This is a genomic window from Streptomyces sp. NBC_00080 (assembly GCF_045041255.1).
GTDB classification, from domain to species: domain Bacteria; phylum Actinomycetota; class Actinomycetes; order Streptomycetales; family Streptomycetaceae; genus Streptomyces; species Streptomyces coriariae.
In genome coordinates this window covers 4855468-4968738 of sequence record NZ_CP108235.1, presented here as the reverse complement: position 1 = coordinate 4968738, position 113271 = coordinate 4855468, and the positions used below count along the sequence as shown (strand labels likewise).

The window sequence follows — 113271 nt, the reverse complement described above, 5'->3', positions numbered from 1 at the left end:
AAGTGCCCGGTGGAACCGCCCGCCAGCAGGATCACCGCGGCGGCCGCGGGCAGCAGCGCGACAGCGAGCGCCCGGCTGCGGATGCGTAGCACCGCCAGTGCCCGGGCCCGCGCGGCCTGCGCGCCCATCTCCACTCCCATACCGGTCACGACCGGACCTCACCCCCTCCCTACGGTCCTGTTTCCCCCGGCTGTCTTCGCAGTGGTCACTCCCCCACTGTGGCACCGACCACCGACATCGCAATGCCGGTGGGCCAAGTGCCGGAACGAGTACCGGAACGCTTGCGCCGCACCCTAGTTGGCGCTCCGGCCCACGTCAGCCGGATAGCTCAGCGCTCACACGATGGAATGGCTTTGGGGAAAGGTGGATGACGGTGGGCAACGATCAGGCCCCGGGTTCCATGGGTCCTCCGTGCGGAGTTCCATGGTGGCCCGGGGCCTGAGAGATCCCTGCTGATGCCTGCCGCGGCGAGTGCCTACGCGCCGGCCGCCGCCTTCGCGGCGATGTCCGTACGGTGCTGCGAACCGTCGAGCCCGATGCGGCCGACCGCCTGGTACGCGCGCTCGCGGGCCTCGGTGAGGTCCGTGCCGGTCGCGGTGACGGACAGTACGCGCCCGCCGGCGCTGACGACCGTGTCGCGGTCGTCACCGTCGTACTTCGTCCCGGCGTGCAGGACGTACGCGTGCGGGGCGTCCTCGGCGGCCACCTCGGCGAGGCCGGAGATCGGGTCGCCGGTGCGCGGGGTGCCGGGGTAGTTGTGCGAGGCGATGACGACCGTGACGGCCGCGTCCTCGCTCCAGCGCAGGGCCGGCAGGTCGGCGAGGTCACCGGTGGCGGCCGCCTTGAGGACACCGGCCAGCGGGGTCTTCAGCCGGGCCAGGACGACCTGGGTCTCGGGGTCACCGAAACGGGCGTTGAACTCGATGACCCGGACACCGCGACTGGTGATCGCGAGGCCCGCGTAGAGCAGTCCGGAGAAGGGGGTGCCGCGGTGGCGCATCTCGTCGACGGTCGGCTGGAGAACCGTCTCCAGGACCTCGTCCACCAGCTTCGGGTCGGCCCAGGGCAGCGGCGAGTAGGCACCCATGCCGCCCGTGTTGGGGCCCTCGTCGCCGTCGAGCGCGCGCTTGAAGTCCTGGGCGGGCTGGAGCGGGACGACGCTCACGCCGTCGGTGATCGCGAAGAGGGAGACCTCCGGGCCGTCGAGGAACTCCTCGATGACCACGCGCTCACAGCCGGCCGCGTGCGCCGCGGCGGCCTCCAGGTCGTCGGTGACGACGACGCCCTTGCCGGCGGCCAGACCGTCGTCCTTGACGACGTACGGCGCACCGAAGGCGTCGAGGGCCTCGGCGACCTCCTCGGGGGTGGTGCAGACATAGGAGCGGGAGGTCGGCACGCCGGCCGCGGCCATCACGTCCTTGGCGAACGCCTTGGAGCCCTCGAGCTGCGCGGCCTCCTTGGAGGGGCCGAACACCGGGATGCCCGCGTCGCGCACGGCGTCGGCGACCCCGGCGACCAGCGGCGCCTCCGGGCCGACGATGACCAGCTCGGCGCCCAGCTCGACGGCCAGCGCGGACACGGCCTCGCCGTCCAGGGCGTCGACCCGGCGCAGCTCGGCGACCTCGGCGATGCCGGCGTTGCCGGGAGCGCAGTACAGCGCGGTGACGGCGGGGTCGAGGGACAGTGAGCGGCACAGGGCGTGTTCGCGGGCGCCGCTGCCGATGACGAGGACGTTCACGGGGGTCAGCCTAACGGGCGGGGGCGGGGGTGTTTTGTGCGGGCTTCCGAAAGCCGGGAGGCGGGGATGTCGTGCGTTCCTCCAAGCGGCAGGCGCGGAGGAGGGGCGCCACCGGGGGACGTCCGTGTCACCCCCTACTCGTTGGTGAACTCCTCGACCACCGTCGCTCCGAGTTCGCGCACGATCAGTTCGTAGCCGGAGAGGGCCGACTCGTTGAGGTCGGGGTCGTCGTCCTCGGGGGTGTCGTCCTCCGGAGCCACCGGTTCCGGGGCGGGCGGACGGGACGGCGCCGGGGCGGACGCCGCGTGGGCGTGCGCCGACGCCGATGTCGGCGACGACGCGTGCTGGGCCGGGGCTGCGGGAGCCGCCGGCGCCTGGGTCGGGGCCGCGCCCGACGGGGCCGTCGAACCGCCGCCACCGCCGTAGCCACCGGGGCTGCTGTGACCCCCGGGGCTGCCGTAGCCGCCGGGCGCACCGCCTCCGCCGCCACCGAGGCCGCCGGCCGGCGGGGGGCCCGAGCCGCCGGACGGGTCGATGACCGCGTCGATCTTCCACTGGACGCTGAACTGCTCGGCCAGCGCCTGCCGCAGCACGTCCTCGCTGCCGCTGCTCGTGAAGTTGTCGCGGGCGCCGGCGTTGACGAAGCCGAGCTGGAGGGTCGTGCCGTCGAAGCCCGCCACATGGGCGTTCTGGCTGAGCAGGATCCAGGTGAAGCGACGGCGGTTCTTGACCGCCTCCAGGATGTTCGGCCAGAGCATGCGGGGGTCGAGGCCGCCGGAGGGGGGCGCGTACCCGCCGGGAGCGGGCGCCGCCGGGGTGGCTGCCGGGGCCGGTGCCGGGGGGCCGGCCGAGGCGGCGGGGGCGGAAGCGGGGGCCGGCGCCGCCGGGGGTCGGCCGCCGCCGCCCGCGGGCGCGGCGGTGGGCCAGCCGCCGGGGCGGCGCCCGCTGCCCGCCGCGGTGGCGGTGGGCCAGGCACCGGGGGCGGGCTGGGCAGGAGCCTGGGGGCTCGCGGCCGGCACCTCCTCCACCGGCGGGGCGGACGCCGCGACGGGGGCGGGAGCGGGGGCGGGAGCGGAGGTGTGCGCCGGGGCGGGCGGGACGGCCGGAGGCTGGACGGGCGCGGGCGGCACGGTAGGCGCGGCCGACCGGTCCGGTGCCTGACCCGGTACGGGGCCCTGCCCCGGGCCCGGACCGCGTACCGCGGCGCGGGCGGCGGCCGCCCCGGCACCGGGCGGGATCGGCGCGCCCCCGGGCAGGGGGGCACCGGCGTGCGCCTCGGGGCCGGGCACGTAACCCATCGCCGGCATCGCGGGCGCACCGTGCACCGCCCCCTGCGCACCGCCGCCCGGCGAGAAGTTCACGCCACGCTCGATGCGATCGAGCCTGGCCATGACGGAGCGTTCGTCGCCGTAGGCGGCGGGCAGCATCACGCGCGCGCAGATCAGCTCGAGCTGGAGACGGGGTGAGGTGGCGCCCCGCATCTCCGTCAGCCCCTCGTTGACGAGGTCGGCGGCGCGGCTCAGCTCCGCGGCGCCGAAGACGCCGGCCTGGGCCTGCATGCGCTCGATCACGTCGGCGGGGGCGTCGATGAGCCCCTTGTCGGCCGCGTCCGGCACGGCGGCGAGGATGACGAGGTCCCGGAGCCGCTCCAGCAGGTCGGCGACGAAGCGGCGGGGGTCGTTGCCCCCCTCGATGATCCGGTCGACCACCTCGAAGGCGGCGGCGCCGTCACCGGTGGCGAAGGCCTCGACGACGGAGTCGAGCAGCGAGCTGTCCGTGTAACCGAGCAGGGAGGTGGCCATGGCGTACGTCACACCCGCGTCGCTCGCGCCGGCGAGCAGCTGGTCCATGACGGACATGGAGTCCCGCACGGAACCCGCGCCGGAGCGCACGACGAGCGGCAGCACGCCCTCCTCGACGGGGATGGCCTCCTGCCCGCAGACCTCGCCCAGGTAGTCCCGCAGCGTCCCCGGCGGCACGAGCCGGAACGGGTAGTGGTGGGTCCGCGACCGGATGGTCCCGATGACCTTCTCCGGCTCGGTGGTCGCGAAGATGAACTTCAGATGCTCCGGCGGCTCCTCGACGACCTTGAGGAGCGCGTTGAAACCGGCCGGCGTGACCATGTGGGCCTCGTCGATGATGTAGATCTTGTACCGGCTGCGGGCGGGCCCGAAGAACGCCTTCTCCCGCAGGTCACGGGCGTCGTCCACACCACCGTGCGAAGCCGCGTCGATCTCGATGACGTCGATGGAACCCGGGCCGTTCCTGGCGAGGTCCTTGCACGACTCGCACTCCCCGCAAGGGGTCGGGGTGGGACCCTGCTCGCAGTTCAGGCACCGGGCCAGGATCCGCGCGCTGGTGGTCTTCCCGCACCCACGCGGCCCGCTGAACAGGTACGCGTGATTGACCCGGTTGTTCCGCAGCGCCTGCTGCAACGGGCCGGTGACATGCTCCTGCCCGATGACCTCGGCGAACGACTCCGGGCGATAGCGGCGGTACAGCGCGAGAGACGACACGCTTACGAGGTTATAGGCGACCGCTGACATCGGGTCCCACGCGCGGACCCGGCACCCGGCCCCCACCGCACACGCAAGCGCCCCCCACGCACCCGCCAGAGCCGACCTACCCTTGCTGCCTTCCGGCCCTGGGGGAGTTCAGTCAGATAGCGCCGCGTGAGGGGCTGCGCACAGGCTACAGGATCCGAGCGGGGGGAACGAGTTCGCGAGCACTCCTCAACGTCTTGTATTGTTTGCCGCGGAGGATTCGCCTAGTGGCCTAGGGCGCACGCTTGGAAAGCGTGTTGGGGGCAACCCCTCACGAGTTCGAATCTCGTATCCTCCGCCAGTGCCTCACCGGGCACGAAGTCGAAGGGCCCCACCGTTCGCGGTGGGGCCCTTCGACTTTGCCCGTCCCGACCGTCCGTCCCGACCGTCCGTCTCGGATGCCGTCCTCGCACGGCATCCGCGTACGGCATCCGCGCATGGCGTCCACGGATGCCGTCCGGTTCGACGGTCCGGAACATCCGGCGGGCCGGCTGCGGTGCTGTGCGTCATGCTCATGATCCCGAGCCCGATTCGCGCGACCAGCTGAGGCGGAGCGGGTTTCCGAAGGTAACGGTCTGTGGTGGGGTCCCGGGGGCGCTTCGGCGGGCTCATCGACGAAGCACCAGGTCAGAGGCGCGTGGCTGCCCGTGTTCCGGCCGAGGTGATGATCGCTGTCCGGGTCTGTGACGAACAGCGGGGAAAGACGGCCGCTACGAGTGGCCCATGCAGGCCCATACTGGAGGCAATGACAAAGCCATCGGCACCGAAGCGCTACTTGCCCACCAGTCCCTTCAAGGCCCCGGCCGCGCCGTCTCCGAAGCACTTCGAGGTGGGCGACCAGGTCACGCACGACATGTACGGCCTCGGCCGCGTGATCGGCATCGAGGACGGAATCGCGGCCCTCGTGGATTTCGGTTCGGCGCAAATGCGGATCTTGAGCCCGTACACCAAGATGAGCAAGCTGTAGGACCGCTGTGCCCGGTCACGGCACGCCAGGTCCGTTCACGGCCCTGTAACGAATGGGAGACCTCTCATCGACCCGACCTCGCTGTTCTCCGCTCCGGAAGGGGCGACTCGCTATGCCACCGCGGCATCGCCGCCTCCGACGACCAACCCCTTCCAGGCCCCGGACTTCGGGGAGGACGAGATCTTCCTGATCGAGGATGCGCAGGCACCCCTCTCCGGCATGGGTGCGGCTCGACGCCAGGCGAGCTAGCTCCGGCCGGTGACCGTGGCCTCGCAGTCCGCGGTCACACGCCGTCCCGGTTCCGCGCATGCCGAAGGGCCCCACCGTTCGCTGTGGGGCCCTTCGACATGTGCGGAACCGGCGGGTCAGCGAGCCCCTTCGGCGAGCAGCGTCAGCTCGTCGAGGAACGCCTCCGCCAGCAGGCCGGCGTCCTCGCTGCCCGAGTTGGTGGCGACGCTCAGCGTGTGGCCCTTGGTGCAGCCGCCCAGCGCGAAGGTGGCCGTGTCGGCCGGGGGCACCATGGGGACGATCGTGAGGTGGCGCAGCGGTCGTCCGGCCAGGGTCTGGCCCCGCTCGCGCAGGTGGACGTAGGAGCAGGCCGCCGGCGCGTACGCGGGCGCGAAGATCTTTCCGCCGGCCAGCGCCAGGGTCGCCCCGGGAACCGCCGCGAGCGTGCCCTCGACCAGCTTCTCCGCGGTGCGCCGGGGGCGGGTCACGGTGGTCAGCAGGCCGGTGCACGCGGTCAGGCGGGCCGCCGGGTCGGCGAGGGTCACCGGGGCGGGGACCCGGACGTTGGCGAACGCGTTGCCGAGGAACTCACCGCAGTCGTCGGGCCGTTCGTCGACCGGGACCGACAGCCACACCTGCCTCGCATCCGGATCCCGGTCACCGCCGCCGGAAACGGAGGCGCGACCGGAGTCGGCATCGGCGGCGGAACCGGTCTCCGAGGCCGCGAGGCAGGCGCGCAGGACTCCGGAGACCGTCGCCAGGAACACCTCGTTGGTGGTCGCCGGGCGGGAGGCGCCCGCCGCTCCCACGGAGACGGCCGCGCGCGCGGCCCGCAGGACGTCGGCGCGCAGCCGTACGACGGTGTACGCGGGCTCCCGCGGGCCCCGGTGCGGCAGCGGCACCGCGCGGCCCGTGGTCAGCAGCCCCGGCGGGCCGCCCCCCGTCGGGCCGGGGCCGACCGTCCGTCGCCGCGGACCGGGCACCGCCAGGGACGCGGCCCCGTCCAGCGGCCCGCCGTCGTCGAAGAGGGCGCGCAGCAGGGTCGTCAGGGAACGGCCGTCGAGCAGGCTGTGGTGCATCCGGAACAGCAGGGAGAACTCCCCCTCCGTCGCCCCGCGCAGCAGGTGCAGGCTCCATGGCGGCCGGTCGGCCGGGAACGGGGTGTGGAACCACTGCCGGACCGCGTCCCGGAGGGTGAGGTCCGCGCTGTCGACCTGCTGGGCCAGGTCGTGGCCGTCCCGCCGCGCCCAGCGGTGCCGGCCCGTCCACCAGGCCAGGCCCGTCCGGGCGCCGCCGGGAGCGACCAGGGTCTGGGTGAGCCTGGGCAGCGCCTTCCAGCGTTCCTCCACCAACGCCCGCAGTTCGTCCGACGACGGTGGAGCGCCCGCGAGGTCCAGGGCGATCCCGGCGTTGGGCGGGCCGAACGGCCAGCGGGCCATCCCCTCTTCCATCAAGGGCAGATGCGATCCGGGCATGAGACTGCTCCTGTCGTGGGCCGTCCGTGCCGTGGGCCGGCCCTGTCGTGGGCCGGCTGCTGACGGACGACGTCCTGTACCCCCAACGGCCGATCGGACCGGCGGTCACGTCCGCCGCGTCACCGACAGCATCCGCAGGTACCCCTCAGGTGTTCCGCAGGTGTCAACGCGCGGCCGTGGAGGCTCCCTGATGGGGTGACACTGCCGCAGGTTTGCGGTCACGAACGGTGTCCGTGCGCCTTTAATCGGGACTCCGCGTCCGCCGTTCGGGCGCCCCGTTCCCGAATCCCCGCCCCGGCTCCGTGCCGGACAGGAGTTGTGTGTCGTGCCTGGTACTCATCCGAATCCCGCACACATTCCCGCGCACATCGCCGTGTTCAACGTTCCGATGCACGGGCATGTGAATCCGACCCTGGGGGTCGTCGAGGAGCTCGTCCGGCGGGGGCACCGGGTCAGCTACGCCGTCACCGAGGACTTCGTGCACCAGGTGAAGGCGGCCGGTGCCGAGCCCGTGCTCCACCCGGACTCGGGGGACGGCTCGGACGCGCCGGAGGACATGGGCGAGGGGTTCGCGCGGGTCGTCGAGGTGGCGCTCGCGGCCCTGCCCGCGCTGACCCGGGCGTTCGGCAGGGACCGTCCGGACCTGGTGCTGTGCGACATCTACGCCTTCGCGGGCCTGCTGCTGGGGGCACGGTGGCAGGTGCCGACCGTAGTGGCGTCGCCCACCCACCTCGCCTACGACGGCATCGTCCCGGAGTTCTTCGGCGTGCCCGGCCTCCCGCAACTGCCGGGCTTCGCGAGGCTGGCGGCCGCCTTCGCCGACCACGGGATCGAGGCGGCGCGGATCCAGGACCTCGTACGGCCCGAACACGCCGTCGCGTTCTTCCCCCGGACCTTCCAGCGCAGGGCGGACACCGTCGAGGCGCAGCGCGTCGCCTACGTCGGGCCGGCGCTCGGGGACCGCTCCTATCAGGGCTCCTGGCAGCCGCCACGGCCCGGCGTGCCCGTCCTGCTGGTCTCGTTGGGCTCCCAGTTCACGCGGCGGCCGGAGTTCTACCGGTCCTGCGTCCAGGCCTTCGCCGAGTTGCCCTGGCATGTGGTCATGTCCGTCGGCGCCGTCCCGCCGGACGGGCTGGGGCCGCTGCCCGCCAACGTCGAGGTCCATCCCCATGTGCCCCAACTCGCCGTGCTCGCACACGCGGACGCCTTCGTCACCCACGCCGGAATGGGCGGCACGATGGAGGCCCTGCACTACGGCGTGCCGCTGGTGGCGGTCCCGCAGATGGCCGAGCAGCGGGTCAACGCCGCCCGGATCGAGCACCTGCGGCTGGGCGTCCACCTGCCGCGCGAGAGCGTCACCCCCGAGGCGCTGCGCGAGGCCGTCCTGCGGGTCTCGTCCGACCGGGACATCCGCGCGGGCGTGTCCGCCATGCGCCGGGAGATCGCGGCGGCCGGCGGAGCGGCGGCCGCGGCCGACCTGATCGAGGGGGCCCTGTAGACCCGCAGTCCCTGTAGCCCCGGCACCGGTACCGCGTACCGGCCAGGAGGCCGGGACCCCTGTTCCGATGTTCCGAGGAGTGACACCTTGACCCTGACCCACGCCCTGGCGTCCGACATCCGCCTCACCGGCACCGGGCGCACGCCCCCCGAGGCGGCGGACTGCCGGCCGCACCTCTATCTCCGCCAGGTACGCATGAGCGATCTGGACTCCATGAACCATGTGAACAACGTCCGGCTGCTGGAGATGATCCAGGACGCTCACATCGACATGTTCTATCTGCGCCCCGGACTGCCCGGGCAGGAGATCCGCCCGAGGTTCGTCTACGCCCGCCACGAGCTCGACTACACGGAGCCCCTCGTCCTCCAGCCGGAGCCGGTCACCATCACCACGACCATCGGAGACCTGCGCCGCTCGACCTTCCGCGTGACCAGCCGCGTCACCCGCGACGCCCGGGTGTTCTGCACCTGTGTGAGCACGGCCGTCGCCTACGACCCGGACGCCCGCTGCTCCCGCCGGCTCGAGGAGGAGGAACGTGCCCTCGCGGCCCGGCACGCCACTCCCGACCCGGCGCGCTGACCGGCCGCCCCGCCGGGGGCAGCCGCCGTCTCAGCGCACGATCTCCACCGGCTTCGACTCGCTCACCTGGTCGGTCTCCGACACCCGTACCGTCACCTTCATCTCCCAGGTGCCGGGCAGCGGCAGATTGACCGTGTCCGCGCCCCAGTAGCCGCCGCGGTCGGTGACCTTGGCGTCGAGAGGGCCGATGTCCTGGCCGGGCAGGCTGAAGGAGACACGCAGCTCGGGGATGCTGACGAAGCCGCCGTCGGGGCCGTAGACCACGGCCTGGAGGCCGTTGTCGCCGACCCGGCCCGGGTCGAGGGTGACCTGCACCTTGCCGCTGATGCCGCGGACGCCGGAGCCGAGGGAGAAGGGGATGGTGGTCACGGAGGCCACGGGCAGCCCGGCGGACTGTTCCGCCGTCGCCGCCTCGGCCGCCGCCCGGCCCGGCAGAGTGCCCGTCAGGACGGTCGTGAAGACGAGGACCACGACGGAGACGACGACCTCGGCCAGCACGGAGCGGCGCAGCGCCCGGCGTTGGGCGTCCTCGGCCGGGGTGAGGGCCGCACCGGCCGGTGGCCGGGGCTTCCCGGGCAGCGGCGGGTCGCCCGCCGGGGCGGCGACCGTACCGGCCACCCGTCCTTCCACCCTGCCGTCCGCCAGGCCGTCCGCCGCGCCTTCGGCCCGGCCGCCTACCCGCTCCGGTACCCGCGCCTCCCGCGCCTCGGCAGCCTCCACCGTCACGTTCCTCGCCGTCCTTTCCCTTGTCACCGTCCGCCGCGACCGGGCCCCCACCAGCAGCAGGAGCGTCACCGCGACCAGCTTGGCCAGCAGGACCCGCCCGTACGTCGTGTCCGTCAGCACGGCCACGGAGCCGAGGCCGCGCCAGGACTGGTAGACGCCCGTCACCACCAGGACGGTCACCGAGAGGCCCGCCAGCTGCGAGAAGCGGCCGACCACGCGCGACGGGACGGACGCGCGGTAGAACAGGGTGAGCAGGGACGCCAGGCCGCCCAGCCATACCGCCATCGCCAGCAGGTGCAGCACGGTGGACGTCATCGCCACCGGGACCTGGATACCGGCCGACGCGTGTTCGGCGCCGGCCCAGGTCAGGGCCAGGCCCGTGGCCAGCGTGGCGCCGGTCAGCAGCGCCGCGCGCGACGGCCGCTTCCCCTCCCCGAGAGCCTTGCGCTGCCACAGCAGCAGGGCCGCGGCCGCCGCGAGCAGCGCGAGGCGCGCCACCAGGGCCAGGCCCGGCCGGGTGCCCAGCGTGCGGGTCAGGCCCGACGGGTCCAGGGCCTGCGCGGGACCGGTGCCGGTCTCGTAGGGGCCGCGGAGCAGCAGCAGGAACACCGTCGAACCGGCGAGCGCCCACCAGCCGGCCAGCAGCAGCCTGCGCAGCGGCCGGACGTCCGGCGGGCGGCAGACGGCGATGAAGGCGGCCGTACCGACGAGGAGCGCCGCGGCCAGGTACGCGAGGTAGCGGCCGATGTTGAAGAGGCCTCCGGTGGCCGGGTTCTCCACGGAGGTGCCGGGCAGGGCCGGCGGGGTCGCGGACGGTGTGCCCACCGAGAAGGTGAAGGCGCCGGCGATCGGGTGGCTGTCCGCCGACACCACGCGCCAGGCCACCGTGAACGTGCCGGTGCCGAGCTTCGCGGGGAGCTTGATGCGCGCGGTGTCGGCGCGGCCGTCCGCGTGGCCCGCCCGGCCCGTGTCGACCCGTCGGTTGTCGGGGTCGAAGACACGGAAGGAGTCGTCGAGCAGGCCTACGGACTCGGTGAAGGTGAGGGTGATGGCGTCGGGGGCCGTCTTGACGACGCTTCCGTCGGCGGGATCGGCGCCGCGGAGGGCCGCGTGCGCCGAGACCGGGCCGCCGCCGAGGAGGAGCAGGACCAGCACGGTGCCCAGCAGCACCAGCCCTTGAAGTCCCCTTCGGCCGCCGCCGAGTCCCCCGCTGCCGTACCGCCCACCACCGTGTCGTCCGCCATCTGGCCCTTCGCTCACGTCACCGCTCCGCCTTGCCTGGGACTCGAGACTCGTGTGCTCGCAGATACGTACGCATGCACGGGACATCCGGTTCACCACGTCGGCCGTGCCGACACCCCGCCGTCCACCACCAGGTCGTGTCCGGTGATCCAGGACGCGAGCGGCGAGGCCAGGAAGACACAGGCGTCGCCGACGTCCTCGGGGCGGCCCAGCCGGCCGACCGCGACCGCCTCCCGCCACCGCCGCACGCCCTCGGGCCACGCCTCGGCCAGCCCCTCCCGGTCGATCAGTCCGGGCGAGACCGTGTTCACGCGGATGCCGTACGCCCCGTACTCCTGTGCCGCCGCTCGCGCGTGCATCACGACGGCTGCCTTGGAGGCGGCGTAGTGGGCGTGCCCGGGAGCCGGCCTCGCCGCTTCCACGGAGGCGATGTGCGTGATGCTGCCCCCGCGCTCCCGCATCACCTCCGCCGCCGCCTGGGTGCAGGCGAACACGCTGGTCAGGTTGGTGTCGACGACCGCGCGCCAGTCGGCCGCCGGCATCCCGGGCAGGTCCCGCACCGGCTGTACGCCCGCGTTGTTCACCAACGCGTCGAGCCGCCCGCCGCCCCACTCGGCGGCCTGGGCCACCAGCCTTCGGCACTCTTCCTCGCCGGTCAGATCGGCGCCGGCCAGGACGACGGCCCGCGCGCCGGTCTCCTCGGCGATCCGCTCGGCGAGCGCGTGGGCCGCCTCGGTCCCCGTGCGGCAGTGCAGCGCCACCGCCGCGCCCTCCTGGGCGAACCGCAGCGCGATGCCGCGCCCGATACCGCCGCCCGCACCCGTGATCAGGGCCACCCGGCCCGCCAGCAACGTCATGGGCGGCACAGTTCCGCGATGAGGGCGGCCCGGTCCGGGTGCCGCGCCGTGAGCTCGGCCGCGTCGCCGTGTTCGTAGTCCCCGTAGGTGAAGCCGGGGGCCATCGTGCAGCCGAAGAAGGTCCAGGCGCCCCCGGTGGCCACCCGCGCGCCCATCCAGGTGCGCGCGGGCACGGTGAGCTGCGGTTGCTGCCCACCGAGAAGGTCCGGGCCGAGCACCGCCGTACGGGAGGTGCCGTCGGGGGCGAGGAGCAGCAGCGTGAGCGGGTCGCCGAGGTAGAAGTGCCAGACCTCGTCGGTGGGCAGGCGGTGCAGGGCCGAGAAGTCGTCGGCGGTGAGCAGCGCGACGATCGCGGAGCCGGCGGGGCGGCCGTCCGGCCCTTCCGGACCCGCCCAGGTGCGGCGGAACAGGCCTCCCTCGCGGGGGATCGGCTCCAGTCCGTAGTGCGCGACGAGGTCTTCGGGGGTGAGCGGTGAGGTCACCCGGGGAACGCTACCTCCCGGCGCAGAAACGCCAGCTGCGCCTTCTTCTGCGGCAGATACACGTCCGGCAGGTCGATCTCCGGCAGCGTGACGACCGGCCCCTCCTCGAAGCCCTGCCGCAGGAAGCGGGCGACCGCCTTCTCGTTGCGCACATCGGGGTCCACCACGACGCGCGGCCGGTCCAGGCCGACCAGCGCGTACGAGGCGAACGCGCCCATCAGCGCCGCCGACCAGCCCGGCCGCGCCCCGCGCCCGCCGGCCGGTGCGATGAGCACATGGACGCCGATGTCCCCGGGCTCGACCGGGTAGCACTCGCCGACCCGGTCCTCGGTCGGCTCGTAGGTCTGGAGGAGGGCGACCGGTTCGCCGTCCAGCTCGGTCAGGAAGGCGTGATGGGTGTCGAGGCCGGCCATGTGGGCGTAGATCTCGGCGACCTGGTCCCGCGTCAGACCGTTCATGCCCCAGAACGCGGCCCGCTCCTCGCTCACCCAGCCGTGGACGACGTCCGCGTCGCCCTCGGCGTCGAGCGGACGGATGCCGACGGTCCCGAATCCGTCGACCACCTGCTCGTGCACGTAGACGTCCGGGGCGTTGCGGCCGTCCTGGCGGTCACTCATCGTCGCTCTCCTTCTTCAGCTGTGCCCAGTCGGTGACGACCGGGGCCAGTTCGCCCTTGAGCCACAGGGGGAGCTGGTCGTGGTGGTGGGGGTGGCCGGGGAGGCCGGACGCGCCGTACGGGACGACCCACAGGCTGTCCTCGCGGCGGGCCAGGTCCCACACGTACCGGGCGGCCGGGCCCCGCGCGGCGAGGTCGGTCCAGCCGGGCACGGCCGAGGTGCACAGCACGCAGTCGTGGTCGCCGGCGAGGGCCGGGGCCTGCCGCCCGGGGTCGGGCAGCGCCTGCCAGGGGGCCAGACGGTGGGTGTCGCCCCAGCGGGCGGCGGGCCGGCCGGCGATCTCCTCGACGGCCTCCCGTACGAGCGCCGCCCGGTCGATGCCGTACAGCTCCTCGGCGCGCAGCAGGTGTTCGAGGGCGAAGCCGATGCGCGGGACGAGGGCCAGCCAGGGGAGGAAGACCTCCGGGTAGGCGGGCGGCGTCGTGAGGGCCGCGAAGGCCGGGTGGGCGGCGAGACGGCGGACCAGGGCGCTGCGCAGGGCCGCGAACCGTGCCGCGTCCTGGCTGTCGGCGTCCATCCGGCGGTCCCAGCGCAGCAGGCTGTCGCGGAGCTCGGCGGCCGGGCCGCTCAGGTCGTCGAGGGCGGTCAGCCGGTCCAGCAGGGGCGCCGCGGAGGCCAGCTGGGTGTCCGTGTGGATGGCCGGCATGTCGGCCGCGGACCACTGCCGACGCTCCGCCAGCAGCGCCCGGATGCGGTCGGCGCGGTGCGGCGGGGCGAACTCGACGCCCAGCTCCGCGGCGGGTCCCCGCTGGTTGGCCATCACCGCGACGCCGTCGGCCAGTCCCGCGCGGGGCATCTCGTGCCAGCCGGTCCACTCGTGACCGGGTTCCCAGGCGGGCACCAGCCGGGTGCCGTTCGCCTCGGCGCGCAGCGGCACCCGGCCCGCGACCCGGTGCAGCAGGCCGCCCTCGGTGTCGGCGGCCTGGACGACGTTGACGGGCTCGACCCAGCGGTCGAAGGCACGGTCCACGTCGGCGACCCGGCGGGCCCGGAGCAGCGGGAGGAGTGCCCGGAAGCCCAGGTCGGCGGTGACGCGGGGCGGGTGGCGCAGGGCCAGCGCGAGCGGGGTGCCGTCGTCTAGGCCTTCCGGGCCGCCGGCGATCACCGGGCCCCGTTCGGTCTCCAGCACCTCCACCTCGACGGTCTCCTCGCCCGCCACGCGTACGAGTTCGGTGTGCCGGGCGACTCGCCGCCAGGTGCCGTCCGGGCCGAGCGCCTCGACGCCCGCGCCGGTGCGGCGCAGCCGTTCGCGGTAGAGGTCCTGGTAGTCGGCCATGGCGTTGGTGATGGCCCAGGCGACCGTGCCGGTGTGGCCGAAGTGGGCGATGCCGGGGACACCGGGGACGGCGAGCCCGACGACGTCGAACTCGTCGCAGGCCAGGCGGATCTGCTGGTAGACGCCGGGGTCCTCGATGAAGCGGTGCGGGTCGCCGGCGATGACCGCCTGCCCGGTGGTCGTCCGCGCCCCCTCCACCAGCCAGCCGTTGCTGCCGGAGGTGCCGGGCCCGTCGGTGGCGAACAGGCCGACGGCCTCGGGGCCGAGATGCCGGGCGGCCTCCTCGCGCCACAGCTTGGCGGGGAACCCGGCGAACAGGATGTGTGTGGCCAGCCAGACGCCGAGCGGGGTCCAGGGTTCCCAGCGGCCGGGCGCGAGGCCGACCCGGGTGAACTCGGGGGCCTCGCAGGCGGCCAGTCCCGCATTGACTCCGTCGACGTACGCCCGGACCCAGTCGGCCGTCTCCGGGTCCTCTCTCTCCAGTTCGTCGAAGCAGCGTCTCGCCGTGTCGTCGAGGCGGGCACGGCGCACGAACCGGTCCCAGGGGAGGGCCTCGGAGCCGAGGAAGGACGCCGAGGTACCGCGCGCCCTGTGCCGTTCGACCTCCAGTTGCCAGGCGCGGTCGCGGGCGGTGACCGACCCCTGGAGGCGGGCGAGGGCGTGCGCGCTGTCGGCACGCAGATGCGGGACGCCCCAGGCGTCACGGTAGATCTCGGTGGTCACCCTCTGGCCCTTCTTTGCTTTAGGTTAGGCTTGCCTAAGTAGGTTGTGCCGAAATCGTACGCGAGGGGCGGAGAAGCCATGGCGCAGGGGCGGGGCTGGGAGGGCACGGTCCTCAGACTGATGCGGGCGAAGGACTTCACGCTCACGGTCACGGGCGTGCAGGAGGTCACCGGCGAGTACCGCAGGCTGCGCCTCTCGGACGGCGGGCTGCTCGCCGCCACCGGCGTCCACCCGACGATCTGGATCCGGCTCTGGTTCGAGAACGCGGGCCGGCCGCACCAGCGGGCCTACACACTGGTCGACCCCGACCCGTCGGCCGGCACCTTCGCCCTGGAGTTCGCGCTGCACGAGGGCGCGGCCAGCGACTGGGCGCGGGCGGCGAAGCCCGGCGACACCATCGAGGCGACCGTCCAGGGCACCGGCTTCGAAACGCCCGCCCCGGCCCCCTCGCACGTCCTCGTGATCGGCGACCCGGCCTCCCTGCCCGCCATCAACTCCCTGCTCGGCGAGGGCGAGGGGGCGCTCGGCGCCGCCCCGGCGACCGTCTGGTTCGAGGGCTCGCCCGACGGTACGGACGGCCTTCCCTTCCGGACCGACCCCGCACGCCACGACATACGGCACGTGCCCAGGGTGGACTCGGGCGCCCACCTCGTCGAGCGGGTGAAGGCCGAGCTGCCCGCCCTGCTGACGGCCACCCCCGACCCTTACGTCTGGATCGCCTGCGACACTCGCACCACCAGGACACTGTCGGCCTACCTGCGCAAGGAACTGGGCCTCCCCAAGGAGCGGCTGCACGCGCTGGGGTACTGGCGCGCGAGCTGACGAGCCAGGCGGGATCATCGACGCATGGACGTCACCCTTCACCTCTCCCAGGACCCCGAGGCCGACGAGCTCCTCGGGCGGTCCCCGCTCGCCGCGCTGGTCGGGATGCTGCTGGACCAGCAGGTTCCGATGGAGTGGGCGTTCAAGGGACCCCGCACGATCGCCGATCGGCTCGGCGCCGACGACCTGGACGCGCACGACATCGCCGCCCAGGACCCGGAGGCCTTCGCCGCGCTGCTCTCCGAGAAGCCGGCCGTGCACCGCTACCCGGGGTCCATGGCCAAGCGCGTCCAGCAGCTCTGCCAGTACCTCGTCGAGCACTACGACGGGGACGCCGGCGCCGTCTGGAAGGACGTGAGCAGCGGCAAGGAGCTGCTCGGGCGGCTCCAGGAACTGCCCGGCTTCGGCAGCCAGAAGGCGCAGATCTTCCTCGCCCTGCTGGGCAAGCAACTCGGCGTCCGCCCCGCGGGCTGGCGCGAGGCGGCCGGCGCCTACGGCGAACCGAAGTCCTTCCGCTCCGTCGCCGACATCACCGGCCCGGAGTCGCTGACGAAGGTACGGGCCCACAAGCAGGAGATGAAGGCGGCGGCCAAGGCGGCCAAGTCCGCACAGAAGTAGCGGGGCCGGCCGGGTGGGCCACCCGGGACGGCGAGGAGTCCGGGTCGGCGAGGCAGGCCGGGTTGCCCGCCCGGCGCGGCGGAACAAGCCGGGATCACCCGCCCAGGGCGGCGGAACAGGCCGGGGGCCCGGACGGGTGGTCCGCCGGGTGCCGCGCCGTGTGAGGCGGTTGTCCGCCGAACGGGCGGATCCGACCCCCGGCATGCTGAACCCAGGGCGTGTCGCGGGGAGATGACCTCTCATGAGCCCCGCAGCACGCCTCCCCCGCAGCCGCACCTGGCTGCGGACGCTCGTGCTGCTGCTCGCCCTGCTGGTGCCGGGCGCGGCCGCCGAGGTCTCGGCGACACCCGTCGCCGCCGCCGAGCTCGCCGAGTACGACGTCCTCGACACGGCGCTGCGACCGGCCCCCTGCGCGCACCGCCCCGCCGCCCCGCTGCGCCCCGCGGCCCTCCCGGCCCCGGCGCCCGGTGTCCCCGCGGGCCCGCCGCGCCCCGCGCCGCACCGGCCGTCGTACGCCCTGCACGCCCTGCGCACCGTGGTCCTGCGCTGCTGACGGACGCCGTTCCCAGGCCCGTCGGCGATCACGCTCACGCAAGGAACATGCGAGGGAAAAAGTCATGCCCACAGACCCGTACGCGATCCTGCGCGCCCTGCTGCGCGCGGAGGCCGCGCGCAGCACACAGAAGCCGCAGGTGAAGGAAGCGAAACCGCAGCAGTCCCCGGAGCACCGGGTCCGCTGACCGGTCGGCGGAGGCGGAAACCACCGCCTCCGCCGGGCCGCCGTGCCGAAGAGCGAGCGGGTGATCTCGTGGCCGATCTGCGTGCCGACGGATCGATCCTCCTCGGGCTCCCGGGAGAGTCCTCGCTGAACGAGCGGTATACACAGGCTGTGGACAGAGAATCCGCGTTCGATAAGCCGGCGGCCCGGCCCGCCGGGCAACCGGAGTCACCGCCCGGGAGCCTTGAGGGGCTGCCGGTCGTCCGGCGTGACGGCCCGCAGGGCGTGCTGGACCCGGTTGCCGAGCTGGGCGAGGACGTCACCGGGCACGTCCTTCGGGGTCTGCGTGACGAAGAACACGCCAGACCCCTTTCGAGCGAATCAGCCGGACGGTCTGCGTGATGGCGTCGAGGAACGCCTTCGGGGCGTCACTGAAGAGCGGGTGCGCCTCGTCGAAGAAGAAGACGAGCCTCGGCCTGTCGGCGTCACCGATCTCGGGCAGATCGTGGAAGAGATCGGCCGGCAGCCACATCAGGAACGTCGAGAAGAGCTGCGGCTTCTCCTGGACGGCGGGCAGCTCCAGGACCTTCTGGTCGGCGTAGTGGAAGATCAGGCCGAGGGACTGCTCCTGGGTGTGGTTGAGCTGGAGCACCTCGGCCGGCAGCAGCGGGCCGAAGCCGGTGATCGTGGCCCGCAGCGGGATGCCGTGGCCGAGGCCGCCGAGCGTGCGTAGAACTCGGCCGGAAAGCCGGTCGCCGTCCATTTCTGGCCGACTTCCGCCGCCCGCCCCCGCACCCGGTCGTTCGCCGCCCCCAACGCCGACACCCCGGACAGATCGCCCTTGACGTCGGCGAGGAAGACCGGCACGCCCTGCGCCGAGAGCTGTTCGGCGATCAACTGCAGCGTCTTGGTCTTACCGGTGCCGGTGGCACCCGCGGCCAGTCCGTGCCTGTTCAGCACGGGAAGGGGGATCCGGACGGAGGCCTCGGGCAGACACTCCCCGTCCCACAACAGCGCGCCCAGGCCGAGGGCGGGCCCGGCGAAGGCGTACCCGGCGGCGATGTCAGTGGCGCTCGCCGGCTCACTCATCGGCGGACCATCGTTCCGTTTTACCCCCGTTCATCACGTCTTTTCCAGCGTCGCACTCCGTCTCCATGGCTGCGCCCGGAACGTCTGGACCGGTAGGCTTTCCGTGTGATCTTCAAGCGCATCGGAAACGGCCGGCCGTACCCCGACCACGGCCGGGAAAGCACCCGGCAGTGGGCGGACGTCGCGCCGCGCCCGGTCCGCCTCGATCAGCTGGTGACCACCAAGCAGCAGCTCGACCTGGAAACCCTGCTCGCGGAGGACTCCACGTTCTACGGCGACCTCTTCGCGCACGTCGTGAAGTGGCAGGGCGACCTGTACCTGGAGGACGGGCTGCACCGCGCGGTGCGGGCGGCACTCCAGCAGCGACAGGTACTGCACGCGCGCGTGCTCGAGCTGGACTGACCCCAGCCAGGAGCCCCGCCAGGAGCCCTGTCAGAACCCCACCCCGGCCCCGGCCGGCCCTTCGGGTTGACCCTTTCGGGTGCTTTCCCGCGCCTCGAGCGGTGTCGGATGATCGTTTATTCGTCACGGCCGCCCGGGCGCACTACGCTGCGCCCATGAGCATGCTGACTCCCCCCGGCATGGGCGGCAAGTACCGGATCACGGGGGACAAATACCCCCGCATGCGCCCCCACCGACGACGCGGCAGGCTGGTCGTGGTGGTCGTCGCCTGCGGCGCCGTGCTCGGCGTGGCCGGCTGGGGCACCCTCCAGCTCATCGACGTCTTCACGGGTGGTGGAGGTACGGCCACGGCTGCCGGAGTCGGCTGCTCGACGAAGGCGACCAAGGCGAGCCCCGCGGCCTCCGCGTCCGCCGCCGCCGCGGTAGCCGGCGCGGCGCCCAAGCCCGCGCAGATCACCGTGAACGTCTTCAACGCCACCACCCGCAGCGGCCTCGCCAAGACCACCGCGGACGAGCTGAAGAAACGCGGCTTCAAGATCGGCGAGGTGGGCAACGCCACCAAGCAGTACGACAAGAAGGTCACCGGCACCGGGATACTGCTCGGCCCCGCCACGTCGCTGAACACCTCGCTGCCGGTGCTCGCCACCCAGCTCACCACCGCCGAGCGCCGCACCGACGCGGCCCGTGCGGGCACGACGCTCGACCTGATCATCGGCAACCAGTTCAAGGCGCTGACCAGCCCGACGGCCTCGGTCAAGGCGCTGTCGGCCCTGGCCGCGCCGCAGCCCACGGCGTCCACGAAAAAGGGCTGCTAGCAGCAGCCCTTCCCGCCCCGCCACCCGCCTGTCCGAGCGAGCATGCCGAACGTCTCGGCTGCTCGGGCGGTCAGGCAGTCGGGTGTCGGCTATTCGGCCGCGCCGTAGAGCCGGTCGCCCGCGTCGCCCAGGCCCGGGACGATGTAACCGTGCTCGTTGAGGTGGTCGTCGATCGCCGCCGTGACGACGGTGACCGGGGTGCCCGCGAGCTCACGCTCCATGAGCTCCACACCCTCCGGGGCCGCGAGCAGCACCACGGCCGTCACGTCGTCGGCGCCGCGCCGGATCAGCTCGCGGATCGCGGCGACCAGCGTGCCGCCGGTGGCCAGCATCGGGTCCAGGACGTACACCTGGCGGCCGAGGAGGTTCTCCGGCATACGCGTGGCGTACGTGGACGCCTCGAGCGTCTCCTCGTTGCGGATCATGCCCATGAAGCCGACCTCGGCGGTCGGCAGCAGCCGCATCATGCCGTCCAGCATGCCGAGACCCGCGCGCAGGATCGGCACGACCAGCGGCCGCGGGTGGGAGAGCTTCACGCCGGTGGTCGGGGAGACCGGCGTCTTGATGTCGACCTGCTCGGTGCGCACATCACGCGTGGCCTCGTAGGCGAGCAGGGTGACCAGTTCGTCGGCCAGCCGGCGGAAGGTCGCGGAGTCCGTGCGCTGGTCGCGCAGCGTGGTGAGCTTGTGGGCGACCAGAGGGTGGTCGACGACGTGGAGACGCATGTCCACAACAGTAACCGGGCCGAACCCGCCCGGCGTCCCCACTCACAGTGAACCTCTCCCCCTCGACTTGACCTCGGGTTGGGCCGTTGACCGGCATCAAACCGCCCGTCGGAGGGAAAGTGGGAGAAAGGTAAGGAGACGGAGCGGGGTACCCGGAGTGGTGTGCTGATGCCTGAGCTGCCCAACCTGCCCGACAACGACTCGCCGCGGAAGGCGCGGACGGACGAGACCGACGCCGAGCGACGACGGCGCCGCGCCCGGTTCCTGCGCGAGTTGGCCGAGGCCCGCGAACTGCGCGACCGGGTCCAGCCGCGCCGCGCCAAGACCGCCCGGCTGCGCCACGCGATGCGCATGCGCACCTTCCGCTGGTAGCCGCGGCAGTACGGGACTTGGGGCATACGGGGAAGATCGCCACCGTCACGGGTGTCGCGTGGGGCGGGCGTGCGTGGACGCATGGCAAAGCCGCGTACGATCCGCTGGTGGCGGCAACGAGAGCACCGGTGAGTCGCTCGACGGACGTCTCGTGTACGTGCACATGGACGTATACATGGGCGTGCGATCAAAACCACCGGACACAGGGAGCCGAAGACGTCCCCTGGACGCTCTGTTTCTGCCACGATTCCGAGTGGGTGGGGCTCGGAGCCTGAGCTCTCTCCGCCCGCAACCTCCGCCGGGGGGACCCCCAACCGGCACGCCTAAGACCAGTGGGAGAGTCACGGTGTACTTCGCCGCACTGCTCGCGCGCACCGAAGACGGGTGGGAAGCGAGCGACACAGAGCTCGACGATGTGGAGACCCTGTCGGATCTGGCCGACCTGGCCCGGGAGGCCTCTCCCGACGACGACACGGTGCTCGTGCTGATCGAGCAGGAGGACTCCTGGTTCGGGGTCGTCCGTATCGACGGCGAGGAAGACCCTCGCATCTTCGTCTCCGACGCCGCCGCCGCCGCCCGCAGCTCGTACGGCGAGATCCTGCTCACCGACGAACTGCTCGGAAGGGACCCGGGTGACGACGACCTGGACGCCCTCGACCTCGACGGCACCGAGGACGGTGAGAACGAGGACGAGGACGACGACACCGAGGACGAGGGTGTCGTCGGCGTCGTGAACGGCAGCCCGGCCGAGGCCGTACCGCACGGCCCGGTCGGCGACGCCGGCATCCTCGACGACCTCGGCGTCGGCGAGAAGGAGCTGAGGTCGCTGTCCTCGGACGCGGTCACCGAGATCGCCGACGCCCTGGGCGCCTCGGAGGTCCTGGAGACCGTCCGCTGACCGCACCGCGAACGGCGCCGGATCCCGTACGCGACCGCTGGCGGGCCGCGATGCGGCTCGCCCTGGACGAGGCACGGCTGGCCGCCCGGGACGGAGACGTCCCGGTCGGCGCCGTCGTGCTGGCTCCGGACGGTACGACGGTCCTCGCCAGGGGCCACAACGAACGGGAGGCCGGCGGCGATCCGACGGCCCACGCGGAGGTGCTCGCCGTACGGCGGGCGGCCGCCGCGCTGGGCGAGTGGCGGCTGTCCGGCTGCACGCTCGTCGTGACCCTCGAACCGTGCACGATGTGCGCGGGCGCGCTCGTGCAGTCCCGGGTGGACCGGGTCGTCTACGGCGCCCGCGACGACAAGGCGGGCGCGGCCGGCTCCCTCTGGGACGTCGTCCGCGACCGACGGCTCAACCACCGCCCCGAGGTCGTCGAGGGAGTCCTCGCCGAGGAGTGCGCGGGGCTCCTCACGGAGTTCTTCCGCGACCGCTGACCGCCCCTGAATACCGATTTCAAACCAGGGCCCGCCTTGCTGTAGGGTCTCCCTCGGTAGCGTGTCCGAGCGGCCGAAGGAGCTCGCCTCGAAAGCGAGTGTGGCGCAAGTCACCGAGGGTTCAAATCCCTCCGCTACCGCTTCTGGACGAAGGGTCCGGCTCCATGAGTCGGGCCCTTCGTCGCGTCTCCGGGCATTCGCGCGGCTCGGGGTGCTTGCCCAGGTACACCCAGGCGAGGCCGCCGACGACCGGGGCGCTGAGCAGGAAGAGCAGCCAGAGCGGCTTCGGCACGTACCGGACGCGCTCCCCGGGGGTACGGGCGCAGTCGAGCAACGCCCACAGGCACAGCACCGCAACGAGGACCATCGGGGCGACGGTCAGCGGTTCCAGCAGTCCCAGCATTTTCCTCCCCTTCCCTTCTTCCACTCCGCCCGGCACGCACCGGCGTTCACCCCCTCATCGGACGAGGACCCGCGATCGGTTCACGAACGCGCCGTGGACACTCAAAAGCGGTGTGAAAATCGCACTTACGGTTACACTCGCCGCCGTCAACAAGGCCCGGGTGGGCTCATACAGGGGAGGCCAGGTGGCGGTGAACGCCAAGAAGATCGCCGTCTACGTACTCGTGGTCTTCGTGCTCTACGTGATCATCACGGACCCGGCGAAGGCGGCCGACTACGTCCAGATAGGCTTCCAGGGCATATCGGACGCCGCCAAGGCCGTCGGCGACTTCTTCACCTGGCTGGCCGACGGGGCCGAGTAGCTCGCACTGGGAGTGCCCATGATCCGCCACCTGGTCCTTTTCAAGCTCGACGAGGGCGTCGAGCGCGACGACCCTCGGGTCGTGCGGGGTGAAGCGGCCTTCCGGGCGCTCGGCGGCCGGATCGAGGAGCTGCGCTTCTGGGAGCTGGGCTGGAACATCAGCGACCGGCCCGTCGCCTACGACTTCGCGATCAACTCGGCGGTCGAGGACGCGGACGCGCTGAAGCGGTACATCGAGCACCCGGCCCACCAGGAGGGCGTCGCCCTGTGGCGCGAGTTCGCCACCTGGGTGGTCGCCGACTACGAGTTCTGAGCCGCCCTTTTCGGCTTCCGGTCGCCGTTCCCGGCGTCCGAGCCACCCTTCTCGGCGTTCTTCAAGCAGTCCTTTCGTCGGTTCGGAGCCCTCCGCGGGAACAGCGGGGGGCTTTCGCACGTCGGGAATCAGGGCGCTCGGCTCAACTTCTCCCTCAACACGGCGTTATGGGGTGCTTGCACACAGTGCACATGTCTTGTGATGCTATGACCGCTTTTGACGGATGAGTTGACCGATGTTGACCTGACGAAGAGGTGGCGTTGACCGTGTCGGCCAGTACTGCGCCGCCTCAGGAAGAGGCACCCCCGGCACCCGCCCCCGCGCCTGCCCTGGAAGCCGTCCCGCAGGCCCCTGCGGCAGCCGTCACGGAAGCCCTCGCGGAAGTCCTCACGGAACCCGTCCAACCGCCCGAGCGGCGCCGGGGCGCCGACACCCGGGCACTGACCCAGCTCCTCTTCGGTGAGCTCAAGGAGCTCCAGCCGGGCACGCCGGAGCACAACCGGGTGCGCGGGGCGCTCATCGAGGCCAACCTCCCGCTCGTGCGCTACGCGGCCGCCCGCTTCCGCTCCCGCAACGAACCGATGGAGGACGTCGTCCAGGTCGGCACCATCGGCCTGATCAACGCCATCGACCGCTTCGACCCGGAGCGGGGCGTGCAGTTCCCGACGTTCGCCATGCCGACGGTGATCGGCGAGATCAAGCGGTACTTCCGCGACAACGTCCGCACGGTCCACGTACCGCGCCGGCTGCACGAGTTGTGGGTGCAGGTCAACAGCGCGACCGAGGACCTGACGACCGCCTTCGGCCGCACTCCGACGACGGCCGAGATCGCCGAGCGGCTGCGCATCGGCGAGGACGAGGTGCTCTCCTGCATCGAGGCGGGCCGCTCGTACCACGCCACCTCGCTGGAGGCGGCCCAGGAGGGCGACGGCCTGCCGGGCCTGCTGGACCGCCTCGGCTACGAGGATCCGGCGCTGGACGGCGTCGAGCACCGCGACCTCGTGCGCCACCTCCTGGTCCAACTCCCCGAGCGCGAGCAGCGCATCCTGCTCCTGCGCTACTACAGCAACCTCACGCAGTCCCAGATCAGTGCGGAACTCGGCGTCTCCCAGATGCACGTGTCCCGGCTACTCGCGCGTAGCTTCCAGCGGCTCCGCTCGGCGAACCGCATCGAGGCGTGACGCGGGGCCCGAAGGACACGTCACTCGATCAGGGATCGGAAGCCTGAGCGAGTCGTCACCGCTGAGAGCGAATCGCTCGCCCGGCCCCTTCCCGGCAGATCTGCGCTGAAATGCCGTCAGACCCCCTCTTTCCAGGGCTGATTCGTCACTCACATGTCGACATGTCACTACAGCGTGTTGCCGACATGTGACATTCTGCCGGAAGCGCGTTTGCCGGGGCTTCGGCTCCGGTATTCAGGTGAAGGCTGACGTTCCTCAAGCGGGAATGTTCGCCGCGACCGTCCCGCGACCCAAAGGGGGTGGCATGTCCGCAGATCAGGGCAGCTCCGAGGTGCTCACGCTCACAAAGAGCGAGTCCGCGCCAAGCGCGCCCGTCGAGCCCGCCGTGCTCGACGTGCTCGACGACGTCACGGCCCCCGAGGCCGCTCCGGCCCCGGTACTCACGACAGGGGCCATCGACACCCGCACCCTGTCCCGCTCCCTGTTCCTGCGACTGGCCACCCTCGCCGAGGACAGCCCCGAGCGCATGTACGTCCGGGACACCCTCATCGAGCTCAACCTCCCCCTCGTGCGTTACGCGGCGGCCCGCTTCCGCTCGCGCAACGAACCGATGGAGGACATCGTCCAGGTCGGCACCATCGGCCTGATCAAGGCGATCGACCGCTTCGACTGCGAACGGGGCGTGGAGTTCCCGACGTTCGCCATGCCGACGGTCGTGGGCGAGATCAAGCGCTTCTTCCGCGACACCTCGTGGTCGGTGCGCGTCCCGCGCCGCCTCCAGGAACTGCGCCTGGCCCTCACCAAGGCCAGCGACGAGCTCTCCCAGAAGCTGGACCGCTCGCCGACGGTCGCCGAACTCGCCGCGGTGCTGGGCGTGTCCGAGGAGGACGTCGTCGACGGCCTCGCAGTCGGCAACGCCTACACGGCCTCCTCGCTGGACTCCCCGGCACCGGAGGACGACGGCGGCGAGGGCTCCCTGGCCGACCGCCTCGGCTACGAGGACACGGCCCTGGAGGGCGTGGAGTACCGCGAGTCGCTGAAGCCGCTGCTGGCCAAGCTCCCGCCCCGCGAGCGCCGCATCATCATGCTGCGCTTCTTCGCCAACATGACCCAGTCCCAGATCGGCGAGGAGGTCGGCATCTCCCAGATGCACGTCTCCCGTCTGCTGACCCGGACCCTGGCGCAGCTGCGCGAGGGCCTGATCTCCGACTAGCCGGACTCGGCCCGAGGACTTCCCTCCTGACGGAGTGTCAGCGACACTGACGCGATGCGAAGTCCGCCACGGGATCCGACACGGGCACGTGGCCGCCGGGGCGCCGTATGGGGCGCGTCGGCGGCCGCCGTCGTGATGGCGGCCGGTCTGTTGGCCGCCTGCGGGGGAGACGGGCACAGCGGCGGCTACGTCGCCATCGGCGGAGCGGGCGACACCGCGCTGCCGGACACGCGGACCGGCGACTCGGCGGATCCGACGGGCGGAGTACGACTCGTCCCGCTGGACGACGAGAGCGGCTCCCCCGCGGGGCCGGCCGGTCCGGGGGCCCCGGCGCCGGAAACGGCCGGACACGGGGCGGAGGGCACCACGGGAGGCGACGCCGGGACCGGCGCCCCACGGACCACCACTCCTGACGTCCCGGGCGCCTCAGGCACCCCGGGCGGCTCTCCTGGCGCCGAGGGCGGCTCCGCGGGCGGTACGCCACCGGACGCGTCCTCACCGGCGCCCACGGCCCCACCGAGCACCGCGCCCCCGGGACCGGCCTCGCTGGCCGTGAGCGATCCCGTCCGCGCGGGGACGGATCAACGGTGGTGCGAGGACGTGACCCTCACCTTCCGCAACTCCGGTGGCACCGCGGTGCGTTCCGGCACGGTCACCTTCGGGACCCACGTCATCGACGCGATCGGCATCGACTGGGCGACACGCGAGTCGGCGGCCACGCTCCCGACGCCGATCGCCGCGGGGGCGCGCGAGGAGAAGACCTGGACGGTCTGCGTCGACGCGTGGCGTGTACCGCTGGGCATGCACATCGAGACGCGGGACGTGTCGGTCCGGTGGGAGTGAACGGCCGGCGCAGGACATGCAAGGAGACGGGGGCGTGCGCGCCGACCCCGCTGTGACGCACGGCGGTCGACGCGCTCGGTCACCCCGTCACCCTGTCCGGTGCGGGCCGGCGGTTACTTCAGTGCCAGCCAGGCGACCGCGGCGACGATCACGACCGCGGCGACGATTCCGACGATCAGGCCGATACGGGGCCCGGACTGGGTGGGGGCCGGCTGGGCGGCCCGGGGGGCGCCGTCGTCGACGAACGCGCGGAACATCTGGGTGCTGCCGGCGGGGTCGTGGTTGCCCTGGGGGCCCTGCGTGTTAGCCATGGGCCGAGACACTAGCGAAAATGCGCGGGGCGCCCCAAGTGGGGGTGGGAAGTCCGGCCGACCGGAACCCCCCGGACCCGCCCGCCCACTTGGGCACCCGGAACGCGTCCGCCGCTCTCGCCGACCACCTTGCCCGGCACCCGACCCCGCCGTCTCCGGATGCCGACCGCCTTGCCCGGCACCCGGAGACAGCCCGGATCGGGGCACCCACAGCGCCCCCACCTGCACATTTACCGTCGCAATACTTGCCTTTGCCAACTTTTTGCGGGCCTCGGGGCCGCTTTATTTGCCTGTAGCAACCAACCGCTCCTATGGTTGCCCTAAGCAACAAACTGGGAGGTGTGATGGCAGGGCAGGCGCAGTACGAGGAGCTGGCGCGTCAGCTCAGTGCCGTCGGGGCGGTCAAGCGGGACCTCGGGCGGATCCTGCCGCCCGACTGCTCCGCGGGCTCGGCCGGCGTACTGGCGCTCCTCGGCCGCCACGGCGACATGCGCATGAGCGCTCTCTCCGAGCTGCTCGCCGTCGACATGTCCGTGACCAGCCGACACGCCGCGCACCTCGCCGACCGGGGCTGGATCGAACGCTCCCCCGACCCGGCGGACAAGCGCTCCCGCATCCTGCACCTCACGCCCGAGGGCCACGCGATGCTCGTCGAGCTGTCACGCCGGAGCACCGAACTGCTGGCGGAACGGCTCGACGACTGGACCGACGCCGAGGTCGGCCGGCTGATCGCCCTGCTGACCCGGCTGCGCGCCAGCTTCGGCGACTGCCGAACGGTCACGCACCGGCCGACGGCCCCGCCCGTGCCGCCGCCTCCCGTTCCCGTAAGCGAACAGACACCGACCACCCGTACACCCGCACAAGCAACATAGGAAAAGGAAGCCCATGGCAACGACCACACCAGCCGGTGTGCGGGCTCACGCGAAGCACGGCGGAGGGTCCCACGGCTCCGCCGAGGCCACTCCGATGACCCACCGGCAGATCATGGAGGCCCTCTCCGGGCTGCTGCTCGGGATGTTCGTGGCGATCCTCTCGTCCACGATCGTCTCGAACGCCCTGCCGGAGATCATCGGCGACCTCGGCGGCGGCCAGTCCGCCTACACCTGGGTCGTGACCGCCACCCTGCTGTCGATGACGGCGACCACCCCGCTCTGGGGCAAGCTCGCCGACCTGTACCCCAAGAAGGCGCTCGTCCAGATAGCGCTGGTCATCTATGTGCTCGGGTCCGCGGCCGCCGGTCTGTCGCAGAACCCCGGCATGCTGATCGCCTGCCGTGTCGTGCAGGGCGTCGGCGTCGGCGGTCTGTCCGCCCTCGCGCAGATCGTCATGGCGGCGATGATCTCCCCGCGTGAGCGCGGCCGTTACTCCGGCTACCTCGGCGCGACCTTCGCCGTCGCCACCGTCGGCGGTCCGCTGCTCGGCGGTGTCATCACCGACACCAGCTGGCTCGGCTGGCGCTGGTGCTTCTACGTCGGCGTCCCCTTCGCCGTCATCGCGCTGATCGTGCTCCAGAAGACCCTGCACCTGCCCACCGTGAAGCGGGACGTGAAGGTCGACTGGGCCGGCGCGTTCTTCATCTCCGCCGCGGTGTCGCTGCTGCTGGTCTGGGTCACCTTCGCCGGTGACAAGTACGACTGGCTGTCGTGGCAGACGTACGCGATGGTCGCGGGCTCGATCGCACTCGGGCTGATCTTCGTGCTCGTCGAGTCGAAGGCCACCGAGCCGATCATCCCGCTGCGCCTCTTCCGCAACCGCACCATCACCCTGTCCTCCATCGCCTCGATGTTCGTCGGCGTCGCGATGTTCTCCGGCACGGTCTTCTTCGCCCAGTACTTCCAGCTGGCCCGGGACAAGTCCCCGACCATGTCGGGCGTCATGACGATCCCGATGATCGGCGGCCTGTTCGTCTCGTCCACCGTCTCCGGGCAGTTCATCACCAAGACCGGCAAGTGGAAGGCCTGGCTGGTCAGCGGTGGCGTGCTCATCACGGCCGGCCTCGGTCTGCTGGGCACCATCCGCTACGACACGGAGTACTGGAAGACCGCGGTCTTCATGGCCCTGCTGGGCCTCGGTGTCGGCATGATGATGCAGAACCTGGTGCTCTCGACGCAGAACCAGGTCGAGCCGAAGGACCTCGGCTCCGCCAGCTCCACGGTCACCTTCTTCCGGTCCCTGGGCGGTGCGATGGGCGTCTCGGCGCTGGGCGCCGTCATGGCCAACCGGATCACCGACTACGCCAAGGACGGCATCACCGACCTCGGCCCCAAGTACGCCTCCCTCGCCTCCGGTTCGAGCTCGTCCAGCTCGATCCCGGACATGGACAAGCTGCCCGCGCCGCTGCGCACGGTCATGGAGAGCGCGTACGGCCACGGCATCGCGGACGTCTTCCTGATCGCGTCCGTCCTGGCGCTGCTCGCCCTTCTGATCACCCTGTTCATCAAGGAGGTCCCGCTGCGGACCAAGGGCGCGCTGGCGCAGGCCGCCACGGCGGAGACGGAGACCCCGGCCACGGCCACCGCGACCACCGCGGCCGCTGCGGCTCCGGCCACGGTCACTGCTCCCGCCGAGGAGCACGTCCCCAGCTGGGCGGTCGCCGAGACGGCTGCCGAGCCGGGTCGGGAGGCCGGTCCGCAGGGCACGCAGCGACTCGCCGCCGTCGCCACCGCCGAACCCCTCCAGGCGCCCTCGGGCGGCATCCCGATGCACGGCTTCGTGCGCGGCGCGGAGAGCGCGCCCGTCCCGCAGGCCGCCGTCACCCTGATCTCGCTCGCCGGACGCCAGCTCGGCCGGTCGGTCGCGCAGGCCGACGGTTCCTACGGACTGGACGCGCCGGGCACGGGTTCGTACGTGCTGATCGCCTCCGCCGACGGCTTCCAGCCGCAGGCCTCCACCATCGTCGTGAACGGGGAGCCCGTCGCGTACGACATCCTGCTCAGCGGGACCAGCGGCCTCAGCGGTGTCGTGCGCGCCGCCGGGTCGGGTGAGCCGGTCAAGGACGCCATGGTGATCGTCACCGATGTGCGCGGCGATCTGCTGGCCACCGCGGCCACCGGCGAGCAGGGCGAGTTCTCCTTCGCCGAGCTGGTGCCGGGCGCCGTGACCGTCGCGGTGAACGCCGTCGGGTTCCGGCCGCGCGCCCTGCCCGTCGAGGTCGGCGCGACGGGCGTGACCCGTGCGGAGGTCGTCCTCGAAGCGGGTGCCCAGCTCCAGGGCGTCGTCCGGGCGCCGTACGGTCCGCTGGCCGACGCGCGCGTGACGCTCGTCGACGCGGCGGGCAACGTGGTCGGCACCGCCACCACCGGCGCGGACGGGGCGTACGCCTTCGCCGACCTCGACGGTGGCGAGTACACGGTCATCGCGACCGGCTACCCGCCGGTGGCCACCGCGCTGACCGTGGCGGGCGCCGGCATCGACGGCCACGACATCGAACTCGCCCACCCCGGCGAGTAGTTCCGACAGATATCGGCTCCGGCCCGGTGCGGGGGTTTCTGCCCCGCACCGGGCCGGTTCCAGTTCGAGGAGTACATGAGATGGGACTGACCGCGAAGATCCGTACGCGGGACGGGTGGGCCGTGTCGCACGCGGTCGTCACGGTGACCGACATGGCGGGCGGCCAGGTGCTGCGCGCCGAGGCCGACGGGGAAGGAGCCGTCCGGGACGCGACCGCGCTGGTCCCGGGGGCGTACACCGTCATCGTCACGGCCGTCGGGTACGCGCCCGCGGCTGCCAGCGCGATCGTGACGGCAAGCGGCCGCGCGGAGGTGGGGACCGTGACCCTGGCCCGGCGGGGCGGCACGGAACTGCCCCCGCCCGGACCCTGGACCGTCGACCCGGCGCACTCCGCCGTCGGCGCGGTCGCCCAGCACCTGGGCATCTCCAGCGTGCGCGGGCGGTTCACGCGGTTCTCGGCGGCGATCGAGGTGGCCCCGGACGACATCGCCAAGTCCCGCGTGGACGCGGTGATCCGTGCGGCCTCCATCGACACCGGCAACGCCATGCGCGACACCCACCTGCGCTCTGCGGACTTCCTGGACGTCGAGACGTACCCGGAGATCACCTACCGCTCCGCCGGAATGACCCCGGCGGGCCCGGACCGCTGGACCGTCCACGGCGAGCTGTCCCTGCACGGGGTCGCCCGTCCCGTCGACCTGGACCTCGCCTATCTGGGCACCGGCTCCGACCCCTGGGGTGGCACCCGGGCCGCCTTCCGGGCCACGACGGAGCTGCACCGAGAGGACTTCGCGATGAACTACAACCAGGTCGTCCAGGCGGGCATCGCGGCCATCGGCACGACCCTGAAGGTGGAGCTGGACGTCCAGGCGGTGCAGGGCGACACACTGCCCCAGGCGTAGGCACGGCAGGGTCAGCCGGAACGGGCACCGCTGCGCCTAGGCTGACGCCATGGCACCGAACATCGCGACGAACACCAAGGTCTCCCTGGACGAGTTGCTCGACTTCGTACGGCCCCGGCACCGCGCGATCCTGCTGACCCGGCGCGCCGACGGCAGCTCCCAGGCCTCGCCGCTGACCTGCGGGGTCGACGACTCGGGGCGGATCGTCGTCTCCACCTACCCCGAGCGGGCCAAGACGCGCAACGCCAAGCGGGACGAGCGGGTCGCCGTGCTCGTGCTCAGCGACGACTGGAACGGGCCGTGGGTCCAGGTCGACGGCAATGCCGAGGTGATCGACACGCCCGACTCCGTCGAGCCGCTCGTGGAGTACTACCGCAACATCGCCGGCGAGCACCCTGACTGGGACGAGTACCGCCGGGCCATGCTGAAGCAGGGCAAGTCGATCATCCGGATCACCCCGGAACGTTGGGGCCCGATCGCGACCGGCGGCTTCCCGGCCCGACTGGTCACCGACCAGTAGGCGGGGGCCGCCTGCCCCGACCGGCAGGTGGGGGCAGGCGAGCCAGGAGCTCCGAAGCCGCCGGGCCAGGAGCCGGGAGCCCGTCGGGCCACGGAGCCCGGGGTCAGCCGCGTTTCACCATGGCCTCGATGCCTGCGATCAGCAGGTCCAGGGCGAAGGTGAAGTCGCGGCTCATCATTTCCTCGACCGTGTCGCCGCCGCGGGCCGCCATGAGGGCTTTCGACTCCTCGATGATCTCGGCGGTCTGCGGGGCGCCGGCCGTCGCGGTCATGGCCTGGTGGAAGTACTCGTCCGGGGTCAGACCGGTGTCCGCGACCCGCGCGAAGAAGTGGCCCTCGATCGTGCCGTAGCCGTACACGAACTGGAAGACGGCCGAGATCGCGCCGGTGATCCCGTACGCGGGCAGGCCGGTGCGGCGTACGACCTGCTGGACGGTGCGGGAGAAGACGAGCGAGTTCGGGCCGATGTTGAGGTAGTGGCCGGCCAGCGGGGACAGCCACGGATGGCGGACCAGCAGCCCGCGGTACTCCGTGGCCAGCGCGCGCAGCTGCTCACGCCAGTCCGCGTCCTCGTCCGCCGGGTCGGGCAGCGCCGTCAGCTCGCCGAAGGCGCTGTCCAGGGCGAGTTCGAGCAGGTCGTCCTTGGTGTCGACGTACCAGTACACGGACATCGCCGTCACGTTCAGCTCGGCCGCGAGCCGCCGCATGGAGAACTTGGCGAGCCCCTCCGCGTCCAGGAGCCGCACGGTGGCCTCGGTGATCCGGTCCCGGTCCAGTCCGGAGGGCTGTCCCCCGCCACGGCCACGCCGACGTGCCCTGCCCTCCAGCCACACACTGCGATGCGCGGCGCCCTTGGCGGTCTCGGCCATGGCAAGGCACCTTCCTTCCGGTAACTGGGGAAGATGCTAGGCCGAGGGCTGCCGTCGTGGCGCGGGGGACCGCCCTGACATGCGGTTCCGTCGCGCCGGGGAGCCGACCGGGCTCGGCATGCCGAAGCCCACCGCCGAAGCCACCGTCCGCACGCGGGGATCGACATGCCGGAGCTCCCGCCCTCACGCGACGACCCGCACCGACGGCTCCTCCCTGCGCTCCGCCCGGGTCAGCAGGGCCGCGGCGACCACCCCGCCCAGCAGCACGGCGGCCGCTCCGATCAGGAGGCTGACCTCCAACCCGGAGGAGAACGAGTCGATCACCCGCGCCTTCTCCGCCACCGAGTTCGCCGCCGCCAACGCCACCGGCAGGGACACGGCCGCGAACCGCGCGTTCAGCACGGCGCCGAGCACGGCGACCCCCAACCCGGTGCCGAACTCCGCCAGCGTCCCGTTGACGCCCGCGCCCACCCCCGCCTTCGCCGGCGGGATCGAGCTCATGATCGCGTACGCCATCGCCGGGCTGGCGACCGACGTCCCGGCACCGATGAGCAGCAGCCCGATCAGCATCCCGGAGTAGCCGCCCGAGGCGAGCGTGGCGACGGCCGTCAGGCCCCCCGCCACCAGCGCCATCCCCACCAGCACCGACACCGGCCCACCGAGCCTGGCCATCACCTTCGCCGACAGTCCGGTGAAGTTGAGGGCCACCACGGTCAGCGCCAGCGGCGCGGTGCGCAAACCCGCCTCCAACGGGCCGTAGCCGAGGACGAACTGCAGCTGCTGGGTGAGCAGGAACAGCGCGCCACCCATCCCGAAGGTGACCAGGACCGCGCCGGCGACCGCGCCCGTGAACCGTCGGTCACGGAAGAACGCCAGGTCGAGCATGGGGTACGGGATTCTCGTCTCCCAGTAGGCGAACAGGGCGAGGGCGACGACCGCCAGCCCCGCGCTCACCAGGACCCGCGACGACGCCCAGCCGTGCGAGGGACCGGAGATGATCGAGAAGACCAGCGAGGTCATACCGACGGTCGACAGGAACGCGCCGAGCAGATCGGGACGGTCGCCCTGCGGGTTCTTCGTCTCGGGGACCAGGGCGACGACGGCCACCAGGCCCAGCGCCGCCACCGGCAGGTTGATCAGGAAGATCGCGCCCCACCAGAAGTGGTTGAGCACGAAGCCGCCGATGAGCGGGCCGGTCGCGAAGCCCAGCGAGTTCACCGCGGCCCAGATGCCGATCGCCTTCGGCTGTTCCTCGGACACGAAGACCTGCATCACGACGGCCAGGGTGGTGGTCAACAGCAGCGCCCCGCCCACACCCATCCCGGCCCGCGCCGCGATCAGCTGGGCGGTGGTCTGCGAGAGACCGGCCGCCAGCGAACCGATGCCGAACAGCGCCAGGCCCGCGACCAGCATCCTCTTACGGCCGTAGCGGTCGGCGGCGCTACCGGCGGTGAGCAGCAGACCGGACTGCACCAGCGAGTACGCGTTGATCATCCACTGGATGTCGGCGGTGGCCGCGTCCAGCTCCCGGGTGAGCGAGGGGATGGCGACGTTCAGGACGGTGTTGTCGAGCAGCACGGTGAGCTGCGCGAGGCAGATGACACCGAGGATCAGCCAGCGCCGGGGATGTCCGGGGGAGCTTCCCAGGAGGGTCGGGGAGGGGGACGTAGTCATGTTCTACACCGTAGAACTGTTCTCATACGCCGTACAACAAAATTGTTCGGGACATGCCTCGGGACATGCGGCGGGCGCGTGAGGCGGGACACGAGGAGCGGGCACGAGGAAGGGCGGCGACCGTGGTCACCGCCCCACCTCACCCGCGAAACCCGCGAAGCGTCAGCTGCTCGCCTTCTGCGTCAGGTCGTAGAAGGTGGCCGAACCGACCGTCACCTTCTTGAAGTTGGCCTCGACCCAGGAGGTGATCTGCGAGGACGTACCGTCGCTGCTGCCGCTCATGCCGCCGCCGGAGCCACTGCTGATGAAGTAGTGGATCTTCCCGTCGGTCACGTACTGCTTGAACTGCGCCAGCGTCGGGGACGGGTCGGTGCCGTTGAAGCCGCCGATCGCCATCACCGCGTCACCCGTGGCGAGCTGGTAGCTCGCGGCGTTCTGGGCGCCGATCGCGGCCGCCGCCCAGGTGTACTTGCCGGAGTCGGCCTCCAGCAGCTTCTTGGCCTCGTCGGTGACCGAGGCGCCGTTGAGCAGACCGCCGACACCGCCACCGCCGCCCATGCCGCCCCCGTCACCGGTCTGGCCGCCGGGACCGCCCTGCTGGTTCTGGCCCTGGCCCTGCGTACCGCCGTTGCCGTTCTGCTGGTTCTGGCCCGGCATGCCCCCGCCGGGGAAGCCGCCGGTGCCGCCACCCTGCTGGTTCTGGCCCTGACCCTGGTTCTGCGTGTTGCCGTTGCCGTTCTGGTTCTGGCCACCGCCGAAGCCGCCTCGGCCACCGCCACCGCCGCCCGGGCCGCCGCCGCCCATCATGCTCGCGCCGGACGGGCCGGCGGTCACGATGGAGCCGGTGTGGCCCTCCTGGAGCGTGCTGACGGTGTACGCCGTCGGTCCGGCCAGCGCGGCCACCAGGCCCACGGAGGCCGCCGCGAGCGCGAGCTGACGATTGATCCGGCCCGCGAAGGTCAGGCCGAGCGCGGCGGCCAGGCCGCCGATCAGCACCAGCCACTTCAGCCAGGGCAGGTAGTCGGAGGTGCGGTTGAGCAGGACGTACGACCAGGAAGCCGCCGCGACGACCGAGGCCGCGAGGGTGATCGAGGCCCACAGCTCGGACCGCTTCTCCCACAGCAGACCCGCGCCCATGCCGATCACGGCCGCCATGTAGGGAGCGAGGGCCACCGTGTAGTACTGGTGGAAGATGCCCGCCATGTAGCTGAAGACGATCGTGGTGATCAGCAGCGAGCCGCCCCACACCAGGAACAGACCGCGGGTCGTCGACGTCCGCTTCAGCTTCCGCGTGGCCACCAGACCGCCGGCCAGCAGGATCAGCGCGGCCGGCAGCAGCCAGGAGATCTGGCCGCCGATCTCGGAGTTGAACATCCGGTCCCAGCCGGTCTCACCCCACTGGCCGGTGCCTCCGCCGCCACCGCCGCCGCCGACGCTGCCGGTCTCCTCGCCGTTCAGGCGGCCGAGACCGTTGTAGCCGAAGGTCAGCTCCAGGAAGGAGTTGTTCTGCGACCCGCCGATGTACGGGCGGGAGGAGGCCGGCCACAGTTCGACGATCGCCACCCACCAGCCGCCGGACACGATCAGCGCGCCGGTGGCGACGGCCAGCTGGCCGAACCGCTTCTTCACGCTCACCGGGGCGCACACCGCGTACACGATCGCCAGCGGCGGCAGGATCAGGAAGGCCTGGAGGGTCTTGGCGAGGAACGCGAAGCCGATCGCGACCCCGGCCCACACCAGCCACTTCGTCCGGCCGTCCTCCAGCGCGCGGGCCACCATGTAGCAGGCCACGGCCATCAGCAGGGCCAGCATCGCGTCCGGGTTGTTGAACCGGAACATCAGCGCGGCGACCGGCGTCAGCGCCAGCACGGCGCCCGCGATCAGACCGGCCGCGGCACTGAACCGGCGGCGCACCGAGGCGTACACGACGGCGACCGAGCCGACGCCCATCAGCACCTCGGGGACGAGGATCGCCCACGAGTTCAGACCGAAGAGCCTGACCGACAGCGCCATCGGCCACAGCGAGGCCGGGGGCTTGTCGACGGTGATGGCGTTGCCCGCGTCCAGCGAGCCGAAGAACAGGGCCCTCCAGCTCTGGCTGCCGGCCTGGACGGCCGCGGAGTAGAAGGAGTTGGCGTAGCCGGAGGCGCTCAGGTTGTACAGGTAGAGCAGGAGGGTGGCGGCCAGCAGGCCGAGGAAGGCCGGGCGGGCCCAGCGGGGGTCCTCGGGACGGCCGCGCCACAGTCTGCGGTGCCAGGGCTGCTTCGGCTCACCCGACTCGGGGGCCGGGACGGCCGTCTCCCGGGCGTCGGGGTCCGTGCCGACCGGCGCCGCGGTCGGCGGCGGATCCCAGGTCGTCGTCCGGTCGATGTCGGTGCTCATCGGGCGTCCCCCGGGTCGGTGTCATGGGGGCGGCGTACCGGCAGCATCTGCATGGTCGCGTCCCTCCAGGTGCCGTCCGCGGCTTCGCCGGCGCGGAACTGAGTGGTCGTGTTGTGGTCGTGCGGGTGCACGACGTGCCGCTGCGGCAGCGGCACGGAGGCGCCGCCGGCCTGCTGGGCGCCGGTCTGCGGCACGCCGGTCTGCTGGGCGCCTGCCTGCGGAGCGCCGGTCGGGTACGTCGGTGCGGAGGCGTGCGGGAAGGAGGCGCCGGGGGCGGAGGCGCGGGGGGCCGGGGCGGAGGCGCCCGGGGCGGCCGTCACACCGTTCGCCGGCTCGTCGCCCTCGCGCCGGTCGGAGAACACCCAGACGCGGAAGAGCAGGAAGCGCAGCACGGTCGCCGCGAGGTTGGCGGCGATCAGCACCGCCAGTTCGGTGGAGTGCGCGGGACTCGACGTCGCCGTGTTCAGGGCGAAGAGCGAGCCGCTGGTCAGCGCGAGGCCGATGCCGAAGACGACCAGGCCCTGGGCCTGGTGCTTGACGGCCCCGCCGGGGCCGCGCACCCCGAAGGTGAGCCGGCGGTTGGCGGCGGTGTTGGCGACGGCCGACACCAGCAGCGCCAGCGCGTTGGCGACCTGGGATCCGCCGAACTGGCGGAACACGGTGTAGAGCAGGAGGTAGAAGAGGGTGGAGAGGCCACCCACGACACAGAAGCCGACAAGCTGGCGGGCCAGGCCCTTGGGTACGTCCATGATGTCGCGGTCGCGGGGGTCGTCGCCGAACGGCCTGGTCAGCCGGTCCAGGGAAAGCGAACCGGTGGCCAGCGCCCGGCCCACGCGCCATACCCCCTTCAGGTCGTCCGTCGCCGTCTTCACGATGTGCACCGTGGAGTTCGGGTCGTCGACCCAGTCGACCGGCACCTCGTGGATACGAAGGCCGGCACGTTCGGCGAGTACCAGCATCTCAGTGTCGAAGAACCAGCCGGTGTCTTCCACCAGGGGGAGCAGAATCTGTGCGACATCACGCCGGATCGCCTTGAACCCGCACTGCGCGTCCGAGAAGCGGGCCTGGAGCGAGCCGCGCAGGATGAGGTTGTAGGCGCGGCTGATGAACTCCCGCTTCGGCCCGCGCACCACGCGGGAGCTACGGGCCAGCCGGGAGCCGATCGCCAGGTCCGAGTGGCCGGAGATCAGCGGTGCCACCAGCGGCAGCAGCGCGTTGAGGTCGGTGGACAGGTCCACGTCCATGTACGCGAGGATCGGGGCGTCCGAGGCCGACCAGACGGTCCGCAGCGCACGGCCGCGGCCCTTCTGCTCGAGCCGGAAGTTCCTGACCTCCGGGATGCGCGCTTCCAGCCGCTGCGCCACCAGAGGGGTGGTGTCCGTCGACGCGTTGTCCGCGATCGTGATCCGGAAGGAGTACGGGAACGTTCGCGTCAGGTGGTCGTGCAGTCTCCGGACGCACGGCTGGAGGTCCTTCTCCTCGTTGTAGACGGGGATCACTACGTCCAGGACAGGCGTACCGGCGGTGTCGGCCGGGAGGTGCTCCCGCGCCGGCAGGGTGCCGGGAGAAGAGTCGGTTCGCATGACATCGACTTTCGTCAGGCGCCCTGTTGCACCCATGTGGTGGCACTGTGCTCGACCTGTGAGTCGAGTTGCCAGTTCGTTTCGGGGGAGGGCTGGGGAACGGCGGGGGCAAGGGCCGGCAAATGCACGGTAAAGACGGTCTGTCCGGGCACGCTGTCCACCGTCACCGCGCCGCCGTGCGCGGTCGCCACGGCCTGCACGATGGCGAGGCCGAGGCCGGTCGAACCGGTGGTACGGGAGCGCGCCGAGTCGCCTCGGGCGAATCGTTCGAACACATGCGGGAGCAGATCGGCCGGGATGCCCTGACCGTTGTCCTGGACGTCCACGCACAGCCACGGCCCGCGGCGCTGCACGCGTGCGGTGACGGTCGTACCGGGCGCCGTGTGCGTCCGGGCGTTGGCGAGGAGGTTGACGAGGACCTGTTGCAGGCGGGCCGCGTCGGCGGAGACGAGCGCGGGCTCGTCGGGAAGTTCGAGGCGCCAGACGTGGTCGCGTCCGGCGGCCCGGGCGTCGCTGATGGTGTCGATGACCAGCGGAACCAGGTCGGTCTGCTCGAACTGCAAGGGGCGCCCCGCGTCGAGCCGGGCGAGCAGGAGCAGGTCCTCGACCAGGAAGGTCATCCGGCCGGCCTCGGACTCGATACGCCCGAGGGCGTGCCGGGTGTCGGGCCCGACCTCTTCCCGGCCGCGCCGGGTCAGCTCGGCGTATCCCCTGATGGAGGCGAGCGGCGTACGGAGCTCGTGACTGGCGTCCGCGACGAACTGGCGGACCCGCATCTCGCTCTCCTGGCGGGCGTGCAGGGCGCCGTGGACATGGTTCAGCATCCGGTTGAGCGCGGCCCCGACCTGCCCGACCTCGGTGTGCGGATCGGTCTCGGCCTCGGGCACCCGCTCGCTGAGGTTGACCTCGCCGGTGTGCAGGGGGAGTTCGGAGACCCGGGTGGCGGTCGCGGCGACCTTGCGCAGGGGGCGGGTGGCGACGCTGACCATGACGGTGCCCGCGAGGGTGGCGGCGATGAGGCCGGCGACAGTGAGGCTGATCTCGACGAGGATCAGGGTGTTGATGGTGTTGTCGACGTCGGAGGTCGGGATGCCTACGTAGTAGTCACCGTTGTTGCCGTTGATGTACTGGACCCGGTAGGTGCCGAGACCGGGGATCTCGACGGTGTGCCGCTTCCCGTCCTGCGCGACCGATCCGAGCACCTTGATCTGGGTCTCGGTGAGGTCCTGGGGGTCCATCCGCGGGATGTTGTTGTCGTCGTTCTTCTTCTCGCCGACCTGGCCGCTGGTGATCGAGCCGTTCTCGACCGCGGCCGCAAGGGCCCTCTGCGGCCCCGGCCCCTGACTGACGAACTCGTCGAGGGTCATCTGCTTCTGGGGCGCGTTGGCGTTGCTGCCGGCGGCGCCGTTGTCGTTCTTGGCTGCGTCCTTGCCACCGGGTCCTCCGGCGGGGCCGCCGGAGAGGCGCATGGTGGCCTCCTTCAGGGACCCGTCCAACTGCCCGTACAGGTGGTCCCGCAGCACCAGTGTGGTCACGGTGCCGATCACCGCGCAGATCACGGCGATCAGGGTCACGGACACGACGACGAGCCGCGTCCGCAGGGTGCGCGGCTTCCCCGCTCGTCGCTTCTGCGGACTCGGCCGTCGTCGCCCGCTCATGACACGGCGGGCTTGATCAGGTACCCGGCGCCGCGCCGGGTGTGGATCATCGGTTCGCGTCCCGCGTCGATCTTCCGCCGCAGGTAGGAGATGTACAGCTCGACGACGTTGGCCTGACCGCCGAAGTCGTACGACCAGACACGGTCGAGTATCTGGGCCTTGCTGAGCACGCGCCGCGGGTTGCGCATCAAAAAGCGCAGCAGCTCGAACTCGGTGGCGGTCAGGTGGATGTTGTCCCCGGCCCGCGACACCTCGTGACTGTCCTCGTCGAGGGTGAGGTCCCCGACGACGAGCACCGAGTCGGAGCGCCGGTCGGCGGCACCGGAGCGCCGGATGAGCCCACGCAGCCGCGCCACGACCTCTTCGAGGCTGAACGGCTTGGTGACGTAGTCGTCACCGCCCGCGGTGAGACCGGCGATCCGGTCCTCGACCGCGTCCTTGGCCGTCAGGAACAGCACCGGGACCTCGGGCAGCTCACGACGCAGCCGTCCCAGGACGGTCAGCCCGTCCATGTCAGGCAGCATCATGTCCAGGACGACGGCGTCGGGGCGGAACTCCCGCGCGGTCTGGATGGCACCCGTGCCGTCTCCCGCACTCCGGATCTGCCATCCCTCATAGCGCAGGGCCATGGACAGCAGTTCGGTGATCGACAGCTCGTCGTCCACCACAAGCACTCGGACGGGGCTCCCGTCCGGCCTCAGCAGTTCGGTGCGCCCCTGGGGCGAGGTCGTGGTCATGGTGAACACCTTGGCCGGGCCCCCTGAGAGCACTCTTTCACTAATCTGTGATTTCCCTGAGAAACGCACAGGCGCCTCTCAGGCAACACCTGGGAACCCCTCTGCTCCGCATCGGCCGCGGAGGACGGTATGCCCGGTTGGGCATGCTGTGCCGCCCTCAGGACGCGCGTTCCGTGAGAATCGCCTGGGGGGTCCGCTCGAACCCGTGGCTGTGTTCCACCTTGGCGATGTGCAGGCAGTACCGCTCGTACCAGTGCGCCCGTCCGTACTCCTTGGCCGCCCGGTGCTCGGCGTGCGCCCGCCACTGCTCGATCCCGTCGAGATCGCGGAAGTACGCGACGGTGATGGCGAGTCCGCCCGGGGTGCGGGCCGAATCCTCCCCCAGGAACCCCGGGACGTCCTTGACCAGCTCGCCCAGCCGCTCGGCGGTCTCTCCGTAGCCGGCGTCCTCCTCGGTGCGCAGGGAGGTGAAGACCGCGGCGTAGTAAGGGGGTTGAAGTCCCGAAACAGGTGTCACGCGCTGTTCGCTCATGTCACCCACGATCAGCCGGACGCCCCACTGCGGTCCACCCTTCTTACCGAAAGGGATCCGAGCGGGATCCAACTCTTTACCCAGGCCGACTCCTCACCCGAGCCGACTCGCTGCCGAGCCGACTCCCTGCCCGGCTCGTCGCAGGCCCGCACGGCTCCTCAGAACAGTCCGTCCTGACGATGGTCCGCCCCGACCTCGAAGTGCCGTACGGGGAAGGCGGGTTCACCGCCCGCCACCGGCACGAGCTGCCACCCCCGCATCAACCGCGTGTCGAGCACGACCACCCCGGCCGGGGTCGCGAGGTGCAGATCGGGGCCGGCGGCCGCCACGAGCTCCCCGGCCACCGCTCCGCCGGGGACGAGCTCGCCCACCTCCCCGAACGCGGCCGACGCTCCGAACAGCCCGAACGCCCGCACGTGATCGACCGGCCGGAAGGGTGTGCGCTCCAACGACTCGGGCCAGCCGCCCAGTTGCACGGCTCGCGCGTACACCTCGCGTATCTCTTCGGCCCGTTCCGCCTCCGTTTCCGGCAGCGCGGCCCGCACCGCACGCTTCACGGCGTACGGAATCCGGTCCGGCACCCGCAGAGCGGCCCGCAGCAGCTCCTCGGTGCGCCGCGCGGCCATCAGCGGCCCGCCGCCGAGCCAGCTGAAGCAGACGGCGCCCTGCTCCAGCAACCGCACCGAGCCCCGCTCGACCGCCGTGATCCCGACCTTGACCAGACCGGGCCCGAACCACGCGAGGTACACGCGGTACGGCCGCGGGTCGTCGGCGACGCGGTCCGCGGCGACCGAGTGCGCCCGGTCCAGCCGCGCACACTCCTCGCACCGTCCGCCCGCGCTCCTCCCCGACACGACCACCCGCCGGGGACACGCATGTCCCCGAGCCCCCGCACACTCCCGCACGCCCCCGTCCACCACCGCGAAGGAGACCCGCTTCCCCCAGGACAAGGGGCTACGACGCCCCCCGTCCCACGTCAGCTCCGGCCCCTCCGCCGACCACCGCAGCCCCGCGCACTTCCATGCCTGTGCCATCACCCACCACGGTAGGCCCAGGCACTGACACCACGGGCAGGGCCTGGGACGCGCGCCCCGCGAGCCGGCATCCCACGCACTCCGGATGCCCGTCCCGGGCCCACGGATCCCGGACCCGCATCCCCCACTCCGCCCGCGGCCGCACCCCCGGCGGCTTGCCCCACCCGGCGAGGTGCAGCCCCCAGGTGACCAGCGCGCCCAGCCCCACGACCACGAGTCCGCCGACCAGGAGAACCCCGGACACGGCACACACGCCCACCCCCGCCACGGCGGTCCCGACGGTCACGATGCCGACGCCGGTCCAGCCGGCGACCGTATGCCCCTCGTCGTACAGATGCCCTGCCACACTTACCTCACCTTCTAAGAAGTTGCGGTGCTGAACCTCTTAGAGGGTAAGAGAAACCGAAAGCAGATAACAAGGACCCAGCAGAAACCAACGCCCGCAGACCGCAGACCCTCAGCCCCGCAGATCCGCAGCCCCGCGCGGACTCCTCAGCCAGGAACAGGAACAAGAGAGCCCCGAGATGCCAGCCGAGCCGACACCGCCGCACCACGGCCGCCCCGCCGCCACCCCCGCGCAAGCGCTCGCGGCGATGGACGACCTCATCGCGGCCAGCATGGTCGGCCAGCAGGAGATGGCCCAGCGCCTGGGCCTGAACGTCACCGACCTGACCTGCTTCGCCTACGTCGTCCAGGCCGGCGAGGACCTGCTCACCGCCGGCGACCTCGCGACCCGCGTCCACGTCACGACAGGCGCCGTGACCGGCATCCTCAATCGTCTGGAACGCGCTGGCTACGTCACCCGCCGCCCCGACCCGGCGGACCGTCGCCGGGTCCGCGTCGCCGCGATCCCCTCCGCCGTCGCTCGCGTCCACGCCCTCTACGCGCCGTACTACGCCCGCCTCGACGCACTCTTCGCGGACTACTCCCCCGAGGAGACCGCCGTCCTGACGGACTGGTTCACCCGCGCCACCACCCTGGCCAACACCTACCGAGAGGAACTCCGCCTCCACGACGGCTGATCGAGGTTGCCGTCCTGCGCCGCTCCGCAGCAGGATCGAACGATGTCCCGATCAGCAGGCGCACACACGGCCGACCCCTGCCCTCGATGCCTCGTCGAGGCGGTCCGCCCCGGCAGCCCGACGACCGCCGCGGGACGCGATGTGGTCCGCTACGGCTGCGGGCACTGCGCACACACGTGGGCCCGCCCGGTCGAGGACGACCTGGAGGTCCACGACATCGTCAGGGTGGACCTCCCCGACGCCACGCTCTACGGCACCGCCTGGCAGGTGGAACCCGACCGCGTCCAGGTACGCGGCACGGGCGGCGCGTGGCTGCTGTGGGTCGAGCGCTGGAGAGTGATCGTCTACTGAACGAGGTTCTTCTCGGGACGGACCACGCAGAACTCGTTGGCTACTGGCGGTGGCGGCGCGTGCCCTGTCTCGGTGGCAGGGTCAACGTGATTTGCCGGACGAGTTGCTGGAAGCATGCGAGAGACGCGAGAGCCGGCAGGGAAGCCCCCGCGATACCGGTGAAGGTCCTGTCCGCCTGCGCAACGCACAGCATTATCGCAACGGAGGAGAAGAGCAGAACGATGAACCATGAGTGCACGGCTCGGCGCTGATGCAGAGCAGTCCGGAGGATGGAGAGAGAGGCCACCGTCCAGGGGCCGTACACGAGAAGAGGCCACGAGGGGACCATTCCACCTCCCGTCCCGGAGGTGATTTTCTGCAGAGGTGTGTAGGCCACCACGCCGCCGAAAACGCTGACCATCGCCACCATGACGGCGACGAGTGCGACGATGACGAAGCTGCCGGTCTGCAACCACTTGCGTCGGAGTTTTCGCCCTCGCATCTTCCGATGTCCGGCGGAAGGGCCTCGGGTGGGGGGCAGTTGAGCGGTGATCTGCGCCAGGCCCTCCATCGGGTCGGTGAAGTCGACGCCGGACGAGGGCTCGCTGCGCGGCGGTGGCACCCTGGGTGTCTGCTCCGCCGGAACAGCCTCCTGCATGAGGTAGGCGAGCTCCTCGACCGGGTCCCAGCCCGCGTCGGGCGGGGTCAGGGAAACCCCCGCGTGCACGCCGTCGACAGGTCCACCGTTCCAGCCGGCACCCGACCCGTAGGAGTATGCCTCGGAATACCATTCACGACGCGCAAAGGAAGGATCTACATAGTCATGATTCACAGGAATGCGCCCGTCGGGCATGGTCCACGTGACGGCCGAAGTTTCCCTGGCCGTTCCATCGTGAATTGAGTTCCTCCTGGATCGCCTCCAGCAGCGCGAGGAACTCGCGAAGCAGTGGCTCGGTGATCTGACATTCGGCCAACACGCCACCCCCGATCACGGTGCCCTGCACCGCAAACTCCGAACTTGCCGCACCGGACGGGAGAGTATATTTCCGCGCTGTCAGATCGCGGACCGCAGGCATATTATCCGCCCTCGCGTGGCGTTGAGGCAGGCCCTGGGACCTAGCTTTCGTCATATCCCTCCAACGCCGCTACCCCTTCTCCAGATGCGCAGCAAATGAGTGACCCTGACGTCGGGAAATACAAGGAGAGCGTTTCTTCATTTATTTCCCACGAATCTCATTCCGCACTTCATGTGTCGAGCGAGTTTTCTTCCAGAGTCCTCTTGGGTAATAAATAGGATTCGCCACGTCGTCAGCGTGTCGAGCGCGAGGCGCTCGGCCTCCCCGACATTCCCCGCTGACCGGTGGATGGAGCTCCCGTGGCCGTGGCAGGGTCACTCAGCCGTTGCCGAGGGGGCCGTCGGCTCGGTGGCAGGGATCGTGTCTTTCCGCCCTGTCGGGAGCACGAGTCGATGCGGCGGGCCGGGCGCACGACCCGGCCCGCCTTGCGCGGGTACGGCTCCGGGGCGTGCCGCTGGTCCGGGCACCGGGCGACTGCTGCCCGTCCGCCGCAGCGCGCGTCGGCAGAGGTGAAGCAGGGAGGCGTAGAAGCGGTCGGGAAGGAACACGGCGTCCGCGACGATCATCGCGCCGGAGAAGAGAGGCAGCCCCATGAGCACGGCGATGCCGATGTGCATGCCCAGCAGCATCGCCAGGACGGGGTACTTGAGCCTGCCGAAGAGCACGAACGGGAAGGCCACCTGCAAAAGCACGGTCAGGTAGCCGGCGACGGCGACCACGAGCGTGTGCTCGTCGACGAAGTGCGAGACGGCGGGCCAAGGCTGGAACAGTTCGAGGTTCAGGACGTAGTGGAGCGCTGTGCCGCCGCCCCAGAAGGCTCCCTGGACCTTGTACAGGCCGGCTGATCCGTAGAGGAAGCAGACCTGCGCCGCGATGACGAACATGCCGCAGTTGTGCACCGCCGTGATCAAAGTGGCCCTGGCATCGCGGAGTTGCCGGGCGAGGGCACTCCCGACCGGTTCCGGGGCGCTGCCCGCACGGGCCGCCTTCAGCCCGTTTCTGCGTGCGTCCAGGGACCAGCGGCGGCCGCATGCGGTGAGGACGAGGTAGAGGGACATCAGCAGGACCAGGTTGTCGCCCCCGTCCGTCATGAAGATCGCCCGGCCGTGGAACGAGGTCACCACGACGGCGAAGAGGACCGACAGGACACGGGTTCGCCAGCCCAGCATGAACAGTGCGGCCGTGACCAGCGCCAGCACGTAGCAGAGCTCGAAATAGGCACGGCTGTCGGACAGGACCAGAACGCTGAACCAGCCCGTCTGCTCGAAGAGCTGGTGTGCCAGGGCGGGCGTCCACGCGGAACCCGGACCCCAGATCTCGTCACGGTGCGGGAACTCACGCAGCAGAAAGATCAGGTAGAGCAGTCCGTAGCCGATGCGCAGCACCGACGCCGCGTACAGGGACACCGGACGGCCGGTCAGCAGGTCCCACACGACGGTGATCCGGTCGGCGAGCCATCGGTCGAGGCCGGCGAACACGGACCTCTGCGCCTCATTTTCCATGGCGGGTCACCTTCCACCAGGGCAGGAGCCGGTTCTCGGCCGGCGTCGGCGGGCGATTGCCGGCGGCGGGGCCGGCCACGGGGATGGGCAGTGTGACGACGCGGAGCTGGATGAAGTCGAAGGGGCCGTTCCTGCGGGCGGCGGCGCGGTCCGCGGCGATGTTGCCGAGGTACTTCTGCATCATCAGGGCGCGTTCGGTGCGCGCCTTGTCGTCGCCGCCGTGCGAGTCGACGTAGCCGGCCCAGGCACGGCGCAACATGTTCTGTGCCGTGTGGCTCGGGAACGGATCATGCACGACCGCGGAACGGTCCACGGCGGTCAGGTCGAACCAAGGACTCACCTGAACCGATCCGTCGGAGCCGGTGCGCGCGGTTCTCGCCAGAATCTGCCGGTTGACGGCTTCGGGGTCCGGAGCGAAAAGCCGCCAATTCTGTTCGAAGAAGGGATACACCCATGAATTGATCAGCGGACTGTATCGCTTGGAGACGGTGTTGGCCGGTGCCACGTGGAGAAACACCAGGAGCACGTGGACGAAACTCGCCACCAGGCACAGGACCACGGTGGCGCACAGTCCGAATTTCAGCGCACGGGCACCTCTCGGCATCTTGGGCGGCGCAGCCGTCGCGTCCGCACATTCCTGCACGACCGGACCTGATTCGGAGTGCAGGACTTCCTTCACATCCGCTGAGTCAATTCCGCTCGACACCGCGTACCCTGTCTTTCTCGTTTCAGCTGCTCGCACCTGCTTTCCGCGTCGGCTGCCCCCGACGGCGCGCGGCGGACTCGATGAGAATCCCGCCGCGCGCCGTCACCCGGTGACCGGACCGACCGCAGTGCGCTGCCTAGCCCTCGTGACCCTGGGAGTGGTCGTCGCCCTCGTGGCTCTTGGGCACGTCGTCGTAGCCGAAGTTCTCGTCCGACTGCTTGCCGTGGTCGTCCTGACCGTGGTCGTACTTACCGTGATCGGGCTTGCCGTGGTCGTCCTGGCCGTGGTCGTACTTGCCGTGGTCGTCCTGACCGTGGTCGTACTTGCCGTGGTCGGGCTTACCGGGGTGGATGTACTGCCCGAGGTCGAGCTTGCCGCCGTGGTCATGCTTTCCGTGGCCGCCGTTGCCGCCGTTGCCACCGTGGCCCGGTCCGCCCGGTCCGCCCGGCGCGTGGCCGTTCCCGCCGGGGCCGTTCCCGCCGGTGGTGTTTCCGGCGCTGTTGCCTGCGGTGTTCCCGCCCGTGGTGTTCCCGGCGGTGTTGCCCGCGTTGTTCCCGGCGGTGTTGCCCGCGGTGTTTCCGGACGAGTTACCTGCGGTGTTGCCCGAGGTGCCGCCGGTCCCGACGATGGGCCCGCCCAGGACGCCACCGGTGACGAGGCCACCGCTGACGAGGCCGCCGCCGAGGAGCCCCCCGCTGGTGGTGCCGGTGGTCGTGCCGGTGGTGGTGCCGGTGGTGGTGCCGGTGGTGGTGCCGGTGGTCGTTCCCGTCGTCGTTCCACCAGTGGTGGAGGCCGCGCACCCGCCGAGGAAGATCCTGTTGTTGTTGAGGGTCACAGAACCCACCTCGGCCAGCAACCGGCCCTCGACGTTCGTTCCCTGGTTCACGGTGATCGAGTTCTCGGCCATGAGGGTGCCGACGAAGCTGGTCGTGACGCCGAGCGACGCATCCTCGCCGATCTGCCAGAACACGTTGCACGCCGAAGCGCCGTTGGTGAGGAGAATCCGGCTGGAGGTCGCCGTCGTCAGGGACTCAGGAATCTGGAACACCCAGACCGCGTCGGAGCTGCCCTGACCGTCCAGGACCAGGTCGCCGGTGATGCCGACACCGGCTGTGGCGTGGTAAACGCCGGGAAGCAGCGCCGGACCGCCGCCGATTCCCGCCGGAAGCGCGAAGTCCACGGCCTGGCCGGCGGCGTTGTTGTACGCCACGAGCAGGTCGGCCTTGGCCTGGAGGGCCGCGGCGTCCGCAGGATGGATGGCGCCTCCCACCTGGCCGGGTGGGAATCCGGTGATGGCCGGATTCGGGTGCGTCCCGAGGTCGTGGGCGAGCACCGAGTTGCCGGTGTTGGTGACTCCCTGACCCGCCAGAACGGAGTAAGTGGCGGTGGTGCCCAGAGGTACGGGCAATGCGATCGCCGACGCGGCCGTCGGCGTCAGGAAGACCATCGCAGCGGACACCGTCGCCGCGAGGGCGGAGGCCAGCAAGCCGGACAGAGTGCGGCGGTCAGCTGCTTGAGGGATCTTCAGCTTCATCAAAGCCATTTTCTGTGGGGGCCGTGGCGTACCGGGCCCTACCGATCACCCGGAAGCCTTTTCACTGCTGCCGCATATTACGCAGAAATATCCTTGCCCCAGCTGCAACGAAACAGGGGTATTTCTCCCTCAGGCAAACAGCGGACAGTGGTCCGTAAATAATCTGATTCGCATTTCCGACTATGCGTCATGTCCTCGAATACGCGGATCCGTCGGCAACGCGATGACCCCCGCCGGGCGCCGCACTGAACGGCGTTCGTCAGCCGGGCCGCTGGGTGCGGTTGTCGTGGGTGAGCCCGTCCGGGTGGGCGGTCGCACTCGGCCCGATTCCGAGTGGAAGGACCATGGCTCGTAGCACCTCGGGGTCCGACGGCCGGAGAGCCTGCTGGTCCGACGGCCGACGAACCAGTCCGATGTCCTGCCAGCCCCACGACAGGAAGGCGTTGCAGACCGCCGAGTCGCCTTGTTCCACCAACGTCGCCCCGAGCGAGGCGTGATGCTCGGCGAGCAGACGGTACTGAAGGCGGCGGGCCAGGCGCTGGTCGTCCGTGTGGGGGTGGATCACTGTCTCGGTGATCGCGAAGACGTGCCCGGATGCCGTGAGCTGTTCGACGCTCCGCGGGAGGGGCCCGTCGAACCCCCGCCACCACGTACCGTCGCGCCGTACCGGGAATCCGTAGACACACCCGGCGAAAGCGGTGCTCTCCGCGATCAGCAGGGCGAAGCCTGGCCGCCGGACGGCGCCGGTCAGCCGCCGCAGAAACGCCTCCCGGCTCCGGTACCCCTCGCCGGGCTGCGCCCGGAAGGACTCCACGTACAGATCGGCCAGATCCTCCTTGAGGGTCTCGGCCTGCCAGCGGTTCAGCCGGCGCAGGCGTAACGCGTCCATGGCGGACGGTGTGCTGCCGTCACCGAGCGGCGGCTGCTGCCGGCCGAGCGGGGGCGTCACCGCGCACCGACCGTGGCAACGGGAATCCGACCCGATCGCGCCCCGGCGACCGGGAACGAGGCGACAGGGAGCGAAGGGAGTCTGCTGCGGATGTCATCGCTCAGGCACTCGGCAGGCGCTTCGCGCGCCGGCGGTGCCGTGGCCAGGTCGATCTCTCCCGCGAGGGTGATCAGAGCGCGGGTGCCGCGTTCGTACCGGCGGACGTTCAGTTGTGGAAGGGCCATGGCTCCTCTGTCCGGACGCGTGCGGGTGTCGGGTGTGCGTGCGCGGTGACGGACGGGCTGAACTCCCGGCCCGGGCGAACCGAGTTCATGCCCTCGGTTCCTGAACTCGGTTCCTGAACGCGGCCTCCGGCACCGGAGCCCGCGATGTGCGATCCGCCGGGCTACCAGCCGGGAGCGCCGGGCAGTACGGGCGTCCGGTCGGCGGGGGTGACGCCGGTGGCGGCGAGAATCCGTTCGGCCGAGGCGTCGTTGTCGTCCCGTACGGCCATGGCCATCGCGGCGCGAGCGAGCGAAGGAGTCGTCTGCGGAGGGATCACCAGGAACATGAAGTGGTCCTGGTCGCCCCGAGTGACGATCATGGTGTCGTCGCCGACGGCCGACCAGTCGATGCGGACGGTACGACCGTCGACGACCAGATGGCCCGGCCTCTCGTCCCAGGCGCCCGCGTCGAGTCCGACACGGGCGAGTGGACCCAGCCGGGCGGTCAACACGGCGAGCAGCCCGGACAGTTGACTCTGGAAGTCGCGTGACCGCGGCCACCACGCACCGTCGAACGTCCCCGTGCGCCGGGGCGTCATCTCCATCCGCAGGACCGCGGTGCCGGGGAGTATCGGTTCCCTGCCGGTGTCCGCCAGGAGCCTGACGGGGAGCAGGGGGATCGTGGGGATCATGGGGACTCACCTCACTCCCTTCCGGGGGCGGCGTCTCCGCCAGGCCGCCCAGGGGCGGCCTTGATGGAAGGCGGCGGTGCGATCGCGTGTTGCCGGTTGGCCAGGTGGACGAGGAGCACACCCAGAGCGATCATCGCCATGACGACGACCAGGGTCGCGAAGGTCTCCATGGTCCTCACATCCCCATCGGCAGAGGACCGGGCCGCGACAAATGCAACGGCTCGACTCCGCCTTCGGCCATGACTCCCGGGATCCGTGCACGCGCAGCCGGAACGCGGGCCCCGTGCCCTCCCTCGGAGTCCCAGACCGCTTCCACGGCCCGGTCGGTCTCGGACGCCGTTCGCAGGCGCGCCGCCTCCTCCATCAACCCGCTCGCGGTCGACGTGCCCCGTGGGTCGCTCGCGGCGGCCATCAGCCAGGCGGCCGAGACGGGATCCGTCCGCGGCGGGATCACCAGCAGGTTCCAGCGGCCCGAGCGGTAGGAGAGCAGCAGCAGTTCGTGCGGGTCCTGCTCGGCCAGGAACCAGCCCACCTTCACCACGTGCCCGCCGACGGGCACCTTGCGCGGGACGACCGGCCAGTGGGTGGGATTCACCGTGACCCGGGTGATCCGCCCCCACACCGGCTCCAATACCGCTGTCAGAGAGGGGAGTTCCGCCGCCAGATCGCGGGAGCGGGGCCACCAGGCGCCGTCCAGCAGCGCCGGGGCGGAGCCGACGGGAGCCAGCGACAGGCGGAGGGAGGTAGAAGCGGCGGAGGAAGACGAGAGCCGGTCTTCGAGTGTCGGCGAGAGGGAAATGGTCGCAGTCATGACGCGAACCCTGCCCCGGGCCGACCGCAGTCGGCCCGGCCTATGCGATCGCCGAAAACGACACGAGCATGGAAGCCGGTGCGCGAAATATCCTCGGTACTTCGAGCGTACTCCCCGGCCGAGCCGAACGGACCGTGCCGTCGGCGGTGTCCGGAACGGACGAGTGATCACCGAGCCGGAGGCACGGCACACGGTGCATCGCGGGGGCCTTGGGGCGGAGTAGGGTCGGAATACCGGGAGCACTTCGCACACCAGATCAGAGCTGGTGCCGTTCTCGGCCAGCGACAGGACCGGAGCGTCCAGGACGAGCCCGGGGACAGGTTCGCGCCATGACCGCGACCAGCAGGGGTACAGCCCTCACCGAACGGGACCGCCCCGGTGCGCTCCGCCCGAGGGAGGTGAGGACGTGGAGACGGTCGTCACCGCAGTATTGATCATCGCCGTGATCGCCATGGGAATCGTCCTGATCCATCAGCTCAACGCGCAGCACGACGCAAGGATCGCGGCCTACCGCTACGGCGATGCGCTGCCGGGCATCGGCCGCCTGCGGGCGAAGAACCGACGAGCGGCAAAGCCTTCCGCGTCGCCCGCGGTCGACGACGCCGAGCCGGGCGGTGCCACGGATGACGCGGCCCGCGCCCCGGTGGAGGCAAGGGGCAGGCCGGAACGGCCGCACCCCGTGGAGTCACCGGAACCGCCCCGCGCCGGGAACGTCGACGTGCGTCTCGTCGCCTCGTCCCCCGAGGCCGCCCGCCAGGTCGCGGAGGTTCTCCGTCGCTGCTTCGCCTCGTCCGAGCAGCGCAGCTATCCCGTCGGAACGGTGGCCGGCGGAACCCGCCTCCACCTCACGGTGGACACCGCGCGTGCAGCAGAGCCCGCGCGCTCCTGGCTGGTCACCAGTCGGTCCTCCGGAAACGGCCGTACGCAGACTGACGAAACCTGACCCGCGAGAACCACGAGACGCCATATGTCCGACATGCGCACCGGGGCTACCATGAAAGCGGGTCGGCACACTCTCACGTGCGACCGGCCCGGAAGGGCGACCCCGGTGTGTATACGCCGGGGTCGTTGAAACACGAGGGACACGGCCGCCGGGAGCAGGGCGTGACCCGTTCCGCCGGCTTCCGGAGTGGCTCGCCCCCGCCGCCCGTGGCTCTTGTGGTGACCGATGTCAGGGGCGACATGCCGCCCATGGCGTAATCGTCTCGTCGGGCCGGTCGGCGATGCGAGCCTGAGCCGGTCGACTGCGTCGTGCCACGCCGCTCGCCGTTGTCGGGGTGCTGGAAGCGCCGGCGCCGTCCGGTCGGCACCGCCCGCACCGGCTGCGGTTCGACGAGGCCGGGGCACCGGGCCGCCCGGTGGACACCGTGTGGACGCTGCCACCCCGATGAGTTCCCCGTGCCCGGGACGAAGGGAAGCAGACAGCCATGGCGGACGGTTGGCGCAAGCCGGGCCGGATCGGGGTGGACCGGTCGGAGGGATTCGGCGAACGGCTGTTGGGGGTGCTGCTGGACCGCGCGCACGAGATGCCGCCGCAGTTGATCGCCCCCCTCGTCGCGGAAGAGGTGGCCCGGGTCGGGGGACGGGACGTCTCCATCCTCCTGCAGGACTACGAGCAGGTGCTGCTGGTGCCGCTGCCGGGCCGGAGGCTGAAGCTCGGCGGCCCCGAGCCGGTCGAGGACTCCCCCGCAGGCGACGCGTTCCTGACCCGCAGAACGGTGGAGGTGCCACAGGACGACAGTGTGCGGATGTACCTGCCGCTGCTGGACGGCAGCGACCAGATCGGGGTGATGGCCGTCACCCTGGACAGCGTCGATGACGACGACCGACGGCTGCTGCGCAGACTCGCCGGTCTGGTCGCGGACATGATCGTCACCAAGGACTCCTACACCGACCAGTTCTTCCAGGCCCGCCGCAGTGCCCCGATGAGTGTGGCCGCGGAGATCCAGTGGTCGTTGCTGCCCCCGCTGTCGATGACGGTGCCGCAGGTCGAGGTGGCCGGGATCCTGGAGCCCGCCTACGACGTGGCCGGCGACAGCTTCGACTACGCCCTCAACGGCGACATCCTGCACGTGGCCATGATCGACGCGATGGGCCACGGGCTGGACGCGGCGACCATGGCGACGGTGGCCATCGGCGCCTATCGCCACACGCGACGGGCCCATACGGATCTGTCCCAGGTGTACGCGTTCATGGACAGGGCCATCAATGAGCAGTTCGGCCAGGACCACTTCGTCACCGCTCAGATGATGACCCTGGACATCACCACAGGCCGACTGCAGTGGGTCAACGCCGGCCACCCGGCTCCGTTCCTGATCCGTGACCGCGCGGTGGTGGACCGGCTGGAGAGCCCGACCACGTTGCCGGTCGGCTTCGGCGGTGAGGAGCCGGTGGTCACCGAGCGGATGCTGCGGCCCGGGGACCGGTTGCTGTGCTTCACCGACGGCCTGTTCGAGGAGCACCAGGCCGGCGGAGAACTGTTCGGTGAGGAGCAGTTGATCGAGTGGACGAATCGGATCCTCCGCGACCGCCCCCAGGTACGGGCGGTGGTACGAGCGCTCTCCCACGCCCTGAAACAGGAGCGTGGCGGCACCACGACCGACGACGCGACCATCTTCCTCATCGAGTGGCGAGGCGGCGATGCCGATCACCTCGCCACCCTCGATTGAGCCCGCCGACGATGCACCGGCTCCCTCGCTGAAGCCTGCCGCTGACCTGTGGTTCGTACTCGAGTCGGTCAGGCCGGGATCGTCGCGTCGACGTACGCCTTGGCGATGTCGGTGATGAAGTCGCGGCTGCTGTCCGGGGTGAGGGCATGCGCCTGGAGGTGCTCGTACATCACGTTGTAGTGCCGCACGTCGGACGGCTTCTCCAGGTAGAGATCGCTGGCGAACCGTTCCAGGTACACCACCCCCGCCTCGGGACCGTCGGCGAACCGCAGGATGGAGAACTGTCCCGACAGTCCCGGATGAGCGCCGGCCGTGTAGGGAAGGACCTGAACCGTGATGTGCGGCTCCGCGCCGAGTGCCTTCAGGTGCTCCAGTTGTTCACGCATGACGTCCGGACCGCCGACGACGCGGCGCAGGGCCGATTCGTCGATGATGACCCACAGGCGCAGCGGGCAGGCCAGGTCGTAGATCCGGTGCTGGCGGCGCAGCCGCACCTTGAGCTGCGTGGCGGCCTGTTCCGCAGTGAGCCGAGGGATGGTCTCCCCGATGACAGCCTCGGCGTAGGCAGGGGTCTGCAGCAGATCGGGCACCATCATGGGCGCGTGGGTGTGCAGGGAAGCGGCGTCCGTCTCCAGGCCGATGTAGACGCTGCCGGAGAGTTCGCCATAGGAGTGCCACCAGCCCCGCTGACCGGATTCCCTGGCCATCTCCATCAGGGAGTCGATGACCTGCTGGTCCGTCACTTCGTAGATCACGCACAGGTCGCGCACATCACGGGGGCTGATGGCGCGGTTGCCGTTCTCCAGATGACTGATCTTGGGCTGAGAGACCATGAGCCGCTCGGCCACTTCTGTGCTCTTCAGCCCACTGAGCACGCGGAGCCGACGCAGTTCGGCTCCGAGACGGCGTCTCCTGACAGTGGGATTGGTCTTCGCCGCCACGCGCGGTGTACCTCCGGGTCCAAATGGGTGTGTCGGCAGGCAGGTTGTCATGGCACGAGGCTTCCCGATGATGCGCAATGCCGCCGTGATCGTCAGCAGCCGAAAAGGACTCTTACGTTGGCAATTGCCTTGGCTGCGAGGCCCTCGCGGTGAGCAGCCGGCGTCCCCCTGCCGGCAAGGAGGAACCTGAAGGGCGGACACGGGTGGGCGCGTCGCAGCGGACCCGAGCAGAGTCGTCACGCCCTGCCCGGAGCCGAGCCGCGAGAGCCGGAGCGGCATGTCGGGACGACCGAACCGAGGGGGTCTGATCCGTCCCGCACCCGGTTGCCGTCGAACACTGCGGTCAAGGCACAAGCCAGAGGCCCTAAGGATCAATCCTTAGGGCCTCTGGTCAGCTGTGCACTCGGCAGGATTCGAACCTGCAACCTTCTGATCCGTAGTCAGATGCTCTATCCGTTAAGCTACGAGTGCTTGTTATTCGGTTTTTCTGTCTTCGCTCTCGGCCCTTCCGGCCCGCTCGCGGCGACAGGAAGAACATTACATGACTGCCGCCGACATGTGAAATCCGTTTGCCATACCGCTTGTGAGCTGCGGAAACGCCTGTCTGGAGGGTCTTGGGAAACACCGAAGCCCCGGTCGGGTGGACCGGGGCTTCGGTGATCGCGCGGAGGCGGAGGGATTTGAACCCTCGATGGGATTGAAGTCCCAAACCGCATTAGCAGTGCGGCGCCATAGACCGGACTAGGCGACGCCTCCAGCACAACCGCTCGCGTGTGGGCGAGTGGTGCGTGCAGATGATGACACAGTCGAAGGGCGTGTCACCAATCGGCGTCCACGGTACTAGGCAGGTGGGTCGCAGGGCAAAGCGGTTGTCGGGGCGCAACATCGTCGGGGGCCTCGCGTTAGTCCTGTCATGTTCCAGGTCACCCCACTCCGACGGCTCGCCGTCGCCGCTTCCGCCGCCTGCGCCGCCGTGGTCGCCTCGTGCACCACCGGGCCCGTCACGGCCTACGCCGCCGGGACAGCCGGGGCCGCGACGTCGGTCGCCGCCGTCGCCGACGCCACCTCGCTCGCGCCGCCGCCCGTCCGGGAGGAGGACCGGGTCTCCGGTGATCACCTCACGGTCACCGTCCGGCACGCCGGCGGCCGGGCGAACGGGACGTTCGAGCTGTACTGCCACCCGGGAGGCGGCAGTCACCCGGACGCGGGAAGCGCCTGTCGCGCCGTGGACCGCACCACCCGGTGGGGCAGGGACGCCTTCGCGCCCGCTCCGGCCGGCGGCGTCTGCACCATGCGGTACGGCGGGCCGGCCACCGCCCACGTCACGGGCCGCTGGGCCGGGCGGCCGGTCGACGCGACGTACGACCGCAGCAACGGCTGCCAGATCGAGCGGTGGGACCGGCTCGTGCCGCTGCTGCCCGACCTGCGCCCGGCCGCCCGCTGACGCGCGACCGGTGTCCGACGAGCCCCGCCTCGCCTCCGCGGTCGTGCGCGTACAGGCGACGCGTGGCGGAAGCACCGGTTCCGTAAAGGTCGCGCGAAGGTCCCGCGCAGTCCGAGCAGGATGCGGGGCGGGCGCGGGAGCCGTCCGTCGTGCACAGGGACAGGCCACGACAGGTGAGGACACACGTTCTGTGTCACTTCGTCGTGCGAGCTCCCTCTCATCCGGCGCCGCCGACGGGACCCCAGCCCTTAGACTCCCTCGCGTGACACGGTGCGGGCCGGTTGGCAAGATGGCCCGAACGGTCGGCAAGGTGCGGTAACAGGGAGGAAGCGACTCGTGAGCAGCAGGCCATCCCGAGGCGCTGCTCGCCTCGCAGCCATACTCGACGCGCTCCCCGATGCGCTGTTGCTGGTCAACGCCAACGGGACCGTCGTCAACGCGAACACCATCGCGCTGGAGGCGTTCGAGACGCCGGGTACCGCGCTGGTGGGGCGGGGGCTGCTCGATCTGCTGCCGCAGTTCGACTCCAAGCTCATCCCGGGGTCCATGCGGCGGCCCGATCACATGGACCCGCGCGGGCGGACCAAGCCGACCCGGATGGTCGCGCGCCGCACCGACGGCAGCGAGTTCCCGGTCGAGGTCACCAGCGCCAACCTCGAGAACGGTCAGCAGGCCTACGACGGCTACGGCTACTCCTCCGCCTCCGACGAACTGCTGATGCTCGTCGTGCGCGACCTGTCCGGGACCGTCGACACCGAGGCCGAGCTGGCGCGTTCGCAGCGGCAGACCGAGATGATCCTGAGGGCCGCGTCCGAGGGCGTCGTGGGCACCGACACCGACGGCCGGATCGTCCTCGTCAATCCGGCCGCCGCCCAGATACTGGGGTACCGGGCCAGCGATCTCGGCGCCAAGGAGCTGCACACCCTCGTGCTGCACTCGCGCGCCGACGGCTCGCCGTTCCCGTACGACGAGTCGCCGCTCGCCGACACCCTGCGGTCCGGGCGCAAGCACCGGGTGCGCGGGCAGGTGCTGTGGTCCAAGAGCGGGGACCGGGTGGCGGTCGATCTGACGACCGCGCCCGTGCGCGACGGCGATCAGCTCGTCGGCGCCGTCATGACCTTCACCGACCGCCGTCCCTACGACGCCCTCGCCGAGGAGAAGGACGGCGTCGAGAAGCGGCACGCGGACGAGTTGGAGAAGCTCTCCGAGGAGCACGCCTCCGACCTCACCGCGCTGCGCCAGCAGCACGTCACCGAGCTCGAGGAACTGCGCGAGCGGCACGAGGAGGAGCTCGCGGCCGGCGAGGAGCGCTACGCCTCGCTCGGCGAGCGCGAGAAGGACCGGTACGAGGCGCTCGCCGGGCGGCACGAGCAGCTGCTCACCCTGCTCGGGGACTCCCTGCGCGGGCCCCTGGACGAACTGCGCCGCGAGCTGGCGGCGCTCGCCGCGGACGACGCCGGCCAGCTCTGGCCGGAGGCCAACCAGGTGCTCCACCACCTGTCGGCCGGCTACTCGCGGATCACCACGCTCATCGACAACGTGCTCGGCTACCAGCGTCTCGACACCGGGTCGGAGGTCATCGCCCGGACGAAGGTGATGCTCGACGCCGTCGTCGCCGCCGGTGTCGACGGCGCGGTGGATCTCATCGGGCCGGGACGGGTGCAGTTCGCCGTGCACGCGCCGCCCATCGAGGCCGAGGTCGACGCGCGGCTCCTCGCGACCGCGCTCGCGCACCTCGTGGCCGACGTCGCGGGTGTCGACGCCACCGGCAACGCCCCCGTCTCGGCGGGCGGTTACATGGACAACACGGTCGTGGTGGCGGCCGCCCAGCGCGGCGAGGTCGTCCGCATCGAGGTGCGCGGGCCGTACGCCGGCGGCGACCCCGTGCACGAACCGATCGTGCGGGGGATCGTGCGGGCGCACGGTGGCGTGCTGCAGACGCACGAGGTGCCGGGCATGAGCGGCAGCGCGTACGTGCTGGAGGTGCCGTTGGGCGGTGGCGCGGGAGCCATGGCGGCTCCGGCGGCCATGGCCCTGCCCGCTCTCGCGGCCGGAGGCGGCGCGGCCTCGGCGGCCCCCGCCCCCGCCATGGCCTCGGAGGAGGACGTTCCGGGCGAGTACGGCGCCGGTGGGCGCCGACGGGCTCGACGGTCCTCCGTGGACGCCTTCCTGGAGGGCGACGTCCCGGCCGCGGAGGGCGGCGCCGAAGCGGAGGCGGCGGTTCCGACCGGTCGGCGACGCAGGCGGGCCGGGGCCGCGGCCCCGGAGGAGACGCCGGGCGAGCTGTCGCCCGCCGTGGACGAGGCCGAGGGCCCGGAGGGCCCCGGCGGCACCGGGCGGCGGCGTGGGCGGTCGGCCGAGATCGCCGTCGTGGGAGCCGACGCGGGGTTGCCCGCGGCGCTCGACGGCGGGGTGAGCGAGGGTGCCGTCGTCACGGCCGCCGAGCACGCGGCGGGGACCGCGGCCTCGGGTACGGGACTCGGCGGCACCGTTCCGCCGCAGGGCGTACCCGCGCCGGGCGGCCAGCGGCCCGCACCGGACGGCCGGCAGCCGCAGAACGCGTTGCCGCCCGCGCTGCCGGCGCTCGCGGGCGCACCGGCCGAGGCCCCGGGGACGGGTCCGGGAGCCATGACACAGGCGGAGACGGAGGACGGACAGCCGACGGGCAGGCGCCGGCGCGCTCTGGCCGCCGCGAACGAGCGCGCCGCCGCGCAGGAGGCGGGGCCGCGCGCGGTGTTCGCCCTGCCGCCCGCCCAGGCCGACCGGGCGCCGGGTGGTGCCGTCGGCACGAGTGCGACCGCCCAGACCGCACAAGCCGCCCAGGCTCCCCAAGCTCCCCAGGCCGCCCGAGCGGTGGGGCCGATTCCGGCTCAGGCTCAGGCTCCGGCTCCGGGAGTGGTGCAGGCGTTGGGCGCGGTTCAGGTGCCCGCACAGGGCCCGGTTCCCGCGCGGGCTCAGCCGCCGGTTCAGGCTCAGGAGCCCGTTCCCGCTCAGGCGCCCGTTCAGGGCTCCGCCGAGGATTCCGCGATCGACCACGGGCGGCACGACGCCGTCCCGCACGACCAGGCCGACGACCACACCCCGCCCCAGCCGCACCCCACGAACGCGCCCACGGGACGCCGTCGACGGGCCGTCGCTCAGGCCGCGGAGGTCGCCGCCCCGGCACAGGTTCAGCAGCCCCAGCCCCAGCCCCCGTCCCAGCCGCAGCAGGTGGGACAGCCCCTCGCCGCCGGGCAGCCTGCCGCCGCGCAGGCGGTTCCGGCAGCCGTGCCCGTCCCCGGGCAGCCGTTGCCCGGTCAGCCGGCCGCGGGTCAGCCGCTCCCCGCGCAGGGGGCCGCCAACCCCGTGCCGAACGCGCCCGGGCAGGGTCAGCCGCTCCCGGCCGAAGCGGCCCCGGCCGCAGCAGCCCCCGCGGCCGCGCAGCCCGCACCGGTGACGACAACGCCCAGTGGTGGCACTCCGCTTCCGCCCGAGGCCGCCGTCGGGCAGCCACGGGTGGCGCAGCCGTTGCCCGCCGAGGCCGCGACGGGTCGGCCGGTGGACCCCAACTCGACGCAGGGTCGGGCGATCAGCGTGCGGACCCTGGGGCAGGGCGTGCCGTTCACCCGGCAGGCCGCGCAGGTGCAGCAGGCACAGCAGTTGCAGCACGCACAGCAGGCACAGCAGGCACAGGCGATGCGTCACTCGCAGCCGGGGGTGCCGTCGGCGCAGTCCACGGCCACCCCCGCCCCGCACGCCCCCGGTGGTTCCGGGCGGCGCCGCAAGCTGGGGACTCCGCCCGACCCGACGACACGCCCTGAGCAGACGGCGCGTCCGCACCCGTCGGCCGAGCAGCCCGTCGCGGCGCAGACCCCGGCACAGGCGCAGGCCGCCGTGGCTCCGGCAGCGGCGCCCGGGACGGCACCCACGCCGGCAGCCGCGCCCGTGCCGCCCCCCGTACCGCATCCCTCCCTCGCGGGTCAGTCGCGGCTCGTGCCGGGTGGGTCGGGGACCGAGGGTGCCGGACGGTCGTACGCCATAGGAGCCCCGGACGAGAACGCCGCCGAGGGGCCCGAGCCGCTGGACGGGCCCGGTGGGGCCGTCGAGGTGGCGGATCCGCCGCGGCCGCAGCCGCTGGACGACGAGCTGCCGCCGGAGCCGCTGGACAACCCGCGTCGGCTGCTGGTCTGGCCGGCGCCGGACGTCAGTACGCAGCAGGCGCTCAGCGACCGCGGCTACCGGCCGGTGATCGTGCACTCGCGCGAGGAGGTCGACGCGCAGATCGCCGCCTTCCCGGCCGCGCTGTTCGTGGACCCGCTGACCGGGCCGATCACTCGTACCGCGTTGCAGTCGCTGCGCACGGCCGCGGTGGCCGCCGAGGTTCCGGTGCTGGTCACGGCCGGGCTCGGACAGGCGACACGCGAGGCGGCGTACGGCGCCGATCCCGCCGTCCTGCTCAAGGCACTCGCGCCGCGCGACAGCGAGCAGCATCCGCCGCGGGTGCTGCTCATCGAGGAGCACGCCGAGATCGCCCTCGCCCTGACCTCGACGCTGGAGCGGCGCGGGATGCAGGTGGCGCGGGCGGCGAGCGACGCGGACGCCGTCACGCTCGCCGGGCAGCTGCGGCCGAACCTGGTCGTGATGGACCTGATGCAGGTGTCCCGGCGCCATGCCGGAATCCTGGACTGGCTGCGGGCGAACGGGCAGCTCAACCGCACTCCGCTGGTCGTCTACACGGCCGCCGTCGACCCGGCCGACCTGCCGAGGCTGGCGTCGGGGGAGACGGTCCTCTTCCTCGCCGAGCGGTCGACGAGCGCGGAGGTGCAGAGCAGGATCGTGGACCTGCTGGCCCGGATCGGCACCAACTAGGAGCCGTCCGGCCGACCTCGTCCGGCCCGACCTCGTCCGGCCCGGCGACGTCCTGCCGGTCCGACCGGGCTCGTCCTACCGGGCGACCATCCGCCGTGCCGCCTCCTTGATGGAGGCGCGCAGGCGGTCGCGGTCGGCGTCCTCGGAGCCCGCCAGGATGCGGCTCATCTGGGGGACGAAGGCGGCCCAGTTGGCCATCGCGATCAGCAGGAAGAAGAGGTCACGGGCCGGGATCGCGTCGGAGATCACACCCCGGTCCTGGCCGTCCTGGATGGCGGCGACCTTCAGCGCGTAGTGCTCCTGGCGTTCCGTCTCGTCGGGCAGCAGCTCGGTGCCGCCGTACTCGATGCCCTCCCAGTACAGGAGCCGCAGCAGCTCGGGGTGGGCGCCGTGGTAGTCCATCACCCGGTCGAGCCAGCCCTCGATGTCGTCCGGGTCGACGGGGACGGCGGCGGCGAGGTCCAGCATGCGACGGCCGAGGACCTGGGAGAACAGCTCGGCCTTGTTGCCGAAGTAGGCGTAGATGAGCTGCTTGTTCGCCTTGGCCTCGGCGGCGATGCGGTCGATGCGGGCGCCCGCGATGCCGTGGCGGGCGAACTCCGCGACGGCGGCGTCGAAGATCCGGGCTCGGGTGGCCTCGGGATCCCTGGTGGTTGCCATGGAGCCATCGTAGCCACGGACCTAACCAACTAGTTGGTTGACAGGGAATTCACGCTCGCCGCAGACTGTTCCCCCTCCGTTCCAACCAACTGGTTAGTTATTAGAGACGCTCGAAGGAGCACCTCCGCCATGCCGTCCGAAGTCACAGCAGTCCGAGAAGCGGGAGAGGAAGTCGCCCCCTCCGCGGTCGCGGCCCGCCGCAACGGGCTTCTCCTCGTCCTCATCGCCCTCTGCACCGCCGTCACGGCGGCCAACATCTATCTCGCGGCCCCGCTGCTCCCCCTCATCGCCCACGACTTCGGCTCGGCACCCTCGGCCGTGGCCTGGATCGCCTCGGTCGCCCAGTTCGGCTACGCGGCCGGCCTGCTCGTCTTCGCCCCGCTCGGCGACCGCGTGAACCGGCGCCGACTCGTCGCCGTCCTCTCCCTGGTCACCGCGGCGGCCCTGGTCGCCGCGGCCACGGCCGCCGGGACCGGCGCCCTCGCGGCCGCCGTGCTCGTCGCCTCGGCCGCGACCGTCGTCCCGCAGCTCCTCGTACCGCTGGTCGCCGCCCGCGCCCCCGCCGACCGGCGCGCCCGGCATGTGGCCGCCGTCATCGCCGGGCTGTTCACCGGCATCGTCGCGGCCCGGGTCCTCGGCGGACTCGCCGGACAGGCCTTCGGCTGGCGGGCGGTGTTCGTGGGCGCGGCCGCCCTCACCACGATCCTGGGCCTGCTGACCGCGGCCGCCCTCCCCTCCGAGCGCCACCGCCCCCGTGAGGGCCACCTCTTCGCCGGTCTCACCGCGATGCCGGGCCTGGTGCGGCGCTCGCCCGACCTGTGGCGGGCCTGCGTGCGGCAGGCCGGGATGTACGGCGCCTGGAGCGCCTTGTGGACCTCGCTGGCCCTGCTGCTGACGGGCGAGGAGTCCTACGGCCTGACGACCGCCGCCGCCGGCCTCTTCGGCCTGTTCGGACTGGCCGCCAGCGTCGTCGCACCGCTGGCCGGCGGTCTGGTCGACCGCTTCGGCGCCGCGAAGGTCGTCCGCAACGCGTATCTTCTCGCCGCTGTCTCGGTCCCGCTGTTCTGGCTGGGCGGACAGGTGCTCGTGGCGCTCTTCGTGGCCGCGATCGCGATCCACGCGGCGCTCGTCGCCTCCCATGTCGCCAACCAGACCCTCGCCCTGACCACCACCTCCGCCCCGGCCACCGCGAACAGCGCCTATGTCGTCGCGGGGTTCGCCGGCGGCGCGACCGCCTCGGCCCTGGCCGGCCTCGCCTTCACCCACTTCGGCTGGGGTGGCGTCGTCGCGGTGGCGGGCGCCTGGCTGGTCCTGGGCTGGACGACCACGGCCGTACGGCGGTGACGGCCGTACGGCGGTGAAGCCGGCCTGTGACCGTACGGCCGCGCAGAACGGCGTACGCCGGGCAGGGGCCGCGAGGTGCCCTGCCCGGCGTACACGACCTGCGTACACGACCTGCGTGAACGGCCGCGACGGCTGCTGCGTCGGTCACCGCGTCCGCGGCGCGGGCGGGTTCAGAGCCGGGTGACGTCCAGCTCGCCCTCCGCGTACTGCCTGCGCAGCACCTTCTTGTCGAACTTGCCCACGCTCGTCTTCGGGACCGACCCGATGATCGTCCAGCGCTCCGGGAGCTGCCACTTGGCGATCTGCCCCTCGGCGGCGAGGAAGGCGCGCAAGGCCTCGAAGTCCGTGGTGGCACCCTCCCTGAGGACGACCGTGGCCAGCGGACGCTCGCCCCATTTGTCGTCCGGGACGGCCACGACGGCGGCCTCGGTGACGTCCGGGTGGGACATCAGCGCGTTCTCCAGGTCCACCGACGAGATCCACTCGCCGCCGGACTTGATGACGTCCTTGGCGCGGTCGGTGAGGGTGAGGAAGCCGTCGGCGGAGATGGTGCCGACGTCGCCCGTCTTCAGCCAGCCGTCCTCGCTGAACTTGTCGGCGGGCCGCAGGGGCTCGCCGTCGGGGCCGTTGTAGTAGGCGCCGGCGATCCACGCGCCGCGCACCTCCAGCTCGCCCGCGGACTCGCCGTCCCAGGGGAGGCGTTCGCCGCCGGGGCCGGTGAGGCGGCCCTCGACGCCGGCCGGGAAGCGGCCCTGGGTGAGGCGGTAGCCGAGTTCCTCGTCGGTGCCGACCGCGTGGGCCGGCGGACGGGCGATGGTCCCGAGCGGGGAGGTCTCCGTCATGCCCCAGGCGTGGCAGACCCGCATGCCCAGCTCATCGAACGCGGTCATGAGGGAGGGCGGACAGGCCGATCCGCCGATGGTGACCTGGGTGAGGGAGGAGACGTCCCGCGGCTTGGCGGTGAGCTCGGCCAGCAGACCCTGCCAGATGGTGGGGACGGCGGCCGCGTGGGTCGGCTTCTCGCGCTCGATCATCTCGGCGAGGGGCGCGGGCTGGAGGAAGCGGTCCGGCATCAGCATGTTGATGCCGGTCATGAACGTGGCGTGCGGCAGTCCCCAGGCGTTGACGTGGAACTGCGGGACGACGACGAGCGAGGTGTCCTGGTCGGTCAGGCCCATCGACTCGGCCATGTTCACCTGCATGGAGTGCAGGTAGATCGAACGGTGGCTGTAGACCACGCCCTTGGGGTCGCCCGTGGTCCCGGAGGTGTAGCACATGGCGGCGGCCTGGCGTTCGTCCAGCTCGGGCCAGTCGAAGGTCTTCGGCTTGTCCGCGATCAGCTCCTCGTACTCGTGCACGCGCGCGTGGGCGCCCTCGAGGACCGAGCGGTCGCCCGGACCCGAGACGACGATGTGCTCGAGCGTGGGCAGCTTCGGCAGCAGGGGCGCGAGCAGCGGGAGCAGCGAACCATTGACTATGACGACCTTGTCGGCGGCGTGGTTGACGATCCACACCAGCTGCTCGGCCGGGAGGCGCAGGTTGAGGGTGTGCAGCACCGCTCCCATGGAGGGGATCGCGAAGTACGCCTCGACGTGCTCGGCGTTGTTCCACATCAGCGTCGCCACCCGGTCGTCGCCGCGGACGCCGAGGTCGTCGCGCAGGGCGTTCGCCAGCTGCACCGCCCGGGTGCCCGCCTCGGCGAAACTGCGCCGCTGGGGCTCGCTCTCACCTGTCCAGGTGGTGATCTGGGAACGGCCGTGCACCAGCACACCGTGAACGAGAATGCGGGTGACGGTCAGCGGTACGTCCTGCATGGTGCTCAGCACGGCGTCCTCCCAGGGCGGCGACATTGCCTACGCGGTGGTAACGGTTGTGCTGATTCTGCGCACATACCGCGCGGTATGTCACTAGGGAGCGGTGATCGATCAGGTCACGGCGCGGCCCGGATCACGGCGCGGGCCGGAGGATCGGCTCGTGTCAGCGGACAAGCACCAGCTCAGGGTCCTCGCGCAGCTTGCCGAGCGCCCGCGACACCGCCGACTTCACCGTGCCCACCGAGACACCGAGCACCTCGGCCGTCTGGACCTCACTGAGGTCCTCGTAGTACCTAAGGACGACCATCGCCCGCTGCCGCGCGGGCAGCTTCATGATCGCCCGCCACATGGCGTCGTGCAGCGCCTGCCGCTCCGCCGGGTCGTCCGCGGAGGCGACCGGATCCGGCTCCGGCAGCTCGTCACACACGAACTCCTCGACCTTGCGCTTGCGCCACTGCGACGTACGGGTATTCAGCAGGGCCCGGCGGACATAGCCGTCGAGCGCCCGGTGGTCCTCGATCCGCTCCCACGCGACGTACGTCTTGGTGAGCGCGGTCTGCAGCAGGTCCTCCGCATCGCTCGGGTTCGCGGTCAGCGACCGTGCGGTGCGCAGCAGCACCGGCTGACGGGCCCTGACGTACGACGCGAAGGACGGGTACGGAGAAGGCCGCGTCATGCCGTTCGAAGCGCTGGTGCAGACGGGTGTGGTCATGGCTCCACGCTAGGTTCGCGGCCCGCTCGGGCGGATCGGCCGCAGGTCCCGAAGCCGGATCCGTCTCAGGTTGTAGGGGTGGTGCCCGCCCCACCTCCTGAAGGTGGACAAGGCGGCGCCGACTACTACGGGATGACCCCTGGGTGCTCATCCCTCCGTGGCTCTCTCCGTGGCTCCGTCCGCGGCTCGGGCCAAGGCTCCGTCAGCGCCTCGGTCCACGTCTCGGTCCGCGGCTCGGTCCGCGGTCAGGACCAGGCCCGACGTCGGCACCCCGGTCCCCGCCGTCACCAGGGTCCGGGCGGCCCCCGGCACCTGGTTCACGGACGTGCCGCGCAGCTGCCGTACGGCTTCGGCCACCCCGTTCATCCCGTGCAGGTAAGCCTCGCCGAGCTGGCCGCCGTGGGTGTTCAGCGGCAGCCGGTCCTCCGCCACGAAGGCCGGGGCCTCGCCGGGGGCGCAGAAGCCGAACTCCTCCAGCTGCATCAGCACGAACGGCGTGAAGTGGTCGTACAGGATCCCCACGTCGATGTCGGCCGGCGCCAGACCGGAGCCGCGCCACAGCTGGCGGGCGACCACGGACATCTCCGGCAGGCCCGTCAGGTCGTCGCGGTAGAAGCTGGTCATCTGCTCCTGGGCCCGGCCGGCGCCCTGGGCGGCCGCGGTGACCACGGCGGGCGGCTGCGGCAGGTCCCGGGCCCGTTCCACCGAGGTGACGACGAGCGCCTGGCCGCCGTCCGTCTCCTGGCAGCAGTCCAGCAGCCTGAGCGGCTCGGCGATCCAGCGCGAGGCCGCGTGGTCGGCGCGGGTGATCGGACGGTCGTGGAAGTACGCCGCCGGGTTCACCGCCGCGTGCCGGCGGGCCGTGACGGCGACCGGCCCGAACGCGTCCTCCGGGGTCAGCCCGTACGTGTACAGATAACGCTGCGCCGCCATCGCCACCCAGGAGGCAGGGGTGAGCAGCCCGAACGGCAGCGTCCAGCCGAGCGCCGTCCCCTCCGCCGACGGTTCGCGGTGTCGCACGCCCGAGCCGAAGCGGCGCCCCGACCGCTCGTTGAAGGCGCGGTAGCAGACCACGACCTCGGCCACCCCGGCCGCGACGGCGAGCGCCGCCTGCTGCACGGTCGCGCAGGCCGCCCCGCCGCCGTAGTGGACGCGGGAGAAGAAGGACAGCTCACCCATGCCGCACGCCTGCGCGACGGTGATCTCCGGGCTGGTGTCCATCGTGAACGTCACCAGCCCGTCCACGTCGGCGGGCGTGAGACCCGCGTCGGCCAGGGCCGCCCGCACCGACTCCACCGCGAGACGCAGTTCACTGCGTCCCGAGTCCTTGGAGAACTCCGTGGCCCCGATGCCGACGATCGCCGCCCGGCCGCCGAGGGAGTCCCGCGTCCGCACGCTCACCCCGCACCTCCCGGCGGGACGGTGAGCGTCACCGTCCCGGTGACATGTCTGCCGATCCCGTTGTCCCCGGTGACCCGCACCACGGCGGTGGCTCCGTCGAACTCCTCGACCGTGCCCCTCAACACCATGGTGTCTCCCGGGTAGTTGGGCGCCCCGAGCCGGATGGCGACCTTGCGGAGCACGGCCGTCGGGCCGAAGTGGTCGGTGAGGTAGCGGCCGACCAGGCCGTTGGTGGTCAGGATGTTCATGAAGATGTCCGGGGACCCTTTGCGCCGGGCCAGTTCGGGGTCGTGATGGACGTCCTGGTAGTCGCGCGAGGCGAGGGCGCCGGCGACGATCAGGGTGCGGGTGATCCCGATCTCCAGCGGCGGCAGCTCGTCACCGGCCTTCACGCGGCCACCTCGCCCGCGCGGGGCCGGAACACGGGGAGCACCAGCTCGCCGTCCTCATCGTCGTAGGACCGGAATTCCAGCTCCACGGGCATACCGATCCGCACCTTGTCGTAGGGCACGTCGACCACGTTGCTGATGATGCGGACACCCTCGGCGAGTTCGATCAGCCCGATCGCGTAGGGCGGGGAGAAGGCCGGGAAGGGCGGGTGGTGCATCACGACGTACGAGAAGACCGTGCCCTCGCCGCCGGCCTCGACGGTGTCCCACTCCGGCGAGCCGCAGGCGTTGCAGCCGGGGAGCCAGGGGAAGCGGAGCGTGTCGCAGGCGGTACAGCGCTGGACGAGGAGGCGGTGGCGCCGGACGCCCTCCCAGAAACCGGCGTTGTCCCGGTTGACGACGGGACGCGGCCGGCGCGGTACTTCCTGCCGACCCTGCGCCTTGCCTTCCCGTCCGGTCGACGCGTGCTCGCCCGGTACGTACTTGTTCGGCGCGGGGCCGCTGGAAGCTTGCCCGCTGGATGCGCGCGCCCTCGGTGCGTACTTGAGGATGCGGAAGCGATGGGTGCCGACCAGTTCCTCGCCCACGCGCACGTCCGTCCGGGTCGTGACGAAGTACCCGGTGCCCAGCCTGGTGGTCTTCCGCTGCGAGACCGACTCGATCACCGTGTCGAAGGCGACCTCGTCCCCCGGTCGCAGCGGGCGCAGGTACTCCTGCTCGCAGTCGGTGGCGACGACCGAGGTGCAGCCCGCCTCGTCGAGGAGGGAGAGCAGCTCGTCGTAGGCCTGCGCACGCCCCCCGTGGCCGCTCAGGCCGCCCATGATCCACGCCTGGAGCATGGTCGGCGGGGCGATCGCGCCGGGGCCGGTGTACGCGGGGTTCCGGTCGCCCGTCGCCTCGCACCAGTGCCGGATCATGGGCGCGTTGACAGGGTCCCGGCCGGTGCCCGCGACCGCCGCGGGGCGGCCCTCGTAGGCCTTGAGCCGCGCGTGGAGCTCGTCGTCCACGGCCGTACTCCTTCCGCGGGAAAAGGCTTGCCGGGGCTTACCAGGGATGGCCCGGGACAGGCGGGGATTGGCGGGACCTACCGGGACCTACCCGGTAACAGTTTCTGACTGTCCGTCAGATATGAATGTCTGTCAAGGTCACTTCCCTGTACGAAAACGTCTGCGCGGCGGCACCGAAGTACCGCCGCGCAGACGCGTTGTCACCCCCCCCCACAGCCCCCACCCGGCGCGAAGCTCCCCCCGGGGCCTGCGCCGACCCCCGGCCCCCTCAGATCACCACCACAGTGGGGTGAAGGCGACCGCGACGTTGCTGTTGCCCTGGTTGACCGCGGTGAACGCCGACCCGTTGACCTGCGCGGTATTGCTCTGGTTCGAGGCGCCCGAGCCGACGGCGTTCTGCTGCGTGGTGGCCGAGTTGCCGCTGTTATCTCGCCCGACACCGCTGCCGGAGATGCTCGCGACACCCGCGTTCGATCCGTCGTCCGCGAAGCCGCCGTTGTCCGCCACCGCGACGCCGGTGAAGAGGGCGGCCGCCAGCGGGAGGGCGGAGACGGCGGCGATGACGCGGGCGGTACGGATGCTTGCCATGTGGTTCCTCCAGAACGGAAGTACGTGAGTACCGAAGTGCGTGAGTACCGAAATGCGTGAGTACCGAAATGCGTGAGTACCGAAGTGTGTGAAGCACGGCTTTCACCTGGGCAGTTGGCCGACCGCCCCGGCGTTCGTGACGACGTCGCGAGACCAGAGTTGCCCACCGAATCCCCGGCGAACCACCCCGTAAGCCGTGATTCGCGCTCAAGCGTGATGACAAGTCGATAAACCCCTGGCACCACTTTTCCTGCACGTGACGCCATAACCCCCGGCAAGTCGGACACCCGGCTCCCGGGCCCCGCAAGAGGCGAAGCGTTCCGGCATTTTTCCGTCCCGGACAGCCGCCCTCGGGCGCGTCGCGGCCCACCCTCTTCCCTTTATCGAACATGCGTACGACACTGGTTTCATGGCCACCACCGACCGGTACCCCCGGCAGGCCACCACGCTGGCCCTCGCCCACGCCCTGTCGGCCGCCGAGCGCGGCCTGGCCGTCATCCCGCTGTCCCGGACGAAACTCCCCGCCCTGCGCTCCCCCCACCGCGACGCCCCCGAGCCGCCGGGACCGCCCTGCCACGGCGAGTGCGGCCGGCTCGGCCACGGCGTGTACGACGCCTCGACCGACCCCGCCCGCATCCGCGAACTGTTCGCCGCCGCGCCCTGGGCCACCGGCTACGGCATCGCCTGCGGCCTGTCCCCGCACCACCTCATCGGCGTCGATCTGGACACCAAGTCGGACACGGACTCCACGGCCGCCCTGCGCGAGCTGGCCCTGCGCCACCTCTTCACCATCCCGCCCACGATCGTCGTCCTCACCCCGTCCGGCGGACGGCACCTGTGGCTCACCGGCCCGCCGGACGTCGTCGTCCCCAACTCGGCCGGCCGCCTCGCTCCCGGCATCGACATCCGGGGCGCCGGCGGTTACCTGGTCGGCCCCGGCTCCCGCACCGCCCACGGCGTCTACGCGACCGCCCCCGGCACCGCCCACCTCACCCCCGCGCCCTGCCCGCGCTCCCTCCTGCGCCTGCTGCTGCCACCGCCGCGCTCCTCCCGCCCGGGCCCCGGCTCGACGGCCGGCGGCGCACACGGCCGGGGCCTGGTCCAGTTCGTCCTGGCCGCCCACGAGGGGCAACGCAACACACGGCTGTTCTGGGCGGCCTGCCGCGCCTACGAGGACGGCATCGGCCCGGAGTTGACCGAGGACCTGGTCGACGCCGCCGTACGAACCGGCCTGACGGCACGGGAGGCGCGGGGGACGATCACGTCGGCGGCCCGCATGACCACGCACCGCCCCGATCCGTGACAGCCCCCGACGCCTCACGGTCGGTGCGAGCGCTGTGCGGTCCGACGGCGGAGCCCGAGGACGATGCCGCCGGCCAGGACCAGCGCGGAGCCGACACCGACGGCCACCGGTGCAGGGCCGGACGCCCCGGTCTCGGCGAGGACGTGCCACCACCCGAAACGTGGTGGATCCCGACGGGCGCGCCAGTGATCGAGTGTGAATCGTCCCGAGGGCCGGTACGGGAGATGATCCGGCGCCCATGACGACGGCCCCCGACCGATTCGCCTGGTCAGGGGCCGTTCACCTGCGGTGGGTGTGGGATTTGAACCCACGGTGACATCGCTGCCACGACGGTTTTCAAGACCGTTCCCTTAGGCCGCTCGGGCAACCCACCCGCGCCCCGGCCCACCTGGGGCGGAGCGGGTACAGACTACCGGGCGCGGGCTCGAAGCGGGGAGCATGGTCCACCGCCCTCGCTCCTCCGGGGCGCGAGGGCCTTCTGCGCGTCGTGGCGACGTCAGCTGTGTGCGCCCCACCAGACCCAGCGGGCAGGGTCGATGCCGCCTTCGCCGATGTAGTTGGTGGTGTAGACGGCGGCACCGTTGCCCGAGGTACGGAGAAACACCCCGGTTCCGGAGATGAAGTCGCATTCGAGGTAGTCGTCATCGCCGCTCCACCATTGCCCGGGGGCGTTCCCGCAGGCGCTCATCCAGACAGCGTTGGTCGCGGTCTTGCTGTCCGTGGTGAGACACATGCCGTTGGCTTTGCTCACCAGCCGGCGGAACACCGTGCCGTCGTAATTGCGGGTGTAGGAATCCGAACCCCAGTACCAGTTCCGGGTGGAGAGCCCGTCATTGCAGGTGTCCGACCAGACCTTGTCGCTCACGGTCGACGAGACCAGGCACTGGCCCTCGTAGTCGTTGCTGTAGGACCAGTACGTCGTCGCCGACGCCGTGGACATCGAGCCCGCCACGGTGAGCACGAGGGCGGCGAGCCCCATGGGCACGGTCAGTCTCAGAGCCTTCAGAGATTCCATGATCGCGAGGATCGAGGGCAGAGGAGGTGTCCACGTAAATCGAGCGTGAACATGCCATGTCGCTTCGGTCATGCTCACGCCACAGCTGCCGGCCTTGATCCACCCGCCCGATCACGTTCGGAAAGCGGATGCCGTCCGCGGAGGCGAGTCGCGGCCGCCGATGCCCCCGATTCGTGGCGCGGAGCGGCAACCCCGGTCCTGTACAACCGAGTTGCCCATGTCACGGGACTGTGACGGCGTCGTCCTGGATCAAGGACCGAGGCATCCTTTCGGCTCCCGGTCCCCTCATAGTGATCAACAGCGCTGCGGGGAACGGCCGCACCTCAGCACCAACCAGCCGACTGATCAGGGGAATTGACCCATGACTCGCAACCGTCCCAAGGCCTTCCTCGTCTCCGCCGCACTCCTGGGCGGCACCTTGCTGATGTCGGCGTGCAACCAGGGCAACGACGCAGCCGACAGCTCCTCCGGCAAGACCGACACGGCTGCGGCGGCGAACAAGTCCGGCGCCAAGGGCGTCAGCGGCACCTTCTCGGGCGGGACGGTGAAGTACCTCGCGTCCGGCAAGTACATCGTCAGCGTGTCCGGCAAGTCCGACCAGCAGTTCTGGATCGCGGACGACACCAAGATCCTCGGCGCGGGCACCATCTGCGGCGACGCCTCCTCGAAGGTGGACGCCCCGTGCGAGGAGACCGACCTGGAGACCGCCACCAAGGGCGGACGCTCCGTCAACGCCGATGTGGAGATGAAGGACGGCGCCGCGACACAGATCACCGAGCGCCGCGCCTCCGCGTCGTCCTCCGGCGGCAGCACGTCCGGCGGCGGCAGCACGACCGACCCCGGGAGCACCTCCGGCGGCGGCGCCACGACCGACCCCGGGAGCACGTCCGGGGGCGGCGAGGGCGTCGTGGACGGTCTCAACAAGGGCAAGGGCGTCAACGGCACCTGGTACGGCATCGTGCGGTACATGGCGCCCGGCAAGTACCAGGTCGACGGGCCCGCGGCCCAGGGCTCCGGCGGTGAACAGCAGGCCTTCTACCTCGCCGAGGACACCGTGATCCTGGGCGGGGGCCAGATCTGCGGCACCGCCGGCTCGAAGGTGGACGCTCCGTGCGAGGAGGCCGATCTGGAGAAGGCCGCCAAGAAGGGCGTGGAGGCCGAGGTCGTGATCGAGAACGGCATCGCCACCAAGATCACCGACGGTGCGCTTCTCTGATCCCGTGATCCCGTAGTTCGCAACGAACGGAGGCGGTCTGCCGGAAGCAACGCTTCCGGCAGACCGCCTCGTTCATCGACCGTTCCCGTAGGCCGCTCGGTCGCCCCGCCCCGCGCCGTTCTTGATCGGCGGCGCGGGGACCGGGGCTACGGGTGGGCACGCGCGCGTGGGCGTCAGCTGTCGCCCTTGCGGGAGCCGAGGGTGAGGTCCACGGTGTGGGACTTGCCGTCGCGCTCGTAGGTGATCGTGACCTTGTCGCCGGGCTCGTGGGTCCAGATCTCGCCGATGAGGGTCGGGCCGCTGTCGATCACCATGTCGTCGAGCTTGACGATGACGTCGCCGGGCTTGAGGCCGGCCTGGTCCGCCGGGCCGCCCGTCTCGACCGCGGACGCGCCGCCCTCGGCCGTGTCGGTGATCTTCGCACCCTCCGTGGAGTCCGCCAGGGAGACGGACGCGCCGATCTTGGCGTACACCGGCTCGCCGGTCTTGATCAGCTGCTGGGCGACGTACCTGGCCTGGTTGATCGGGATGGCGAAGCCGAGGCCGATCGAGCCGGACTGGGTGGTGCCACCCAGGCCGCCGCTGCCGGTGGACTGGATCGCGGAGTTGATGCCGATGACGTTGCCCGAGGCGTCCAGCAGCGGGCCGCCGGAGTTGCCCGGGTTGATCGAGGCGTCCGTCTGGAGGGCGCTCATGTAGGAGGCGGCGCTGCTGGTGCCGTCGCTGGAGGCCACCGGGCGGTTCTTCGCGCTGATGATGCCCGTCGTGACCGTGTTGGACAGGCCGAAGGGGGCGCCGATCGCGATCGTCGAGTCGCCGACCGCCACCTTGTCGGAGTCGCCGAGGGTGAGCGGCTTCAGGTCCGAGGGGGCGTTCTTGAGCTTGATGACGGCGACGTCGTAGCCCTGGGCGTGCCCGACGACCTCGGCGTCGTACTTCTTGCCGTCCGGGAAGGTGGCCGTCACCTTGCCGCCGTCGACCGCGTCCGCGACGACGTGGTTGTTGGTGACGATGTGCCCCTGGGTGTCGAAGACGAAGCCGGTGCCGGTGCCGCCCTCGCCGCTGCTGGACTCGGCCTCGATCGTGACCGTGCTGGGCAGCGCCTTGGCGGCGACCCCGGCGACCGTGCCCGGGTCGCGCTTGACGTCGCCGCCGTTGGTGGAGGCGGAGACGGTCGTCGAGCCGGTGTCGTCGTCGTTCTTGGCCAGCGTGTAGCCGAGTCCGCCGCCCAGGCCGCCCGCGACCAGCGCGGCGACCAGGATCGCGGCGACGAGCCCGCCGCGGCCACGGCCCGACTTGGGCGCGGGCTGCTGGTAGGAGGCACCCCAGACGGTCCCGCCGGGGCCTCCGGGGCCACCGGGGCCACCGACCGCACCGGCGCTACCGGCAGCGACGTCGGCGGAGCCGGGGGTGCCGTACGCGTGCGTGCCCGCGCCGGCGTCGGCGTAGACGGGCGTCGCCGGGGCCGGGTTCGGCCAGTCGTCGGCGGCGGCCGGGGCTCCCTGAGGGGCCGGGGCGGCCTGCGGAGCGGCCGGCGGCGGCCAGTCGCCGTCCACCGGGGCCGGGGCTCCCTGCGGGGCGGTGGGCGGCGGCCAGTGGCCCTCGGGCGCGCCCGCGGAGGTGTGACCGGCTTCCGGTGCCTGCGCGGGCGCCGCCGGGAGCGGAGTCGTGGGCGCGCCGGCGTCGGGCGCGGGCGCCTGCGGGGAGGCCGAGGGAGATTCCACCGGCACGGGGGGTGCGGACGGGGCCGGGGGTACCTGGGTGCCCTCGCTCTTGCCCTCGTTCTCGGTGCTCACAGCTCTTCTCCTCGATCCACGGCTGTTGTCGTCGGTCGCACTGGGTCACGCTCGTCGGCGCTTGTCGCGCTTTCGCGCGCTTTGTCGTCGACCCCGCGCGCTGAAGCTGTGCATGTGCTTTTGTACGTCTCAGCTTTTCCCACGGGCCGTCAGAGCACCATAAGCGGTGGCTGTGGGTCCTTGGCCATTCCTTATATAGGTCATTACGCACAATAAGTGCGCATCATCGAAACATCTCAGAGGGTTCTCAGACGACCGGGCGCCGATGGCACCATGACGCGGTGACCCACGCACGGCAGCACCACATTCAAGTCGTCGCCCACCGCGGGGCTTCCGAGGAGGCCCCCGAGCACACCCTGGCCGCGTACAAGAAGGCGATCGAGGACGGTGCGGACGCCCTCGAGTGCGATGTACGGCTGACCGCGGACGGCCATCTCGTCTGCGTCCACGACCGTCGCGTCAACCGTACGTCGAACGGCCGCGGGGCGGTCTCCGCCTTGGAGCTCGCCGACCTCGCGGCGCTGGACTTCGGCTCCTGGAAGACACGGGAGGCCCGCGAGGCCTGGCACGCGCGCGAGGAGGACCCCGACTGGGAGGTCCGGCCCGAGGACCGTGAGGAGACCTCCGTCCTGACCCTGGAGCGACTGCTGGAGCTCGTCTCCGACGCGGGGCGCCGGGTCGAGCTGGCCATCGAGACCAAGCATCCGACGCGCTGGGCCGGACAGGTGGAGGAGCGGCTGCTGGTGCTGCTGAAGCGGTTCGGCCTGGACGCGCCGGTCTCGGCGGCCGAGTCCCCGGTGCGGATCATGAGTTTCTCGGCCCGCTCGCTGCATCGCGTGCGTGCCGCGGCGCCCACGGTGCCGACGGTCTACCTGATGCAGTTCGTCTCGCCCCGGCTGCGCGACGGGCGGCTGCCCGCGGGGGTCGGGATCGCCGGCCCCTCGATCCGGATCGTGCGCAGCCATCCGGGGTACGTCGAGCGCCTGAAGGGGGCCGGCCACCAGGTGCACGTGTGGACCGTGAACGAGACGGACGACGTCGATCTCTGCGTCGAGCTGGGCGTCGACGCCATCATCACCAACCGCCCGGGCGAGGTGCTGCGACGGCTGGGCCGCTGAGCGGCGTCCGGCGGAAGTCACAGAAGTCCCAGAAGTCACACAAGCCCCGTCCATACCTCTTGACCCCACAGCGCCGTTACAGCATCCTCCGTTCTCAGCCATACCGTCCAAATTCAGCCACTCACTGACAGGCCCCTCACAGGGAGTGCTCCGGCGCGTTCGGTCCGTGTTCGATCATGACGAATGCGTCGCCGGGGCCGCATTGGCCGGTTTCCGGTACAGGCCAATGGGGCATCCACACCGTGGCGTGGGGCGAAGGAGGTCTCGGGGGTGGCGTTGGTGGTGGCACAGGAGGTGCCCGCGTCGTCGAGCATGGCCGTACCCCATGGCCCTGCGGGCGTGGGTAATGCGAGACACCGCATGCGCGATCAGTTGCGCACGGGCGGGGTGTCGGAATCGGTCATCGACGACGCCGTACTGATCCTTTCCGAACTCTTGAGCAATGCGTGCAAGCACGGCAGGCCACTGGGCGACGCCCTGGCCGGGGACGGCGACGTCCGGGCCGCGTGGCGTGTCGATCAGGGTGGCCGGCTGGTGGTCGAGGTGACCGACGGCGGCGGCCCGACCCGTCCGGCCCCGGCCACCCCCTCCGTCACCGCGCACGGCGGCCGCGGGCTCAACATCATCACGGCGCTGGCCGACGACTGGGGCGTTCGGGACGACGCCCGCGGCGAGGTCACGGTCTGGGTGGTCGTCCACGCGGACGTCTACGACCCCGACGCGGGCTGCCGACGCGACGACTTCGCTTCCCGGATCGCCGCCCCGTCGGTGGCGTCGATGCCCGGCCTGGACTTCGCGGACGCGTTCGACGACCTGGACTAGACCGGAGACGGTCGGGGAGAGTCGCCGAAGAGGCCGGGGGGATCGTGGGGCCGAGCGCGGTGATCGTCGTCCACAGCCCCCGCGTCGTCCACAGGTTCCCGTGACGGAGCGTACGAACGGCTAGGCTCCCGCCGTACCAGACGAGCCGTACCCGGGAGACACCCAGATGGCCAAGAAGCGACCCCAGACGAAGGCCAAGCGGCCGCAGCCCTCCGACGCGGACATCCCGGTCGTCGGCGCGCGGGAGCCCTGCCCGTGCGGCAGCGGCCGCCGCTACAAGGCCTGTCACGGCCGGGCCGCCGCGCATGCCGTGACCGAGCTGGTGCAGCGCCCCTTCGAAGGCCTGCCGGGCGAGGGAGACTGGGTGGCGCTGCGTGAGTTGGTGCCGGCCGCCACGGTCGAGCTGCCGCTCAAGGGCGGTCTGCCCGAGGGCGTCCCGTCCGTCACGCTCGCCACGGTGCTGCCGATGGCCTGGCCCGCGCTGCGCCGCGACGACGGCTCGGTGCTCCTCGGCCTGCAGAACGACACGCCGTCGGGCGACATCAGCCGCGACCTGGCCGACACCCTGCGGCGGGCCCTGGATGCCGACCCCGGTACTCCGGTGCAGGCGCGCCGCGCGCCGGCCGACGGTCCGCGGATGCAGGATCTGCTCGACGCCGAAGGCGTGTTCGAGCCAGTTGTGCACAGCGGCTTCGAGTTCTGGGTCCCGGACCCGGAGAACGCCGCGCCGGAGGTGGCCGCCTCCCTGGAGCGCGCCAACGCCGCGGCGATCCCGACCGTGAAGCTGACCGGCGTGGACGCCGCGTACTGGTGCGAGACGCCGGAGAAGAACCACCTGCGCTGGGTCATGCCGCATCCGGAGGAGCGGCTTTTGGACGCCCTCGCGCGGCTGCACGCGGCGGGCCGTTCGAGCCTCGGCGAGGGCACGCGCCTGGTCGGCTCCTTCCGGGCGCACGGCCTGACGGTGCCGGTCTGGGACCTGCCGAGCGCGGTCACGGCGGACGACGTGGAGAAGCCGGCGGCCGAGTTCGCCGAGCGGCTCGCCACCGCCCTGGCCTCGGACGCGCCGCTCACGGCCGACGAGCGCCGCGCGCGGGGCGGCCTGACCAACCGACAGGTGACGCTCAGCTGACGCACGGGCGAGGACCCCGGCCGAACTGACCGCCCGGTCAGCACTCCTTGCGTCGGCGGGTGGCGTGACTCCGCTCACAACTCCCGCCCGCCCAGGGTGAGTCGGCGTAAGAAGCGCCGTTTCGCGGGTGTCCGGAATACCGATGAAAACAAGAGATCGAATTTGCTTGGAGCAGATCTCTTGTTACCGTTCGAGTTGCCCGGTTGCTGATGCATCCCCCGTCGTCAGCAACCGGGTCTTTTCATGCCCGACGCCGTTTACAGGGTTCGGTCGCACGTCAACTGCCCTCATCGGAACGGGTGTTGCTCCCGGAGCGCAGCAGCAGCGGTCCGTCGCCTGTCGCTCGCGCGAACTCCGCGACCGCCGTGTACGCCGCCAGTTCGCCCCGGGTCCGCTCATGGGGTGTCTCACAGGATTCCGGCTCGTCCTCGGCGCCCACGGCGCAGCGCGTCCGCACCGTGCGGCCCTCGGGCCCCATGAGGCTCAGGAAGGCGTCCAGGGCGCGCCCGGTGGCATTGCGGTAGTAAGTGCGCGCCCAGCTGTCGTCCCCCTGGGACAACACGCAGGTCTGCGCCTCCACACCGTCGGGGGAGGTGAGTTCGGGGCCGCAGCGGGCGGCGGTGGCCAGCCCCAGGCCGAGCAGCAGCGGGGATCGGGAGGGTTCGACGGGCGGCGCCTTCGGATCCGTACCGCCGGTGGCACGGGTATCGGCCACTTCGGCCGCGCCGGCCGTACGCCCTTCGTCGCCGACCGGCCCCGCGGACGCCATGGCCAGGGGCAGCGCGATCGCGCCTGCCACGGCGCCCACGAGGGCGAGGAGACGAAGGTTCATGTAGCGGAAGATAGAGGGCGAACGCCGGTGTGCTGTCCGGCGCGCGCCCGACACCCCTACAACTCGGGTGCGCTCACACCCGTACGAGTGAGGGCGTCGACGACGGCGTCCACCACGGCCTCGACGTCGGGCACCCAGGGCGAGGCCGAACCGGGCAGCGGCGCGCGCTCCCACCGGATGTCGCCGCGCCCCGTCTCGGACGGCGGCAGGGCGATGTAGCCGCCCTCGCCGTGGAAGCGGAGGGAGCCGGGCACGAAGTCCTTGGCGTAGAGCAGCTCACCCAGCTGCTCCATCGTGTACGGCCGGACGAGGATCGACCAGCGGGTGGGCGAGGCGACGACCGGGCCCAGGCGGATGCCCTGCCGGTCGAGCGCCACGAGCGCGCGCGAGGCCGCGAGGGCGGGGAGGCTGACCGCGCAGGGAGCCGTGCCCCCGGTGGCCAGGATGATCGGTGCGGTCGGCCGGTTGGTCCACCACCAGCGCACCATCCGCGCCTCGGTGGTGGCCGCGAGCAGGCCGGGGTCGAAGGGGTGAGCACCGGGGACCGTGCACTCCGGGTCGGGACAGCCACAGCGGGAACGCCCCTGCGGGTCCGCCGTCACGCCCGGGAGGACGGGCCACTGCCATTCCGTCGCGAAGGTCAGGGCCGAGTCGATCAACTCAGGTCCTCTGTCGCTGGACTGGGACAGGAGCCTGCGTCGCTTTCCGAGGATCTCGCGCATGAGCGCTCGTTCCTTTCCGTTGCACCGCTGGCAACACCGTGGGCCACATCACATCATGTGTCGATCACTTCACTGTGCGTACCTGTTGGCGCATCACACCCCTGTACGAGACAAGGGGAACCCCTCAGGGTCGAGCGGTGGCTGCTTCCGCGGCCACTCCGTCCGACTTGCATCCATCTAATGCCTGGGCGTGGCGTGGGGTGGCGAAGTCTGGCGTTTACCGTCGCGCGTATTTCTCTCCGCCTCCGCCACGGGAGGATGGGGCACGGTCGTCGATGACTATGACGCCCGGGCCGGTCACCAGGTTCCGGAAGGCTCCCAACGAGCTCCCGACGACACCTGGCCCTTACCGAGTACGTACCCATCACGACCGCTGTGACGCTCCGTGGAGCAAGCCCAGTCGACCGCAATCACCCGTTACCCGAGGCATTTTTAAGCCAACTTTACAATTCCGCAAGGGAGCCGGAAGAACTGTGCCCGATTCTCCCAAAGAGCCCACGGACACCAGCAAGCCCAGCAGGACAATGCTGGACATCCCCTCACGAGTGCGTGTACATGTGGAGACACCGCTAGCGGCGCAGAATGACATGGGGGTTTGCGATGCTTTTGAGCAATACGCTCCGGTCCGAGAGCCGGACGCCATGAACGCCCCTCACCCTCCGAAAGTGGCTGGAATCGATTCAACGGTTCCCTCGCCCGCACACACTGTCGCGCCCGCGCCCGCCACCCCGGGCGCCCCGACGGTCCCTGCCGCCCCCACCGGCGCACCCGGCTCCACCGGCCCGGGCGCCCTCCTGACCGACCGGCTCGCCGGCTGGGTCTCCGATCTGACCACCCTCCACGAACTCACCGAACGCCTGGCCCGCACGGGTGCGTTGCAGGAGGCCCTCCAGGAGGTGCTGCACGCCGGAGCCGCCCTCGTGGGCGCCCGGCGCGGTCTCGTCGTCCTGGAGCCCGCCGACGGGCTCGGGCCGGACACCATGATCGGACTGGGCCTCGGCCGCGCCGATCTCGGCCACATCGAGACCGTGCCGCGCAGCGCCCTGTCCTACGGCCGCATCCTCGAGGGGCTGCCCGGCGGCGAGGGGGAGATCGCCGAGCCCGACCTGTTCGCCGAGGACGGCATGGACCCCCGCCACCGCGAGGTGGCCGCCCGCCTCGGCTACGCCGCCAGCTACGCACTGCCCCTGGAGACGGACGGCGCTCCCGGCCGTCTGGGCGCGGCCGTATGGCTCTACGACGAGCCCGCCGAGCCGGACGAGCGTCAGCGTCACCTGATCGGCCTGTACGTCCGGTACGCCGCCGAGCACCTGGCGCGGCTCCTGGAGCTCGAACGCACCCGCACGTGCATGAAGACGATGGCCGAGGAGCTGCTGCCCTCCCGGCTGCCGCGCGTGCCCGGCGTCCAGCTCGCCGCCCGGCATCACACCGGCCCGCGCGGGGGCGGCGACTGGTACGACGCGCTGCCGCTGCCGGACGCCGCGCTCGGTCTCGCCGTCGGGTCCGTCACCGGGTCCGGACCGAGCGCGGTCGCCGCGATGGGCCGACTGCGCGCCTCCTTGCGGGCGTACGCCGTGATGGAGGGCGAGGACCCGGTCGCCGTCCTGTCCGACCTGGAGCTGCTGCTGCGGCTGACCGAGCCCGCCCGGTCAGCCACCGCCCTGTTCGCCTACTGCGAACCCGCCCTGCGCAAGATCACTCTGGCCGGCGCCGGGCACTGCCCGCCGCTGCTGGTCGGCGAGCGGCGCACGGAGTTCGTCGAGACCTCCGTCTCCGCCCCGCTGGGCATGCTGGCCTGCTGGGAGGCGCCGAGCGTCGAAATGGAGGCCGAGCCGGGCGAGACGGTTCTGCTCTACACGGACGGCCTGCTGCACCGCACCGGCGAGCCCGTCGACCGTGCCTTCGCCCGGCTGCACGCGGCCGCCGCGGGGGTTCCGAGACCGCTGCGGCACGACCCGGGCGCGATCGCCGACCACGTGCTGAGCACCCTCCTGCCGGACGGCGCGGCCGAGCGGGACAGCGACGAGGACGTGGTGCTGCTGGCGGCGCGCTTCGAGTAGCCCGGAGGCGACATCGGGCGGCCGGCCCGGCAACAGGACCTTCGACCCTGGACCCCCTTACGTACGTCCGTACGATGGAGGGGGTCCAGTGCCGTATCAAGGAGGATGACCGTGGCCGACGAGCTCACCCCGGCTGTGCCGGATGATGCTGCTACCGCAGCGGGCCCGGAGACTGAGTCCGAGGAGCCCATCAAGCAGCGGAAGAACGGCCTGTACCCAGGCGTCTCCGACGAGCTGGCCGAGAGCATGAAGTCCGGCTGGGCCGACACGGAACTGCGTGACCTGGAGCCGATCGCCCAGGCCGCCGAGACCGCCGCCCGCCGTGCCGCGCTCTCCGCGCGTTTCCCGGGCGAGCGCCTGGTGATCCCCGCGGGCAACCTGAAGACCCGCTCGAACGACACGGAGTACGCCTTCCGCGCCTCCGTCGAGTACGCGTACCTCACCGGCAACCAGACGGAGGACGGCGTCCTCGTACTGGAGCCCGTCGCCGACGGCCACAAGGCCACCATCTACCTGCTGCCGCGCTCCGACCGCGAGAACGGCGAGTTCTGGCTGTCCGGCCAGGGCGAGTTGTGGGTCGGCCGCAGGCACTCGCTCACCGAGGCGGAGCGGCTGTACGGCATCCCGGCCTCCGACGTGCGCGAGCTGGCGGACGAGCTGCGCGAGGCCACCGGCCCGGTGCGGGTCGTGCGCGGCCACGACGCGGGCATCGAGGCGGCCCTGACCGACAAGGTCACCGCCGAGCGCGACGACGAACTGCGCGTCTTCCTCTCCGAGGCCCGCCTCGTCAAGGACGACTTCGAGATCGGCGAGCTCCAGAAGGCCGTCGACTCGACGGTCCGCGGCTTCGAGGACGTCGTGAAGGTCCTGGACAAGGCCGAGGCCACGAGCGAGCGCTACATCGAGGGCACGTTCTTCCTGCGCGCCCGCGTGGAGGGCAACGACATCGGCTACGGCACCATCGCCGCCGCCGGTCCGCACGCCTGCACGCTGCACTGGGTGCGCAACGACGGCCCGGTCCGCTCCGGCGACCTGCTGCTGCTCGACGCGGGCGTCGAGACCCACACGTACTACACCGCCGACGTCACGCGCACGCTGCCGGTCGACGGCCGCTACAGCGAGATCCAGAAGAAGATCTACGACGCCGTGTACGACGCCCAGGAGGCCGGTATCGAGGCCGTCACGCCGGGCGGCAAGTACCGCGACTTCCACGACGCCGCGCAGCGCGTGCTGACCGAACGGCTCGTCGAGTGGGGCCTGGTCGAGGGCCCGGTCGAGCGCGTCCTGGAGCTCGGCCTCCAGCGCCGCTGGACGCTGCACGGCACCGGTCACATGCTCGGCATGGACGTCCACGACTGCGCCGCCGCGCGCGTGGAGTCGTACGTCGACGGGACGCTGGAGCCCGGCATGGTGCTGACGGTCGAGCCCGGTCTGTACTTCCAGGCCGACGACCTGACGGTGCCCGAGGAGTACCGGGGGATCGGCGTCCGGATCGAGGACGACATCCTCGTCACGGAGGACGGCAACCGGAACCTGTCGGACGGTCTGCCGCGCCGTTCCGACGAGGTCGAGGCCTGGATGGCTTCGCTGAAGGGCTGACACCTCAGCTGATCGATGGCCGGGTACTGGTGGGTACCCGGCCATTCACCTGTCCAGGACGACTTCTGTCTAGGGGGACTGCGTGAACGACTTCTGGTCCGGTGTCGGCGTCGACCTGCACCTGGAACCGGATGCCGCCGAAGGGCGGCGGGCCGGGCTGGAACGGGCGCTGCGGGACGCCGTGCGGGAGGGGCGGCTGGCGCCCGGCAGCCGGCTGCCTGCCACCCGGCGGCTCGCGGCCGAGACCGGCATCTCGCGCAACACGGTGAAGGCCGCCTACGACCAGCTGGTCGCCGAGGGCTATCTGACGGCGCGACAGGGCTCGGGCACCCGCGTCGCGGCCCTGCCGTCCGACGCCGGCGAACCGCCGGGCGCCGCGGCACGCGCGCGTGAGCCGCGTTTCGACCTGCGGCCCGGGAGCCCGGACGTCGGGGCGTTCCCGGCCGCGGCCTGGCTGCGCGCGCTGCGCAGGGCCATCGCGACGGCGCCCTCGCCGGCGTACGACTACGGCGACCCGCGGGGCCGCATCGAACTGCGCACCGCGCTCTCGGGCTATCTGGGGCGGGCACGGGGCGTCATCGCGCCGCCTGAGCGGATCGTGATCACCTCCGGGTACGTGCAGGGCCTCGCGCTCCTCACGCGCGTGCTGGGCGGCGCCGGGATCGCGATGGAGGACCCCGGGCTGCCCTTCCACCGCGAGGTCGTACGACGCAACGGCGGAACCGTGACGCCGGTACCGGTGGACGAGCGCGGGGTGCGCGTCGGGGAACTGGGCGACGCCGGGGCCGTGGTCGTCACGCCCGCGCACCAGTACCCGACCGGTGTGACGCTGCACCCGGGGCGGCGGCGGGCGCTCACGGAGTGGGCACGCGCGCGTGACGGGCTGATCGTCGAGGACGACTACGACGGGGAGTTCCGCTACGACCGGCAGCCGGTCGGCGCGCTCCAGGGGATGGCGCCGGGGCAGGTGGTCTATCTGGGCACCGCCTCCAAGACGCTCGGGCCCGCGCTGCGGCTCGGCTGGATGGTGTTGCCGCCGCAGCTGGTGGACGCGGTCGCCGACGCCAAGCTGCACAGCGACCACCACACCGAGTCCATCGGGCAGCTCGCGCTGACCGAGCTGATCCACAGCCACGCCTACGACCGGCACGTACGCGCGTGCCGGCTGCGCTACCGCCGCCGCAGGGACCTGCTCCTGGAACGGGTGGGCGCGGGCCGGGGCGTGCGCGGCATCGCGGCCGGGCTGCACGCGCTGGTGGAGGTCGGCGACGAGGCGGAGGTACTCGCGCGGGCGGAGGCGGCGAGCCTCGCGGTGGGCCGTCTGGGCGAGCACTGGCACACTCCCGGCCCGGGGCGCCCGCAGGGGTTGGTCGTGGGGTACGGCACGCCCCGGGAGCGGCTGTATCCGGAGGCCCTGGACGTGCTGACGAAGGTCCTGGGCCGGGACTGACCGGAGCGGGACCCGAGCGGGACCGGACCGCGAGCGGACCGTGAGCGGATCATGATCGAGCCATGATTGGGCCGGTTTCACGGCCCGTGATTGGTGCTGTCGAGCGGCCCACTACGGCTCTAGCGTCATCGGTATGTCGAAGACTCGCCCACGGCGGCTGCTCGCGCTCGCCCAGTTGAGCAACTCGGTCGGGGACGGCGCGTACTACACGACGTCGGCCCTGTACTTCACCCAGGTGATCGGTCTCGCCCCCGCGCGCGTGGGGCTCGGGCTCACCCTCGGGTGGGCGGTCGGCTCGGTGGCCGGGGTGCCGCTGGGGCGACTGGCCGACCGGCGCGGGGCGCGCGGGACGGCGGTGCTGCTGGCCCTCGCGACCGGGCTGGCGGTGGCGTCCTTCACCCTCGTGCGCGGGTTCGTGCCGTTCGTGCTCGTGGCGTGCGGGTACGCGGCCGCGCAGTCGGGGCTCGCGGCGGCCCGGCAGGCCCTGCTGGCCGGGCTGGTGCCCGCCGGGGAGCGGACGGGACTGCTCGCGCGGCTCCAGGCGACCCTGAACGCGGGCCTGGCGGTGGGCGCCGGGCTCGGCGGACTCGCGCTGAACGCCGGGACACGGGAGGCGTACCTCGGGGTGTTCGTGGTCGACGCGGTGAGCTTCCTGGTGTGCGCGTCGCTGCTCGCCCGGCTGCCCCGGGTGGCTCCCGGGAAGGTCCGGCCGCGCGGGAGCGGCCTGGGTGTGCTGCGGGACCGGCCGTACGCCCTGGTGGCGCTCCTGAACACCGTGCTGCTGCTCCGGATGCCGCTGCTCAGTCTGGTGCTGCCGCTGTGGATCACCGAGCGGACCGGGGCGCCCGCCTGGCTCGTCTCCGCGCTGTTCGTGCTCAACACCGCCGTGGTGACGGTGTTCCAGGTGCGGGCGGCGCGTGGCGTGACGGGGTTGGCGAGCGCCACGCGCGCGGTGCGTCGGGCGGGCTGGGTGATGTGTGCCGCGTGCGCGGTGTTCGCCCTGTCCGCGGGTGCCTCGCCGTGGGTGGCGGCGGGCGTGCTGGTGCTGGGGTCGGTGCTTCAGGTGGTCGCGGAGATGGGCCAGTCCGCGGGCTCCTGGCAGCTCTCCTTCGATCTGGCGCCGGCCGACCGGGTGGGCGAGTACCAGGGGTTGTTCGGGACCGGTGTCACGGTGGCCCGCACCCTCGGTCCGCTGGTCCTGACCTGGCTGCTGGTCGAGTGGGGCACACCGGGCTGGCTGCTGCTGGGCGCGGCGATGGTCGCGGCGTCCTACGCGATGGGCCCGGCGGCCCGGAGGGCCGCGGCCGTCCGGGCGACCGAGCCCTCGGCCGCGTTGGTCCCGGCGTGCTGACGGCGGCGCACGGCCTCAGCACGACCTGAGCTCGCCGGGCCACGCCCTGAGTTCGCCCTCGGGCCGCTCCGAGCACGCCGCGGAGGCGGCCCGAAGACCCCGCCACCGTCGTCGGGCGTCACCCGTCGACCGCCGTCATCACCGTCGACCGCCGTCATCACCGTCGACCGCCGTCATCACCGTCGACCGCCGTCATCACCGTCGACCGCCGTCATCACCGTCGACCGCCGTCGTCGCCGTCGCCGTCGTCCGTGGCCGACGTCCGGCTCAGGCCGCCCGGGTCAGTGCGGCGACCGGTAGGGAGTCCACGAAGAGTGCGCCCGCCAGGAGGCCCGCGCTGCCGCGTGGGCTCCACGCGCGCGCGTGGAGGTCGGTGTCGAGGTCGGTCAGGGCCGCGCGGCCCGCCGGGGTCGCCGTGCCGCCCGCTTCCAGGATGCCGCGGGCACCGGCCTGCACATGACGCAGCCCCAGCGGGCCCGCGGTGTGCAGGAGTTCGGTGTCCTGGAGGGTCGACATGACGGTGAGCAGGGCGTCGAGGCGTGCCTCGGGCTCGTCCGCGCCGGCCGAGCGGGCCGCGGCGAGCGCGTCCAGGGCGCGCCTCACGTGCGGGAATCCGGCGCGTGCCTCACCGCGGGCGCCGGCCGCGCCGTACTTCGCCGAGACCGTCGCGCCCCGCGAGGGCCGTCGTGGAGCGGCCCGGTCGGGGTGGGCGGCGATCCGCTTGGCGGTCGCGGCGACCTCGACGCCCCGCGCGCGGGTGTCGAGGGCGGCCGCCGCGACCAGCAGGCCGAGCGTCCACAGCGCGCCCCGGTGCCCGCCGCCGGCCAGGCCCACCGAGTGCTCGGTGCACCTCCCGATCGCGCCCAGCTCCGCGCGGAGCCGGGGCGTGGGTTCGCCGGTGCGGCGGGCGGCCGCGGCCATCGCCGCGAGGCCGGGTGCGAGCGCCTTGGCCGACCAGCGCAGCCCGCAGTGGTCCTTGCGGGTGACGCGGGCGGCCAGGTCACGTGGGTCGGGCAGGCCCGGCTTGGGAGCCAGGGCCAGTTGTCCCGTCAGCGCGGCCACCGCGGCCTGCGCGAGCGCCTCGTCCTCACGGCTTGTCATGTCCCGACCCTATGAGGAGGCGGAGGCCGACGGGGCGTCACTCGGCGGGGTGCCCGTCGGAGCGTCGCTCGGGGCGCCGCTGGGGGGCGTACCGCCGCCCCCGCCGCCCGCGCCGGTGTTCTCGGCGTCGGGGTCGACACCCAGGGTGATGGAACCCTTGTAGCCCTCGGAGGGGTCGGCCTTGTGCACGGCCTTCAGGGTCAGCAGGCCGCTTGAGGTGCCTCCGCCGTCGTAGACCATGTCGTTGTCGAGGGTGGTGTAGCTGCCGGAGTGCTTGGAGTAGGGCTCCAGCGTGAAGATCTCCTCGGCGGTGTCGTCGGGGAAGAAGAGCTGGCCGGTGTAGTTGACCTTGCCGCCCTCGTAGGTGCCGTCCTCCTTCTGCCCGCCCGTGTGCACCTTGAGGTGGATGTGGCAGGTGCGCGGGGTGTACCAGCCCGGGAAGATCGTCTCGAACTTGACGACCCCGTTGGCGTTGGCGATCTGGTAGCCACGCAGGTAGGTGTCGTCGTCGGCGGTGGAGCCGTCCTCGCTCTCCGCCGGGGCCGAACCGCCGGGGTTGGCGGTCGTGTAGCCGGAGTAGTAGCCCCAGGCGTCGCAGTGCCAGATCTCGACGGCGGCTCCGGAGACCGGCGTGCAGCCGTCGGTGGCGTCGACGACGGTGAGGCGCAGGGTCAGCGGCACACCGCTCTTGCCCTCGGTGATGTCCTTGCGCACCAAGGCACCATCGAGGTAGTAGGGCCCTTCTGTGACGCTCGTCATCAGCGTCATACAGCTGCTGCTCGTGGAGGTCGAGGTGGCGGACGCCGACGCGCTCGCCTCGGCGTCCGCGGCCGTGTCGGCGAAGGCCGACTGGTACCCGGCGACGGCGAGTCCGCCGGCCGCGACCGTGCCGCCGGTCACCGCGAGGGCGCGGCGCCGCGTGATGGTGGAGTCCTTGTGGTTTCCCGTCATGAACATGAACGTAGGAACGCCACCAGTCAGCGGCATGGGGGAAAGCTGAGAGCGACCTGTGAGTGCCGAGAAAGCTGAACTCCCGCTCCCCGGGGGCTCCTACCGGCCCTGACCGGCCGACATCGGCAGCCGCTCTGCCTGACGAAACGTCAGACGGCCATGAGGGGAGCGTCCTTGCGCCACTTGAGGATCTTGTCGAAGCTCACCACCGCACCGCTGCGCCCCGGCTTGTTGCCGATGTGGACGTGGTCGGCGAGTTCCTGGATGAGGTAGAGGCCGCGGCCGTGCTCGGCGTAGGTGTCGCCGTACGCGGAGCGGTCGACGCGGGGGGTGTGCCCGCCGGCGAAACCCGGCCCCGAGTCGGCGACTTCGATGCGGCACTTCTCGCCGTCGAGGTAGGCGGTGACGCGGTAGGCCTCCGAACAGCCGCCGCGCGCGGCTCCCCCGCCGTGCTCGACGGCGTTGGCGCAGGCCTCGCTCAGGGCCACGGAGAGGTCGTAACAGACGTCGGGATCGACGCCCGCCGTCTCCATGGTGCCGAGCAGCAGGCGGCGGGCGAGCGGAACGCTCGCGGCGTCGCGCCGCAGATGGAGTGACCACCAGATGCTCATGCTCCAGCCTCCAGGCCGCGGCTCGACATACCGATACGTATTGCCCCTCAAGGCCCTGTGTAAGCGCGAATTCAACGTGATGCCGCCCATATGGGGGATGCCCGCGGCCCTGAAATCGGTGTATGTAGGACTCAGGGTCATCAGTCGCACCAGTCACAACAGAAGGTGATCTTCCGCATCGTACGGAATCTTGTGGACCTGCCGTATGGCCGCGGTGAGGCCAGTGCGATGATGACCCCGCCATGACTGCCCCCCACAGCGAGCGCTCAGGTCGCGATCTACGGCTGCTGCGGGCCGCGGTGTTCGCCGCGGTCTGCGTCGTGCTGGCCGCGGCCGGGCACACCATGGCCTCCTGCGCCACGGTTCCGCTGTGGACGCTGAGCGCGGGATTCCTGGGCGCCCTGGCGGTCGTGGTGCCGCTCGCCGGACGCGAGCGCTCGCTGCCGGGCATAGCGGTGGTGCTCGCGGCCGGACAGACCGTGCTGCACACGCTGTTCGGACTCGGCCAGCACACCGCCTCCGTCACCGCTTCCGCCTCCACCACGGCGTCGGCCATGTCCGACGCCACGCTCGTCGAACGGGCGGCCCGGCTGGTGTGCGGGGCCACCGCGGCGGCGATCAGCCCCGCCCAGGCCCAGCGGATCCTCGTCGACGCGCGGCTCTACACGGGCGGCGCGGGCAACACCGCCGGGGACGGTACGGACATGAGCGGCATGAGCGGGATGGGCTCCGCGCATCATCCCGCGGACGCCCTGACCACCGCCGGCACGTCGATGTCCCTGCTGCCGTCCCTGCCCATGCTCCTCGGCCACGTCCTCGCGGCCGTCGCCGCCGGATGGCTGCTGCGACGCGGTGACACGGCCCTGCTGCGGCTGCTCGCCCTGTCGGCCCACGGCGTCGCCGAGGGAGCGCTCGTACGCTCCCTGCGCGGGGCGCTCGCACTGGTGCGCGCCCTGCTCGCCGGGCTGCCCGCCGTGCCCGGGGCGGGACCGCGCGTCCCGCGCACCGCCCTGCTCACGACGGCGCCCGCACCCCGAACCGCCGCACTCCAGCACTCGGTGATCAGGCGCGGCCCGCCGGACGTATCCCTTCTCGTCCTCGCTGCCTGACACGACACGACCAGCACTCCACACCCGGGGGGAACGGCCGCCGTCGTGCGGCACGCGCGCGTGCGCACATCCCTGCTCACGCCTCTCCCACCCGCAGATTCACTCAGAGTGGAGTGCTCGCTGTCATGAAGGCCTCTCGTATCGCCACGCGCGTCGCCGCCGCCGCTGCCGTCGCCGGTTCCGCCGTTCTCGTCCTGTCCTCGCCCGCCTTCGCGCACGTCAGCGTCGCCGCCGAGGGCACCGCCGCCAAGGGCGGCTACGCGGTCGTCGACTTCAAGGTTCCCAACGAGCGGGACAACGCCTCGACCACCAAGCTCGAGGTCACCTTCCCGACCGACCACCCGCTGGCCTCCGCGATGCCGGAGCCGATCAGCGGCTGGAAGATCGAGGTCACCAAGTCGAAGCTCGCCAAGCCCATCGAGCTGCACGGCAAGCAGATCTCCGAAGCCGTCTCCAAGATCACCTGGACCGCAACCGGCAAGGGCATCGAGGCCGGCTACTTCCAGAAGTTCCCGGTCTCCGTCGGCGCGCTCCCCGAGGACGCCGACGAGCTCGTCTTCAAGGCGATCCAGACGTACTCCAACAAGGAGGTCGTGCGCTGGATCGAGGTCCAGGAGGACGGCGCGGAGGAGCCGGAGAACCCGGCCCCCGTGCTCGCCCTGGCCGCCGCCTCCGAGGACGAGCACTCCCACGGCACCAGCGCCGAGGACGCCTCCGACGAGTCCTCCGACGACGCCAAGGCGGCCGCCTCGACGACCGAGGCGGCCTCCGACTCCGACAGCAGTGACACGACCGCCCGGGTCCTCGGCGTGGTCGGCATCGTCGTCGGCGCCGCCGGTGTGGCGTACGGCGTGCTCGCCGGCCGCCGTCGGACCACGACCGAGGCCTGAGCCCCACCCCCGCGCCGGGCGGCCGCCGTCGCCCGACGCCTGCTCCTCGACGGCGCGCACCGGGCCGTACGCCCTGTACGTACATCCCGCCCCGTACCCCCCGGTGCGCGCCCGAGTTCACACATCTGGGACATTTTTCTATGCGCAAGAAGACGTTCGCCGTGGCCGCGCTGCTCGCCGCCGCCACCCTCACCCTCTCCGCCTGCGGCAGCGGCGACAGCGGCAGCAGCCCCGTCGCCGTCGTCTCCGAGAACGGCAAGCAGCAGGCCGCGACCGTGCTCGACCAGCCCTTCCCCAAGCCCGACCTGGTCCTCACAGACACCCAGGGCAAGAGCTACGACCTCCGCAAGGAGACCGCGGGCCACCCGACGCTGATCTACTTCGGCTACACCAACTGCCCGGACGTCTGCCCGCTGACGATGAACAACATCGCCGTCGCCAAGAAGCAGCTGACCACGGCCGAGCAGGACGAGCTGCGTGTCGTGTTCGTCACCACCGACCCGGACCGCGACACCCCGGCCGCGCTCGGCAAGTGGCTCAAGGGCATCGACCCGCAGGTCGTCGGCCTGACCGGGAAGTTCGCGACGATCCAGGCCGCCGCCCGCACCCTCGGCATCTCCGTCGAGGCACCGCACAAGGACAAGAACGGCAAGATCGTCTCCACCCACGGCACCCAGGTCGTCGCCTTCTCCCCGAAGACCGACGGGGGATACCTCCTGTACGGCGAGGGCGCCGACGTCGACGACTACACCAAGGACCTCCCCAAGATCCTCAAGGGCGCGAACCCGTGAGGCGTGTGACGCCCGCCGGGCCCATGCGGCTGCTCGCCGTACCCACCGCCGTGATCACCGGGGCGGTGCTGCTGCTCACCGGGTGCGGGTCGGACTCCGACGGGCGGGCCGAACTGTCCGTCCGGGCCGCCTACATCCCGCAGCCCGTCTCCGACACCATGGCCGCCGGTTTCCTGACCATCGTCAACAAGGGCGGTACGAAGGACGAGCTGACCTCCGTCACGAGCACCGCGGCGGGAAGCGTCACCCTCCACGAGACCGTCGGGTCGTCGATGGAGGAGGTCACGTCGCTGGACGTGCCCGCGCACGGTCAACTCGTGTTCAAGAGCGGCGGAAACCATCTGATGTTCGAGAAGCTGAAGAGCAAGCCGGTGCAGGGCGGGACGGTGACCGTCGAGCTGCACTTCGCCGCGTCCGACCCCGTCGAGGTCGAGATGCCGGTGGAGTCCGCCACGTACAACCCGAAGACCGGCCACTGAGGGAGGGACCACCTTGACGCTGACCATCGCCCCCCGCGTCCGGATGCTCGTGCTGCTGTTCCTGGCGGTCACCGGTGCGCTCCTGGCCGGCGCCGGGCCCGCATCCGCGCACGCCGCGCTGACCGGCAGCGACCCCGCGCAGGGGGTGGTGGTCGACAAGGCGCCCACGCAGGTGTCGCTGACCTTCTCCGAGACCGTCTCGATGAACGACGACTCGCTGCGCGTCCTGGACCCCAAGGGCACCCGCGTCGACACCGGCAAACCGTCCGAGGTCAGCGGTACGACCTACGCCGTGCCACTGCACTCGGGGCTGCCCGACGGCACCTACACGGTGACCTACCAGGTGGTGTCCGCCGACAGCCATCCCGTCGCCGGCGCCTACACCTTCTCCATCGGCTCCCCCTCCGAGACCAGCGTCTCGGTCTCCGACCAGGAGGCCGGCGGAGGCGTCGTCGGCTGGCTCTACGGCTTCGGCCGGTACGCGTCGTACGCCGGGTTCATCGTGATGACCGGCGGGGCCGCCTTCGTGCTCGCCTGCTGGCAACGCGGCACCGGAGTACGGGTCGTGCAGCGGCTCGTCGTCACCGGCTGGGTCGCGATGACCGCGGCCACCCTGTTCCTGCTTCTCCTGCGCGGCTCCTACACCAGCTCCGGCAAGGTCGGCGACGTCTTCGACCTCGACCTCCTCGGGGAGGTCCTGCAGACCAAGACGGGCGCGGCCCTGGTGTCGCGACTGCTGCTCCTCGCCGCGGCCGCGCTGTTCATCGCCGTGCTCTTCGGCGCTTACGACAAGCGCGAAGGCGAGGAGAAGCGGGACCTGACCTTCGGGCTCGCCATCGGCGGAACCGTCGTTGCCGCCGGACTCGCGGCCAGCTGGGCCATGGCCGAGCACGCCTCGACCGGACTGCAGCCGGGCATCGCCATGCCGGTCGACGTGCTGCACCTGCTGGCGGTCGCGACCTGGCTCGGCGGACTCACCGCCCTCCTGGTCGCCCTGTACCGGGGGCCCGCCGACCGGCCCGTCGAAGCCCCCGCGGCGCGGCGCTTCTCCCGGCTGGCCTTCGGCAGCGTCCTCGTCGTGGTCGCCACCGGCACCTACCAGTCCTGGCGCCAGCTCGGCTCCTGGTCCGCCTTCACCGACACCCGTTACGGCCGGCTCCTGCTCCTCAAGATCGGGCTCGTGGCGCTGCTCGTCGGCGTCGCGTGGATCTCGCGGCGGTGGACGGCACGGCTGGCGGACACGACGACCGAGGAAGCGGTACGGAAGCCCGCACCCGAGAAGGAGCGCGTCACGGCGTCGACCGGGACCACCGACACCGCCGAGCAGACCTCCGGCGACGCCAAGTCCGGCTCCGGAAGCGCCAAGCGGGCCGCGCAGCTGGCCCGGCAGCAGGCCGCCGTCGACGCCACCCGGCAGAAGCGGCTGCGGGACTCCGACACCCACCGCTTCGGCCTGCGCCGCTCGGTGCTCGCCGAGGCCGGCGTCGCCGTCGTGGTGCTCGCCGTGACCACCGTCCTGACGTCGACCGAACCCGGCCGTACGGAACAGGACGCCGCCGCGGCCAACCGGGCCTCGTCCTCGTCCTCGTCCTCCGCGGGGGACTCCGCGTCGGGTGCCCTGACGCTGGACATGTCGTTCGACACCGGCGGCACGGACGGCAAGGGCGTGGTCAGCGTCGACCTCGACCCCGCGCGCACCGGCGCCAACGAAATGCACGTCTATGTGACCCGGCCCAACGGCCGTGCCTTCGACGTGCCCGAGGTCAAGGTCGCCTTCACCCTCGAGGCCAAGGACATCGGCCCGCTGCCGGTCGTCCCCGACCACATCACCACCGGCCACTGGTCGGCCAACGGGGTGCAGATCCCCATGGCCGGCGAGTGGGAGATCTCCGTGACCGTGCGGACCTCCGACATCGACCAGGTGACCGTCTCCAAGAACGCGCAGATCGGCTGAACCGCACCATGCCCGACCAGTCCATTCCGCAGTCCCTCCCCGAGGCCCGCCCACCCGTGGATGCGGCAGAGGGCGTCCTTTCGGAAACCTCCTCCCCCGAGGGGCTGACGCGGCGCAGGCTGCTCGGCACCGCCGGTGCCACCGGGCTCGCGCTCGGCGCGGCCGGCGGCGCCGTCGGCTACGCGGCCGCGCCCTCGCAGGCGACACCGCTGTCCTCGATCGGCGCCGGCGAGGCGATGTTCCACGTGAAACATCAGCCGGGCATCACCCAGGGCCTCCAGGCCCGCGGCCATCTCGTCGCCTTCGACCTCGCGGCCGGCGCGGGCCGGAAAGAGGCCGCCGCGCTGCTGCGTCGCTGGTCGGAGACGGCCCGGCGGCTGATGGCGGGCGAGGCCGCCGCCACCGACGACACCGACGTGGCGCGGGACGCGGGACCCTCCTCGCTGACGGTCACCTTCGGTTTCGGCAACAGCTTCTTCACCCGCACCGGCCTGGAGAAGCAGCGCCCGGTCGCCCTGGACCCGCTCCCCGACTTCTCCTCCGACCACCTCGACAAGACACGCAGCAACGGCGACCTCTGGGTGCAGATCGGCGCGGACGACGCCCTGGTCGCCTTTCACGCCCTGCGCGCGATCCAGAAGGATGCGGGCAAAGCCGCCAAGGTCCGTTGGCAGATGAACGGCTTCAACCGGACGCCGGGCGCCACCGCCCACCCCATGACGGCCCGCAACCTGATGGGGCAGATGGACGGCACCCGCAATCCCAAGCCGGCCGACTCGGACTTCGACCAGCGCATCTTCGTCCCGTCGGGCAGCACCAAGGACCCCGCCTGGATGGCCGACGGCTCCTACGCCGTCGTACGCCGTATCCGCATGCTCCTCGACGACTGGGAGAAGCTGTCGGTCAAGGCTCAGGAGCAGGTCATCGGGCGCCGCAAGTCCGACGGGGCCGCGCTGTCCGGCGGCACCGAGACGACCGCGATGGACCTGGAGAAGACCGACGCGAACGGCGATCTGGTCGTCCCCATCAACGCGCACGCCCGTATCACCCGCCCCGACCAGAACGGCGGAGCGGCCATGCTGCGGCGGCCCTTCTCCTACCACGACGGCATCGACCCGGACGGCACTCCGGACGCGGGCCTGCTGTTCGTCTGCTGGCAGGCGGACCCGCTGCGCGGCTTCGTCACCGTGCAGCGCAAGCTGGACCGCGGCGACGCCCTGTCGCAGTACATCCGCCACGAGTCGAGCGGCCTGTTCGCGGTACCGGGCGGGGCGGCGAAGGGCGAGTACGTGGGGCAGCGCCTGCTGGAGGCATGAGGTCCGGGGACCCCGGGTCCGGGGCCTCGGGTCCGGGGCCTCGGGTCCGGGAGCCGGAGCCCGGAAGCTGGGGCGCCCGGAAGCCGGGAGTCAGGAGTCCGGGAGCGGGAAGTTACGCCTCCTCGGGCGGATTCATTCCTGCGTGGGGCTGTCCTGAGACACGTACACCTGCTTCGGCAAGGGCCATTAGGGTGAGGTCATGCCAGCGAGCTATGCGTATCTCGGCCCCGAGGGCACCTTCACGGAGGTCGCCCTGCGCACGCTTCCGGAGGCGGCCACCCGGCAGCTGATCCCGTACGTGTCGGTGCAGTCCGCGCTGGACGCGGTGCGCACCGGCGAGGCCGAGGCCGCCTTCGTGCCCATCGAGAACTCCGTCGAGGGCGGGATCACCACGACCCTGGACGAGCTGGTCGCGGGCACACCGCTGATGATCTACCGCGAGGTGCTGCTGTCGATCACCTTCGCCCTGCTGGTCCGGCCCGGCACCCAGCTCACGGACATCAAGACGGTCTCCGCGCATCCGGCCGCGCAGCCGCAGGTGCGCAACTGGCTGAAGGCGAACCTGCCGGAGGCCGCCTGGGAGTCGGCCGCCTCGAACGCGGACGCGGCCCGGCTGGTCCAGGAGGGCCGTTACGACGCCGCCTTCGCGGGCGAGTTCGCGGCCGCCCGGTACGGGTTGACCGCCCTGGAGACCGAGATCCACGACGCCGAGAACGCCCAGACCCGGTTCGTGCTGGTGGGCAGGCCCGCCCGGCCCGCGGCACCGACCGGCGCGGACAAGACGTCCGTCGTCCTGTGGCAGCGCGACGACCACCCCGGTGGCCTGCGCGACCTGCTGGGCGAGTTCGCCACCCGGGGCGTCAACCTCATGCTGCTCCAGTCCCGTCCCACCGGCGCCGGTATCGGCAACTACTGCTTCTGCATCGACGCCGAGGGGCACATCTCCGACCGCCGGATGGCCGAAGCCCTCATGGGGCTGAAGCGGATCTGCCGTGAGGTGCGCTTCCTGGGCTCGTACCCGCGTGCGGAAGTGAGCGTGGCAGATGTGGCGGCTCCGCTGCGCGGGACCTCGGACGGGGAGTTCGTGGCGGCGGCGGATTGGGTGGCGCGCTGCCAGGACGGCCGGTTCCAGTAGCCGTTCCGGCCGGTCCTATCTGCACATCTTCGTTATCCACAGAAGTTATCCACAGGACCGCTTCTCGACCTGGGGACAAGTCGACAACGAAGTGCCATCCAGTCGACAAATCGCCCTACAGCACCCCACCGCGACCCCCACCTGCCGAGTCACCCTTCGTCCACCTGTTTCCTTCGATCAATCCCTTGGGGCGATCCATATCCACCCGAAAGTGGGCTGGAGCCGGGTTTGGGCAAGGAATTGCCCACCTCGCACGGCGGTATCGGAATGATCCATTCCAATGTCCACAGATCTTTCGCACACCCTGTGGATAACCGTTTCGGGAGCGCGGACGCCTGTGGACAACGCCTTCCCCAAGTCCCCTCTCCCGCAAGGGAATCGAGTCAACGAGACGCCCGCCACATGCCCCGTCCCAGGGAGTGAGACACTTTTTATTGACACGTTGGGCAATTCACTCATAACGGAACGTAAGCCATGATTCGGAACGGGCCGCGCACCGCGCGGAATGGTGTCGTGAGCCGCAACCCCGCACGGGTAGCCTTGGCCGCGTGATTGACCTTCGCCTGCTCCGTGAGGACCCCGACCGTGCGCGCGCTTCCCAGCGCGCCCGTGGAGAGGACGTCGCGCTCGTCGACTCCCTCCTGTCCGCCGACGAGCGACGCAGGTCGTCCGGCGTCCGCTTCGACGAGCTGCGCGCCGAGCAGCGGTCACTCGGCAAGCTCATCCCCAAGGCCTCCGCGGACGAGAAGGCCGAGCTGCTGAAGAAGGCGAGCCAGCTCGCCGCCGACGTCAAGGCCGCCGACGCCGAGCGGGACGCGGCCGTCGCCGAGACCCAGGAGCTCCTGCAGCGCCTCGGCAACCTCGTGCACCCCGACGTGCCCGTGGGCGGCGAGGAGGACTTCGTCACCCTCGAGACGCACGGCACGATCCGCGACTTCGGCGCCGAGGGCTTCGAGCCCAAGGACCACCTGGAGCTCGGCCAGATCCTCGGCGCGATCGACGTCGAGCGCGGCGCCAAGGTCTCCGGCTCCCGCTTCTACTTCCTCACCGGCGTCGGCGCCCTGCTCGAGCTGGCCCTGGTCAACGCGGCGATCGCGCAGGCCACGGCCGCCGGCTTCACGCCGATGCTCACCCCCGCGCTGGTCCGCCCCCAGTCCATGGCGGGCACCGGCTTCCTCGGGCAGGCCGCCCAGGACGTCTACCACCTCGAAAAGGACGACCTCTACCTGGTCGGCACCTCCGAGGTCCCCCTCGCCGCGTACCACATGGACGAGATCATCGACGCGGACCGCCTGCCGCTGCGCTACGCGGGCTTCTCGCCCTGCTTCCGCCGCGAGGCCGGTTCGCACGGCAAGGACACCAAGGGCATCTTCCGCGTCCACCAGTTCGACAAGGTCGAGATGTTCTCGTACGTCACGCCCGAGGACTCGCAGGCCGAGCACCAGCGTCTGCTGGCCTGGGAGAAGCAGTGGCTGTCCTCGCTGGAGCTGCCGTTCCGGGTCATCGACGTCGCCTCCGGTGACCTCGGCTCCTCGGCCGCCCGCAAGTTCGACTGCGAGGCGTGGATCCCGACGCAGGGCAAGTACCGCGAGCTGACCTCGACCTCGGACTGCACCGAGTTCCAGTCCCGCCGGCTGTCGATCCGCGTCCGCGAGGGCAAGCAGGTCCGCCCGCTGGCCACGCTCAACGGCACGCTGTGCGCCGTCCCGCGGACGATCGTCGCGATCCTGGAGAACCACCAGCAGGCCGACGGTTCCGTGTACGTGCCCGAGGTGCTGCGCCCGTACCTCGGCGGCCGGGAGATCCTGGAGCCGGTGGCCAAGTGACCGCCGCGTTCCCCTACCGCCTGGTCGCGACCGACCTCGACGGGACGCTGCTGCGCTCCGACGACTCGATCTCGCAGCGCACCCGTGACGCCCTCGCCGCGGCCACCGCGGCGGGCGCCGCGCACATCGTGGTGACGGGCCGCGGGGTCCCGTGGACCCGGCACATCCTCGACGACCTCGGTTACGACGGTCTCGCGGTCTGCGGCCAGGGCGCCCAGGTCTACGACGCCGGCGCGCACCGCCTGCTGACCTCGGTGACCCTGGACCGGCAGCTGGCCGGTGTGGCGCTGGCCAAGATCGAGGCGGAGGTCGGCCCGCTGTACCTGGCGGCCAGCCGTGACGGCCTGGACGGGGACGTGCTGGTCGGCCCCGGTTACGCGGTCACCGGGGCCCTGCCGTCGACGCCGTTCACGGACGCGTCCGACCTCTGGTCCGCCCCGCTGAGCAAGATCTACATACAGCATCCCGAGCTGTCGGACGACGCGCTGGCCGCGGCGGCCCGGCAGGCCGCGGGCGGCTTCGTCACGGTCGCGATGGCCGGCGCGGGCATCGTCGAGCTGCTCCCCCTGGGCCTCTCCAAGGCCACGGGCCTCTCCCTGGCGGCCCGTCGCCTCGGCCTGAAGGCCGCCGACACGATCGCTTTCGGCGACATGCCCAACGACATCCCGATGTTCGCCTGGGCGTCCCACAGCGTGGCCATGGCCAACGCCCACGAGGAACTGAAGGCCGTGGCGGACGAGGTGACCACCTCCAACGACGACGACGGCATCGCCGTAACCCTGGAAGCCATGCTGCCCGCGTAGACATCCCGCGACCGATACCGCACGGGTTGGCGGCCCACACAAACACGCGGGCACCCCCCGGGCTCACCGACCGCCGTGGACGATCAGGGCCGGGAATCCGCTGGTACCGCAGGCGCAGCTCAACGCCGAGACGCGCCGGCCGCCGCAGGCGACCAGGGGCAGGGGAACGCGGGGACCGCAGGCGCAGGTAACGCGGGGACGCTCCGGTCGCCGCAGGCGATCAAGAGCAAAGGGACCGCGGGCACGGAAGGACGCCGGCACCGCTTGAGCCCGACGATCGCCGTAGGCGATCAGGAGACAGGGGACCACGGACGACGCTCGGGAACGCCGGCATCGCCGGAACCCGACGATCGCCGTAGGCGATCAGGGGCGCGGGGAACTGCGCGACCAGCCACGACACACCCGCACCCGCATTCCTTCCAGCACCAGCACGCACCCCCACGCATGCACGCGCGCACACGCACGAACCCACCCGGGTGCCACGCGCCGGCGCCAAGCCGCGCGCCCCGCACAACTCCCGCCCAGTCCCAGTGACAACGCCTCGCGGAGGATGCACGGATCGAACGTGCGCGGGGTTGCCCCCGACCACGGCTTAGCAAGCCGGTGCCTTGCCTCTCGGCCAATCCTCCGGGTGGGCGGCCCACGCGAGAGCGACAATCGCGTGCTCGAAGCGGCCGCCCCGGGCAGCTCCCCTGTACGGAACGGGTTCGACGGAGGGCTAACTACTCCGGAACCCGCACCTGGCTGCCCTGAAGGGAACTCGACGGACTGTCGTGCATGGACATCGTCGAGCTCCTCCCAGTCTGTGGCACCGGATCCCTTCCGGCCCTGCGGGTACAACCACTGTGCCCGGAGGACGAGTTGGGCGCCACCGAATAAAACACCCGTGCGAGTACCGGGATCGAGAGCCGGCTACCGGCGGCGCCACCTGCGTCGGCGTGCCTTGCTGAAGAACCAGCCCGCGGGCGGTTCGTCGGAGCGCCAGGGCTGCGGCTCGGGCTCCTCCGACCGCCAGCGTGCGGCCAGCATCCGGGCCCGGGCGGACGGTTCGGACGTGTCGGCGGCCCGTATGAAGTTCTCGTCCAGTACGAGGTCGTTCCACACCTCGCCCTCGGACCGCTCGCGACCGCCGCTCTCCGGATCGTCGTCCGCCATCCCGCCCTCCCCGCCACGTCCGTTCCGCCCAGTGTGCCGGGGCGCGGGTGAAGCCGCCGTCAAGAACGGTCGCCCCGCACCCCGGCACGTCCGGTCACTCCTCGCCGGCGAGCGTCAGCGCCCGCAGCTTCTGTCCCGCGTACCAGGTGGCCAGCACGGTCACCACGACCAGCAGTACCGTCGCCGTGGTCAGTCCGACGTCCGAGGTGACGAGTTCACCGCCCGCCACCTTGTGGGCGACGGCCAGCGACCACTGCTGGACGCTGAGCGTGCGCGCACCCGGTACCAGGGAGCCGAACAGGGCCTCCCAGACGAGGGCGTAGACGAGACCGAAGACGACCGCGTGCCGGGACACCGTGCCCAGCAGCAGGAAGACCGCCGCGTAGGCGATGGAGGAGACCAGCGCGGCCACCGTGTAGGCGACGGCGATCTGCTGGCCGTTGCCGTTGAGGATGAAGCCGGCGATGAGCGTGGGCAGCGCCGAGAACACCATCGTCACCGCGACCGCGACGATCAGCTTGGTGAAGATGATCGTCGGCCGCTTCAGCGGCTTGGACAGCAGGTACACCACGGAGCCGTCGTCGATCTCCGGGCCGATCGCGCCCGTGCCCGCGATGACGCCGATGATCGGCACCATCGTGGCGAGCGCGAGCCCGCCGAGCAGGTCGGACGCCGTCTGGTCGTCGGCGCCGGCGAGGCCGCGCACCACCACGGAGATGGCGATCAACAGCAGGGGCAGGGCGCCCAGGATGAGGGCCCGGCGACGGCCGAGCAGAGCCCGGTATGTGAGCCGGGCGACTGTGGGGTCGTACATCAGGGCCTCCTACGCCGCGACCAGGTAAGAGAACACGGACTCGAGGGACTCGTCGGACGGCGAGACCGTCAGCAGCCGGATGCCGTGGTCCCTGGCGACCCTCGGCAGCAGCGCGGTGAAGCGGCCGAAGTCGACGGCCTGGATACGCAACGCGCCCTCGGCGAGATCGACTTCGATGCCGGACGTCGACGGGTCGGCGATCAGCGCGGCCGCGAGTGCGCGGTCGTCGCTGGAACGCACCAGGTAGCGGTGCGGGCGGTCGGTCATCAGACGGCGGATCCTGCGGAAGTCGCCGCTGGCCGCGTGCCGGCCCGCGACGACGACCTCGATGTGCCAGGCGAGTTGCTCGACCTCTTCGAGGATGTGCGAGGAGAACAGCACGGTGCGGCCCTCGTCGCCCATGCGCCGCAGCAGGTCCATGAGCTGCATGCGCTGACGCGGGTCCATGCCGTTGAAGGGCTCGTCGAGCAGCAGCAACGACGGGTCGTGGACCAGGGCGGACGCCATCTTGACGCGCTGGCGCATGCCCTTGGAGTACGTGGAGATCTTGCGGTCCTGCGCGTACTCCATCTCGACCGTGGCCAGTGCCTTCTGTGCGGCCTTGGCACCCAGGCCGTGCAACTCGGCGTTGGCGACGACGAATTCGCGGCCGGTGAGGAAGTCGTACATCGCCTCGCGCTCGGGGACGATGCCGATGTGCCGGTAGATCTCCTCGTTGCGCCAGACCGGGCGGCCGTCGAGGGTGACCGTGCCGGTGGAGGGGGCCAGGAAGCCGCCCATCATGTTGATGAGGGTGGACTTTCCGGCGCCGTTGGGGCCGAGCAGACCGGTGACGCCGGGGCCGATGGTCATGGTGATGTCGTTGACGGCGACCACGTTGCCGAACCAGCGGGAGACGTGGTCGATGCTGAGCGTGGTCACAGTCCGACCCTTCGGTAGCGGCGCATCAGGAGGCCGTAGCTCGCGGCGATGAGGCCGAGGACGACGAGGACGTAGACGACGCCCTCCCCGTTGGAGGGGCCGATCCCGCCCGGGAAGGCGGAGGTGGCGCCCAGGAACGCGGACTGCACTCCGTCGATGAGGGTGACCGGCGAGAAGAGGCCGATCCAGGGGATGGACCCGGTGCTGTTCTGCGCGTCGGCGATGGCCTGGAGCGTGGAGACGGCGCCGTAGGAGATGGTCAGGACGGCGATGACGGCGGCGATGCCGAAGCCGCGCCGCGGGGTCACCGAGGCGATGACCAGGCCGAGGCCGGCGAAGAGCAACGAGAGCAGGGCCACGGAGACGAGTCCTTGAGCGAATCCCTTGGTCTGGTCCGCGAAGTCCAGCTTGGCCAGCAGCGCGCCGACGTACAGCACCAGCAGCGGGGCGGCGGTCAGGACGAAGAGCGCCGAGGCGAGTGCCGCGAACTTCGCGCGTACGTAGTCAGCGGTCTCGATGGGCCGCGAGAAGTACAGCGGCACGGTCTTGAAGCGGAGGTCGCGCGAGACGGACTGGGGCGCCTGCGAGGCGACGTACAGGCTGATGACGGCCTGCATGATGATCGCGTACCGCGTGTAGTCCACCGGAAGTTCGTCGGCCTTCGTGGCGACCGCGACGGCGACCATGATGGCCGCGGGTACGCACATCACCACGAAGAGCAGCATCGGCAGCACCTTGGACTTCACCGAGCGGCCGAGGCCGTAGGCGCCGCGCAGGGACTGCGAGTAGAGGGAGCGGGTGGCGTAGGCGCGGCCCAGCCGGGGACCGTCGTAACTGCGGTAGCCGATGTTGTGGATGCGGGTCTGGTCACCCGAGGGGGCGGTGACCGGGTGCTCAACTGCCATGGCCGACGGCCTCCTTCCGCTGCTGGTCGTTGGTGGCGTCGCCGTCCGTGAAGACCTCGGAGATGTGGTGCCTGCGCTGTTCCATGCGCACCAGGCCGAGGCCGAGGTCGGCGACCACGTCCCGGACGACGTCGTAGGTGTCCTCGCCCTGCGCGGTCAGCAGCAGGACGTGGCCCGCGCCCGGCAGGCCGCTGTTGCCGTCCAGAACGTCCACCCCGCGCGCGTGGAGCGCTTCGCGGACCGCGCGGGTGCCGTCCGGGTGGTCGTCGGTGTCGGTGACCTCGATCGCGAGGGTGGTCGTGGTCTGGGTGAAGTCGGTGGTGGAGCTGGAGCGCAGGAGCTTGCCGCCGTCGACGACCACGACGTGGTCGCAGGTGCGCTCCAGTTCGCCGAGCAGGTGGGAGGTGACCAGGACCGAGATGCCGAAGTCGGTGTGGATACGGCGGATCAGGCCCAGCATCTCGTCGCGGCCGACCGGGTCCAGGCCGTTGGTCGGTTCGTCCAGGAAGACCAGCTGCGGGTCGTGGACGAGGGCCTGGGCGAGTTTCACGCGCTGCTTCATGCCGGTGGAGTAGCCGCCGATGGGGCGGTAGCGCTCCTCGTACAGGCCGACATGTCGCAGGGTGTCCGCGGTGCGTTCCCGCGCGGCGGTGGGCGGCAGGCCGGACATGCGGGCCATGTGCACGACGAACTCGGTGGCCGAGACGTCGGGCGGCAGGCAGTCGTGCTCCGGCATGTAGCCGACCCGCTCGCGGATGTCGGCGCCCTTGCTCGCGACGTCGAGGCCGAGCACCTCGGCTCGGCCCTCCGTGGCGGGCGACAGACCCAGAAGGATCTTGATCAATGTGGACTTGCCGGCCCCGTTGGCTCCGACGAGGCCGGTCACACCGGGCCCGACGTCCACAGAGAGCCGGTCAAGAGCGGTCACCCGGGGGAACCGCTTGCTCAGGCTTTCGGTCGCGATCACAGTCACGTCATCGAAATTAGTGACGCACGCCACGAAAATCGTCAGACCTCAGAGCCGTCTTCGCATCAGACCTCAGATGTACGGGTCCTTAGGGGATGCCATGCCTGAGAGCTACGGGGGCGGCGACGGCGGGTTTTCCACAGGCTCCGCACCCCCTATTGACGCGGTCTCTAACAACTGTCACATTCAGCGATGTCAAGTTACGGACACGTAGCGCAGTCGACGGGGACTGGCTGGGACGGGGTGGCATGACGACGGCACCGACGGCAGGGACACGCGGACTCTCCGCCGAGCTGCGGGGATTCAGACGGGTGCAGCGGCTGGCGTACGACTGCGCGCAGGCCGTGGCCGCCGAACTGCGACCGGGTGTGACGGAGCGCGAGGCGGCGCGGATGCAGCGGGAGTGGCTGCGCGAGCGGGGCGTGCGCGACTGGTTCCATCTGCCGTTCGCCTGGTTCGGGGACCGCACGGCGTTCACCGGCTTCCGCGTCCCGTTGCAGTTCTTCCCCACCGGCCGTCGGCTGGAGCCGGGGATGCCGTTCATCCTCGACCTGGCACCGGTGTACGAGGGGTACACCGCGGACATCGGCTACTCGGGCGCGCTCGGCGCCCATCCCGTGCAGGAGAGGCTGATGACCGACCTCGCCGCACACCGGGAGCTGATCCTGCGCGAGGTGCGCGAGCGGCGTTCGCTGCGTGAGATCTACGCCGACGTGGACCGCCTCATGGTCCGCCAGGGCTACGCCAACCGGCACCGCGCGTATCCCTTCGGCGTGATCGCGCACAAGGTGGACCGGGTCAGGGAACGCCGCTTCTCGCCCCGGCTGTTCGGGTTCGGCACGCAGTCCCTCAAGGGGCTGGTGTCCGACGCGCTGCACGGCCATCGGGAGGGCTGGTCGCCGCTGTGGTCGCCGTACCGCTTCTCCGACCATCCACCGCGGCCGGGCCTGTGGGCGGTCGAACCCCATCTCGGGTTCCGGGGCACGGGCGCGAAGTTCGAGGAGATCCTCGTCGTCACGGACTCCGCGGATCCCGAGGAGAGCGCGTTCTGGCTCGACGACGATCTGCCGCATGTCCGCGGCTGGGCGGGCACGGGAGCGGCAACGGAGACGGCAGGGAAGGCGGAGCGGAAGTGACGTTGCCAGAGGGTGCGCGTGAGCGGCGGGTGCGGACCGGCGGGATCGAGCTGTGCGTGGCCGAGCTGGGGGACCCGGAGCGGCCGACGGTCGTCCTGGTGCACGGCTATCCGGACAGCAAGGAGGTGTGGTCCGAGGTCGCGTCCCGGCTGGTCGACCGGCACGGGTTCCATGTGGTGCTGTACGACGTCCGCGGGCACGGCCGTTCCGGCGTGCCGAAGCCGCTGCGGGGCGGATTCACCCTGGAGAAGCTCACGGACGACTTCCTGGCGGTCGTGGACGCGGTCAGCCCGGACCGGCCGGTGCACCTCGTGGGGCACGACTGGGGCTCGGTGCAGTCCTGGGAGTTCGTGACCGTCGAGCGCACCAGGGGCCGCATCGCCTCCTTCACCTCGATGTCCGGGCCGTCCCTCGACCACTTCGGCCACTGGATCAACAAGCGGCTGACCAGGCCGACTCCGCGCCGGGTCGGCCAACTCCTCGGCCAGGGAGCCAAGTCCTGGTACGTGTACCTGCTGCACACGCCCGTCCTGCCCGAACTGGCCTGGCGCGGCCCGCTCGGCAAGCGCTGGCCCGGCATCCTGCGGCGGATCGAGAAGGTTCCCGCCGGCGACTACCCGACGCCGTCGCTGGCGTCGGACGCGGCGCACGGAGCCTGGCTGTACCGGGACAACGTACGGCCGCGCCTGCGCCGCCCGCGCGCGGACGCGTACGCCCACGCGCCCGTGCAGCTCATCACGCCCTCGGGGGACCGGTTCCTGTCGGAGCGGCTGTACGACGGACTGGAGGACTGGGTACCGCGGTTGACCCGGCGCACCCTCCCGGCCGGGCACTGGATCCCGCGCACCCGGCCCGACCGGCTCGCCTCCTGGATCGACGACTTCGTCTCGTCGGTCGAGAGGGAGCGGGAGGCCGAGGCGGCGGGAGAGGCCCGCGGGGACGACGCGGGCGGGCCGGTGCGCAAGGCCGCCACCGGCCGGTACGCCGAGCGCTTCGCCGGTCAGCTGGTGCTGGTCACCGGTGCGGGCAGCGGTATCGGGCGGGCCACGGCGTTCGCGTTCGCCGAGGCGGGCGCCCGGGTGATCGCCGTCGACCGGGACGCCGAGAGCGCGGCCCGCACCGCCGAGATGTCGCTCCTGGTCGGCTCGCCCGAGGCCTGGGCGGAGGCGGTGGACGTCTCCGACGAGCAGGCGATGGAGAAACTCGCGGCGAAGGTCCACGCGGAACACGGTGTGGTGGACGTGCTGGTGAACAACGCGGGCATCGGGCTGTCGGGCTCGTTCTTCGACACGACGCCCGAGGACTGGCGCAGGGTTCTGGACGTCAACCTGTGGGGTGTCATCCACGGTTGCCGTCTCTTCGGCCGGCAGATGGCCGAGCGCGGGCAGGGCGGCCACATCGTCAACACCGCCTCGGCGGCCGCCTACCAGCCGTCCAAGGCACTGCCCGCCTACAGCACCTCCAAGGCGGCGGTCCTGATGCTGAGCGAGTGCCTGCGCGCGGAACTGGCCGACCAGGGCATCGGCGTCACGGCGATATGCCCCGGCCTGGTGAACACCAACATCACCGCCACGGCGACCTTCGTGGGAGTGGACGCGCAGGAGGAGCGGCGTCGCCGGAAGCGCTCCACGCGCGCGTACGGGCTGCGGAACTACCCGCCGGAGAAGGTCGCGGACGCCGTCCTGCGGGCGGTCGTGCTCGACAAGGCGATGGTCCCGGTCACTCCGGAGGCGCGGGGCTCCTACGCGCTGTCGCGTTTCCTGCCCAGGGCGTTGCGGGCGCTGGCGCGGGTGGGACCGCCGCTGTGAGCCGCCGCTCGGCCCCGCGGCGCCCGGCGGCGGACGCGGCCTCCGCCATGGCAACGACCGTTCGGGGAAAGACGCCTTGACCACCGGACCGCCCGCCGGGCCCCCGTACCGCATAGAGACGCTGGCGCATCTGACCGGCGCCACCGTCCGCACCATCCGCGCCTACCAGGACCGTGGCCTGCTCCCCCGCCCCGAGCGTCAGGGGCGGGCCAACCACTACTCCGACGCCCATCGCACCCGACTCCACCAGATCGCCGACCTCCTGGACCGCGGCTACACCCTCGCCTCCATCAAGGAACTTCTGGACGCCCACGACACCGGCCGTGGCCTGGGCGGTGTCCTGGGGCTGGTCGCCGAGGTGGACGGTCCGTGGACCGACGAGGAGCCCTCCCGCGTCTCCCGCTCCGACCTGACGGCCCGCTTCGGGGGCACCGCCGACGACAGGGCGATCGCCGACGCCGTGGCACTCGGCGTGCTGGAACCCGTCCCCGGTGACGAGGACGCCTTTCTCGTGCCCAGTCCCCAAGAGCTGGCAGTAGCGGTGGAGTTGCACGCTGCCGGGGTTCCACTGGGCGCGATCACCTCCCATCTAAGGGAGTTGAGGATCCAGGTCGAGCAGATCGCCGCCCGTTTCCTGGAGTTCACCACCGAGCACGTCTTCGCGCGCTATCTCGACGGACCGCACCGTCCGACCGACGCCGACGCGGCCGAGGCGGCCTCGCTCGTCCGACGGCTGCGCCCGCTCGCCCGGCAGACCGTGGACGCCGAACTGGCTCGGGCCATGCGCCTGTTCGCCGGTCATCACCTGCGTCGACACCTCGGCACGGGTGATACCCCGCCACCCCTGTCGGGAACACGGACGGTCCCGGTTCCGGTGGGGACAATGCGGGCCGTGGAGGCTCTGGTTGGCCCGGAGCATGCTGCGGGCTTTCTCGCTCTCGCGGCCGAACGGGAGGTCCGTGCCCGCGCCTTGGACCACCTTGTCTCAAGTCATGGGGCGTCAGATGATCTTGATGAAGAGGACTGAGGCGATGGCCAGTTGTCCACAGAATCGGCAACTGGCCTGTGGATAACTACAGTTGGCTGTGGACCAAACCTGAGCCCCAAAACTGAGTGCGTGATCTGCGTCTCTCACGTCATGCTGAGCGGATGAACGAAAGGGACCGGGACGAGAGACGCACCGTGAAGGTGTCGAAGTACCTCTCCAAGCACCTGCGACACCAGCCGGAGCGGATCGGCCTCACGCTCGACGAGGCCGGCTGGGTGGAGATCGACGAACTGATCGCGGCCTGCGCCGCGCACGGCTTCCGCTTCACCCGGGACGAGCTGGACCACGTCGTCGCGGCCAACGACAAGAAGCGCTTCGCGATCGACGGCAGCCGGATCCGCGCCAGCCAGGGCCACAGCGTCGAGGTCGACCTCGGGCTGCCCCCGGCGACCCCGCCGTCGTACCTCTACCACGGGACCGTAGCCCCCTCCCTGGACGCGATCCGCGCCGAGGGGCTGCGGCCCATGAACCGGCACGACGTGCACCTCTCGGCCGACCGGGAGACCGCGACCCGGGTCGGAGCGCGCCGGGGCCGCCCCGTGGTCCTCGCCGTCGACGCGGAAGCCATGCACCGTGACGGCCATGTCTTCCATGTCAGCGCCAACGGGGTGTGGCTGACGAAGGCCGTGCCCGCGCGGTACCTGCGCTTTCCCGAGCGGCACTGAGGCGCGGCTTCGGCTGCCGCGCCACCTCCTCTTTCGGCATGATCACAGGTATGGACCACCTCCCCACCACTGAGGCCGCCGTCACCGCCCTCCGGTCGATCGCCGCCCAGTACGCGCTCGAGATCGAGGTCACCCACGACATCGGCGCCGATCAGACCTCCCGCCGCACCTCCGCCGGCGTCGGCGTCACCACCGACCCTGACGGCTCGCTGCCGCACGAGGCCTACGTCGAACTCGGCGGCCGCCCGAGCGTGAGCGTGCGGCTCTACCCCGACGACGACGCCCTGATCACCGTAGACGGGGTGGAGTGCCCCGACGTCGACCGCGACGACGTCCCCGCCTTTCTCCGCTCTCTCTACGACGGCCACGCCTGGGTGAAGATCCGGCGCTTTCCGCCCGCTCACTTCCTGATGGTGCCGCTGCCGCAGGACCGCGTGCACAAGGAATTCATCCTGGTCGGCCTCAGCCCGTGGCTGGGCGGACGCGTACGGTGACTGTTTCACGTGAAACACGCTCGTCCGCATACGCTCGATGACATGAGTCTGCGTCTGAGCACCGTGATCCTCCCGCACCTGCGTTGGCACGAGGGGGGCCGTTCCACCTGGACACGGGCCGAGCAGCTCGGCTTCCACACCGCGTACACCTACGACCACCTGTCCTGGCGCACCTTCCGCGACGGGCCGTGGTTCGGCGCGATCCCGACGCTGACCGCCGCAGCGGCCGTCACCGACCGGCTGCGTCTGGGCACGCTGGTGACCTCGCCGAACTTCCGGCACCCGGTGACCCTCGCCAAGGAACTGATCTCCCTGGACGATGTCTCCGCCGGCCGGGTGACCCTGGGGATCGGCGCGGGCGGCACCGGCTTCGACGCCACCGCCCTCGGCCAGGAACCCTGGACCCCGCGCGAGCGGGCCGACCGCCTCGCCGAGTTCGTACCGCTGCTGGACCGGTTGCTCACCGAGGACTCCGTGTCGTACGAGGGCGACCACTACTCGGCGCACGAGGCACGCAACATCCCCGGCTGCGTCCAGCGCCCCCGGCTGCCCTTCGCGGTCGCCGCGACCGGCCCCCGCGGGCTGCGGCTCGCCGCGCGGTACGGACAGGCCTGGGTGACCACGGGCGACCCCAAGCTCTACGAGAGCGGCACCCCCGAGCAGTCGGTTCAGGCCATTCGCGGCCAGGTGGAGAGGCTCACCGACACCTGCGCCGAGATCGGGCGGGACACACAGGAGCTGGACAAGATCCTGCTCACCGGGTTCACACCGGACCGCGGGCGTCCGCTGGAGTCCCTGGACGCCTTCGTCGACTTCGCGGGCCGGCACCGGGAACTCGGCTTCACGGAGATCGTGGTCCACTGGCCCATCGCCGACTCCGTGTTCGCCGCGGACGAGAAGGTCTTCGAGCAGATCGCCATGGAGGCCCCGGCACAACTGCGCTGACCTCGGCATCAGGCCGTCCGCGGCCCGACGGTGTCTCATGTGTGCGGGCTCGCGCCCGACCGTGCAGGCATATGCGCGAGAATGGCCCGGTGACCTCAGCGACTCGACAGCCCGAGACCCCGGCCGCCACCCTCCCGCCCCGGCTGGTCGCCACCGATCTCGACGGGACTCTGCTGCGCGACGACAAGTCGGTGTCCCCGCGCACGGTCGCCGCCCTCGCCGCCGCCGAGGAGGCGGGCATCGAGGTCTTCTTCGTCACCGGCCGCCCGGCCCGCTGGATGGACGTCGTCAGCGAGCACGTCCACGGGCACGGCCTGGCGATCTGCGGCAACGGCGCCGCCGTCGTCGACCTGCACGGCGGCCCCGGCGCCCACCGGTTCGTGAAGGTGCGCGAGCTGGCCCGGGAGAACGCGCTGGACGCCGTACGGCTGCTGCGGGAGGCGGCGCCCGGCACCATGTACGCCATCGAGCAGACATACGGCTTCTACCAGGAGCCGGAGTATCCCAAGATGCACATGGAGATACCCGACACCCTCGCGCCGGCCGAGCGCCTGCTGGCGCCGGACGCCCCCGGGGCCGGCGAGCCGGTGTTGAAGATCCTCGCGTTCCACCCCACGATCGACCCCGACGCCTTCCTCACCCTCGCCCGGCTGGCCATCGGCGACCGCGCCAACGTCACCCGCTCCAGCCCCAGCGCCCTGCTGGAGATCAGCGGCCCCGACGTCTCCAAGGCCAGCACGCTCGCCCTGTGCTGCGCGGAACGCGGTATCTCCCACGAGGAGGTCGTCGCGTTCGGCGACATGCCGAACGACGTCGAGATGCTCACCTGGGCCGGCCGGTCGTACGCGATGGGCAACGCGCACGCGGACGTACTCGCGGCCGCCTCCGGGCAGACCGTCGCCAACAACGAGGACGGGGTCGCCGTCGTCATCGAGCAGCTGATCGCCGAGCGGGCGTAGCTCCGCCGAGGGACATCAGCCCTGCTCCCGCTCCACCGGCAGCCACAGTTCGGCGTCGGCCTCGGACCCGTCCGGTGACAGCCGGGTGCGCAGGACCTCCGGGCCGGGACGGCTGCGGTACGGGTTGGACGGGAACCACTGCGTGAACACGTCCCGCCACAGCTCCTGGATGGCCTGCGGTGCCGGCCCTGACGTGGTGAAGACGGCCCAGGTGCCGGCCGGCACGGCCAGGGCGGTCGTGCCCTCGGGAGCGGCCGCGGAAGTGATCACCCCTTGGTAGTAGTCGAGTTCGGTGCCCTCGGCCCGGCTCGGATCCAGGTCGTCACAGACCGCGACGATGCCCTGTGGCTCCTGGTCCGACAGCTTCTCCAGGCGCTCCAGGACCTGCCGGTCGATCCCGCGGACGAAGTCGATGATCGCCTGGTTCGGCCCCGTGTGCACCAAGGGCACCCGGGCCTTGAGGCCGGCGACGGTGAACGCCGGTCGGTCCACTACGCGATAGCGCATGCTGCTGCTCCCTTCGACGGTGAGACGGAAGGCCAGCCGGGGCTGGGACACGAGCGCGGCGCCGGTACGGCGGGCCTCGCCCGGCCCGACGCCGTGCACGCCACGGAACGCCCGGGCGAACGCCTCACCCGAGCCGTAGCCGTAGCGCACCGCGATCTCCAGCAGTGAGTCCCCTCCGGCGAGCACCTCGGCGCCCGCGACGGTCAGCCGCCTGCGCCGGATGTACTCCGACAGGGGCATACCGGCGAGCGCGGAGAACATCCGGCGCAGGTGGTACTCCGAGGTGGCCGCGCCGTGTGCCAGCGCCGACACGTCGATCGGCTCGTCGAGGTGGTCCTCGACGTACTCCATCGCCTGGTTGAGCCGCTCCAGCACTCCGGTCTCCTTCCGCTGTTGCGCTCACCACGCTAGGCGGCGGGCATCCGGCCGGACCCGACATCCTGTGCCCGATCAGGTCGGGTGCGCGGGGGGAGCCTCAGCCGACGGGCGCTCCGCGTGCCGCCAGCCAGGGCACCGGGTCGAGCGCCGAGCCCGCGTCGGGCGTCACCCGCACCTCGAAGTGCAGGTGCGGGCCGGTCGAGTTGCCCGAGGTGCCCGACTGCCCGATCCACTGCCCGGTGGTCACTTTGTCGCCCTGGTCGACGGTGACGGCGGCGAGATGCGCGTACTGCGTGCAGTAACCGTCGGGATGCCGCACCACGACCTCGATCCCGAACGCGCCCCCGCACGAGACCCGCACCACGCGGCCCGCACCGACCGCCCGTACCGGCGTCCCGATCGGCACCGCGAAGTCCTGCCCGGTGTGCCGGTTCGCCCAGCGCGCGCCACCGCTGCCGTACGCCGCGGACAGGGCATATGTCTCGACCGGTGTGACCCAGTCGCCCACGAAGTGCGTCGGCGGCTGGTCCAGGCGCACGGCACCGCGGCAGGAGCCCGCCGCCACCGACGCGTCCGCCCGACCCTGCAACTGCCATCGTGCCTGTTCGAGCTTGTCGTCGATGTCCTTCTTCAGCCGCGCGAGTTCCCGGGCACGCCGCTCCACGGCCTGCCAGGCCTCGACGGCCTTCGCCTCGTCGGCGGCCAGCCGTGCCTCCGCCCGCCGGTTCTTGCCGATCGCGTTGTCGACGGCGAGGTTCGCCTGCGAGAAGACGTGTTGGCCGCGCATCAGCTTGTCGGGGCTGCCCGCCAGGACCAGTTGCGCGACGACCGGCAGACCGCCACCGCCGCGGTACTGGGCGCGGGCGATACGGCCCAGGTCCTCGCGCAGCACGGCGATCTCCCGCCGCTCACGGGTGAGGAGTTCCTCCGCACGCCGGGCCTGCCCCCGCTGCTTCTCCGCCTCGCGCCGCCCCGCCTCGTACCGCTGCGTCGCCACCGCCGCGTCCTCGTACAACCGCGCCACCTGCGCGCTGATCCGGGAGTCCGAGCCGTCGCCGGGCTCACCCTCGGCGGCCGTGGGCCGGGTCGCGAACAGCCCGGACACGCACAGCAGAACCGGAACGAGCAGGACACGACCGCGAGGTGAGCGCATGTCAGCGATCGTGACCCGGCCACCGGTCCCCGGTCCTGTTCAAGTCGTACGCCTGGGGGACGAACCGCCTCTGATGGCTCAGTACGGCGCCTGCCACACCACCGTCGTACCGGCGCCGTCCGCCCCGATGCCCGGACCGTGCGCACTGTCTCCGCCGAGCGCCTCGGCCCGTCGCCGCAGGTTCCGCAGCCCGCTGCGCCGGCCGCCGTCGGGGATGCCGACACCGTCGTCGGCGACGGTCAGCCGCACACCCGGCCGGCCGTCGGGGAGGGTCACCGTCGCGTCGACGACGACGTCGACACGGGAGGCACCCGCGTGCCGGAAGGCGTTGGAGAGGGCCTCCCGGAGAGCCGCGACGAGGTTCTTGCCGGTGAGGTCGCCGACCAGGGTGTCGACCGGCCCGACGAACCGGTGCGACGGCGTGAAGCCGAGCGGCACGGCCACCGTGTTGATCTCCCGCAGCACCCGCGTGCGCAGCCCGGCCGGCGTCTCGGCGGGACCTTGCTGGAGCGCGAAGACCGCGCCACGGATCTCCTGGATGGTGACGTCGAGTTCGTCGACGGCCTTGGCGACGCCCTCCCGCACCTCGGGCACGACGGACCCGCGCTGGGCGCTCTCCAGCATCATCCCGGTCGTGAACAGCCGCTGGACGACGAGATCGTGCAGGTCACGAGCGATGCGGTCACGGTCCTCGAACACCGCGAGCCGCTCCCGGTCGCGCTGCGCCTCGGCCATCATCAGCGCGAGCGCGGCCTGTGAGGCGAACTGGACGGCGAGGGCCCGCTCGTCCTCCCCGAACGGCCTTTCCCCGCGGCTGCGGAGCATGACCAGGGCGCCGAGGACGCGCCCGTCGTTCCGGAGGGGGAGCAGCATGATCGGCCCGTAGCCTCGTGCGGACGCCGTGAGCGTGCGCGGATCGTCGCCGGCGTCCGCCACGAACACCGCCTGACCGTCGAGGAGTTCGGTGACGATCTCGCTGTCCGGCGGGACGACCTCGCCGAGCATCGTCGACGGCCGGTCCGCGGCCACGGCGACGATCTCCAGGCCGCCCTCGTCGGCGGGCAGCAGCACGACCCCTGCGGCGGAAGCGGACAGCCCGCGGGCCTGTTCGGCGACGACCTGGAGGGCGTCATGAGCGTCCCCGCCGGACAGCAGCGCCGTGGTGACGGCGACCGAGCCGTCGATCCATCGTTCGCGCTGCTGAGCGGCCTCGTACAGGCGGGCGTTGCCGATGGCGATGCCCGCCTCGGCGGCCAGCACCCGGGCCGTGGCCACTTCCTGATCGCCGAACGGCCGCCCGTCCCGCCTCTCCGCCAGACAGAGGGTGCCCAAGGCCTCCCCGTGGGCCCGGATCGGCAGGCGCAACCCGCCGTGTCCGTCGGGCAGTCGGCCGATGCGGCGGGCGGTCACCTCGTCGAGACCGTGGGATACGACGTCGGTCGGACCGTCGTGGCCCTCACGGACGACCCCGATCAG

105 protein-coding genes, 6 tRNA genes, 1 other RNA gene and 1 pseudogene (2 of these 113 cut by a window edge) are annotated in these 113271 nt (G+C 71.6%); 55 read left to right on the top strand and 58 right to left on the bottom strand.

Going from position 1 to position 113271, the window contains the following annotated elements:
* The 4 genes from OHU34_RS22285 to ffs form a co-directional block, all read right to left on the bottom strand.
* Positions 1–140, bottom strand: the start of a protein-coding gene (locus OHU34_RS22285) for a hypothetical protein (RefSeq protein ID WP_405772326.1). Its footprint begins 1963 nt before the window's first position; the window shows 140 of its 2103 coding nt (coding positions 1–140); the start codon lies at positions 138–140; its stop codon lies beyond the left edge, outside the window.
* 335 nt (positions 141–475) lie between these two features.
* On the bottom strand, positions 476–1738 hold the full coding sequence (purD, locus tag OHU34_RS22280) for a phosphoribosylamine--glycine ligase (protein ID WP_054242232.1): 1263 nt from the start codon (positions 1736–1738) through the stop codon (positions 476–478).
* Positions 1739–1872: 134 nt separating this feature from the next.
* A complete protein-coding gene (locus OHU34_RS22275; protein ID WP_142265051.1) occupies positions 1873–4254 on the bottom strand; it encodes a DNA polymerase III subunit gamma and tau in 2382 nt (793 codons plus the stop codon).
* Between the two features lie 70 nt (positions 4255–4324).
* Positions 4325–4423, bottom strand: an RNA gene (ffs, locus tag OHU34_RS22270) — signal recognition particle sRNA small type.
* 71 nt (positions 4424–4494) lie between these two features.
* Here ffs and OHU34_RS22265 point away from each other — a divergent pair.
* Positions 4495–4582: transfer RNA gene (locus OHU34_RS22265), tRNA-Ser, on the top strand.
* A gap of 444 nt (positions 4583–5026) precedes the next feature.
* Positions 5027–5248 (top strand): hypothetical protein, encoded by a 222-nt coding sequence (locus tag OHU34_RS22260; RefSeq protein WP_028807083.1) that lies wholly within the window; start codon positions 5027–5029, stop codon positions 5246–5248.
* A gap of 365 nt (positions 5249–5613) precedes the next feature.
* Here the strand turns inward: OHU34_RS22260 and OHU34_RS22255 are convergent, their stop codons facing one another.
* Entirely contained in the window at positions 5614–6951 is a 1338-nt protein-coding gene (locus OHU34_RS22255; RefSeq protein WP_142265052.1) for a wax ester/triacylglycerol synthase domain-containing protein, read from the bottom strand.
* 325 nt (positions 6952–7276) lie between these two features.
* On the opposite strand from OHU34_RS22255, the gene OHU34_RS22250 reads away from it, so the two are divergent.
* Together OHU34_RS22250 and OHU34_RS22245 are read left to right on the top strand one after the other, a co-directional pair.
* A complete protein-coding gene (locus tag OHU34_RS22250; protein ID WP_230195304.1) occupies positions 7277–8449 on the top strand; it encodes a macrolide family glycosyltransferase in 1173 nt (390 codons plus the stop codon).
* Between the two features lie 87 nt (positions 8450–8536).
* Positions 8537–9028, top strand: coding sequence for a thioesterase family protein (locus OHU34_RS22245; RefSeq protein ID WP_142265053.1), 492 nt, complete (start codon positions 8537–8539; stop codon positions 9026–9028).
* A gap of 30 nt (positions 9029–9058) precedes the next feature.
* Here the strand turns inward: OHU34_RS22245 and OHU34_RS22240 are convergent, their stop codons facing one another.
* From OHU34_RS22240 to OHU34_RS22220, 5 genes are all read right to left on the bottom strand, one after another.
* Positions 9059–10924: a copper resistance CopC/CopD family protein gene (locus OHU34_RS22240; protein ID WP_230195306.1), complete on the bottom strand. Its 1866-nt coding sequence runs from the start codon at positions 10922–10924 to the stop codon at positions 9059–9061.
* A 164-nt stretch (positions 10925–11088) separates the two neighbouring features.
* A complete protein-coding gene (locus OHU34_RS22235; protein ID WP_142265054.1) occupies positions 11089–11853 on the bottom strand; it encodes an SDR family NAD(P)-dependent oxidoreductase in 765 nt (254 codons plus the stop codon).
* Positions 11850–12335: a cupin domain-containing protein gene (locus OHU34_RS22230; protein ID WP_142265055.1), complete on the bottom strand. Its 486-nt coding sequence runs from the start codon at positions 12333–12335 to the stop codon at positions 11850–11852. The genes OHU34_RS22235 and OHU34_RS22230 overlap by 4 nt, the downstream gene beginning before the upstream one ends.
* Complete coding sequence (locus OHU34_RS22225) at positions 12332–12952, bottom strand: GNAT family N-acetyltransferase (protein WP_142265056.1); 621 nt, start codon at positions 12950–12952, stop codon at positions 12332–12334. Before OHU34_RS22225 ends, OHU34_RS22230 begins: the two co-directional genes overlap by 4 nt.
* On the bottom strand, positions 12945–15011 hold the full coding sequence (locus OHU34_RS22220; RefSeq protein WP_405767967.1) for a penicillin acylase family protein: 2067 nt from the start codon (positions 15009–15011) through the stop codon (positions 12945–12947). Before OHU34_RS22220 ends, OHU34_RS22225 begins: the two co-directional genes overlap by 8 nt.
* Before the next feature lie 78 nt (positions 15012–15089).
* Here OHU34_RS22220 and OHU34_RS22215 point away from each other — a divergent pair, with 78 nt between their 5' ends.
* The 4 genes from OHU34_RS22215 (at position 15090) to OHU34_RS22200 (ending at position 17191) form a co-directional block, all read left to right on the top strand.
* Complete coding sequence (locus tag OHU34_RS22215; RefSeq protein ID WP_142265058.1) at positions 15090–15833, top strand: siderophore-interacting protein; 744 nt, start codon at positions 15090–15092, stop codon at positions 15831–15833.
* A 24-nt stretch (positions 15834–15857) separates the two neighbouring features.
* On the top strand, positions 15858–16451 hold the full coding sequence (locus OHU34_RS22210; RefSeq protein WP_230195302.1) for an HhH-GPD-type base excision DNA repair protein: 594 nt from the start codon (positions 15858–15860) through the stop codon (positions 16449–16451).
* Between the two features lie 241 nt (positions 16452–16692).
* The gene (locus tag OHU34_RS22205; protein WP_142265060.1) at positions 16693–17004 is read left to right on the top strand and encodes a hypothetical protein; all 312 of its coding nucleotides are present in this window, start codon (positions 16693–16695) and stop codon (positions 17002–17004) included.
* 64 nt (positions 17005–17068) lie between these two features.
* A complete protein-coding gene (locus OHU34_RS22200) occupies positions 17069–17191 on the top strand; it encodes a hypothetical protein (RefSeq protein ID WP_268827162.1) in 123 nt (40 codons plus the stop codon).
* 218 nt (positions 17192–17409) lie between these two features.
* Here OHU34_RS22200 and OHU34_RS22195 read toward each other — a convergent pair.
* A pseudogene (locus OHU34_RS22195) lies at positions 17410–18258 on the bottom strand (helicase HerA-like domain-containing protein); the annotation flags it as partial.
* Positions 18259–18363: 105 nt separating this feature from the next.
* Between OHU34_RS22195 and OHU34_RS22190 the strand changes: the two are divergent.
* Both OHU34_RS22190 and OHU34_RS22185 read left to right on the top strand, forming a co-directional pair.
* Positions 18364–18660, top strand: coding sequence for a type II toxin-antitoxin system VapB family antitoxin (locus OHU34_RS22190; RefSeq protein WP_004943146.1), 297 nt, complete (start codon positions 18364–18366; stop codon positions 18658–18660).
* A 179-nt stretch (positions 18661–18839) separates the two neighbouring features.
* The gene (locus OHU34_RS22185; RefSeq protein WP_142267931.1) at positions 18840–19475 is read left to right on the top strand and encodes a LytR C-terminal domain-containing protein; all 636 of its coding nucleotides are present in this window, start codon (positions 18840–18842) and stop codon (positions 19473–19475) included.
* A gap of 89 nt (positions 19476–19564) precedes the next feature.
* Here OHU34_RS22185 and upp read toward each other — a convergent pair whose 3' ends face one another.
* Positions 19565–20200, bottom strand: coding sequence for a uracil phosphoribosyltransferase (gene upp, locus OHU34_RS22180; RefSeq protein ID WP_028807086.1), 636 nt, complete (start codon positions 20198–20200; stop codon positions 19565–19567).
* Between the two features lie 168 nt (positions 20201–20368).
* Between upp and OHU34_RS22175 the strand changes: the two genes are divergently transcribed.
* The 4 genes from OHU34_RS22175 (at position 20369) to OHU34_RS22160 (ending at position 22092) form a co-directional block, all read left to right on the top strand.
* Positions 20369–20572: a hypothetical protein gene (locus tag OHU34_RS22175; protein ID WP_052183856.1), complete on the top strand. Its 204-nt coding sequence runs from the start codon at positions 20369–20371 to the stop codon at positions 20570–20572.
* A 346-nt stretch (positions 20573–20918) separates the two neighbouring features.
* On the top strand, positions 20919–21470 hold the full coding sequence (locus tag OHU34_RS22170; RefSeq protein ID WP_142265061.1) for a hypothetical protein: 552 nt from the start codon (positions 20919–20921) through the stop codon (positions 21468–21470).
* Positions 21471–21520: 50 nt separating this feature from the next.
* Complete coding sequence (gene tadA, locus OHU34_RS22165) at positions 21521–21952, top strand: tRNA adenosine(34) deaminase TadA (protein ID WP_020131307.1); 432 nt, start codon at positions 21521–21523, stop codon at positions 21950–21952.
* Between the two features lie 55 nt (positions 21953–22007).
* Positions 22008–22092: transfer RNA gene (locus OHU34_RS22160), tRNA-Ser, on the top strand.
* Here OHU34_RS22160 and OHU34_RS22155 read toward each other — a convergent pair.
* Entirely contained in the window at positions 22074–22355 is a 282-nt protein-coding gene (locus OHU34_RS22155; RefSeq protein ID WP_142265062.1) for a PLD nuclease N-terminal domain-containing protein, read from the bottom strand. The two genes, OHU34_RS22160 and OHU34_RS22155, sit on opposite strands and share 19 nt — an antisense overlap.
* Positions 22356–22539: 184 nt before the next feature.
* On the opposite strand from OHU34_RS22155, the gene OHU34_RS22150 reads away from it, so the two are divergent.
* From OHU34_RS22150 to OHU34_RS22130, 5 genes are all read left to right on the top strand, one after another.
* Complete coding sequence (locus OHU34_RS22150; RefSeq protein ID WP_020131312.1) at positions 22540–22716, top strand: hypothetical protein; 177 nt, start codon at positions 22540–22542, stop codon at positions 22714–22716.
* Positions 22717–22734: 18 nt separating this feature from the next.
* A complete protein-coding gene (locus tag OHU34_RS22145) occupies positions 22735–23028 on the top strand; it encodes a Dabb family protein (protein ID WP_142265063.1) in 294 nt (97 codons plus the stop codon).
* A 260-nt stretch (positions 23029–23288) separates the two neighbouring features.
* Positions 23289–24209 carry an RNA polymerase sigma factor SigF gene (locus tag OHU34_RS22140; RefSeq protein WP_142265064.1) on the top strand — a complete coding sequence of 307 codons (921 nt, stop codon included), beginning with the start codon at positions 23289–23291 and terminating at the stop codon, positions 24207–24209.
* 304 nt (positions 24210–24513) lie between these two features.
* The gene (locus OHU34_RS22135) at positions 24514–25422 is read left to right on the top strand and encodes an RNA polymerase sigma factor SigF (RefSeq protein ID WP_020131315.1); all 909 of its coding nucleotides are present in this window, start codon (positions 24514–24516) and stop codon (positions 25420–25422) included.
* A gap of 54 nt (positions 25423–25476) precedes the next feature.
* On the top strand, positions 25477–26265 hold the full coding sequence (locus OHU34_RS22130) for a hypothetical protein (RefSeq protein WP_142265065.1): 789 nt from the start codon (positions 25477–25479) through the stop codon (positions 26263–26265).
* Positions 26266–26378: 113 nt separating this feature from the next.
* Here the strand turns inward: OHU34_RS22130 and OHU34_RS22125 are convergent, their stop codons facing one another.
* Positions 26379–26576: a hypothetical protein gene (locus tag OHU34_RS22125; RefSeq protein ID WP_054242212.1), complete on the bottom strand. Its 198-nt coding sequence runs from the start codon at positions 26574–26576 to the stop codon at positions 26379–26381.
* Positions 26577–26920: 344 nt separating this feature from the next.
* Between OHU34_RS22125 and OHU34_RS22120 the strand changes: the two genes are divergently transcribed.
* The 4 genes from OHU34_RS22120 to OHU34_RS22105 all read left to right on the top strand — a co-directional run bounded on the left by OHU34_RS22120 (position 26921) and on the right by OHU34_RS22105 (position 31448).
* Positions 26921–27448, top strand: a complete 528-nt coding sequence (locus OHU34_RS22120; protein WP_230195299.1) for a MarR family winged helix-turn-helix transcriptional regulator — start codon at positions 26921–26923, stop codon at positions 27446–27448.
* Positions 27449–27461: 13 nt separating this feature from the next.
* Entirely contained in the window at positions 27462–30026 is a 2565-nt protein-coding gene (locus OHU34_RS22115; RefSeq protein ID WP_405767959.1) for an MFS transporter, read from the top strand.
* 80 nt (positions 30027–30106) lie between these two features.
* Positions 30107–30928 (top strand): YceI family protein, encoded by an 822-nt coding sequence (locus OHU34_RS22110; RefSeq protein ID WP_142265068.1) that lies wholly within the window; start codon positions 30107–30109, stop codon positions 30926–30928.
* A gap of 49 nt (positions 30929–30977) precedes the next feature.
* Positions 30978–31448 carry a PPOX class F420-dependent oxidoreductase gene (locus tag OHU34_RS22105; protein WP_142265069.1) on the top strand — a complete coding sequence of 157 codons (471 nt, stop codon included), beginning with the start codon at positions 30978–30980 and terminating at the stop codon, positions 31446–31448.
* 103 nt (positions 31449–31551) lie between these two features.
* On the opposite strand, the gene OHU34_RS22100 is transcribed toward OHU34_RS22105, so the two are convergent.
* The 9 genes from OHU34_RS22100 to OHU34_RS22060 all read right to left on the bottom strand — a co-directional run bounded on the left by OHU34_RS22100 (position 31552) and on the right by OHU34_RS22060 (position 42262).
* Positions 31552–32316, bottom strand: a complete 765-nt coding sequence (locus OHU34_RS22100) for a TetR/AcrR family transcriptional regulator (protein ID WP_200839729.1) — start codon at positions 32314–32316, stop codon at positions 31552–31554.
* Positions 32317–32499: 183 nt separating this feature from the next.
* The gene (locus OHU34_RS22095; RefSeq protein WP_142265070.1) at positions 32500–33990 is read right to left on the bottom strand and encodes an MFS transporter; all 1491 of its coding nucleotides are present in this window, start codon (positions 33988–33990) and stop codon (positions 32500–32502) included.
* A gap of 162 nt (positions 33991–34152) precedes the next feature.
* Positions 34153–36372 (bottom strand): glycosyltransferase family 39 protein, encoded by a 2220-nt coding sequence (locus OHU34_RS22090; RefSeq protein WP_405767954.1) that lies wholly within the window; start codon positions 36370–36372, stop codon positions 34153–34155.
* Positions 36369–37955 (bottom strand): glycosyltransferase, encoded by a 1587-nt coding sequence (locus OHU34_RS22085; protein ID WP_405767951.1) that lies wholly within the window; start codon positions 37953–37955, stop codon positions 36369–36371. The genes OHU34_RS22090 and OHU34_RS22085 overlap by 4 nt, the downstream gene beginning before the upstream one ends.
* 14 nt (positions 37956–37969) lie before the next feature.
* A complete protein-coding gene (locus OHU34_RS22080) occupies positions 37970–39613 on the bottom strand; it encodes a HAMP domain-containing sensor histidine kinase (RefSeq protein ID WP_142265073.1) in 1644 nt (547 codons plus the stop codon).
* Positions 39610–40350, bottom strand: coding sequence for a response regulator transcription factor (locus OHU34_RS22075; RefSeq protein WP_020131327.1), 741 nt, complete (start codon positions 40348–40350; stop codon positions 39610–39612). Before OHU34_RS22075 ends, OHU34_RS22080 begins: the two co-directional genes overlap by 4 nt.
* A gap of 157 nt (positions 40351–40507) precedes the next feature.
* Positions 40508–40882, bottom strand: a complete 375-nt coding sequence (locus OHU34_RS22070) for an antibiotic biosynthesis monooxygenase (protein ID WP_142265074.1) — start codon at positions 40880–40882, stop codon at positions 40508–40510.
* A gap of 158 nt (positions 40883–41040) precedes the next feature.
* Positions 41041–41916, bottom strand: a complete 876-nt coding sequence (locus OHU34_RS22065) for a DUF2797 domain-containing protein (RefSeq protein ID WP_142265075.1) — start codon at positions 41914–41916, stop codon at positions 41041–41043.
* On the bottom strand, positions 41837–42262 hold the full coding sequence (locus OHU34_RS22060) for an HGxxPAAW family protein (protein WP_142265076.1): 426 nt from the start codon (positions 42260–42262) through the stop codon (positions 41837–41839). Before OHU34_RS22060 ends, OHU34_RS22065 begins: the two co-directional genes overlap by 80 nt.
* Positions 42263–42440: 178 nt before the next feature.
* On the opposite strand from OHU34_RS22060, the gene OHU34_RS22055 reads away from it, so the two are divergent.
* Positions 42441–42938 (top strand): MarR family winged helix-turn-helix transcriptional regulator, encoded by a 498-nt coding sequence (locus OHU34_RS22055; protein ID WP_142265077.1) that lies wholly within the window; start codon positions 42441–42443, stop codon positions 42936–42938.
* 42 nt (positions 42939–42980) lie between these two features.
* On the top strand, positions 42981–43289 hold the full coding sequence (locus OHU34_RS22050) for a hypothetical protein (RefSeq protein ID WP_200839730.1): 309 nt from the start codon (positions 42981–42983) through the stop codon (positions 43287–43289).
* Positions 43290–43329: 40 nt separating this feature from the next.
* Here OHU34_RS22050 and OHU34_RS22045 read toward each other — a convergent pair whose 3' ends face one another.
* The 8 genes from OHU34_RS22045 to OHU34_RS22010 all read right to left on the bottom strand — a co-directional run bounded on the left by OHU34_RS22045 (position 43330) and on the right by OHU34_RS22010 (position 50741).
* Complete coding sequence (locus tag OHU34_RS22045) at positions 43330–44121, bottom strand: DUF2637 domain-containing protein (protein WP_405767946.1); 792 nt, start codon at positions 44119–44121, stop codon at positions 43330–43332.
* Positions 44122–44658: 537 nt separating this feature from the next.
* Positions 44659–45846, bottom strand: a complete 1188-nt coding sequence (locus tag OHU34_RS22040; protein ID WP_405767944.1) for an HTTM domain-containing protein — start codon at positions 45844–45846, stop codon at positions 44659–44661.
* Entirely contained in the window at positions 45836–46450 is a 615-nt protein-coding gene (locus tag OHU34_RS22035) for a DUF5819 family protein (protein WP_142267935.1), read from the bottom strand. The genes OHU34_RS22040 and OHU34_RS22035 overlap by 11 nt, the downstream gene beginning before the upstream one ends.
* Positions 46451–46688: 238 nt before the next feature.
* On the bottom strand, positions 46689–48086 hold the full coding sequence (locus tag OHU34_RS22030; protein ID WP_405767941.1) for an ice-binding family protein: 1398 nt from the start codon (positions 48084–48086) through the stop codon (positions 46689–46691).
* Positions 48087–48345: 259 nt separating this feature from the next.
* Complete coding sequence (locus tag OHU34_RS22025) at positions 48346–49035, bottom strand: hypothetical protein (RefSeq protein ID WP_405767939.1); 690 nt, start codon at positions 49033–49035, stop codon at positions 48346–48348.
* A 385-nt stretch (positions 49036–49420) separates the two neighbouring features.
* Positions 49421–49930 (bottom strand): DUF5994 family protein, encoded by a 510-nt coding sequence (locus tag OHU34_RS22020; RefSeq protein ID WP_405767937.1) that lies wholly within the window; start codon positions 49928–49930, stop codon positions 49421–49423.
* A gap of 11 nt (positions 49931–49941) precedes the next feature.
* Complete coding sequence (locus tag OHU34_RS22015) at positions 49942–50100, bottom strand: hypothetical protein (protein ID WP_160159986.1); 159 nt, start codon at positions 50098–50100, stop codon at positions 49942–49944.
* 5 nt (positions 50101–50105) lie between these two features.
* Complete coding sequence (locus OHU34_RS22010; protein ID WP_142265080.1) at positions 50106–50741, bottom strand: DUF5994 family protein; 636 nt, start codon at positions 50739–50741, stop codon at positions 50106–50108.
* Positions 50742–51420: 679 nt separating this feature from the next.
* Here OHU34_RS22010 and OHU34_RS22005 point away from each other — a divergent pair.
* Both OHU34_RS22005 and OHU34_RS22000 read left to right on the top strand, forming a co-directional pair.
* Positions 51421–51684 carry a hypothetical protein gene (locus tag OHU34_RS22005; RefSeq protein WP_142267938.1) on the top strand — a complete coding sequence of 88 codons (264 nt, stop codon included), beginning with the start codon at positions 51421–51423 and terminating at the stop codon, positions 51682–51684.
* A gap of 484 nt (positions 51685–52168) precedes the next feature.
* On the top strand, positions 52169–53410 hold the full coding sequence (locus OHU34_RS22000) for a PP2C family protein-serine/threonine phosphatase (RefSeq protein WP_230195286.1): 1242 nt from the start codon (positions 52169–52171) through the stop codon (positions 53408–53410).
* Between the two features lie 68 nt (positions 53411–53478).
* On the opposite strand, the gene OHU34_RS21995 is transcribed toward OHU34_RS22000, so the two are convergent.
* From OHU34_RS21995 to OHU34_RS21985, 3 genes are all read right to left on the bottom strand, one after another.
* The gene (locus tag OHU34_RS21995) at positions 53479–54351 is read right to left on the bottom strand and encodes a helix-turn-helix transcriptional regulator (RefSeq protein WP_142265082.1); all 873 of its coding nucleotides are present in this window, start codon (positions 54349–54351) and stop codon (positions 53479–53481) included.
* Positions 54352–54749: 398 nt separating this feature from the next.
* Positions 54750–54822 (bottom strand) — tRNA-Arg (locus OHU34_RS21990).
* Positions 54823–55016: 194 nt separating this feature from the next.
* Positions 55017–55107: transfer RNA gene (locus tag OHU34_RS21985), tRNA-Ser, on the bottom strand.
* A gap of 157 nt (positions 55108–55264) precedes the next feature.
* Between OHU34_RS21985 and OHU34_RS21980 the strand changes: the two genes are divergently transcribed.
* Positions 55265–55795, top strand: a complete 531-nt coding sequence (locus tag OHU34_RS21980; RefSeq protein ID WP_142265083.1) for an SSI family serine proteinase inhibitor — start codon at positions 55265–55267, stop codon at positions 55793–55795.
* 336 nt (positions 55796–56131) lie between these two features.
* A complete protein-coding gene (locus tag OHU34_RS21975; RefSeq protein WP_405767933.1) occupies positions 56132–60643 on the top strand; it encodes a PAS domain-containing protein in 4512 nt (1503 codons plus the stop codon).
* A 75-nt stretch (positions 60644–60718) separates the two neighbouring features.
* Here the strand turns inward: OHU34_RS21975 and OHU34_RS21970 are convergent, their stop codons facing one another.
* Entirely contained in the window at positions 60719–61303 is a 585-nt protein-coding gene (locus OHU34_RS21970) for a TetR family transcriptional regulator (RefSeq protein ID WP_142265085.1), read from the bottom strand.
* Between the two features lie 129 nt (positions 61304–61432).
* Here OHU34_RS21970 and OHU34_RS21965 point away from each other — a divergent pair, with 129 nt between their 5' ends.
* Entirely contained in the window at positions 61433–62647 is a 1215-nt protein-coding gene (locus OHU34_RS21965; RefSeq protein ID WP_142265086.1) for an MFS transporter, read from the top strand.
* A 170-nt stretch (positions 62648–62817) separates the two neighbouring features.
* Here the strand turns inward: OHU34_RS21965 and OHU34_RS21960 are convergent, their stop codons facing one another.
* The 6 genes from OHU34_RS21960 to OHU34_RS21935 form a co-directional block, all read right to left on the bottom strand.
* Positions 62818–64497, bottom strand: coding sequence for a long-chain fatty acid--CoA ligase (locus OHU34_RS21960; RefSeq protein ID WP_200839734.1), 1680 nt, complete (start codon positions 64495–64497; stop codon positions 62818–62820).
* Positions 64498–64624: 127 nt separating this feature from the next.
* Positions 64625–65173: a SigE family RNA polymerase sigma factor gene (locus OHU34_RS21955; RefSeq protein WP_020131340.1), complete on the bottom strand. Its 549-nt coding sequence runs from the start codon at positions 65171–65173 to the stop codon at positions 64625–64627.
* Positions 65174–65320: 147 nt separating this feature from the next.
* Entirely contained in the window at positions 65321–66574 is a 1254-nt protein-coding gene (locus OHU34_RS21950) for a lipid-transfer protein (protein ID WP_405767929.1), read from the bottom strand.
* Positions 66571–66966 (bottom strand): MaoC family dehydratase, encoded by a 396-nt coding sequence (locus OHU34_RS21945; protein WP_142265088.1) that lies wholly within the window; start codon positions 66964–66966, stop codon positions 66571–66573. The genes OHU34_RS21950 and OHU34_RS21945 overlap by 4 nt, the downstream gene beginning before the upstream one ends.
* Entirely contained in the window at positions 66963–67970 is a 1008-nt protein-coding gene (locus tag OHU34_RS21940) for a bifunctional MaoC family dehydratase N-terminal/OB-fold nucleic acid binding domain-containing protein (RefSeq protein ID WP_142265089.1), read from the bottom strand. The genes OHU34_RS21945 and OHU34_RS21940 overlap by 4 nt, the downstream gene beginning before the upstream one ends.
* A 273-nt stretch (positions 67971–68243) precedes the next feature.
* Positions 68244–68558: a hypothetical protein gene (locus tag OHU34_RS21935; protein WP_020131344.1), complete on the bottom strand. Its 315-nt coding sequence runs from the start codon at positions 68556–68558 to the stop codon at positions 68244–68246.
* Positions 68559–68967: 409 nt separating this feature from the next.
* On the opposite strand from OHU34_RS21935, the gene OHU34_RS21930 reads away from it, so the two are divergent.
* A complete protein-coding gene (locus OHU34_RS21930; RefSeq protein WP_142265091.1) occupies positions 68968–69861 on the top strand; it encodes a bifunctional DNA primase/polymerase in 894 nt (297 codons plus the stop codon).
* 286 nt (positions 69862–70147) lie between these two features.
* Here the strand turns inward: OHU34_RS21930 and OHU34_RS21925 are convergent.
* Both OHU34_RS21925 and OHU34_RS21920 read right to left on the bottom strand, forming a co-directional pair.
* Positions 70148–70234 (bottom strand) — tRNA-Ser (locus OHU34_RS21925).
* Between the two features lie 123 nt (positions 70235–70357).
* The gene (locus OHU34_RS21920) at positions 70358–70876 is read right to left on the bottom strand and encodes an RICIN domain-containing protein (protein ID WP_230195263.1); all 519 of its coding nucleotides are present in this window, start codon (positions 70874–70876) and stop codon (positions 70358–70360) included.
* Positions 70877–71237: 361 nt separating this feature from the next.
* On the opposite strand from OHU34_RS21920, the gene OHU34_RS21915 reads away from it, so the two are divergent.
* Positions 71238–72092, top strand: a complete 855-nt coding sequence (locus tag OHU34_RS21915; RefSeq protein ID WP_142265094.1) for a hypothetical protein — start codon at positions 71238–71240, stop codon at positions 72090–72092.
* Between the two features lie 173 nt (positions 72093–72265).
* Here OHU34_RS21915 and OHU34_RS21910 read toward each other — a convergent pair whose 3' ends face one another.
* Positions 72266–73888: a S1C family serine protease gene (locus OHU34_RS21910; RefSeq protein WP_142265095.1), complete on the bottom strand. Its 1623-nt coding sequence runs from the start codon at positions 73886–73888 to the stop codon at positions 72266–72268.
* 281 nt (positions 73889–74169) lie between these two features.
* Here OHU34_RS21910 and OHU34_RS21905 point away from each other — a divergent pair, with 281 nt between their 5' ends.
* The 3 genes from OHU34_RS21905 (at position 74170) to OHU34_RS21895 (ending at position 76960) form a co-directional block, all read left to right on the top strand.
* Positions 74170–75006 carry a glycerophosphodiester phosphodiesterase gene (locus OHU34_RS21905; protein ID WP_142265096.1) on the top strand — a complete coding sequence of 279 codons (837 nt, stop codon included), beginning with the start codon at positions 74170–74172 and terminating at the stop codon, positions 75004–75006.
* A 183-nt stretch (positions 75007–75189) separates the two neighbouring features.
* Complete coding sequence (locus OHU34_RS21900) at positions 75190–75828, top strand: ATP-binding protein (protein WP_037736715.1); 639 nt, start codon at positions 75190–75192, stop codon at positions 75826–75828.
* 166 nt (positions 75829–75994) lie between these two features.
* Positions 75995–76960 (top strand): DUF5926 family protein, encoded by a 966-nt coding sequence (locus tag OHU34_RS21895; RefSeq protein WP_142265097.1) that lies wholly within the window; start codon positions 75995–75997, stop codon positions 76958–76960.
* A gap of 277 nt (positions 76961–77237) precedes the next feature.
* Here OHU34_RS21895 and OHU34_RS21890 read toward each other — a convergent pair whose 3' ends face one another.
* Complete coding sequence (locus tag OHU34_RS21890) at positions 77238–77792, bottom strand: hypothetical protein (RefSeq protein ID WP_142265098.1); 555 nt, start codon at positions 77790–77792, stop codon at positions 77238–77240.
* Positions 77793–77848: 56 nt separating this feature from the next.
* Positions 77849–78514 (bottom strand): bifunctional DNA primase/polymerase, encoded by a 666-nt coding sequence (locus OHU34_RS21885; protein WP_020132756.1) that lies wholly within the window; start codon positions 78512–78514, stop codon positions 77849–77851.
* Between the two features lie 524 nt (positions 78515–79038).
* Between OHU34_RS21885 and OHU34_RS21880 the strand changes: the two genes are divergently transcribed.
* The 4 genes from OHU34_RS21880 (at position 79039) to OHU34_RS21865 (ending at position 84974) form a co-directional block, all read left to right on the top strand.
* Complete coding sequence (locus OHU34_RS21880) at positions 79039–80574, top strand: PP2C family protein-serine/threonine phosphatase (RefSeq protein WP_142267940.1); 1536 nt, start codon at positions 79039–79041, stop codon at positions 80572–80574.
* A gap of 105 nt (positions 80575–80679) precedes the next feature.
* Positions 80680–82173, top strand: a complete 1494-nt coding sequence (locus OHU34_RS21875) for an aminopeptidase P family protein (protein WP_405767924.1) — start codon at positions 80680–80682, stop codon at positions 82171–82173.
* Between the two features lie 82 nt (positions 82174–82255).
* On the top strand, positions 82256–83623 hold the full coding sequence (locus OHU34_RS21870; protein WP_405767922.1) for a PLP-dependent aminotransferase family protein: 1368 nt from the start codon (positions 82256–82258) through the stop codon (positions 83621–83623).
* Positions 83624–83756: 133 nt separating this feature from the next.
* Complete coding sequence (locus OHU34_RS21865; RefSeq protein WP_142265101.1) at positions 83757–84974, top strand: MFS transporter; 1218 nt, start codon at positions 83757–83759, stop codon at positions 84972–84974.
* A gap of 267 nt (positions 84975–85241) precedes the next feature.
* On the opposite strand, the gene OHU34_RS21860 is transcribed toward OHU34_RS21865, so the two are convergent.
* The 3 genes from OHU34_RS21860 to OHU34_RS21850 all read right to left on the bottom strand — a co-directional run bounded on the left by OHU34_RS21860 (position 85242) and on the right by OHU34_RS21850 (position 87637).
* Complete coding sequence (locus tag OHU34_RS21860; RefSeq protein ID WP_054242178.1) at positions 85242–86075, bottom strand: triphosphoribosyl-dephospho-CoA synthase; 834 nt, start codon at positions 86073–86075, stop codon at positions 85242–85244.
* 9 nt (positions 86076–86084) lie between these two features.
* A complete protein-coding gene (locus OHU34_RS21855) occupies positions 86085–87032 on the bottom strand; it encodes an intradiol ring-cleavage dioxygenase (RefSeq protein WP_405767919.1) in 948 nt (315 codons plus the stop codon).
* Positions 87033–87175: 143 nt separating this feature from the next.
* Positions 87176–87637, bottom strand: coding sequence for an ATP-binding protein (locus tag OHU34_RS21850; RefSeq protein WP_142265102.1), 462 nt, complete (start codon positions 87635–87637; stop codon positions 87176–87178).
* 242 nt (positions 87638–87879) lie between these two features.
* On the opposite strand from OHU34_RS21850, the gene OHU34_RS21845 reads away from it, so the two are divergent.
* The 9 genes from OHU34_RS21845 to OHU34_RS21805 all read left to right on the top strand — a co-directional run bounded on the left by OHU34_RS21845 (position 87880) and on the right by OHU34_RS21805 (position 97940).
* Complete coding sequence (locus tag OHU34_RS21845) at positions 87880–88746, top strand: hypothetical protein (RefSeq protein WP_405767918.1); 867 nt, start codon at positions 87880–87882, stop codon at positions 88744–88746.
* Positions 88747–88871: 125 nt separating this feature from the next.
* Positions 88872–89636: a YcnI family protein gene (locus OHU34_RS21840; RefSeq protein WP_230195255.1), complete on the top strand. Its 765-nt coding sequence runs from the start codon at positions 88872–88874 to the stop codon at positions 89634–89636.
* 140 nt (positions 89637–89776) lie between these two features.
* Positions 89777–90427 carry an SCO family protein gene (locus tag OHU34_RS21835; RefSeq protein ID WP_405767915.1) on the top strand — a complete coding sequence of 217 codons (651 nt, stop codon included), beginning with the start codon at positions 89777–89779 and terminating at the stop codon, positions 90425–90427.
* Positions 90428–90450: 23 nt separating this feature from the next.
* A complete protein-coding gene (locus OHU34_RS21830) occupies positions 90451–90906 on the top strand; it encodes a copper chaperone PCu(A)C (protein ID WP_028807322.1) in 456 nt (151 codons plus the stop codon).
* A 13-nt stretch (positions 90907–90919) separates the two neighbouring features.
* Entirely contained in the window at positions 90920–92860 is a 1941-nt protein-coding gene (locus tag OHU34_RS21825; RefSeq protein WP_405767913.1) for a copper resistance CopC/CopD family protein, read from the top strand.
* A gap of 8 nt (positions 92861–92868) precedes the next feature.
* The gene (gene efeB, locus OHU34_RS21820; RefSeq protein WP_142265107.1) at positions 92869–94176 is read left to right on the top strand and encodes an iron uptake transporter deferrochelatase/peroxidase subunit; all 1308 of its coding nucleotides are present in this window, start codon (positions 92869–92871) and stop codon (positions 94174–94176) included.
* Between the two features lie 199 nt (positions 94177–94375).
* Complete coding sequence (gene pheA / locus OHU34_RS21815) at positions 94376–95311, top strand: prephenate dehydratase (RefSeq protein ID WP_020132770.1); 936 nt, start codon at positions 94376–94378, stop codon at positions 95309–95311.
* Positions 95312–95859: 548 nt separating this feature from the next.
* The gene (gene serS, locus OHU34_RS21810) at positions 95860–97137 is read left to right on the top strand and encodes a serine--tRNA ligase (protein WP_142265108.1); all 1278 of its coding nucleotides are present in this window, start codon (positions 95860–95862) and stop codon (positions 97135–97137) included.
* Entirely contained in the window at positions 97134–97940 is an 807-nt protein-coding gene (locus OHU34_RS21805) for an HAD family hydrolase (RefSeq protein WP_142265109.1), read from the top strand. Before serS ends, OHU34_RS21805 begins: the two co-directional genes overlap by 4 nt.
* Positions 97941–98484: 544 nt before the next feature.
* Here the strand turns inward: OHU34_RS21805 and OHU34_RS21800 are convergent.
* The 6 genes from OHU34_RS21800 to OHU34_RS21775 all read right to left on the bottom strand — a co-directional run bounded on the left by OHU34_RS21800 (position 98485) and on the right by OHU34_RS21775 (position 102702).
* Positions 98485–98569 (bottom strand) — tRNA-Ser (locus OHU34_RS21800).
* A 283-nt stretch (positions 98570–98852) separates the two neighbouring features.
* Positions 98853–99095: a hypothetical protein gene (locus OHU34_RS21795; RefSeq protein ID WP_142265110.1), complete on the bottom strand. Its 243-nt coding sequence runs from the start codon at positions 99093–99095 to the stop codon at positions 98853–98855.
* A gap of 94 nt (positions 99096–99189) precedes the next feature.
* A complete protein-coding gene (locus OHU34_RS21790) occupies positions 99190–99909 on the bottom strand; it encodes an ABC transporter permease (RefSeq protein ID WP_142265111.1) in 720 nt (239 codons plus the stop codon).
* 9 nt (positions 99910–99918) lie between these two features.
* Positions 99919–100830 carry an ABC transporter ATP-binding protein gene (locus OHU34_RS21785; RefSeq protein ID WP_054242166.1) on the bottom strand — a complete coding sequence of 304 codons (912 nt, stop codon included), beginning with the start codon at positions 100828–100830 and terminating at the stop codon, positions 99919–99921.
* The gene (locus tag OHU34_RS21780) at positions 100827–101735 is read right to left on the bottom strand and encodes an ABC transporter permease (protein WP_405767910.1); all 909 of its coding nucleotides are present in this window, start codon (positions 101733–101735) and stop codon (positions 100827–100829) included. The genes OHU34_RS21785 and OHU34_RS21780 overlap by 4 nt, the downstream gene beginning before the upstream one ends.
* Positions 101725–102702 (bottom strand): ABC transporter ATP-binding protein, encoded by a 978-nt coding sequence (locus OHU34_RS21775; RefSeq protein WP_142267943.1) that lies wholly within the window; start codon positions 102700–102702, stop codon positions 101725–101727. Before OHU34_RS21775 ends, OHU34_RS21780 begins: the two co-directional genes overlap by 11 nt.
* Before the next feature lie 248 nt (positions 102703–102950).
* Between OHU34_RS21775 and OHU34_RS21770 the strand changes: the two genes are divergently transcribed.
* The 7 genes from OHU34_RS21770 (at position 102951) to OHU34_RS21740 (ending at position 109757) form a co-directional block, all read left to right on the top strand.
* On the top strand, positions 102951–103838 hold the full coding sequence (locus tag OHU34_RS21770) for a M24 family metallopeptidase (protein ID WP_200839737.1): 888 nt from the start codon (positions 102951–102953) through the stop codon (positions 103836–103838).
* Positions 103835–105646: an SDR family oxidoreductase gene (locus tag OHU34_RS21765; RefSeq protein WP_405767907.1), complete on the top strand. Its 1812-nt coding sequence runs from the start codon at positions 103835–103837 to the stop codon at positions 105644–105646. Before OHU34_RS21770 ends, OHU34_RS21765 begins: the two co-directional genes overlap by 4 nt.
* A 76-nt stretch (positions 105647–105722) precedes the next feature.
* Positions 105723–106673, top strand: coding sequence for a MerR family transcriptional regulator (locus OHU34_RS21760; protein WP_230195252.1), 951 nt, complete (start codon positions 105723–105725; stop codon positions 106671–106673).
* 122 nt (positions 106674–106795) lie between these two features.
* Positions 106796–107359 carry an RNA 2'-phosphotransferase gene (locus OHU34_RS21755; protein ID WP_405767905.1) on the top strand — a complete coding sequence of 188 codons (564 nt, stop codon included), beginning with the start codon at positions 106796–106798 and terminating at the stop codon, positions 107357–107359.
* A 50-nt stretch (positions 107360–107409) separates the two neighbouring features.
* Positions 107410–107853: a hypothetical protein gene (locus tag OHU34_RS21750; RefSeq protein ID WP_235034528.1), complete on the top strand. Its 444-nt coding sequence runs from the start codon at positions 107410–107412 to the stop codon at positions 107851–107853.
* Positions 107854–107895: 42 nt separating this feature from the next.
* On the top strand, positions 107896–108798 hold the full coding sequence (locus tag OHU34_RS21745; protein WP_142265117.1) for an LLM class flavin-dependent oxidoreductase: 903 nt from the start codon (positions 107896–107898) through the stop codon (positions 108796–108798).
* Between the two features lie 71 nt (positions 108799–108869).
* A complete protein-coding gene (locus tag OHU34_RS21740) occupies positions 108870–109757 on the top strand; it encodes an HAD hydrolase family protein (protein WP_405767903.1) in 888 nt (295 codons plus the stop codon).
* 15 nt (positions 109758–109772) lie between these two features.
* On the opposite strand, the gene OHU34_RS21735 is transcribed toward OHU34_RS21740, so the two are convergent.
* The 3 genes from OHU34_RS21735 to OHU34_RS21725 all read right to left on the bottom strand — a co-directional run.
* Positions 109773–110639 (bottom strand): AraC family transcriptional regulator, encoded by an 867-nt coding sequence (locus OHU34_RS21735; RefSeq protein ID WP_230195249.1) that lies wholly within the window; start codon positions 110637–110639, stop codon positions 109773–109775.
* Positions 110640–110739: 100 nt separating this feature from the next.
* Complete coding sequence (locus tag OHU34_RS21730; protein ID WP_405767900.1) at positions 110740–111795, bottom strand: peptidoglycan DD-metalloendopeptidase family protein; 1056 nt, start codon at positions 111793–111795, stop codon at positions 110740–110742.
* 78 nt (positions 111796–111873) lie between these two features.
* Positions 111874–113271, bottom strand: partial view of a GAF domain-containing sensor histidine kinase gene (locus OHU34_RS21725; RefSeq protein ID WP_142265121.1) — the 3' portion only. 99 nt of this gene lie beyond the right edge of the window; only the last 1398 of its 1497 coding nucleotides appear in the window; its start codon lies off the right edge, out of view; the stop codon is at positions 111874–111876.

Excerpts from the sequence above, each read along its gene's own strand:
- OHU34_RS21890 (WP_142265098.1), bottom strand. The coding sequence starts at position 77,792 with ATGAACCTTCGTCTCCTCGCCCTCGTGGGCGCCGTGGCAGGCGCGATC.
- OHU34_RS21955 (WP_020131340.1), bottom strand. The coding sequence starts at position 65,173 with ATGACCACACCCGTCTGCACCAGCGCTTCGAACGGCATGACGCGGCCT.
- OHU34_RS21860 (WP_054242178.1), bottom strand. The coding sequence starts at position 86,075 with ATGACAAGCCGTGAGGACGAGGCGCTCGCGCAGGCCGCGGTGGCCGCG.
- OHU34_RS22200 (WP_268827162.1), top strand. The coding sequence starts at position 17,069 with ATGCCCACAGACCCGTACGCGATCCTGCGCGCCCTGCTGCGCGCGGAG.
- OHU34_RS21745 (WP_142265117.1), top strand. The coding sequence starts at position 107,896 with ATGAGTCTGCGTCTGAGCACCGTGATCCTCCCGCACCTGCGTTGGCAC.
- OHU34_RS22020 (WP_405767937.1), bottom strand. The coding sequence starts at position 49,930 with ATGATCCCCACGATCCCCCTGCTCCCCGTCAGGCTCCTGGCGGACACC.
- OHU34_RS22050 (WP_200839730.1), top strand. The coding sequence starts at position 42,981 with ATGTCCCGATCAGCAGGCGCACACACGGCCGACCCCTGCCCTCGATGC.
- OHU34_RS21980 (WP_142265083.1), top strand. The coding sequence starts at position 55,265 with ATGTTCCAGGTCACCCCACTCCGACGGCTCGCCGTCGCCGCTTCCGCC.
- OHU34_RS22000 (WP_230195286.1), top strand. The coding sequence starts at position 52,169 with ATGGCGGACGGTTGGCGCAAGCCGGGCCGGATCGGGGTGGACCGGTCG.
- OHU34_RS22225 (WP_142265056.1), bottom strand. The coding sequence starts at position 12,952 with ATGAGTGACCGCCAGGACGGCCGCAACGCCCCGGACGTCTACGTGCAC.
- OHU34_RS21750 (WP_235034528.1), top strand. The coding sequence starts at position 107,410 with ATGGACCACCTCCCCACCACTGAGGCCGCCGTCACCGCCCTCCGGTCG.
- OHU34_RS22100 (WP_200839729.1), bottom strand. The coding sequence starts at position 32,316 with ATGGCCGAGACCGCCAAGGGCGCCGCGCATCGCAGTGTGTGGCTGGAG.
- OHU34_RS22175 (WP_052183856.1), top strand. The coding sequence starts at position 20,369 with ATGCCTGAGCTGCCCAACCTGCCCGACAACGACTCGCCGCGGAAGGCG.
- OHU34_RS22085 (WP_405767951.1), bottom strand. The coding sequence starts at position 37,955 with ATGCGAACCGACTCTTCTCCCGGCACCCTGCCGGCGCGGGAGCACCTC.
- OHU34_RS21790 (WP_142265111.1), bottom strand. The coding sequence starts at position 99,909 with ATGTACGACCCCACAGTCGCCCGGCTCACATACCGGGCTCTGCTCGGC.
- tadA (WP_020131307.1), top strand. The coding sequence starts at position 21,521 with ATGCGGCTCGCCCTGGACGAGGCACGGCTGGCCGCCCGGGACGGAGAC.
- OHU34_RS22210 (WP_230195302.1), top strand. The coding sequence starts at position 15,858 with ATGGACGTCACCCTTCACCTCTCCCAGGACCCCGAGGCCGACGAGCTC.
- OHU34_RS21845 (WP_405767918.1), top strand. The coding sequence starts at position 87,880 with ATGACTGCCCCCCACAGCGAGCGCTCAGGTCGCGATCTACGGCTGCTG.
- OHU34_RS22130 (WP_142265065.1), top strand. The coding sequence starts at position 25,477 with ATGCGAAGTCCGCCACGGGATCCGACACGGGCACGTGGCCGCCGGGGC.
- OHU34_RS22125 (WP_054242212.1), bottom strand. The coding sequence starts at position 26,576 with ATGGCTAACACGCAGGGCCCCCAGGGCAACCACGACCCCGCCGGCAGC.
- OHU34_RS22120 (WP_230195299.1), top strand. The coding sequence starts at position 26,921 with ATGGCAGGGCAGGCGCAGTACGAGGAGCTGGCGCGTCAGCTCAGTGCC.
- OHU34_RS22010 (WP_142265080.1), bottom strand. The coding sequence starts at position 50,741 with ATGACTGCGACCATTTCCCTCTCGCCGACACTCGAAGACCGGCTCTCG.
- OHU34_RS22235 (WP_142265054.1), bottom strand. The coding sequence starts at position 11,853 with ATGACGTTGCTGGCGGGCCGGGTGGCCCTGATCACGGGTGCGGGCGGC.
- OHU34_RS22110 (WP_142265068.1), top strand. The coding sequence starts at position 30,107 with ATGGGACTGACCGCGAAGATCCGTACGCGGGACGGGTGGGCCGTGTCG.
- OHU34_RS21850 (WP_142265102.1), bottom strand. The coding sequence starts at position 87,637 with ATGAGCATCTGGTGGTCACTCCATCTGCGGCGCGACGCCGCGAGCGTT.
- OHU34_RS21770 (WP_200839737.1), top strand. The coding sequence starts at position 102,951 with ATGACGACGGCACCGACGGCAGGGACACGCGGACTCTCCGCCGAGCTG.
- OHU34_RS22035 (WP_142267935.1), bottom strand. The coding sequence starts at position 46,450 with ATGCCGAGAGGTGCCCGTGCGCTGAAATTCGGACTGTGCGCCACCGTG.
- OHU34_RS22095 (WP_142265070.1), bottom strand. The coding sequence starts at position 33,990 with ATGACTACGTCCCCCTCCCCGACCCTCCTGGGAAGCTCCCCCGGACAT.
- OHU34_RS22255 (WP_142265052.1), bottom strand. The coding sequence starts at position 6,951 with ATGCCCGGATCGCATCTGCCCTTGATGGAAGAGGGGATGGCCCGCTGG.
- OHU34_RS22015 (WP_160159986.1), bottom strand. The coding sequence starts at position 50,100 with ATGGAGACCTTCGCGACCCTGGTCGTCGTCATGGCGATGATCGCTCTG.
- OHU34_RS21795 (WP_142265110.1), bottom strand. The coding sequence starts at position 99,095 with ATGGCGGACGACGATCCGGAGAGCGGCGGTCGCGAGCGGTCCGAGGGC.
- OHU34_RS21835 (WP_405767915.1), top strand. The coding sequence starts at position 89,777 with ATGCGCAAGAAGACGTTCGCCGTGGCCGCGCTGCTCGCCGCCGCCACC.
- OHU34_RS21880 (WP_142267940.1), top strand. The coding sequence starts at position 79,039 with ATGCTGGACATCCCCTCACGAGTGCGTGTACATGTGGAGACACCGCTA.
- OHU34_RS21740 (WP_405767903.1), top strand. The coding sequence starts at position 108,870 with ATGCGCGAGAATGGCCCGGTGACCTCAGCGACTCGACAGCCCGAGACC.
- OHU34_RS21885 (WP_020132756.1), bottom strand. The coding sequence starts at position 78,514 with ATGCGCGAGATCCTCGGAAAGCGACGCAGGCTCCTGTCCCAGTCCAGC.
- pheA (WP_020132770.1), top strand. The coding sequence starts at position 94,376 with ATGCCAGCGAGCTATGCGTATCTCGGCCCCGAGGGCACCTTCACGGAG.
- OHU34_RS21865 (WP_142265101.1), top strand. The coding sequence starts at position 83,757 with ATGTCGAAGACTCGCCCACGGCGGCTGCTCGCGCTCGCCCAGTTGAGC.
- OHU34_RS22155 (WP_142265062.1), bottom strand. The coding sequence starts at position 22,355 with ATGCTGGGACTGCTGGAACCGCTGACCGTCGCCCCGATGGTCCTCGTT.
- OHU34_RS22260 (WP_028807083.1), top strand. The coding sequence starts at position 5,027 with ATGACAAAGCCATCGGCACCGAAGCGCTACTTGCCCACCAGTCCCTTC.
- OHU34_RS22030 (WP_405767941.1), bottom strand. The coding sequence starts at position 48,086 with ATGAAGCTGAAGATCCCTCAAGCAGCTGACCGCCGCACTCTGTCCGGC.
- OHU34_RS21755 (WP_405767905.1), top strand. The coding sequence starts at position 106,796 with ATGAACGAAAGGGACCGGGACGAGAGACGCACCGTGAAGGTGTCGAAG.
- OHU34_RS22145 (WP_142265063.1), top strand. The coding sequence starts at position 22,735 with ATGATCCGCCACCTGGTCCTTTTCAAGCTCGACGAGGGCGTCGAGCGC.
- upp (WP_028807086.1), bottom strand. The coding sequence starts at position 20,200 with ATGCGTCTCCACGTCGTCGACCACCCTCTGGTCGCCCACAAGCTCACC.
- OHU34_RS21830 (WP_028807322.1), top strand. The coding sequence starts at position 90,451 with ATGCGGCTGCTCGCCGTACCCACCGCCGTGATCACCGGGGCGGTGCTG.
- OHU34_RS22080 (WP_142265073.1), bottom strand. The coding sequence starts at position 39,613 with ATGAGCGGGCGACGACGGCCGAGTCCGCAGAAGCGACGAGCGGGGAAG.
- OHU34_RS21730 (WP_405767900.1), bottom strand. The coding sequence starts at position 111,795 with ATGCGCTCACCTCGCGGTCGTGTCCTGCTCGTTCCGGTTCTGCTGTGC.
- OHU34_RS22055 (WP_142265077.1), top strand. The coding sequence starts at position 42,441 with ATGCCAGCCGAGCCGACACCGCCGCACCACGGCCGCCCCGCCGCCACC.
- OHU34_RS21840 (WP_230195255.1), top strand. The coding sequence starts at position 88,872 with ATGAAGGCCTCTCGTATCGCCACGCGCGTCGCCGCCGCCGCTGCCGTC.
- OHU34_RS21960 (WP_200839734.1), bottom strand. The coding sequence starts at position 64,497 with ATGTCGCCGCCCTGGGAGGACGCCGTGCTGAGCACCATGCAGGACGTA.
- OHU34_RS21915 (WP_142265094.1), top strand. The coding sequence starts at position 71,238 with ATGACTCGCAACCGTCCCAAGGCCTTCCTCGTCTCCGCCGCACTCCTG.
- OHU34_RS22070 (WP_142265074.1), bottom strand. The coding sequence starts at position 40,882 with ATGAGCGAACAGCGCGTGACACCTGTTTCGGGACTTCAACCCCCTTAC.
- OHU34_RS21855 (WP_405767919.1), bottom strand. The coding sequence starts at position 87,032 with ATGTTCATGACGGGAAACCACAAGGACTCCACCATCACGCGGCGCCGC.
- OHU34_RS21970 (WP_142265085.1), bottom strand. The coding sequence starts at position 61,303 with ATGGCAACCACCAGGGATCCCGAGGCCACCCGAGCCCGGATCTTCGAC.
- OHU34_RS22205 (WP_142265060.1), top strand. The coding sequence starts at position 16,693 with ATGAGCCCCGCAGCACGCCTCCCCCGCAGCCGCACCTGGCTGCGGACG.
- OHU34_RS22065 (WP_142265075.1), bottom strand. The coding sequence starts at position 41,916 with ATGGCACAGGCATGGAAGTGCGCGGGGCTGCGGTGGTCGGCGGAGGGG.
- OHU34_RS22040 (WP_405767944.1), bottom strand. The coding sequence starts at position 45,846 with ATGGAAAATGAGGCGCAGAGGTCCGTGTTCGCCGGCCTCGACCGATGG.
- OHU34_RS21875 (WP_405767924.1), top strand. The coding sequence starts at position 80,680 with ATGACCGTGGCCGACGAGCTCACCCCGGCTGTGCCGGATGATGCTGCT.
- OHU34_RS22105 (WP_142265069.1), top strand. The coding sequence starts at position 30,978 with ATGGCACCGAACATCGCGACGAACACCAAGGTCTCCCTGGACGAGTTG.
- OHU34_RS21780 (WP_405767910.1), bottom strand. The coding sequence starts at position 101,735 with ATGGCAGTTGAGCACCCGGTCACCGCCCCCTCGGGTGACCAGACCCGC.
- OHU34_RS22090 (WP_405767954.1), bottom strand. The coding sequence starts at position 36,372 with ATGAGCACCGACATCGACCGGACGACGACCTGGGATCCGCCGCCGACC.
- OHU34_RS22075 (WP_020131327.1), bottom strand. The coding sequence starts at position 40,350 with ATGACCACGACCTCGCCCCAGGGGCGCACCGAACTGCTGAGGCCGGAC.
- efeB (WP_142265107.1), top strand. The coding sequence starts at position 92,869 with ATGCCCGACCAGTCCATTCCGCAGTCCCTCCCCGAGGCCCGCCCACCC.
- OHU34_RS22115 (WP_405767959.1), top strand. The coding sequence starts at position 27,462 with ATGGCAACGACCACACCAGCCGGTGTGCGGGCTCACGCGAAGCACGGC.
- OHU34_RS22045 (WP_405767946.1), bottom strand. The coding sequence starts at position 44,121 with ATGCCCGACGGGCGCATTCCTGTGAATCATGACTATGTAGATCCTTCC.
- OHU34_RS21900 (WP_037736715.1), top strand. The coding sequence starts at position 75,190 with ATGCGTCGCCGGGGCCGCATTGGCCGGTTTCCGGTACAGGCCAATGGG.
- OHU34_RS22215 (WP_142265058.1), top strand. The coding sequence starts at position 15,090 with ATGGCGCAGGGGCGGGGCTGGGAGGGCACGGTCCTCAGACTGATGCGG.
- OHU34_RS21895 (WP_142265097.1), top strand. The coding sequence starts at position 75,995 with ATGGCCAAGAAGCGACCCCAGACGAAGGCCAAGCGGCCGCAGCCCTCC.
- OHU34_RS21920 (WP_230195263.1), bottom strand. The coding sequence starts at position 70,876 with ATGGAATCTCTGAAGGCTCTGAGACTGACCGTGCCCATGGGGCTCGCC.
- OHU34_RS22135 (WP_020131315.1), top strand. The coding sequence starts at position 24,514 with ATGTCCGCAGATCAGGGCAGCTCCGAGGTGCTCACGCTCACAAAGAGC.
- OHU34_RS21965 (WP_142265086.1), top strand. The coding sequence starts at position 61,433 with ATGCCGTCCGAAGTCACAGCAGTCCGAGAAGCGGGAGAGGAAGTCGCC.
- OHU34_RS21935 (WP_020131344.1), bottom strand. The coding sequence starts at position 68,558 with ATGGCAAGCATCCGTACCGCCCGCGTCATCGCCGCCGTCTCCGCCCTC.
- OHU34_RS22185 (WP_142267931.1), top strand. The coding sequence starts at position 18,840 with ATGGGCGGCAAGTACCGGATCACGGGGGACAAATACCCCCGCATGCGC.
- OHU34_RS21930 (WP_142265091.1), top strand. The coding sequence starts at position 68,968 with ATGGCCACCACCGACCGGTACCCCCGGCAGGCCACCACGCTGGCCCTC.